At 67.5% G+C, this 115,343-nt stretch carries 95 protein-coding genes (1 of these 95 running past the window's edge); 44 read left to right on the forward strand and 51 right to left on the reverse strand.

Going from position 1 to position 115,343, the window contains the following annotated elements; all coding sequences use genetic code 11:
• Nucleotides 1-131 precede the first annotated feature (131 nt).
• The 5 genes from KA383_05200 to KA383_05220 all read left to right on the forward strand — a co-directional run bounded on the left by KA383_05200 (nt 132) and on the right by KA383_05220 (nt 3,493).
• Entirely contained in the window at nt 132-1,316 is a 1,185-nt protein-coding gene (locus KA383_05200) for a tyrosine-type recombinase/integrase (protein ID MBP7745507.1), read from the forward strand.
• Nucleotides 1,317-1,374: 58 nt separating this feature from the next.
• A complete protein-coding gene (locus KA383_05205) occupies nt 1,375-1,554 on the forward strand; it encodes a hypothetical protein (GenBank protein ID MBP7745508.1) in 180 nt (59 codons plus the stop codon).
• Nucleotides 1,539-2,498, forward strand: a complete 960-nt coding sequence (locus KA383_05210) for a collagen-like protein (protein MBP7745509.1) — start codon at nt 1,539-1,541, stop codon at nt 2,496-2,498. The genes KA383_05205 and KA383_05210 overlap by 16 nt, the downstream gene beginning before the upstream one ends.
• Nucleotides 2,499-2,514: 16 nt before the next feature.
• Complete coding sequence (locus tag KA383_05215) at nt 2,515-2,955, forward strand: tail fiber domain-containing protein (protein MBP7745510.1); 441 nt, start codon at nt 2,515-2,517, stop codon at nt 2,953-2,955.
• 202 nt (nt 2,956-3,157) lie between these two features.
• Nucleotides 3,158-3,493: a hypothetical protein gene (locus KA383_05220; GenBank protein MBP7745511.1), complete on the forward strand. Its 336-nt coding sequence runs from the start codon at nt 3,158-3,160 to the stop codon at nt 3,491-3,493.
• A gap of 481 nt (nt 3,494-3,974) precedes the next feature.
• On the opposite strand, the gene KA383_05225 is transcribed toward KA383_05220, so the two are convergent.
• From KA383_05225 to KA383_05250, 6 genes are all read right to left on the reverse strand, one after another.
• Complete coding sequence (locus KA383_05225) at nt 3,975-5,078, reverse strand: right-handed parallel beta-helix repeat-containing protein (protein ID MBP7745512.1); 1,104 nt, start codon at nt 5,076-5,078, stop codon at nt 3,975-3,977.
• 524 nt (nt 5,079-5,602) lie between these two features.
• Nucleotides 5,603-6,220 carry a hypothetical protein gene (locus KA383_05230; GenBank protein MBP7745513.1) on the reverse strand — a complete coding sequence of 206 codons (618 nt, stop codon included), beginning with the start codon at nt 6,218-6,220 and terminating at the stop codon, nt 5,603-5,605.
• Between the two features lie 155 nt (nt 6,221-6,375).
• A complete protein-coding gene (locus tag KA383_05235; protein ID MBP7745514.1) occupies nt 6,376-7,335 on the reverse strand; it encodes a type I restriction enzyme HsdR N-terminal domain-containing protein in 960 nt (319 codons plus the stop codon).
• A gap of 646 nt (nt 7,336-7,981) precedes the next feature.
• A complete protein-coding gene (locus tag KA383_05240) occupies nt 7,982-8,719 on the reverse strand; it encodes a site-specific DNA-methyltransferase (protein MBP7745515.1) in 738 nt (245 codons plus the stop codon).
• A gap of 402 nt (nt 8,720-9,121) precedes the next feature.
• Nucleotides 9,122-10,381 (reverse strand): tetratricopeptide repeat protein, encoded by a 1,260-nt coding sequence (locus tag KA383_05245; protein MBP7745516.1) that lies wholly within the window; start codon nt 10,379-10,381, stop codon nt 9,122-9,124.
• A 20-nt stretch (nt 10,382-10,401) separates the two neighbouring features.
• Nucleotides 10,402-10,917: a hypothetical protein gene (locus tag KA383_05250; protein ID MBP7745517.1), complete on the reverse strand. Its 516-nt coding sequence runs from the start codon at nt 10,915-10,917 to the stop codon at nt 10,402-10,404.
• 143 nt (nt 10,918-11,060) lie between these two features.
• On the opposite strand from KA383_05250, the gene KA383_05255 reads away from it, so the two are divergent.
• The 3 genes from KA383_05255 (at nt 11,061) to KA383_05265 (ending at nt 15,584) form a co-directional block, all read left to right on the forward strand.
• Nucleotides 11,061-12,584 carry a hypothetical protein gene (locus KA383_05255; GenBank protein MBP7745518.1) on the forward strand — a complete coding sequence of 508 codons (1,524 nt, stop codon included), beginning with the start codon at nt 11,061-11,063 and terminating at the stop codon, nt 12,582-12,584.
• 6 nt (nt 12,585-12,590) lie between these two features.
• Nucleotides 12,591-14,576, forward strand: a complete 1,986-nt coding sequence (locus KA383_05260) for a HAMP domain-containing histidine kinase (protein ID MBP7745519.1) — start codon at nt 12,591-12,593, stop codon at nt 14,574-14,576.
• A gap of 111 nt (nt 14,577-14,687) precedes the next feature.
• Complete coding sequence (locus KA383_05265) at nt 14,688-15,584, forward strand: AraC family transcriptional regulator (protein ID MBP7745520.1); 897 nt, start codon at nt 14,688-14,690, stop codon at nt 15,582-15,584.
• A 174-nt stretch (nt 15,585-15,758) separates the two neighbouring features.
• On the opposite strand, the gene ric is transcribed toward KA383_05265, so the two are convergent.
• On the reverse strand, nt 15,759-16,508 hold the full coding sequence (gene ric, locus KA383_05270) for an iron-sulfur cluster repair di-iron protein (GenBank protein ID MBP7745521.1): 750 nt from the start codon (nt 16,506-16,508) through the stop codon (nt 15,759-15,761).
• 173 nt (nt 16,509-16,681) lie between these two features.
• Here ric and KA383_05275 point away from each other — a divergent pair, with 173 nt between their 5' ends.
• The gene (locus KA383_05275; protein MBP7745522.1) at nt 16,682-17,110 is read left to right on the forward strand and encodes an Rrf2 family transcriptional regulator; all 429 of its coding nucleotides are present in this window, start codon (nt 16,682-16,684) and stop codon (nt 17,108-17,110) included.
• A gap of 67 nt (nt 17,111-17,177) precedes the next feature.
• On the opposite strand, the gene KA383_05280 is transcribed toward KA383_05275, so the two are convergent.
• Complete coding sequence (locus KA383_05280; protein MBP7745523.1) at nt 17,178-18,821, reverse strand: methylmalonyl-CoA mutase; 1,644 nt, start codon at nt 18,819-18,821, stop codon at nt 17,178-17,180.
• A 219-nt stretch (nt 18,822-19,040) separates the two neighbouring features.
• Here KA383_05280 and KA383_05285 point away from each other — a divergent pair, with 219 nt between their 5' ends.
• Both KA383_05285 and KA383_05290 read left to right on the forward strand, forming a co-directional pair.
• Nucleotides 19,041-19,952, forward strand: coding sequence for a serine/threonine-protein phosphatase (locus KA383_05285; protein MBP7745524.1), 912 nt, complete (start codon nt 19,041-19,043; stop codon nt 19,950-19,952).
• A gap of 264 nt (nt 19,953-20,216) precedes the next feature.
• Nucleotides 20,217-20,441 (forward strand): ferredoxin, encoded by a 225-nt coding sequence (locus tag KA383_05290; GenBank protein ID MBP7745525.1) that lies wholly within the window; start codon nt 20,217-20,219, stop codon nt 20,439-20,441.
• Between the two features lie 112 nt (nt 20,442-20,553).
• On the opposite strand, the gene KA383_05295 is transcribed toward KA383_05290, so the two are convergent.
• Nucleotides 20,554-21,222 carry a hypothetical protein gene (locus tag KA383_05295; protein ID MBP7745526.1) on the reverse strand — a complete coding sequence of 223 codons (669 nt, stop codon included), beginning with the start codon at nt 21,220-21,222 and terminating at the stop codon, nt 20,554-20,556.
• Between the two features lie 6 nt (nt 21,223-21,228).
• A complete protein-coding gene (locus tag KA383_05300; GenBank protein MBP7745527.1) occupies nt 21,229-22,038 on the reverse strand; it encodes a hypothetical protein in 810 nt (269 codons plus the stop codon).
• A 388-nt stretch (nt 22,039-22,426) separates the two neighbouring features.
• On the opposite strand from KA383_05300, the gene KA383_05305 reads away from it, so the two are divergent.
• Both KA383_05305 and KA383_05310 read left to right on the forward strand, forming a co-directional pair.
• The gene (locus tag KA383_05305; protein ID MBP7745528.1) at nt 22,427-24,358 is read left to right on the forward strand and encodes an OPT/YSL family transporter; all 1,932 of its coding nucleotides are present in this window, start codon (nt 22,427-22,429) and stop codon (nt 24,356-24,358) included.
• Between the two features lie 40 nt (nt 24,359-24,398).
• Nucleotides 24,399-25,430, forward strand: coding sequence for a hypothetical protein (locus KA383_05310; protein MBP7745529.1), 1,032 nt, complete (start codon nt 24,399-24,401; stop codon nt 25,428-25,430).
• Nucleotides 25,431-25,520: 90 nt separating this feature from the next.
• Here KA383_05310 and KA383_05315 read toward each other — a convergent pair whose 3' ends face one another.
• On the reverse strand, nt 25,521-25,856 hold the full coding sequence (locus KA383_05315) for a 4a-hydroxytetrahydrobiopterin dehydratase (GenBank protein ID MBP7745530.1): 336 nt from the start codon (nt 25,854-25,856) through the stop codon (nt 25,521-25,523).
• A 386-nt stretch (nt 25,857-26,242) separates the two neighbouring features.
• Here KA383_05315 and KA383_05320 point away from each other — a divergent pair, with 386 nt between their 5' ends.
• A complete protein-coding gene (locus KA383_05320; GenBank protein MBP7745531.1) occupies nt 26,243-27,409 on the forward strand; it encodes a hypothetical protein in 1,167 nt (388 codons plus the stop codon).
• A 192-nt stretch (nt 27,410-27,601) separates the two neighbouring features.
• Nucleotides 27,602-29,356: a response regulator gene (locus tag KA383_05325; protein ID MBP7745532.1), complete on the forward strand. Its 1,755-nt coding sequence runs from the start codon at nt 27,602-27,604 to the stop codon at nt 29,354-29,356.
• 25 nt (nt 29,357-29,381) lie between these two features.
• Here the strand turns inward: KA383_05325 and KA383_05330 are convergent, their stop codons facing one another.
• The 3 genes from KA383_05330 to KA383_05340 all read right to left on the reverse strand — a co-directional run bounded on the left by KA383_05330 (nt 29,382) and on the right by KA383_05340 (nt 32,788).
• Nucleotides 29,382-30,014, reverse strand: a complete 633-nt coding sequence (locus KA383_05330) for a response regulator transcription factor (protein MBP7745533.1) — start codon at nt 30,012-30,014, stop codon at nt 29,382-29,384.
• Nucleotides 30,011-31,159, reverse strand: coding sequence for a PAS domain S-box protein (locus KA383_05335; GenBank protein ID MBP7745534.1), 1,149 nt, complete (start codon nt 31,157-31,159; stop codon nt 30,011-30,013). The genes KA383_05330 and KA383_05335 overlap by 4 nt, the downstream gene beginning before the upstream one ends.
• Nucleotides 31,160-31,303: 144 nt before the next feature.
• Complete coding sequence (locus tag KA383_05340; protein ID MBP7745535.1) at nt 31,304-32,788, reverse strand: DegQ family serine endoprotease; 1,485 nt, start codon at nt 32,786-32,788, stop codon at nt 31,304-31,306.
• Nucleotides 32,789-33,217: 429 nt separating this feature from the next.
• On the opposite strand from KA383_05340, the gene KA383_05345 reads away from it, so the two are divergent.
• Nucleotides 33,218-33,652 (forward strand): Hsp20/alpha crystallin family protein, encoded by a 435-nt coding sequence (locus KA383_05345; GenBank protein ID MBP7745536.1) that lies wholly within the window; start codon nt 33,218-33,220, stop codon nt 33,650-33,652.
• A 51-nt stretch (nt 33,653-33,703) separates the two neighbouring features.
• The gene (locus KA383_05350) at nt 33,704-34,102 is read left to right on the forward strand and encodes an Hsp20/alpha crystallin family protein (GenBank protein MBP7745537.1); all 399 of its coding nucleotides are present in this window, start codon (nt 33,704-33,706) and stop codon (nt 34,100-34,102) included.
• 74 nt (nt 34,103-34,176) lie between these two features.
• Here KA383_05350 and KA383_05355 read toward each other — a convergent pair whose 3' ends face one another.
• The 6 genes from KA383_05355 to KA383_05380 all read right to left on the reverse strand — a co-directional run bounded on the left by KA383_05355 (nt 34,177) and on the right by KA383_05380 (nt 41,088).
• Entirely contained in the window at nt 34,177-34,980 is an 804-nt protein-coding gene (locus KA383_05355) for a phosphate ABC transporter ATP-binding protein (GenBank protein MBP7745538.1), read from the reverse strand.
• 52 nt (nt 34,981-35,032) lie between these two features.
• On the reverse strand, nt 35,033-36,382 hold the full coding sequence (pstA, locus tag KA383_05360) for a phosphate ABC transporter permease PstA (GenBank protein MBP7745539.1): 1,350 nt from the start codon (nt 36,380-36,382) through the stop codon (nt 35,033-35,035).
• A 5-nt stretch (nt 36,383-36,387) separates the two neighbouring features.
• Complete coding sequence (locus KA383_05365) at nt 36,388-37,533, reverse strand: phosphate ABC transporter permease subunit PstC (GenBank protein ID MBP7745540.1); 1,146 nt, start codon at nt 37,531-37,533, stop codon at nt 36,388-36,390.
• A gap of 30 nt (nt 37,534-37,563) precedes the next feature.
• A complete protein-coding gene (locus tag KA383_05370) occupies nt 37,564-38,439 on the reverse strand; it encodes a phosphate ABC transporter substrate-binding protein (protein MBP7745541.1) in 876 nt (291 codons plus the stop codon).
• A gap of 125 nt (nt 38,440-38,564) precedes the next feature.
• Complete coding sequence (locus KA383_05375; GenBank protein ID MBP7745542.1) at nt 38,565-40,310, reverse strand: PAS domain-containing protein; 1,746 nt, start codon at nt 40,308-40,310, stop codon at nt 38,565-38,567.
• A 67-nt stretch (nt 40,311-40,377) separates the two neighbouring features.
• Nucleotides 40,378-41,088, reverse strand: coding sequence for a response regulator transcription factor (locus KA383_05380; GenBank protein ID MBP7745543.1), 711 nt, complete (start codon nt 41,086-41,088; stop codon nt 40,378-40,380).
• Between the two features lie 111 nt (nt 41,089-41,199).
• On the opposite strand from KA383_05380, the gene KA383_05385 reads away from it, so the two are divergent.
• The gene (locus KA383_05385; protein ID MBP7745544.1) at nt 41,200-42,522 is read left to right on the forward strand and encodes a DUF2029 domain-containing protein; all 1,323 of its coding nucleotides are present in this window, start codon (nt 41,200-41,202) and stop codon (nt 42,520-42,522) included.
• Nucleotides 42,523-42,545: 23 nt separating this feature from the next.
• Nucleotides 42,546-43,484 (forward strand): radical SAM protein, encoded by a 939-nt coding sequence (locus KA383_05390; protein ID MBP7745545.1) that lies wholly within the window; start codon nt 42,546-42,548, stop codon nt 43,482-43,484.
• Here KA383_05390 and KA383_05395 read toward each other — a convergent pair.
• Entirely contained in the window at nt 43,405-44,265 is an 861-nt protein-coding gene (locus tag KA383_05395) for a zinc-dependent peptidase (GenBank protein MBP7745546.1), read from the reverse strand. The two genes, KA383_05390 and KA383_05395, sit on opposite strands and share 80 nt — an antisense overlap.
• Nucleotides 44,266-44,295: 30 nt before the next feature.
• Entirely contained in the window at nt 44,296-44,994 is a 699-nt protein-coding gene (locus tag KA383_05400; protein MBP7745547.1) for a Crp/Fnr family transcriptional regulator, read from the reverse strand.
• Between the two features lie 129 nt (nt 44,995-45,123).
• Here KA383_05400 and KA383_05405 point away from each other — a divergent pair, with 129 nt between their 5' ends.
• From KA383_05405 to KA383_05440, 8 genes are all read left to right on the forward strand, one after another.
• Nucleotides 45,124-45,906, forward strand: a complete 783-nt coding sequence (locus tag KA383_05405) for a 4Fe-4S binding protein (protein ID MBP7745548.1) — start codon at nt 45,124-45,126, stop codon at nt 45,904-45,906.
• A gap of 15 nt (nt 45,907-45,921) precedes the next feature.
• Nucleotides 45,922-47,235: a hydroxylamine reductase gene (gene hcp, locus KA383_05410; protein ID MBP7745549.1), complete on the forward strand. Its 1,314-nt coding sequence runs from the start codon at nt 45,922-45,924 to the stop codon at nt 47,233-47,235.
• A 32-nt stretch (nt 47,236-47,267) separates the two neighbouring features.
• Nucleotides 47,268-48,020, forward strand: a complete 753-nt coding sequence (locus tag KA383_05415; GenBank protein MBP7745550.1) for a class I SAM-dependent methyltransferase — start codon at nt 47,268-47,270, stop codon at nt 48,018-48,020.
• Nucleotides 48,017-48,403, forward strand: a complete 387-nt coding sequence (locus tag KA383_05420) for a nitrous oxide-stimulated promoter family protein (GenBank protein MBP7745551.1) — start codon at nt 48,017-48,019, stop codon at nt 48,401-48,403. Before KA383_05415 ends, KA383_05420 begins: the two co-directional genes overlap by 4 nt.
• Before the next feature lie 124 nt (nt 48,404-48,527).
• Nucleotides 48,528-49,223: a hypothetical protein gene (locus KA383_05425; protein MBP7745552.1), complete on the forward strand. Its 696-nt coding sequence runs from the start codon at nt 48,528-48,530 to the stop codon at nt 49,221-49,223.
• Complete coding sequence (locus KA383_05430) at nt 49,223-50,224, forward strand: 4Fe-4S dicluster domain-containing protein (GenBank protein ID MBP7745553.1); 1,002 nt, start codon at nt 49,223-49,225, stop codon at nt 50,222-50,224. Before KA383_05425 ends, KA383_05430 begins: the two co-directional genes overlap by 1 nt.
• Before the next feature lie 71 nt (nt 50,225-50,295).
• Entirely contained in the window at nt 50,296-51,438 is a 1,143-nt protein-coding gene (gene nrfD / locus KA383_05435; protein MBP7745554.1) for a polysulfide reductase NrfD, read from the forward strand.
• A complete protein-coding gene (locus KA383_05440; GenBank protein MBP7745555.1) occupies nt 51,435-52,871 on the forward strand; it encodes a hydroxylamine oxidoreductase in 1,437 nt (478 codons plus the stop codon). Before nrfD ends, KA383_05440 begins: the two co-directional genes overlap by 4 nt.
• A gap of 106 nt (nt 52,872-52,977) precedes the next feature.
• Here the strand turns inward: KA383_05440 and KA383_05445 are convergent, their stop codons facing one another.
• The 4 genes from KA383_05445 to tilS form a co-directional block, all read right to left on the reverse strand.
• Nucleotides 52,978-53,910 (reverse strand): hypothetical protein, encoded by a 933-nt coding sequence (locus tag KA383_05445; GenBank protein MBP7745556.1) that lies wholly within the window; start codon nt 53,908-53,910, stop codon nt 52,978-52,980.
• A gap of 644 nt (nt 53,911-54,554) precedes the next feature.
• Nucleotides 54,555-55,661 (reverse strand): hypothetical protein, encoded by a 1,107-nt coding sequence (locus tag KA383_05450; protein MBP7745557.1) that lies wholly within the window; start codon nt 55,659-55,661, stop codon nt 54,555-54,557.
• 119 nt (nt 55,662-55,780) lie between these two features.
• Nucleotides 55,781-57,010, reverse strand: a complete 1,230-nt coding sequence (locus tag KA383_05455; protein ID MBP7745558.1) for a glycosyltransferase family 39 protein — start codon at nt 57,008-57,010, stop codon at nt 55,781-55,783.
• Nucleotides 57,007-58,476 carry a tRNA lysidine(34) synthetase TilS gene (tilS, locus tag KA383_05460; GenBank protein ID MBP7745559.1) on the reverse strand — a complete coding sequence of 490 codons (1,470 nt, stop codon included), beginning with the start codon at nt 58,474-58,476 and terminating at the stop codon, nt 57,007-57,009. The genes KA383_05455 and tilS overlap by 4 nt, the downstream gene beginning before the upstream one ends.
• A 171-nt stretch (nt 58,477-58,647) precedes the next feature.
• Between tilS and KA383_05465 the strand changes: the two genes are divergently transcribed.
• The 3 genes from KA383_05465 to KA383_05475 all read left to right on the forward strand — a co-directional run bounded on the left by KA383_05465 (nt 58,648) and on the right by KA383_05475 (nt 63,793).
• The gene (locus tag KA383_05465; GenBank protein MBP7745560.1) at nt 58,648-59,286 is read left to right on the forward strand and encodes a sigma-70 family RNA polymerase sigma factor; all 639 of its coding nucleotides are present in this window, start codon (nt 58,648-58,650) and stop codon (nt 59,284-59,286) included.
• Entirely contained in the window at nt 59,283-62,594 is a 3,312-nt protein-coding gene (locus tag KA383_05470) for a serine/threonine protein kinase (GenBank protein ID MBP7745561.1), read from the forward strand. Before KA383_05465 ends, KA383_05470 begins: the two co-directional genes overlap by 4 nt.
• A gap of 98 nt (nt 62,595-62,692) precedes the next feature.
• A complete protein-coding gene (locus KA383_05475) occupies nt 62,693-63,793 on the forward strand; it encodes a PD40 domain-containing protein (GenBank protein ID MBP7745562.1) in 1,101 nt (366 codons plus the stop codon).
• Nucleotides 63,794-63,813: 20 nt separating this feature from the next.
• Here the strand turns inward: KA383_05475 and KA383_05480 are convergent, their stop codons facing one another.
• From KA383_05480 to KA383_05495, 4 genes are all read right to left on the reverse strand, one after another.
• Nucleotides 63,814-64,992, reverse strand: a complete 1,179-nt coding sequence (locus tag KA383_05480; protein MBP7745563.1) for a GNAT family N-acetyltransferase — start codon at nt 64,990-64,992, stop codon at nt 63,814-63,816.
• Nucleotides 64,993-65,054: 62 nt separating this feature from the next.
• The gene (locus tag KA383_05485) at nt 65,055-68,372 is read right to left on the reverse strand and encodes a serine/threonine protein kinase (GenBank protein MBP7745564.1); all 3,318 of its coding nucleotides are present in this window, start codon (nt 68,370-68,372) and stop codon (nt 65,055-65,057) included.
• Between the two features lie 20 nt (nt 68,373-68,392).
• Nucleotides 68,393-70,468, reverse strand: coding sequence for an elongation factor G (fusA, locus tag KA383_05490; protein MBP7745565.1), 2,076 nt, complete (start codon nt 70,466-70,468; stop codon nt 68,393-68,395).
• 132 nt (nt 70,469-70,600) lie between these two features.
• Nucleotides 70,601-70,807 carry a hypothetical protein gene (locus KA383_05495; protein ID MBP7745566.1) on the reverse strand — a complete coding sequence of 69 codons (207 nt, stop codon included), beginning with the start codon at nt 70,805-70,807 and terminating at the stop codon, nt 70,601-70,603.
• A 241-nt stretch (nt 70,808-71,048) separates the two neighbouring features.
• On the opposite strand from KA383_05495, the gene rarD reads away from it, so the two are divergent.
• From rarD to rpmA, 5 genes are all read left to right on the forward strand, one after another.
• On the forward strand, nt 71,049-72,017 hold the full coding sequence (rarD, locus tag KA383_05500; protein ID MBP7745567.1) for an EamA family transporter RarD: 969 nt from the start codon (nt 71,049-71,051) through the stop codon (nt 72,015-72,017).
• A 66-nt stretch (nt 72,018-72,083) separates the two neighbouring features.
• Complete coding sequence (locus tag KA383_05505) at nt 72,084-73,409, forward strand: DUF418 domain-containing protein (protein MBP7745568.1); 1,326 nt, start codon at nt 72,084-72,086, stop codon at nt 73,407-73,409.
• 143 nt (nt 73,410-73,552) lie between these two features.
• A complete protein-coding gene (locus KA383_05510) occupies nt 73,553-76,012 on the forward strand; it encodes a hypothetical protein (protein ID MBP7745569.1) in 2,460 nt (819 codons plus the stop codon).
• Nucleotides 76,013-76,021: 9 nt separating this feature from the next.
• Nucleotides 76,022-76,714 carry a hypothetical protein gene (locus KA383_05515; protein ID MBP7745570.1) on the forward strand — a complete coding sequence of 231 codons (693 nt, stop codon included), beginning with the start codon at nt 76,022-76,024 and terminating at the stop codon, nt 76,712-76,714.
• Between the two features lie 64 nt (nt 76,715-76,778).
• Nucleotides 76,779-77,030, forward strand: a complete 252-nt coding sequence (gene rpmA / locus KA383_05520) for a 50S ribosomal protein L27 (GenBank protein MBP7745571.1) — start codon at nt 76,779-76,781, stop codon at nt 77,028-77,030.
• Nucleotides 77,031-77,121: 91 nt separating this feature from the next.
• Here the strand turns inward: rpmA and surE are convergent, their stop codons facing one another.
• Nucleotides 77,122-77,889 (reverse strand): 5'/3'-nucleotidase SurE, encoded by a 768-nt coding sequence (gene surE, locus KA383_05525; protein MBP7745572.1) that lies wholly within the window; start codon nt 77,887-77,889, stop codon nt 77,122-77,124.
• Nucleotides 77,864-78,982: a diguanylate cyclase gene (locus KA383_05530; GenBank protein ID MBP7745573.1), complete on the reverse strand. Its 1,119-nt coding sequence runs from the start codon at nt 78,980-78,982 to the stop codon at nt 77,864-77,866. Before KA383_05530 ends, surE begins: the two co-directional genes overlap by 26 nt.
• 199 nt (nt 78,983-79,181) lie before the next feature.
• Between KA383_05530 and priA the strand changes: the two genes are divergently transcribed.
• The gene (priA, locus tag KA383_05535; GenBank protein ID MBP7745574.1) at nt 79,182-81,470 is read left to right on the forward strand and encodes a primosomal protein N'; all 2,289 of its coding nucleotides are present in this window, start codon (nt 79,182-79,184) and stop codon (nt 81,468-81,470) included.
• A 26-nt stretch (nt 81,471-81,496) separates the two neighbouring features.
• Here the strand turns inward: priA and KA383_05540 are convergent, their stop codons facing one another.
• Entirely contained in the window at nt 81,497-81,910 is a 414-nt protein-coding gene (locus KA383_05540) for a hypothetical protein (protein ID MBP7745575.1), read from the reverse strand.
• Nucleotides 81,911-82,120: 210 nt separating this feature from the next.
• Between KA383_05540 and KA383_05545 the strand changes: the two genes are divergently transcribed.
• Both KA383_05545 and KA383_05550 read left to right on the forward strand, forming a co-directional pair.
• The gene (locus tag KA383_05545) at nt 82,121-83,065 is read left to right on the forward strand and encodes a histone deacetylase (GenBank protein MBP7745576.1); all 945 of its coding nucleotides are present in this window, start codon (nt 82,121-82,123) and stop codon (nt 83,063-83,065) included.
• A gap of 260 nt (nt 83,066-83,325) precedes the next feature.
• The gene (locus KA383_05550) at nt 83,326-84,174 is read left to right on the forward strand and encodes a radical SAM protein (protein ID MBP7745577.1); all 849 of its coding nucleotides are present in this window, start codon (nt 83,326-83,328) and stop codon (nt 84,172-84,174) included.
• A 7-nt stretch (nt 84,175-84,181) separates the two neighbouring features.
• On the opposite strand, the gene KA383_05555 is transcribed toward KA383_05550, so the two are convergent.
• From KA383_05555 to KA383_05570, 4 genes are all read right to left on the reverse strand, one after another.
• A complete protein-coding gene (locus KA383_05555) occupies nt 84,182-85,825 on the reverse strand; it encodes a SpoIIE family protein phosphatase (protein ID MBP7745578.1) in 1,644 nt (547 codons plus the stop codon).
• A 5-nt stretch (nt 85,826-85,830) separates the two neighbouring features.
• A complete protein-coding gene (locus KA383_05560) occupies nt 85,831-86,034 on the reverse strand; it encodes a hypothetical protein (GenBank protein ID MBP7745579.1) in 204 nt (67 codons plus the stop codon).
• Nucleotides 86,035-86,232: 198 nt separating this feature from the next.
• A complete protein-coding gene (gene dnaA, locus KA383_05565) occupies nt 86,233-87,663 on the reverse strand; it encodes a chromosomal replication initiator protein DnaA (GenBank protein ID MBP7745580.1) in 1,431 nt (476 codons plus the stop codon).
• Between the two features lie 267 nt (nt 87,664-87,930).
• Nucleotides 87,931-88,848: a GNAT family N-acetyltransferase gene (locus KA383_05570; GenBank protein MBP7745581.1), complete on the reverse strand. Its 918-nt coding sequence runs from the start codon at nt 88,846-88,848 to the stop codon at nt 87,931-87,933.
• Between the two features lie 106 nt (nt 88,849-88,954).
• Here KA383_05570 and KA383_05575 point away from each other — a divergent pair, with 106 nt between their 5' ends.
• From KA383_05575 to KA383_05585, 3 genes are all read left to right on the forward strand, one after another.
• Complete coding sequence (locus tag KA383_05575) at nt 88,955-89,641, forward strand: redoxin domain-containing protein (GenBank protein ID MBP7745582.1); 687 nt, start codon at nt 88,955-88,957, stop codon at nt 89,639-89,641.
• Between the two features lie 97 nt (nt 89,642-89,738).
• Nucleotides 89,739-90,155, forward strand: a complete 417-nt coding sequence (locus tag KA383_05580; protein MBP7745583.1) for a thioredoxin family protein — start codon at nt 89,739-89,741, stop codon at nt 90,153-90,155.
• Entirely contained in the window at nt 90,152-91,111 is a 960-nt protein-coding gene (locus tag KA383_05585) for a hypothetical protein (GenBank protein MBP7745584.1), read from the forward strand. Before KA383_05580 ends, KA383_05585 begins: the two co-directional genes overlap by 4 nt.
• A gap of 68 nt (nt 91,112-91,179) precedes the next feature.
• Here the strand turns inward: KA383_05585 and KA383_05590 are convergent, their stop codons facing one another.
• The 9 genes from KA383_05590 to KA383_05630 form a co-directional block, all read right to left on the reverse strand.
• Entirely contained in the window at nt 91,180-93,543 is a 2,364-nt protein-coding gene (locus KA383_05590) for a hypothetical protein (GenBank protein ID MBP7745585.1), read from the reverse strand.
• A 247-nt stretch (nt 93,544-93,790) separates the two neighbouring features.
• On the reverse strand, nt 93,791-94,534 hold the full coding sequence (locus KA383_05595) for a PEP-CTERM sorting domain-containing protein (protein MBP7745586.1): 744 nt from the start codon (nt 94,532-94,534) through the stop codon (nt 93,791-93,793).
• Between the two features lie 305 nt (nt 94,535-94,839).
• Nucleotides 94,840-95,760, reverse strand: a complete 921-nt coding sequence (locus KA383_05600) for a prepilin-type N-terminal cleavage/methylation domain-containing protein (GenBank protein MBP7745587.1) — start codon at nt 95,758-95,760, stop codon at nt 94,840-94,842.
• A gap of 365 nt (nt 95,761-96,125) precedes the next feature.
• The gene (locus tag KA383_05605; GenBank protein MBP7745588.1) at nt 96,126-96,827 is read right to left on the reverse strand and encodes a glycosyltransferase family 2 protein; all 702 of its coding nucleotides are present in this window, start codon (nt 96,825-96,827) and stop codon (nt 96,126-96,128) included.
• 35 nt (nt 96,828-96,862) lie between these two features.
• A complete protein-coding gene (locus KA383_05610) occupies nt 96,863-97,366 on the reverse strand; it encodes a hypothetical protein (protein MBP7745589.1) in 504 nt (167 codons plus the stop codon).
• Nucleotides 97,367-97,582: 216 nt separating this feature from the next.
• Nucleotides 97,583-98,254: an aquaporin gene (locus tag KA383_05615; GenBank protein ID MBP7745590.1), complete on the reverse strand. Its 672-nt coding sequence runs from the start codon at nt 98,252-98,254 to the stop codon at nt 97,583-97,585.
• Nucleotides 98,255-98,299: 45 nt separating this feature from the next.
• On the reverse strand, nt 98,300-99,832 hold the full coding sequence (locus KA383_05620) for a hypothetical protein (GenBank protein MBP7745591.1): 1,533 nt from the start codon (nt 99,830-99,832) through the stop codon (nt 98,300-98,302).
• Nucleotides 99,833-100,194: 362 nt separating this feature from the next.
• Nucleotides 100,195-103,353: an exo-alpha-sialidase gene (locus KA383_05625; GenBank protein MBP7745592.1), complete on the reverse strand. Its 3,159-nt coding sequence runs from the start codon at nt 103,351-103,353 to the stop codon at nt 100,195-100,197.
• Nucleotides 103,354-103,527: 174 nt separating this feature from the next.
• Nucleotides 103,528-104,988, reverse strand: coding sequence for a hypothetical protein (locus tag KA383_05630; protein MBP7745593.1), 1,461 nt, complete (start codon nt 104,986-104,988; stop codon nt 103,528-103,530).
• A gap of 115 nt (nt 104,989-105,103) precedes the next feature.
• On the opposite strand from KA383_05630, the gene KA383_05635 reads away from it, so the two are divergent.
• Together KA383_05635 and KA383_05640 are read left to right on the forward strand one after the other, a co-directional pair.
• Nucleotides 105,104-105,967, forward strand: a complete 864-nt coding sequence (locus KA383_05635; protein ID MBP7745594.1) for a bifunctional 5,10-methylene-tetrahydrofolate dehydrogenase/5,10-methylene-tetrahydrofolate cyclohydrolase — start codon at nt 105,104-105,106, stop codon at nt 105,965-105,967.
• A gap of 4 nt (nt 105,968-105,971) precedes the next feature.
• Nucleotides 105,972-106,790 (forward strand): hypothetical protein, encoded by an 819-nt coding sequence (locus KA383_05640; GenBank protein ID MBP7745595.1) that lies wholly within the window; start codon nt 105,972-105,974, stop codon nt 106,788-106,790.
• A 12-nt stretch (nt 106,791-106,802) separates the two neighbouring features.
• Here the strand turns inward: KA383_05640 and KA383_05645 are convergent, their stop codons facing one another.
• The 5 genes from KA383_05645 to pepF form a co-directional block, all read right to left on the reverse strand.
• The gene (locus KA383_05645) at nt 106,803-107,624 is read right to left on the reverse strand and encodes an ABC transporter permease (protein ID MBP7745596.1); all 822 of its coding nucleotides are present in this window, start codon (nt 107,622-107,624) and stop codon (nt 106,803-106,805) included.
• Nucleotides 107,621-108,562, reverse strand: a complete 942-nt coding sequence (locus tag KA383_05650) for an ABC transporter ATP-binding protein (GenBank protein MBP7745597.1) — start codon at nt 108,560-108,562, stop codon at nt 107,621-107,623. Before KA383_05650 ends, KA383_05645 begins: the two co-directional genes overlap by 4 nt.
• Nucleotides 108,563-108,746: 184 nt before the next feature.
• Nucleotides 108,747-110,687: a DUF1080 domain-containing protein gene (locus tag KA383_05655; protein ID MBP7745598.1), complete on the reverse strand. Its 1,941-nt coding sequence runs from the start codon at nt 110,685-110,687 to the stop codon at nt 108,747-108,749.
• A gap of 129 nt (nt 110,688-110,816) precedes the next feature.
• Nucleotides 110,817-111,365, reverse strand: a complete 549-nt coding sequence (locus tag KA383_05660) for a hypothetical protein (protein ID MBP7745599.1) — start codon at nt 111,363-111,365, stop codon at nt 110,817-110,819.
• Between the two features lie 186 nt (nt 111,366-111,551).
• The gene (pepF, locus tag KA383_05665; protein ID MBP7745600.1) at nt 111,552-113,486 is read right to left on the reverse strand and encodes an oligoendopeptidase F; all 1,935 of its coding nucleotides are present in this window, start codon (nt 113,484-113,486) and stop codon (nt 111,552-111,554) included.
• 356 nt (nt 113,487-113,842) lie between these two features.
• Here pepF and KA383_05670 point away from each other — a divergent pair, with 356 nt between their 5' ends.
• Nucleotides 113,843-115,343: the 5' portion of a right-handed parallel beta-helix repeat-containing protein gene (locus tag KA383_05670; protein ID MBP7745601.1), read on the forward strand. 140 nt of this gene lie beyond the right edge of the window; the window shows 1,501 of its 1,641 coding nt (coding positions 1-1,501); it begins with the start codon at nt 113,843-113,845; its stop codon lies off the right edge, out of view.

A 115,343-nucleotide genomic window follows, 5' to 3' on the forward strand; every position in this document is an offset into this window, starting at 1 on the left:
TCCCTCTAGTGCCTAACTTACGCAGGATCAAGGAGTTGGCTCCGGATCCTGCGTTTTCTTTTGCGCAGGGGTGACCAAAAGGTGCCCACCGCAAACGTCGCAGGGTCCGGAGTGGCCATGGAGGCCCTGCGATGGCAGCCATCTTCCGCAAACCCGGCAGGCAGACCTGGTGGATCACCTACTACGTGAACGGCCTGCGGGTCCGGCACTCGCTACGGACCCGCGATGAGCGGATCGCCCGCCTCAGGCTCAAGAAGTTGGAAGGGGACCTTGTCACGGGCGACCTGGTCCAAGCGTCGCGGACGCCGCTCGTCCCGTTCCTCACGGCATTCTGCGAACACTTGAGCACGATTCGAACGCGGAAGTCGTACAAGAACGACCTCTCCTACCTGCGGACCGTGTTCGGCCCGGTGTGCGACGCGCTGAAGCCGGGCAGCACGATCAACCACGGGTGCCGGGCGACGAAACCAATCACCGTGAAGGACCGGTTTGCTGGCCGCCACATTCAGGTCAAGGTGCTCGAAGAGCTCACCGCCGGCATCATCGAGGGGCATATCACGCAACGGGTGAAGCACGAGGGAATCGCCCCGAAGACCGCGAATCGAATCCGGGAGGTGCTGCACATCCTGTTTACCTACGCGATCCGGCAGCATGGATTCCGCTCGCCCGACCGGCGATTCCCCAACCCCGTCGACGCGGTTCCGCGACGGAAGGAACCGGAGCGGCACATTCGGTTCCTGACGTTGCCGCAGATCGACGAGCAACTGCTCGTGCTGGCGGAGCGGCCGGTCATCCAGGCCCTGGTCGCGATGTACATCTACGCAGGCCTGCGTCGCGAGGAGGCGTTGTGGCTGACACCGGACGATGTCGACCTCAAAGCGGGCATGATCCGTGTGCGTCAAAAAGTCGTGAACGGCGAATCCTGGCAGCCCAAAACGCGGCGAAATCGCCGCGTGCCGATTTCGTCCACGCTGCGGAGCTACTTGGAGGCTTGTCAGCCAGCCGAGGACTCCGTTTGGTTTTTCCCATCGCCAACGGGCAAGCGCTGGGACCCGGACAACTTTTCCCAGGACCTACGCGAGATCAACGAGCGGAACGGCCTGTCGTGGACGTGCCTCGACTTCCGGCATTCGTTCGGCAGCCACCTGGCCCAGAAGGGCGAGTCGCTCTACAAGATCGCGGAGCTGATGGGCAACAGCCCAGAGATTTGTCGGCGGCACTATGCGGCTTTGATTCCCGAGGAAATGCGGGACACGGTCGAGTTCGACGTGAGACCGCGGGTGGTGCAGCCGGATGCGGAAGCCCGGTCAGCGTGACGTACGCGTGCTCGTTTGAGGACCGGTCCGCCCGGTATAGTGGATGTGGACGGCACGTATGTCTGGCATCCGTGACGATTTCGATCATGCGGAGCCGGGCGAGCCACTCACTCCGATTGAAGCGACTCGCCTGTGGGCCACGTACTGCGCCGGCGCCAACCCGCTCGCGATCGTGGCCCTCGACTACCTGTATCGCGCGCTCCGCAATGCGAGGAGAAGATCATGCGTATGTTACTGAGCCCACGGTTGCGTCGCGGAAGTGTGACACCTGCACTTCTCGGCTTTGCTTGCGTCGGTCTGCTCGTTGCTCAGATCGAGCCGGGCTGCATTCCGCCGGCCGATGAAGCGGGCCCGCAGTACGTCGGTCTCACCGAGGACGACGTGCGGCAGATCGTGCAACAGGTCTTGGCGGAGCAGCAGATTGCCGCCCGCCAGGGACCGCAGGGAGCCGAGGGTCCACAGGGACCGCAAGGCGTCCCCGGGCAACCGGGCACACAAGGTCAGCCAGGGCAGGACGGAGACCCAGGGGCGAACTGCTGGGACCTGAACGGTGACGGCATTGGCAACTTGGCGACTGAGGATGTCAACCATGACGGGGTCGTGGATGTCCTCGATTGCCGGGGCGCAGCAGGCCCTGTTAATTGCGGTGATTGTGATACCAGTTTCGTGAACGAGGGCCAGGCGAATTCAATCACCGGATCGATGGTTCAGGTAGGAAGCGTCACGCACGACAAGCTGAGCTCGCAGGGACAACCGGTCGACAGGGTGCTCAAGTCAGACGGTGACGGCAGCGTGGTGTGGGGCGTTGATAGCACCGGTGGAGGCCAGTTGGAGTGCGGCGATTGCGACAGCGTTTTCGTAAATGAGCAGCAACCGGATGCGATTTCGGCAGACATGATCGCCGCTCGCGCGGTGACGGGCGTGAAGATCGATCAAATGGGTGCGACGGACGGCCAAGTGCTCAAGTGGGACGACGGCACGGGGACGTGGGCTCCGGACGACGACCTCCAGGGTGGTGGGGGCGGGGGTGGTGATATTACCGCCGTGTATGCGGACGCCGGACTGATGGGCGGCGCTACATCGGGAGAGGCGCATCTCAATGTGGGTGATGGCGCCGGCATTGTCGTGGGGTCGGATACAGTCTCGGTTGGTCAAGGATGGCCGTGTCGGGATCGGAGCTGATCCCGTAGATTACGGCGTGACGCTAGCCGTCAACGGTCAGGCTGCCAAACCGGGCGGAGGGGACTGGGCGGCACTGTCAGACCGTCGACTAAAAAAGGACATTGAGCCGCTGCTGGGCGCGCTTGATCGGGTCCTCGCCCTTCGTGGCGTGACCTTTGAGTACAACGATCCACACACACCCCTAACTCTGCCGGGTAGGCAGGTCGGCTTCATTGCGCAGGATGTAGAAGGGGTTTTTCCAGAGTGGGTGAGTGAGGGTGAAAACGGGTACAAATACGTGGCACCCCGAGGCTTCCAGGCCCTCATCGTCGAGGCCCTACGTGAGCTTCGCCAGGAAAAGGAGGCACAGATCAGGGCGCTACAGGACGAGAGTGCCACACTGCGCGCACGCTTGGCGGTACTTGAGGCCCGGCTTGGAATGACCACGTCATCGTCTGCGGCGTCAACAATGGAATGATCCGACTCTATCAACTGGCACGCTACCGGCATGGCGTCAGGCTAGGACAAAACTGTCCCTGGTAATCCAGGCACGCGTACGCGCGGCCCTTGCCAGCCAATGCGTTCACAAGTAGCGGGCCCGACGCGGTTCTTACGCCCTGCCGGTATACGCAATACCACGCATGCGCGAGTTCCTTGCGAGCAACGGGTGGGATCAAGCCGTGATCGAAGCCGACGAGGCTGGCCACCGCATGCTGGATTCCGGCTCGATCGACCGGGAGCTGAAGTGCTGGCAGGAAGTTCGTCGTGAAGCGCGCATGGCCGGCCTCTCGGAGCACGAAAAGGCCCTCGCACGATTGGCTGAGAAGCACACCCCCGTCAGCACGGTGCGCCTGCGAGAACTGTACGTTGCCGGGTGCCACGAGCGCGGCATCCCGCCATTGGCCCGGCGAACGTTCTCGAAGTGCCTTAGTCGGTTGATCGCGGCTGACCTTCTGCGCGTTACCGCCCGACCAGGCGCGGGTGGACGCCGCCTCGCGTACGTCGCGGACAAGTGAGGCTCGCCATCCGACCCGATGGTCCGTTTGGCACGCCGCGCGGCATAGGTTCAAGAAGCCCGCGGTCAAGAGTGCCTCCGTCGCGCGCCTGCGCGACCTTCAAAGCACCGCCCGGGCATTCCGCCGCGGTGCTCCTCATGCTGTCTTGAAACAAATCACTTCCTTGCGCGGCACGTGCGGATACCACGCGTCGGGCAAACGCCTTGGATTGGCGATCAAAGGCTGATCGATGCTGCGACCAGGTAATCACCAGGTTTCAGCTCGTTCAGCGGTAGCTCGATCGACCGGGAGTCTTCCCGTTGTCTTGGCCGCGCCGCGCGTGTCTTTCCTCCGTCTTGCGCTGTCTCGCGTGCGACAGTCGGTCCTCGCCCTCTCCTTCTGACCCGACTGCCCACGCTGTTGGGGCGCGTGCAGTCAAACGCATCGGCTTCCGCGGCCGATGCAGCGCATGCCCCCGCTCCGCTTCTCACGCCCCGCATCGTCAGGGCGAGCCGGTAAACGACACCTGGAATAGCGCGAAGTCGGCCATGTCCACGCCGACGTCGCGGTCGATGTCGGTTCGCAGGCAGCAGAGCATGGGTTCTATGCCGGGACCACTAAAGCACACGGCCAGGGTCTCGAACTCGGAGAAGTCTACGTCGCCGTCGAAGTCGAGGTCGCACGGGTTCCACGGTCCCAGGATTGGGCGGATGAGGGGATATCGATCGACCGCACCTCCGGGGCCGCCGGTTACGTACGGCTGGTCACAAATTGCGTCGCTGCCGGCCTCGGTCTGTTCCGGGCCGCAGAACTCGTCGATATTAGGGTGCCCGCTCCAGAAGTTACCGCCTTCGGCGTAACCGCCATCCCAGACGTTGCTGGCGCCGCTGTAGTCAGTCGCATGTTGCCCATTATTGATCAGAGCGTTGTGGTAAACCGCATTGTCGCTTCCCGCCAACACTATACCGGAATCTATGCTGCCCTCAACCCGGTTGCCAACCAGCACGCCCTGGTATGCATGCATGATGAGCATGCCTTGCCAATTCTCCGTGAGTGTGTTGCCCGATATCAAGAAGTCCCACGTCCCGCCCTGGAGCTCAATGCCCGCTCCAAACTGATTGTCGACACCGTTCCTAGCAAGCGAGTTGTTAACAATCGCGCACCCATCACCCGGGCCCAAATAGACACCGGTGCAAGTGCACAACAATACAGAGTTCTCCTGTACGACGACATCATGGCAGAAATCGCCATAGATCCCGTACTCGAACAGCAGTACGACGCTATTCCGTACAACGACATTGTGCCGGTTGCTAAAGTCGATGCCCACGAGTGCGCCGTTTCCGAGGATCACTCGCCCGTTGCCGTCGAACGTGACGTTGTCCGCGCCAAAATCGATGCACCAACCGGTCGCATCGGTTATGTCCGCGACGAGGATGACAATATCGTAATCGCCGTTGAGCATCGCGGAGCAGCTTTCGCAGGAGTCGCAGTAGCCGATCCGCTGAGCGCCCGCCGGCACGGAGCCTAGAAAGCACGCGACGTAAGCGCAGGTGCAGATGCGAAGTGCGGGAGCGATGCATCGTTGACGTGCATGGTCCTTCTGCATGAGTTGTGCTCCGGCCAGACCGGATCATCCGCAGTATAACGCGCAGGTGACAATTCTCGACCGGGCGGTACGGCGGAACAGCGCGGCGTCGAGGCTGAAAAAGTGCCGATAACCGCGCCGCGGACCGGCCCCGTGCCCTACGCGGGATTGCCGCCGTCGTTCTCGCGTAACCGCTGTCCCAGTTACTTGCCAGTCAGTCTCCACGCACAACCGCGACTCCGCGCGCGGGCGCAGGCCTGCGTCGCGTTCCCGAAGGCCATGCCGGCGTTGGCATGACGTCGACTTCTACCTCATGCGAGGAAAACACCATGACTACGATTCAAGCATGCGTAAACCCGAGGTTGCTGACCAAAGCGAGCCGGCTGTTCACTGGGACGCTGGAGGGCCGCATCACCGAGCTGCTCCAGAATGCTCGGCGGGCCGGCGCCAAACACGTGGAAATCACCAACGAGAACGGCGTCGTCACCGTGCGAGACGACGGCTGCGGCATCGACGACTTCGCCAAGCTCCTCGACTTGGGCGGCTCAGGCTGGGAGGAGGATTTCCAGGCCAGCGAAGACCCGGCCGGCGTTGGGCTGTTCTGCCTGGCGCCGCGGGCGGCCACGATCCATTCCAACGGCCGGATGGTGCAGATCAGCGACGAGGGCTGGCACGGCGCGCCGGTGGAGGTGCTGCCTGATCCCGATCCGGTGCCGGGCACGATCGTCCAGTTCGAAGACGATGAGTGGTCGCATGCCACCGTGAGTCCGCTGGCGGTCTTCAGCGGCCTGAATGTCGCGGTAGACGACTGCCCGTGCGCAACCGAAACGTTCGTCGGCGAGCGGGCGGTGCACATTCTCGAGCTGGGCTGCCGGATCGAGGTGCGCGAAGCGGAGCAGCTCACGCACTGGCATCGCCAGGCGCGCCGCAGCTTCGCGTACAGCGACAACGTCCTGATCAACTTCCACGGCCAGATGACCAGCTTCGACTTCCACCCGGTCAGCGAGCAGGGACTCTGGTTCCTGGTTGATCTCACGGGCGAACCGACCGGGATCCGGCTGATGCTGCCGGCGCGGACACAGCTTGTGCAAAACGAGGCGTTTGCCCAGCTGAAAGCGGCGCTGGAGCTGGAGGCTTACCGCTATCCGCAGCGTCGCGGCCATCATCGCCTGCCGTACAAGCAGTACCTGCGCGCGCAGGAGTTGGGCATCGCGCTGCCCGAGGCGACACCGACGTTCCAGGTGGGCCTGCTGTCGACGAGCGAACCACCGGAACCGGTCGAGGTGACAATGCCAAAGAACTTCCCACTCGCGCGCTGCTATCGCTTCGACCCGGACTTGCCGGAGGGAACAGACGTGGACGAAACCAACGCGCACCTGCTGGCCGCGCTCGGGAAGTTCAGTGAGCCGTTCATCCCGGTCAGCATCCGCAGCGAATACAACGGATACTCATGGGCCAGCCTGCCGAGGATCGGCAAGGTCACGATCATGGCCGGCAAGGATCTGCACGAGGCCTGCGTCTGGACGGGCACGCTGCGGTGCGTCGAGAGGCTCGTCATCACAGCAACGACGAGCGACGGCAGAGTGTTCTCGTCGCCACCGTTCCGCTGCTCATCGTGCATCTTCGAGAAGATCAGGTACAGGAACTGCCAGAAGGCTTTGTCCTTCTGCATTCCTTCATTGCCGTGGATGAAGTTATGGCACCGGCGGAAGGCGATCCGGAGCATCTCGGGATCCGCTCGGCGCATCCGGATGTCCGACGCCACCTCGCGCGTGCCGGGCGTCTCGTCGCCCATGGGCCAGTCGCCAAGTGGCTGGAACTTGACGTCGAACCGGGTGGCCTTCTTCTGCAGGAAGAAGAAATCTAGGCCGTTGGTCCAGAGGCCGTATTGGCACTGCTCCGCGGCGGCCATGAAGCTCTTGAGCTCAGCCAAGTCGCTCTCGGCCTGCTCGTGGTCGCGCATCTTGGTGGCGCCCTTCTTGCCGTTTTTGGGCTCGGGCCGACACACCGCGACGCGGCACACGTTCCCCTGCGTGTGTTCGCCGCCAGGCTTGAAAATGGCGATCTCCACGCGTTTGCGGCTGCCCTCGATCGCGATCGGGAAGTCCGCCTCCATGTCATCCACGGAGATGGCGTACTCGTGGAACAGCGCTCGCGCGATTCGCTGGCGGACGACTTCTTTCGGGGTTTCCTTCTTTGGCGCCCCTGAGATGTAATCGAGGATCATCCCGTCCCCGAGTGCGTCCGCGCTCGCTGGCGCCTTGTTACTTTTTGCCATTGCGCGTTTCTCCCTCGGTGAGGTCGTCGGTGACGGTGCTTGGTGCACCGGTTCACCGGGACTCGGCAAGGAGGTCGGGTAAGCCAGCACGTCACAAGGCGTTGCGCGCCCGACCACGAAGAAAGCGCAGGGGAAACCCCGCGACAAAGTAACGTAACTCATTGTCGCATAATGCGTTATGGTTGACGCGGCTGGGGAAATGGTTTATTCTTCTTATGAGCAAGCCCCCGGTTCGCGCTCAAGGCTTCGGCCTGGTCCCTTCAGCCGGGCCATGATAGAGCAGGTGACGGCGACGGCTGCCAAGATGGAGGTGTGTGATGGGTCTGATACGGACGGCGCTTGGATTCGGCTGCCTGGCTCTGGCCGGCAAAGCGATCCAAGCTATGGAGAAGTGCCCGAAGGAGGGGCCGGGCAAACTACCGTGTAATTTCGTGAAGGGCGGAGCAGCCGCCGTGCTTGTGGCGGTTGCGGACAATTTGATAGATAGTGCGCCGGCGAGGGGAGTGAAAAGCCCCGGAAGATCAAAGCGGTGAATGGCCAGTGGATGCGAGCTCATTTCAGGCCGAGGGCCAGCTTCGGGTTTCGTCCTGGGCAACTTCACCGCATCGTGCAAACGAACGCTAGCGCGACGTGAAAACCAGCGCACCTACGCGGCGCTCGTGTGGTGTGAGGCGGCGCCCAGAACCGCCAACCGGTTTCGGGCCATGCGCACGTAGCGCGGGTTCAGCTCGAATCCGATGAAATCCCGCCCCAGTTTTCTGGCGACGACCGCCGTCGTGCCGGAGCCCATGAACGGATCGAGAACAATCGCCCTGCGAAAGCCAGCGCGGCACCCGCAGCCGGGAGAAATCACAAGCCCGCGTGCTCGCGACCGATACGTGTGTTCGTCGTAGTCCCGAAGCTCGGTTTCGGATGCCCTTCTGTCCGCGGCTTTCAGCCGGCCCGCTTGGACATCCCGGACGCGAATGTTGAACGCGCCGGGATTCTCGGGGAGCCGGTGCACCTTCTCCTTCGCCATGCCACAGCGAATGCACACCTCCAGCGGGCAACCCGCCTTGATGGGTGTCTCAACCAGATGTTCCGGAAAGACCGCGAAATGCGCGCCGGGACACGGGCGTGTCGAAATCTCCCAGCAGTCGCCCGGGTTCCTGCCGCCGGGAGACAACCAGCGCGGATCCTGCTCGCGGATGATTCGCGCCTCCCCGCCCGGCGGGTGCCCGACCCAGCCGGCTCCGCCGGGGACCTTGACAGCACCGCGCTCGCCCATGATTGCGCCGAGTGAGCGGGTCTCGGCTGCGATTCTCCAGAAGTCGCCCGGATTCTTGCCGCGCGGATGAAACGCACCAGGCGCCGCGGGCTCCGGCGGCTCGCGCATGGTGGCCATCAGCTCGTTCGTCGCGCTGATCGTGCCGTATACCGCGAGGCCGCGGAACGGTCCCGCCGCCGCCCCGCTGCTGTTCGTCCACTCCGGGGCGCTGCTCGACTCGATCCGCGGCGCCGCGTAGCTCCAGCTCGACAGCGCCACCGCCGAGACCACTCCCTGCCTCGTCGGCGGCCAGCGCGAGGCGTTTACCGGGAAACCGCTGCTCGAGTTCCATCCGCGTGCGCGGATAATCCTCGCCCATGCCCCCGCCGCCCCACCGGTCGCGGCAGGTTGGGTCAAGCAAATACCCCTAACCAGAAGGGTGGGCGGCCGCCGCTGGACAAGGGCAAGGTGCTGGCAGGCATCTTCTGGAAAAAAAGCGGCCGGCGCGGGGCCGGCCGCTGCACTGCAGGGGGTTGGTGCCTAATGGGTATCTTCGGGCGCGCCGAGCAGTTCATAGACGCGGCACAGGAGCGCTTCGTACTCGGCCGGGTCGCCATCGTGCGTGGCGACAAGCTGCTCGAACAGGCGTGTGAGTTCGTCCGTCTTGGCGGTATCGCCGGGCGGGGCCGCGGGGGTCGGGGTGGTGGCGGACGCGATCACGGCCTCCATTTCCTCCAGAAGCCGCTTGGTCGGGTCCGCGTCGAGTCCGGATGCGGGGGTGGGCGGGACGGTCAGCACGTCGGCCGCGAGAACGACCCCGGTGGCGTCGTTTGCCGGCGGCCTCGCCGTGATGATGGTATTATCACCGCCGGCCGTGGGCGACTGGTCGGCGGCATTGGGGGTCGGAGGCGGAGTGGCGGGGAGGTCGCTCAGTGAGCCGGTAGTCGCGCTGGTGGTGTCGGGCGACGCGATGGTCGTGGGGGGCTCTGCCGCGATGATGGTGGTTTCGGTGGTCGTGGACGCTTCCGACGCGGGTACGCTGGCGATGGCTTCGGTGGACGCGGTCTGGGTGGGCGCAGCTTCGGTCGCGGCGGCGGTACGAAGGGCCTCCTCGGCGGCGGCCAGGCGCGAGACCTCGTGCAGTTGCGCGCGCGCTTCGGTGAAATCAGGATTGTGTACGAGCGCCTGTTCGAGTGTGCGGGCGGCGTCGGCGTAGCGGCGGGCTTCGGTCTGAATGACGGCGAGGTTGAAGTAGGCGTCGGCCTCGGAGCCGGCCAGCATGAAGGCGGCAAGGGCGTCGGCGTCGCGATTGAGCTTGGCGAGGACGAGGCCGCGATTCATGTGGGCGCGGGTGAAGTTAGGCTGCAACTCGATGGCGTGGGCGAGGGCCTGGTCGGCCTCTTCGTAGCGGTTCTCGAGGTACAGGCTGAAGCCGAGGTTGTTGTACAGGTGCGCGGTGTTGGGCTGTCGGGCAAGCGCAGCGCGGAACTCGGCCGAGGCCTCGGCGTGCCGGCCGAGCTTGTTCAGCGTGATGCCGAGCCGGTTACGGGCGGCGGGCAGGTCCGGGGTGAGTTCCAGGGCCTTGCGGTACTGTTCCGCGGCCTGCTCAAGGCGGCCCTGTTGTTCGAGCAGATGGCCGTGCGCGACGTAGGTGGAGGCGTTCAGCCGGGGGGTCGCGTCGGTGTGCGACTGGGGCAGCGCTCCGGGATTGAACTGCTGCTCCGTGGTCTGACAGGCGACGAGGCCGCTGACGACGACGGTGACCACCGCAATGCCGATTCGCAGGGTGAGCTTGTGCACCGTAGCACTCCCATTCTGGGTTACTGGCTGCGTGGCGCGCTCGCGGCATCAGTGCCGGCCGCGCCCTGCCGTTGATTCGGGACGTACATGCCTTCGTGGGCCTTGATCATGACGGCCTGGATCGCGTCCATGCCGCTGGTGGCGGGCATATCCTGGACGACGACCTCGGCGGTCGTGTCGATGCCCGCTTCCTGGAGATAGGACTGGATGCGCGCGGTGCGCTCGACAAGGAGCGTCTCGCTGGTCTCATCCGTGCTGAACCGGATCGCGCCGCCGTGCAGATCGAGCAGTGCTGACAGGCGGGCCATGCGCTCCTCGCCGAGCGAGTTGAGCTCGGGGCGATGGGGCACGAAATGGACATCCGAAATCGACATGTCCGCGAGCAGGGCATTGTTGGTCATGTGGGCGTACTCGGCCTGCAGGGGACTGGGGGTGTCGGTCGTGCCGTGCGGTGGGGCGTTGAGCCGCGACACGGGTTGCTGACAGGCAGTGCAGATCAGGCCGAGGGCGATGCTGCTCAGGAGAAAAGGCCTCATCGGGGGCTCCTGGAGTTCCGCGCCCGCGCCACCCGCGGACCACCGGGTCTGCGAGCCGCCGACGGCGCAAACAAGCAGTTATCCATAAAATCGGACCGTGGCGGTCGGGACCTGAAGGCCGAGTTTGGCGGTAGAATCCCCGCATGCGCAGCGCCCGCTCCATCGCCGTGACCGTGCTGGCCGTCGTGACGTTCGGGTCGCTGCTGCTGACGGGCGGGGCGGCGTGGCACGTGCGGAGTGCGGGATACCGCAAGTCCTGCGCGTCGCAATTGAGCCGAAGCCTGGGGTTGCCCGCCGAGATCGGGCGCGTTGTGCCACGCTCCCGTACCGCGCGGGAGTTCCAGCAGGTGCGGATCTGGCTCCCGGAGAAACGGGGGGAAGCCGCGCTGTGCGAGCGGGCGCTGGTGACGCAGACGCCGACGTCGGAGCAGCCGGAGGCGTATGAACTGGAACTGCGCGGGGGGCACTGCGAGATTTCGACGCGCACATGGCTGCGGGGGGACTACCGGGCGGTGCTGGAGTCCGGCCTGCGGCCCGGGTTCGATCCGGATGGGCCGCGGCGCGTCGTGTTCCACGGCATGGACCTGTCCTTCGAGCGCGAGCAGTTCCGCGCGGGGCTGGATGACGCGGGCGGCGTGGTCCTGTTCGACGATCCACACGTGGGGCGCGCGACGGTCACCTGCCGGCAGCTCAACGGCTACGCGGCGCCGGAGCCGGTCACGCTGCGGGCGGAGTTCTCGCCGCAGGCGCGCGGCATCCGGCTCGACCGGGTCGAACTGACCGTGCCGGAGCTGCCCATCGCGATCGTCGGGTTGAAGGCCCTGACGGGGCTGGACCTGCAGACCGGTACGTTTGGCGGGCGCGTCGTTTACCGCGAGACAGGTAGCCAGCGGGAGCTGTCGGTCTCCGGGCGCGTGAAGGACGTGCAGCTCGCGGAATGCACCGGGGCGTTCCTGTCGCCGGCGTGGCGCGGGCGCGCGCCGGACGTGGAGCTGATGGAACTGGCGGTGGTCGACGGCGTGCCGCAGTGGGCCGCGTTCAGAGGCATCTTCACGGACGTGGCGCTGGGGGACATACTCGCGGCGGTCGGGCTCCAGGACATCGACGGCGAGGTGGTGCTGCGGATTCAGTCGGCGGAACTGTCGCCGGACGGCGTGGACCGGTTCGTGGCCTCGGGGCGCTGTGCACGCCTGTCGCTTGACCGACTGACGGCGGCGCTGGGCTGGGGCCGGATGAGCGGCCAGGCCCGCCTGGTGATCGATGACCTGACGGTCGAAAGCAACCGGCTCGCATCGCTGGATGCCGAGATCATCGTGGAGCCGACGGGGCCGGAGTCGGATTGGATCGAGCGCAACCTGCTGTCGGAGGTCCTGCGGCGGACGATTGGTTTCGCCTTGCCGTCGTTTCTGCCGGACCGTTTCGAGTACACGCAGTTGGGGGTGCGCCTGGAAGTGCGCGACGAAACCCTCTACGTGTTCGGGACGCACGGCGCGGGGCAGAAGACGATTCTCAGTGTGCGGATCGGCGAGCAGGAGCTGCCGGTGGTGCCCGAGCCGGAACGCCCGATTGACCTACGACCGCTGTGCGACGAGTTGCGGGCGCGACTCACCGCGCAACTGGCCGGGCACTTGCGGCGCCTCAAGGCCGAGGCCGCCGCAACGGAGTAGCGAACCGTGCGTGGTGCCGCGCAGCGTTCCCTGGTCCTGCTGCTGGTAGTGGTCAGCCTGCTGCTGACGGGGCTCACGCTGTGGGCGGTCAGCGCGCAGGGGCGGGCCCTGCAGGCACGCGACTGGGCCGACCTGCGGAACTCGGCGGCGGCGGCGGCGGCGGAGCGACACTCCGCGTGGCGCGCGGACGCCGAACGGGCGCTGGTGCACGCGGGGCGGGCGTTGGAGGCGGGGGGCGCGGACGAATTCGACGCGTGGATCAGCGGGCGCGCGGACTGGCTGCTGGCGTGCTCGTCGACGTGCGGGGAGGCGTGGGTCGTGCATCCACGTACGCCGTTGGAAGAGCCCCTTCCGGAGGTGGCTGCGGCGCCAGCACCGGACAGCGCGCCGACGAGCCCGGAGCTGGAGGCGGGCGGGCGCGATCTGCTGTCCACGCTGCGGGATCTGCAGTACCAGGCGCTCAGCCCGGACCCGCTGACCCGCAGCGGGGCGCTGCTGGCGATGGCGGCGTGCGAGCAGCAGCTTGGGCACCCGCTGGCGGCGGCCCGGATTTTCGCCGATGCCGCGCAACTGTTGCGCTCCACACCGCGGCTGGCGCGGTTCGCGTTTCGCGCGGAGCTGGCGCGCATCGATTCGCTGTGGGCGGCGGGGGACCGCGAGCGGGCGCGGGCAACGGCGGCCGCGTTTCTCGGGGGGTTGCTGGCCGATCATCCCGCGCGGCTGGGGCCGGCGGAGGCGGAGCGGCTGCAGGCACAGACGGAGTTGCTGGCGTTGCCGGTGGAGGATCCGGTGAGCGTGGCGCTGGCCGAGGTCTGCAATCGGGCGGCGCGGCGGGCGGCCGTCGTCGAGGTGGTGCTGGATGTGTTGGGCGCGCGCGCTGGCGCGGAGGAAGCGGAGCCGCGGCGCGGGGAGTTCCTGTACGCCGTCACCGCGGCCGGCGAGCCGCTGGTGCTGACGGTGGGGGCCGTGTCGCGCGACTTTGAGATCGCGCTGGTGGCGCCGGCCGCGGACGTGCTGGCGCGCTACTGGCGGGCGGGTGACGGGGAGCGGTCGTGGCGGGTACGCCTGCCCCAGATGCCGGCGGAGCCGGGCGTGATGCCGCTGCTGGATTTGGGACCGGAGTTCGGCTGCGCGTTGATTGAACCGACCGCGGCGAAGACGGCGGCGTTGCGCGCGACGGCGCGGCGGCGCATGGGGTTCGTGCTCGCGACGGGGACGGGGATGGCGGCGGCGTGGGCGCTGGTGATCTGGGTGATGCTGCGGGTGGTGGCGCGGCAACGGGAGCTGGCGCGCCTGCAAGGGCGTTTCGTGGCGGACGTCAGCCACGAGTTGAAGACGCCGCTCGCATTGATCCGGTTGTTGTCGGAGACGCTGGCGAGTCGGCGGGTGCGTGATCCGGAGCGGATCCACGCCTACCACGAGACGATCACGCGCGAGGCGGAGCGGTTGAGCGTGCTGCTGGACAACATCCTGGATCTGGGGCGGATCGAGTCGGGGCGGAAGCAATACGAGTTTCGCGCGTGCGATATCGCGGCGGTGGCGCGGCAGGCGTGGACGCTGTTCGAGCCTCAGTTTCAGAGCGAGGGGTTCGAGGCGCGGCTGGAGCTGGCGCCGGGCCTGCCGGTGGTGCGGGCGGACGCGCAGGCGCTGCAGCAGGTGCTGGTGAATCTGCTGCAGAATGCGTATCGCTACGCTGGCGAGCGCAAGTTCGTGCGCCTGGCGGTGTCACGCGAGGGATACGTGATCGTGATGGTCGTCGAGGATCACGGGATCGGCATGAGTCGCAACCAGCTCGACCGGTTGGGGGAGAGCTTCTTCCGGGCGGACGATACGCGCGTGCGGCAGACGCGCGGTGTCGGGCTGGGGCTGGCGATCGTGAACCACATCGTGACGGCGCACCGCGGGAAGATCGAAGTGCAGTCCCGGCCGGGGCAGGGGAGCACGTTCACGGTGTGGATTCCGTTTGAGCCGGCGGAGGAGCGGCCGCAATAGCGCGGCAGGCGCGCGACGCGACGGGGTCCGCGGCTTGAGGTCCAGATTCGCAAAAACGATCAAGCGGCGGCGATCGTCCACAGGTAGTCTCCTGGGTGACGGGAGCAAGCGATGAAGCTGCAGACGGAGCAAACGTACAAGGAACGCATGCTGCGAGTGTTGGTGCACATTCAGCAGCATCTCGATGACGCGCTGGAGCTTAACGACCTCGCCGGTCTGGCGCATTTCTCGCCGTACCATTTTCACCGCGTCTTCCAGGGCATGGTTGGCGAGACGCTCATGGCGCACGTGCGGCGGCTGCGCCTCGAGCGGGCGGCGCTGCGGCTGAAGCACACGGACCAGCCGGTCACGCGGATCGCGTTCGAGGCCGGGTACGAGACGCACGAGGCGTTCACACGGGCGTTCCGCGCGATGTTCGCCGAGTCGCCGTCGCAGTTCCGCGAGCTGCACCAGGTGCTCCCGCTGCCGGACGTGCCGTCCGGCGTGCACTACCAGCCCGCCGGGGGCCTGGACGATTTCACACTCCATTACACGGGAGGACCAGCGATGGAAGCCAGCATCAAGAAGTTGGAAGCGCTGCGGGTGGCGTTTGTGCGGCACGTGGGGCCGTATCACGAGGTGGGCGCGACATGGGGACAGTTGTGTGGCTGGGCCGGGCCGCGCCGGCTCTTGGGGCGTGACACGGTGTTCCTTGGGCTGTGTCACGATGATCCGCAGGTGACGCCGCCGGACAAGATCCGGTACGACGCGTGCATGGTAGTGGGGGAAAAAGTACAAGCGGAAGGAGCGGTGGGAATCCAGACGATCCCGGGCGGCGACTACGCGGTGACGGTGCACCGCGGGCCGTACGAGCGGCTGCACGAGACGTACGCGCGGCTGTGTGGCGAATGGCTGCCGAAGCAGGGTCGGGAGATGCGTGGCGCGCCGTCGCTGGAGTTCTACAAGAACGACCCGAACCGGACGCCGCCGGAGGAACTGATCACGGAGGTATGCGTCCCGCTGGAGTAGACGCACAGCTTCCGCGGCTCTGGAGTTCCGGCCCGCCGTCCTATTGGGCGCACACGTTCTTCCGCGTGTCCAGCATGTTACCCATGTGGACGGCTGGGCAACGCCGACGGGCGTTGAGCAGCTGCGGATCTTCTGGAATACGCCGCGCATTGACCGGCGCGCCTGCTCTGGCTGCTACTCATACACAGGTCTGGCGGTGGTGGCGCTGCCGCACCGTGTGGCTTCCAGCTCCACCGCGCGCGGGAACAGGATGTTGTTCTCCTTGTGGATATGCGTGTGCAGGTCGGCCTCGAACTCGGCCAGACCGCTCAGCAGGGCGCGGTACGTGTTGCAGGCATCGACCGGCGGCGCGTAGCCGGCCGTCAACTCGCGGAGGCGCGCCAGGGCGGCGCCGGCCGAATCGTGCTCATGCTCCATGACGCGAATGGGGTTTTGCACGGATCCACAGTGGGCGGCGGTGCATGCACTGGTGGATTCCATGCTCGCGATCATGGGGAAGAGGATGCGCTCTTCTTTCATCATGTGCGCTTCGAGTTCCGCCTGCAGATCGCCGAAGACCTCCTGCACGTCGGTCAGCTCGGTATGGCGCGTTCCGTGCACCTGGTAGACCTTGGCGACGAGCTGGGTCAGACGCGGCAACTCGCGGCGCAGATACGCATGATGCGTGTCGACGATATTCGCGATCAGATCGGCGAGTGGGGCGGTCGTCCAATCCGCGTCGTTGGTCGCGGTGGCGTCGGCGTCCGCCGCGCCGAGCGCGGCGGCGACAGCCCGCGGGTCAATTCCGCCCGCAGCGCAGGCGTCGCGCAGCGGAGTCTGGCCGCCACAGCAATAATCGACGCCGAAGCGCTCGAAGACGCGGGCACGGGCCGGACGTTCGGCGACGAGTTGGCCGACGGGGGTCGCGAGTTCGATGGGGCTCATCCAGACGCTCCTTGCTGGTTGGCTGGTGCTGGCACCGGCCGGTTGTGGGCTAAACATAAACCAATACGTCCACGTTGATATTTGGAGTCTAGCGCGCATAATCGAGCGGTCAAGGTTGCGGTTGGCTTGTGCCTGACCCGCGGCCGGAAGCCGCGGGCCTGCGAGGACTTGGGATGACGATTTCACACACCGCCGAATATGCCTTGCGGGCCATCGTCTGGCTGGCCCGCGACCCCGACATCACGCTGGGCACGCCGCGGATCGCACGGGCCACGCACGTTCCGGCGGGCTACCTGGCGCGCGTCCTGCAGGCACTGGCACGGGCCGGCCTGGTGGAGTCGAACCCCGGCCGGTCGGGCGGCTTCCGGTTGCGGCGCGCACCACGGGAAATCTCAGTCCTCGACGTGATCAACGCGGTGGACCCGGTGCAGCGTATCGAGCGCTGCCCGCTGGGGCTGAAGTCGCATCGCGGGCGTTTGTGCCCGCTGCATCGCCGACTGGACGAGGCCGCCGCGCTGGTGCAGCGCGCGTACGCGCAGACGAGCATCGCGGAAATCGTTGCCGAGGCAACGCCCCTCGCGGCACTGTGCGAGTCAGTATGACGGCCGCGCAATCTCGATAGTGGTGTGCGTGGGCCGATTGTCCCGGGTGCGGGTGTGCCCCGCCGCGTCAGAGCTCCGGGCCGCCGTCGTATTGACCGTAGACGCCCTTCAGCGTTTCCATCATTTCGCCGACGGTGGCGAGGGCTTCGGCGGCGTCGATCAGCGCGGGCATGACGTTTTCGCCTGCGGCGGCGGACTGGCGCAGGCGCTCCAGGGCGGCCGCGTGGCGCTGCCGGTCGCGGCGCTGCTTCATGTCCTTCAGCCGGGAGACCTGCTCGCGCTCGACGTGCTCGTCGATCTTGAGGATCGGGATGCGCTCGAAGTCGTGCTCCTGGTACTTGTTGACCCCGACCATGATGCGCTCGCCACGATCGAACTCGGCGCCGAAGCGGGCGGACGAGTCCGCGATCGCGCGGCGGAAGTAGCCCTGCTCGGTGGCCTTCAGCACGCCGCCGAGGTCGTTGTAGATGTGGTCGAGGATCTCCTGCGCCTGGCGCTGGACTTCGCTGGTGAGCCATTCGACGAAGTAGCTGCCGCCGAGCGGATCGACCACGCGGGTGACGCCGGTCTCGTCGGCGATGATCTGCTGGGTGCGGAGGGCGATCTTGACGGCGTTCTCGGTGGGCAGGGCGAGCGTCTCGTCCATGCTGTTGGTGTGGAGGGATTGCGTGCCGCCGAGCACGGCCGCCAGGGCCTGGTACGCGACACGAATGATGTTGACCATGGGTTGCTGCTCGGTGAGCGAGACGCCGGCGGTCTGGCAGTGGCAGCGGAGCCACCAACTGCGTTCGCGTTCGGCGTGGAAGCGGTCGCGCGTGATGTGGGCCCACATGCGGCGGGCGGCGCGGAGCTTGGCGATCTCCTCGAAGAACTCGTTGTGCACATCCCAGAAGAAGCTGAGGCGCGGGAGGAACGCATCCGGGGCGAGGCCGCGCTTGATGGACTCCTCGGCGTAGCACATGCCGTCGGCGATGGTGAAGGCGAGCTCCTGCGGAGCGGTGGCGCCGGCTTCGCGGATGTGATAGCCGCTGACGCTGACCGTGTTCCACTGCGGCATGTGCTGCGTGCAGTATTCGATCGTGTCGATGACGAGCTTGACACTGGGTCCGGGCGGGAAGACGAACTCGTTCTGGGCGTGGAACTCCTTGAGGATGTCGTTCTGAAGCGTGCCGCGGAGCTTGTCGAGCCCGACGCCCTGCTCGCGCGCGACGCAGATGTAGAAGGCGAGCAGGATGGCCGCCGGCGCGTTGATCGTCATGCTGGTGCTGACGTCGGCGAGGTTGATGCCGCTGAGGAGTACGCGCATGTCTTCGAGCGAGGCGATGGCGACGCCGCACTTGCCGACTTCGCCGAGCGCCAGGGGGTCGTCGGAATCACGGCCCATGAGTGTGGGCAGGTCGAAGGCGGTCGAGAGGCCGGTCTGGCCTTTTTCGAGCAGGTACTTGAAGCGGGCGTTGGTCTGGGCGGCGGTGCCGAAGCCGGCGAACTGCCGCATGGTCCAGACGCGCTTGCGGTACATGTCGGAGTGCATGCCGCGCGTGAAGGGGAAGTGGCCAGGGTGGCCGATGTCGTGAAGGAACTCGATCCCGCCGATGTCGTCCGGCCCGTAGACGCGCTTGATGGGGATGCCGGACATGGTCGTCGGATCAGGCGCGTGGTGCCCATGGCCGCCATGGTGCTTGGGTGAGTGCGGAACGGTCCTGGTGCTCATGTAAGCTCTCCAGCGGACGGCACGTGGTTGTGCGCGCCGGGCTGTCCCCGGGCACACAACGCGATACCGTATTCTACACGAAAGGCGGCGTTCCGGGCTGCGCCCGCTGGGCGTGGGCGAAATCCGGCCGGCTGGTATTGCCAGGCCGGGCCGGGCGGCTACAACCATACATGCGAATGTGGCCCGCGTGTCCGATGGACCCAGGTCGGAGCGGCAGCAATGAGCACGATCGAGACGGCTTCAGCCCCCGAGCGCGAACTGGCGAAGTCGCCGCCGGAGTTTTCCTGTGCCGAGATCTGGGGCGGGAACCGCCCGATCGACACGGCGATCGAGCTCCCGGGCGTGCATGGGCGGGTGTACTCGCAGCCGTGCCGCGGGGGGCGGGGCGGCGACATTCATTACGTCTCACTGTGCAACTCGGGGTTGCTGTCGCGGATGTGCCTGGCGGACGTGGCCGGCCACGGTGAGACGGTGGCGCTGGTGAGCGAGGAGATCCACCGGTTGCTCCGCCGGTTCATGGACAACCTGGACGAGCGGCGCGTGCTGGCCGAGCTCAACCGGCGGCTCACGCGTGGGACGGAAACGGCGATGACGACGGCCGTGGCGGTCAGCTACATTCCGCCGCTGCATCTGGTCTATATCAGCAGCGCAGGGCACCCGCCGGCGTGGCTGTATCGGCGGGCGGAGGCGCGTTGGGAACGGCTGGCGCCGTGCCCGGGCGAGCGGGAGGAGCGTGCGCTGGTGGATTTGCCGCTGGCGGTGGACGCGGAGACGCGGTTTTCGCGGCGGCGCGTCCGGGTGCGTCCCGGCGATCGGCTGCTGCTGATGACGGATGGCATTCTGGAGGCCCCGGCGCCCGGCGGTGAGCTATTCGGGGAAGAGCGCCTGGCGGCAGTACTGGACCAGCAGCACGCGGCGCAGGCCGGCGAACTGGCCCACGCGATCATGGCGGCGGTCCACGCGCACGTGGGCAGGCCGCAACTGGTGCATGACGATGTGACGCTACTGGTGGCCGAATTCACGCCGGGGCCGCGGGCGCTCGGGATTTGGGAGGTGCTGAAGAACCGGGTGTTGCGGCCGCTGGGCTGGGGACGCGGTGAACCGGCGCAAACCGCCGGCGGTTTGACCTGAATGGGTGGTCGTCAGCGGGGGCTGCGAGATTTTGCGCAGGGCGTGCCCCGGGGGAGCCGGAGTCCGCAGTTGACAAACCCGGATTAGGCACTAAGAAAGGGGCTTCTCACGCCGGCCGCTCCGTGGCCGGTCACGGCACGGGGCTTGTAGGTCGAGTGCCGGGAGCCGGGGCGAGGTTGGGCCTCGCCCACGCCGTGATTGGAAGACGTCGTCGCCAAGCGGCTTGCGGGCCGGCACCGGGCGGCGGCGGAAGGAGTGCCCGGAATGGCGAAGTACAAGATCGAGATTGACCGTGAGCTGTGCATCGGCGACGGGGCGTGCTGCGGCGAAGCGCCGAACACCTTTGAGATGGACGACGAGAACATCGCGAAGGTGTCGAACGCCGATGGCCACACCGACGAGGAGATCATGCAGGCCGCGCAGGTTTGCCCGGTCGATGCGATCATTCTGACCGACGCCAAGACGGGCGAGAAGGTCTGGCCGAAGTAATCGCGCGGCACGCGCGGCGCGCTTACGCCAGGACACAGCGGCGCTCCAGCGGACTGGCGGTGGGGACGTTCCGGCAGCGTGGTTGTGCCTTGGCGTTTTTGCGCGCCGGTGGTCAAGGGCGCGCAAGCACATCCCAGACCAGCCGGGCGACCACGACGTACGCGTTACCCCACGCGCCGGCGCGGAAGAACTGCGCGGGTGACCCAGGGTCCCCGATGAACGGCCGCAAGACCCACGCCATCTGAATCCCCACGAACACGTAGAGCACGAGCCAACTGCGCAGCAGGACGCGGTGGCGGCGGTTGCGGGCAATAAGCGGGCGGTAGGCGCGGCGGAGTTGCCATTGGCCGGCGAGGCTCGCGACCGCGAACATCACGCCGTTGAAGAGGATCGCCGGCTGATACCCGGTGAACGACACGTACCAGAAGACGGTGTACGGGGCGAGGGCTGCCAGAACGATGGTCAGCGCGGCCTGCGCGCCGACGAGAGCGCGCACCACGGCGTCGAAGTCGCCGCGCACGCCGAGGAGGGTGTTGAGCACGAAGAAGCTGGGCAGGGCGAGCGCGAACGTGGCGAGCAGCAGGAGTGGCACCTTGCTGGCGGAGATCAGCACCTGCGGCGCGCGGTCGCCGGCGAAGCCGCCGTAGCTGCCCATGACGGCGCCGTAGATTGCGCCGCAGCTCACCAGCAGGGCCAGCAACGTGCGTCGGCGGACAAGCGGCCGCGTGTCGGCGGGCACACCGCGGAGGAGGGCGTCGGCGCTCTGGGCCAGCGTCAACATATCGAGCTAGCTGAACAGGCTCTGGAGCGTGCCGAGGACGGCTTCGAAGAAATTGGAGGCCCGCGGGCGGAACCAGGCGAAGGGGCGGTTGGGGTCGCCGATGAAGGGGCGCAGCACCCAGGCCATCTGCGCGCCGACGAGGCCGAAGACGATGATCCACGCCTGGAACACGGCCTTGACGTGCCGGCCGAGCACGCGGCCCTCGATGCGGTCGAGCGCGCCCAGCGGGTCGGGCGGCGGAGCGGGGGCGCCGTCGGGCGTTGGCGGCGGTGTGGTCGGGGGGGTCGGTTCATCGGACGGTGGCAGGAGCTTGTCGACCAGGCTGAGCCGGTGCAGTGTCTGAAGCAGGAAGAGGAGCCCGAGCACGCCGCCGACGGCGAACAACAGCACGTTGAGCAGCACCATGAAGGAGTAATTCTCGGTGCTCACGGAGAAGAAGGCGGTGATCGGGCCGAAGGAGGCGATGATCGCGAGGGTGACAGCCAGCGCAGCGATGAGAAGCCGGAATACGGAGGCCAGCGAGAGCCGCGATCCGACGAGCGCGTTGAAGACATAGAGCGAGGGGAAAGTCACGATCAGCGTCAGCAGGAATAGCAGCGGCACCTTGACGGCGGAGGCGAGCAGTTGCTCGTAGACGGGCGGCTTGCGGTTGAAGAGCGCGAACCAGCCGACGCAGAACCCAGCGAACAGGCCGAGCAGCAGGATCATGGCCAGCATGCCGGGGACGCGGATGCGGATCGAGCCGTCCTTGATCGCGGAGATACGGGTTGCCTCGCCGCGCAGGACGCGGTCGAGCTCTTTCAGCGCTTGCAGCATGAGTGCAGTCTCCACCCGAAGCAGCGGGCGAATCCCGGCGCCGGCCATCGGCGTCCGGGGCCAGCCCGGAATCCTACCGTGGTCAGTTTCCCGCGGCGAGCGCGGTGCGCTCGTGCATGGTACGTCGCGTGGTGGCGGCGGGTTCGCGATGCGCGGCGCGCCAGCGATGCAGACGGGCGGCGCGGATGCTCGCACGGGCGGGGAATCCAGGGGGGCTGGCGCTTGACAAGCGGCGACGGGCTTTGACAGAGCTTGGGGGGTCATTTACGATCGACCCGGCGGCGGGGCGCGGCGCCGCCGATCCTTCCGGGGCCGGCGCGCCGGGCCGGGCGGCGCGGGCCGGCGCTGACGTGACGGGACGATCAGGCCACGAACAGGTGCGGCAGCGATGGCGATCAAGCAACTCACCGACGAGCAAATCCGGACGATGACGGTCGAGGAAAAGGACCGTTGGTGGCTGGAGAACGTGTACCAGGGGGACGTCAAGCAGATGACGGTACGCGTGGTCCTGATGGGCTTCGTGCTCGGCGGGCTGCTGTCGATCAGCAACCTGTACGTCGGGGCGAAGGCCGGCTGGTCGCTGGGCGTGGCGATCACGTCGGTCATTCTCGCGTTCGTGTTCTTCAAGGCGCTGGAGAAGACGGGGCTGATCCGCGGCTATCACGTGCTGGAAAGCAACATCCTGCAGTCGATCGCCTGCTCGGCGGGCTACATGAACGGCCCGCTGATCGCGAGCATGGCGGCCTACATGATCATCACCAACCAGGTGGTCCCCTGGTGGCAGATGATCATGTGGCTGCTGGGGCTGGCCGTGCTCGGCGTGCTGTTCGCGTTCCCGTTGAAGCGCCGGTTCATCAACGAGGAGCAGTTGCCGTTCCCGGAGGGCCGGGCCGCCGGCGTCGTGATGGAGACGCTGCACAGCGAGGACTCGGGGAAGTCGGTCTTGCCGGCGAAGCTGCTGGTGGTCTTCGGCATCCTCGCGGCGCTCGCGAAACTCGCGCAGGCCGAGAAGATCACGTCCTGGCTGCACAAGCTCGAGCTGCCCGTCATCCGACTGCCCGAGTTTCTCGATGAATGGTACTTCCGCCTGCAGGCGCAGTTTGGCTGGTGGGCCCCGAATATCCTCGGCACGCCGTTGCGGGAGCTGACCATCCGGCCGGAACTGGACATCCCGATGATCGGGGCGGGCGGGCTGATGGGGATTCGCACGGGGGTGTCGTTGATGGTCGGGGCGGTCGTCAATTACTGCATCATCGCGCCAATCATGATCAATCGCGGGGACATTCTGGGGATCGTCCGGCCGAACGGCGAGCTGGGGTTCGATTTTCGCCAGATCGCGATGTGGGCCCTGTGGGGCGGGGTCGCGATGATGACGACTGCATCGCTGTACTCGTTCCTGGCGAAGCCGCAGATGTTCATCAGCGCGTTCAAGGCGCTGGGCCGGCGGCAGGAACGCACGGTCGACCCGGTTCGGCATATCGAGCTGCCGCTGTGGGTGTCACTGGTGGGTGTGCCGATCGTCGGGGCGTACATGGTCTGGATCGCGCACTGGTTCTTCGGCGTGCAGCTCTGGATGGGCGCGGTGGCTGTGCCGATGGTGTTTGTCTTCACGCTCATCGGCGTGAACTCGACGGCGTTGACGTCGATCACGCCGACCGGCGCGCTGGGGAAGATCACGCAGTTGGCGTATGCCGGGCTGGCGCCGGGGAACATCACGACGAATATCGCGACGGCGGGGATCAGCGCCGAGGTGGCCGGCAGCGCGTCGAACCTGATCCAGAACATCAAGCCGGGGTACATGCTGGGTGGCAAGCCGCGGCTGCAGGCGCTGGGGCATGTGATCGGCGCGTTCTCGGGCGCGATCTTCTCGGTGGCGGTGTTCTACCCGCTCTTCCTGAAGGGTAACCCGGCGGGCCTGATCAGCGCGGATTTCTCGTATCCCGCGGCGACCGTGTGGAAGGCGGTGGCGGAGATTCTGACGCGGGGCATCGATGAGCTGCAGAACTCGGCGGTGTGGGCGGTGGGCATCGGCGCGGTGCTGGGGATCCTGTTCGAGATCCTGCGGGCGCAGAGCAAGGGGCGGTTCTGGCTGTCGGGCGTCGGCATCGGCCTGGCGTTCGTGATCCCGTTCCGGACCTGCTTCGCGATGTTCCTGGGATCGTTCGTGTTCTGGGTGATCGGGCGGATCTGGCCGCGGCCCGAGCAGCGCATGAACGCGGTGTACGTGCAGAACCAGGAGTCGATCTGCGCCGGGGTGGTGGCGGGCGCGGCACTGATGGGGGTGGCGGTGATGGCGCTGGACATTCTGATGGGAGACTGAGACGGGCGCCGATCAGTCGGTTGCCGTTGGAGGTTGCAGCGTGGCGCGAGGCACAAGACTCCCGTGGGTCCTGGTGGGTGGGCTGCTGGCAAGCCTGATGGCCGGGGGCTGCGCGCCGCCGCCGCCGAGCGAAGACGCGATTCTCTACTACCTGCGGAACGCCCGCGTGCGCGGTCCGGTCCGACGGGCGTGGCCGGCGGGACAGGCGTACTTGGACGGGCTGATGCGGCGCGCGGCGGTGCTGCGGGGCCACCTGGCGCCGCTGCAGGCGCTGCTGAACCCGGAGTCGCTGTGGCTCGCGAGCGACCCGCGCTGGCAGGAGCGCGCGGCGCTGGAGGCGGAGGCGCAGGCACTCGAGAAGCTGCTCTTGCCCGGTGGTGAGCCGCAGCAGGTCCGCAGCAAAGCCGTGGCTGACCTGCAGCAAGCCGTCGCCGCGGTCCCCGACGGTTTGGGGCTGGATGACGCCGCGCGCAAAGCGGAATTCGTGGCCAAGGTGTGGGCGGCGCTGGGGATGGACGATCCGCCCGTTGCGGCGCAGGTGGCGGAGCTGGAGGCGACGGCGCAGCAACGCGTGGCGCTGTATCGCGTGGTGCTGAGCGCGGCGGATGACCTGGACGCGGCGCAACCGGGACTGCGGTTCAAGGACAGCGGGCGGCAGGCCGCGGTGCAGGCGCAGTACGACGCGATCCAGCAGCGGCTGAGCGCGGAGCGCGAGAATTGGTGGTCGCGCGCCGAGGAGACGATGATCGCGGCTGCGAGCGCATTGCGGACGATCAACAAGCGCGAGCGCCGCTGGGACTACGAGCTGCTGAACAACCAGAAGCAGTACTTCGGCGACGAGTTGGAGGCCGCGGCCAAGCAGCTTGTCACGTTGGCTGAGGCCGGCGACGCGAAGGCCAGGGCGCTCGAAGCACGCCGCGCGCAGGCCACGGGACCGGAGAAGACGCAGGTGGAGGTACGGCTCAGCGGCGAGCGCCAATGCGCGGAGGAACTGCATGCGCGGGCGCGGGCGCTGCGGGCGCGTTTGGACGAGATCAAGCAGCGCGTCGCGGAAGCGGGCCGGCAGAGCTGAGCGTGGGCAACGGGGGCCCGCAGGTCTGGTTGGAGTCGCGGCTGCCGGCGCTGGACCGGCGGAGGCGTCACTCAGCGCGGGCGCGCATCGTCAGGACGGCCGCGGCAGTTCGTCGATCTTCGCGGCGAGGATAAAGTCGCTCTCGGTCAGCCCGTCGACCTTGTGCGTCCAGATCTCGACGCCCACCTTGCCCCAGCTCAGGTACAGGTCCGGGTGGTGGCCTTCGTCCTCGGCGAGTTCGCCGACGCTGTTGACGAACGCCAGCGCCGAAACGAAGTCTGGAAAGCTCAGGCTTTTGCTCAGATGATGATTGTGCACCACCTCCCAGCCGCGCAACTGGTCGAGTAGCGGGATGATCTCCGCGTGGGTCAGGGCCGGCACGCCCCCATGGCAGGGCACACAGCGTTTGGCGGTGAGTTCGGACATGGCGGTCTCCCTTCTGCCGGGATTGTAGACACGTGGACGCATGTGTCCGGGGGCGGGGACCGGGGACGCCGCGCAGCGGTTGGTGCCCGCGACGCACGCGGGAGCGAGAACGTGCCGAGTGCCGGGCAGCAGGTCACACGGCTTCCGCCGGCCCGGAGGGCGGTTTTATCGGTCTGCGTTGAATCGCGAAGCGCGACTTTGTAAGATCGAGTCGGCGGCCGGTCGGAGCAGCACGGCAGGCGTGGGGAAGAAGCATTCCTGCCTCGTGCATTGTGTCGCTGAAGGGCGTGGCAGGCTTCCGTGGCTGATGAAACCACGGGCGCGCCGCCGCGACGACACACCCGGACCCGGGTCGCGCTGCACCGCGGACAGAGGAGAGTGGGCGCATGCGGAACACCAACACCGGTTGGGCCAGCCTGATCGCAACGCTCGCAGGCACGGGCGTGGCGCTGGCCGGGCCCCCGCAGTTGGGCCGGTCGGAGCTGATCTCGCCCGCAGGGACGTGGCCGAGTGTCTGGCAGGGGACCGTGGCGTATCTGGAAGGTGCTGGGGGGGCGGTCATGTTCTACGATGGGATCGAATCGGTGCTGGTGTACCCGCTTGCGCTGCACAACTACGAACCGGACAACCGCGGCGGGGTGCTGGCGTGGCGCAATTCGCAAGGTTCGGCGGGCACCAACGAGATCCTGCGTTGGGATGGCGGGCCGGCCATCAACATCTCGAATTCGCCGGGCGTTGTGGATACCGATGTGGCGGTGGCGGAAAACGGTGATGTGTTGTGGGTCCGTGATCACTACTGGCTGATGTGGTACGACGCGTCAGTCGGCCAGGCGTTCAACCTGAACACGCCGGGGATTGCGCCGGCCCCGTATGTCACGGCGACGGGGATGCTGACGTATGCGTATCAGGATCCCGTCACGTTTGAGGTCCAGTATTTCGACGGCACAACCACGCTGACGCTCGGGCTGGGTCTCGGGCAGGGTACGGACTACAAGGCGCGCCCCAGCGCGCACGGGGGTGCGGTGGCGTGGATCGGGCGGGGGGCGGGCGACATCTTCGTGGCGGGCGAGCTGTTCTACTGGAAAGACGGGCTGACGGTGCGGGTCACGAATGACGACGCGCTGGGTGGCCGCTCCGACGACTACCCGAGCCTGTGGTACGACCTGGTGGTGTGGCAGCGCGCGCCCAACGGCGGTACCCAGACGCGGGTGTTCCTCTGGGATGGTGCCGAGGCCGTGGCGTTAACGACGACGCGCAGCTTGTATCCCAGCCTGCACCGCGGCACCGTGGCCTGGGTGGACTACGCCAGCGGGCTGCGGCGGGCGCCGCTCATATCGGACTTCCCGGGAGACTGTAGTCTGGACGGCGTCGTGGATGCGGAGGACTTGGCGCTGTTCGTGGAGTGCTGCACAGGTCCAGGCAACGGGCCAGCGGCGATGGGCTGTGGGTGCAGTGATCTGAACGCGGATGACGATGTCGACTTCGCGGACTTCGCAGGTCTCCAGCGATTACCGGGGCTGCGCGCGGACGCGCCGCACCCTCCGGATGAGTAAGCGCGCCGGATATCGGACGAGGGCGGCAGGCGTCGCGCGGGTCTGAGACGGGGCTGGATCACCGTGGGGGGCGTACCGACCGATGAACACTGTGAGCGCGGACCGTCGTACGCGCGAGGCGTTCCGCCCCGCGCGGGTCTGGCGTACCGGGATGTGGGTCCGAACTGGCCGAATGCGGGAGTACCGCGCGCGATGGCGGAACGAGCGATACAAGTCCTGCTGGTCGGCGCCGACGAAGCGGCGAATCGCCGGATGTGCGACTTGCTCGCCCGGAGCGCGGGGCGGCGCTACGCGGTGGACTGCGTGCCCACGTTCGAGGAGGGTGTCGGGTGGCTGGCACGCCAGGTGCACGACGTGTGTCTGGTGAGCTATCGGCTCGGCCCGCACAACGGGCTGGACTTTCTGCGCGCGGCGGCCGCTCAGCACGGCCGGGCCCCGGTGATCCTGCTGGCGGCGGAGGGCGATCGCGATATCGACGTGGCGGCGATGGCGGCGGGCGCCGCGGACTTCATCGTGGAAGGCCGGGTCGATACCCCGTTGCTGGAGCGCGCGATCCGCTACGCACTCGAGCGCCGGGCGTCGGAGGACCGGCTGCGCGAGCAGGCACTGTTGCTGAAATTCCAGAACATGGAGCTGGAAGCGCAGCGGGCGCAGCTCAAGGCGCAGCAACTCGACCTGCTGGCGAGCAACAGCGCGCTGGAGGAGGCGCGGCAGGCGGCCGAGGCGGCGAGCCGGACAAAGAGCGAGTTCCTGGCGAACATGAGCCACGAGATTCGCACGCCGATGACCTCGATCCTCGGCTTTTCCGATTTGCTCGCGGAGGGCTGCGAGCAGCGTTGTCACTTCGCACGTGAGCAGTTGCCCGCCCTCCTGCAGACGATCCGGCGCAACGGCGAGTACCTGCTGCAGATCATCAACGACATTCTGGACCTGTCGAAGATCGAGGCGGGGCAGATGGTCGTGGAGCGTATCGCCTGCGCGCCGCTGCGGCTGTTGGCGGAGGTGCACGCGCAGCTGGCGGAGCGAGCGGCGAGCAGGGGTCTGACCTTGCAGGTGGAGTGCGAGGGACCACTGCCGGAGTTCATCCAGAGCGATCCGACCCGGCTGCGGCAGATTCTCATCAACCTGGTGGGCAACGCGCTGAAGTTCACCGAGCAGGGCGGGGTGCGCGTCGTGGCGCGGCTGCTGTGCGACGAGGCGGGGCGGGACGACGACACGCCGCTGGCGGGGCGCCTGCAAATCACGGTCTACGACACCGGCATCGGGATGGCGCCAGCGGAACTGGAACGGCTGTTCCGGCCGTTCACGCAGGCGGACTCGTCGACCACCCGCCGGTACGGCGGCACGGGGCTGGGGCTGACGATCAGCCGCCGGCTGGCGCAACTGCTCGGCGGCGACATCACGGTGTCGAGCACGCCGGGGGAGGGGAGCACGTTTCACCTGACCGTGGCCACCGGGTCGCTGGCGGGCGTGCGGCTGCTCGGGGCGGCCGAGTGCGACCCGGCGTCGCCGTCGGAGCAACCCGGACCGCCCGCGGCGCAGGTGCGAGGCCGAGTGCTGTATGCGGAGGATGGCCCGGACAACCAGCGTCTGATCTCCTTTCTGCTGCGGCGGGCGGGTTGCGAGGTCACGACGGTGGAGAATGGGCGGCTGGCGCTGGAGGCGGCCCTGGCGGCGGAGCGGGCGGGCACGCCCTACGACGTCGTGCTCATGGACATGCAAATGCCGCAAATGGACGGCTACACGGCGACGGCCATGCTGCGCGAGCAAGGCTACGGGGGGCGGATCGTGGCGCTGACGGCGCACGCGATGCTCCAGGATCGCGAGAAATGCCTGGCGGCTGGGTGCGACGACTATGCCAGCAAGCCGATCGACCGCGCGACACTGCTGGAGACGGTGCGGCGGAACGTGGAGGCGGCCGCGTTGGGCGGCACGCGGGGGACATAGCAGGCCGCGAGCTGGGTGCGGGGGACTATTCCACGAGGCCGTGTTGGAGCGCGTAGCGGGTCAATTCCGCGTTGTGCCGCAGCCCCAGCTTCTCGAGGATGCGGGTGCGAAACGTGCTGACCGTCTTGACGCTCAGGGCGAGTTCGCGGGCGATGTCGCTGACGCGGTGTCCGCCGGCGAGCAGGCAGAGCACCTGGTATTCGCGGTTCGAGAGGGTTTCGTGCGGCGGCTTGTCGGCGAGCGTGTCGACGTGCGCCGCGAGGCAGGCCGCGGTGCCAGCGGAAATATAGCGCTTGCCGCCCGCGACTATGCGGAGGGCCGTGATCAGCTCGTCGGGCGGATTGCCCTTGTGCACGTAGCCGGCCGCGCCGGACTTGACGGCCCGCACGGCGTACTGCTCCTCCGGGTACATGCTGAGCACGAGCACGGGCAGGTCGGGGTATTCGCGCCGCAATTCCGGCAGGAGCTCCAGGCCGGACATGTCCGGGAGGGCCAGATCCATCAGCACGACGTCCCAGTGTCCGGTGCGTACGGTGCGCAGCAGCTCGGCGCCGGAGCCGGCCTCGCCGGCGACGACGATATCCGGAGTGTCTGCCATGATGCGCTTGACGCCCTCGCGCACGATGGCGTGGTCCTCGGCGATGAGAACGCGGATCATGTCGTGGCCTCCGGGGCGGTGTCCACGAGGGGCATGCGCAGCCGCACGAGCGCACCCCCGCCGGGCGAGTTCCTGACATCCAGTTGCCCGCCCCAACGCAACGCGCGCTCGCGCATGCCGACCAGGCCGTGCGACTCAGCGCCGGCGGCCTGCGGCGCCGTGAGGCCGATCCCGTCGTCCGTGACGGTCATGGTGAGGATGCGCCGGCGCACGCGCAGCGCGACGGCGACGTGCGTGGCTTTGGCGTGGCGGGCGACGTTCGTCAGGCTTTCCTGGAGAATGCGGAAGACGGCGGTGGCCGGGCCCGGGGGCACATGCGTATGTGTCCGCGGCAGGGCGAGTGAGACTTGCAGGCCGGTTCGCTGGCTGAAGTCGCGCACGAACCACTCGAGCGCGGCGACGAGGCCGAGGTCGTCGAGCAGCATCGGGCGCAGGTCGGCGCAGATGCGCCGGACGGCCTGGATCGTCGTGTTGAGCAGGTTGCCCATCGAGACCAGGCGGGTGCAGGCAGCCTCATTCAGGCCGGCGCGTTCCCGCAACCAGTAGACGTCCATGTTCAGCGCGGTCAGCGCCTGTCCGAGCTCATCGTGCAATTCGCGCGCGATGCGGGCCCGTTCTTCTTCACGCACCGTTTGCAGGTGCTGGTTCAGGCGGCGTAGGTCGGCGGCGAGCGCGCGAAAGCGCTGTTCGCTGTTGCGCAGGGCCTCCTCGGCGCGTTTGCGCTCCGTGATGTCCACCATGGTGCCCTGGATGACCGTGAGCCGGCCGCGCGCGTCGGGCACCAGGCTGACGTTCTCGAGGATGTAAATCGGCGTGCCGTCGCGGCGGCGCAGGCACAGCTCGGAGTTCGTCAACTCGCCGGATTGCCGCAGGCGGGCAATGAAGGCCTTGCGGTCCCCGTCGCCGAAGTACAGGTCCTTGGCGGAGCCGGCCATGACCTGCCTGGGGGAGCGGTAGCCAAGCATGGTTGCGAACGAGCGGTTGCATTCGAGGATGCGGCCATCGAGGGTGGTGCGGTAGACGCCGGCCAAGTCGCGTTCGAACACGAGGCGGTAATGCTCATCCGCCGACGCGGACCGGGACGCGGCCGGGCGCGAACGGCTGCGGGGCGCGGCGGGCGCGCGGGCCTTACGTGGACTGGGCATGCTGCTTTCCGCGACTTGCAGTCTGGACTATGTCTACCCATCCCATGATAGGCACTGGGAAGTGTCAAAGCCAACTCGGGCGGGGGGCGGTCTTGCCGCCGACCCCTTCCCGGCGTGGGAAGGGGCCGGCGGGCGGGCGACCGCTCAGCGCTTCAGGAGCACGAAGCGCTGGGAGTCGCCGCTGCGGACACGCAGGAGGATGCCCTTAGACAGGTTGCGGTCGGCGATGGCGGCGCGGAACTCGTTGATGCTGGCGACGCTTTGTCCACCGACGCTGGTGACGACGTCCTGGGGCAGGATCCCGCAGCGCTCGGCGACGCCGCCGGGCTCGACGCTGGTCACCACCACACCTGTGGTCTGGCCGTCGAGCCGGAGCTGGCGCGCCAATTCGGGCGTGAGCGTCTGGACGGTCATGCCCAGGTCTTCGCGCTGACCGTCCGGGCCGCGGGCCATCTGGGCCTGCCCCTCCAGCTCGCCGACCTCGATCGTGAGGGCCTTGCGCTTGCCGTCGCGGAGGATGTCCACTTCGGCACGGGTCCCGGGGGCGGTGGCGGCGACCGCGTTACGCAACTGGTTCATGTCGCCGACCGCCTTGCCATTGAACTTGAGGATGATGTCGCCGGCCTGGAGCCCGGCTTTCTGGGCGGGCCCGTCTGCCGAGACGTCGCCCACCAGCACGCCCTCGGTGCTCTCGAAACCGAAGGACTCCGCCAAGTCCGGCGTGAGGTTCTGGATGGCGACGCCGACCCAGCCGCGGACGACTTTGCCTTTGTCAATGATGCTGTCCATGATCTGGCGCGCCAGGTTCGCGGGGATGGAAAAGCCGACGCCCTGGTAGCCGCCGGTGCGGCTCGCGATGGCCGTGTTGATGCCGATGACCTGGCCGTCGAGATTGACGAGCGGGCCGCCGCTGTTACCGGGGTTGATGGCCGCGTCGGTCTGAATGAAGTCCTCGTAGTCGGTGATGCCCATGTTGGCGCGGCCCTTGGCACTGACGATGCCCGCCGTGACCGTGTGCGCGAGCCCAAAGGGATTGCCGATGGCGAGCACCCACTCGCCGACCCTGATCTGGTCGGAGTCGCCGAGTACGGCGGGCAGCAGCTTATCGGCCTCGATCTTGACGACGGCGAGGTCGGTCTTGGGGTCCGTGCCGACGACCTTGGCTTCGAACACGCGGTTGTCAGAGAGGGTGACCGTGAGCTGGTTCGCGCTGTCGATGACGTGGTTGTTCGTGAGAATGTAGCCGTCCTTCGTCACGATGACGCCGCTGCCGAGGCCGCGCTGCACGTACTCACGGCCAGGGGCTTCACGTGGCAGGCGTTCGCCGAAGAAGCGTTCGAGCAGGTCGTTCGCCGAGTCGTCCTCGAAGGGCAGGCCCGGGAAGCGCTGGTTGACCGGGAGCTTCTTCGTCGAGCGGATGTTCACCACGGAGGGCGTGAGAGCTTTGGTGACGTCCTCAAAAGCGGTGGACAGATCACGTGCTAGCTTGAGCTGCTCGCGGGCGGCGGTGGCCTGGCCGCGCTCGACGGCGTAGGCAACTCGGCTCACGAAGTCGGGCCAGGCCGTTCCGAGCAGAACGGCGCAGCCGGCGACGACCAAAACGTAAATCAGGGCTCTACGGGTTTTCATGATTCTGCTCCTTTATTGCTGATGCATGACTTTGTACGCCGAAACAAGCCAGCCTGTTCGCGCCGGGGAGCAAGACGCGTGCCGCGTGGCGCGGTGGATTACGCCCGCGGCGGCGCGATTTTGACAGGTGGGGCGTGTGTCGGGCGTCGTGGCCGGCCGGCCAAAATGACAGGTGATGCCGCCGCAGACGGAGCGGATGGGCAAGCGAAAAGCTGCGCAGCCCGGGTCGAAGTGGCGGACGTCGGGCGGGCGGACTGCCAAGTTGACCATCCGGCAGTCGCGGCGTCTCAACGGGGGAGTAATTGTAACGCATTGTGCAGAGGAGATTTGCGCCTGTTGCCGCGCATGGCACGCGATTTGCCGTTGCGTCTGGCGGAACGACGCCGAGCGGCGGCGTCGGCGAGTTATAGAAAATCAAGGAGGCAGACCATGTGGCCGGATCGTATGGCGTTGACAGGGCCCTTCGGCGAGCTGCGCCGGGAGATGGACCGCCTGCTCGATAGCTTTGGCGTCACCGGTGCGCCCTGGCGGCAGGCGCAGTTCCCCGCGCTGAACGTGTGGGACAACGGTGAGGCGGTGTTCGTGGAAGCGGAGCTACCCGGCGTGGCGCGCGACGATTTCGAGGTCTACGCCGTCGGGAACGAGTTGACGATCAAGGGACGGCGTCGTGCGCAGGCGAACGAAAAGAAGGTCGCGTATCAGCGGCAGGAGCGCACCTTGGGCGAGTTCGTGCGCATGCTGACGCTGCCGTGCGACGTGGACGCGGACAAGGTCGAGGCCGTGCTGAAGGACGGCGTGCTGACGGTGCAGTTGCCCAAGGCAGCGGCCGCGCGGCCGAAGCGCATCACGGTGAAGACGGCGTAGGGGACATCGGGCGGCGACGCGGAAATCGAAACAAGCATTGGAGGTGTGGTCATGGCCACCGAAACCAGCATCCAGAAGAGTGAAGCGCAGGCGTTGACGCCGGAGCGCGTCCGCGGCGGTCAGACATACGTCCCGGCCGTCGATATCGTGGAGACGGACGGCAAGCTGATGCTGATCGCGGACTTGCCGGGCGTGACGCCCGAGGGCCTGGACGTGCGGTACGAGCGCGGCCAGCTCACGATCAGCGGGCGCGTGACGCCGCGGCAGGATCCGCGGACGAACTACCTGCTGCGGGAGTACGGCATCGGCGATTTCTACCGTGCGTTCGAGGTCGGGCAGGGCATCGACGCGGGCAAGATCGAGGCCGAGCTGCGTGACGGCGTGCTGACGCTGCATCTGCCGATGGTGCAGGAGCTGATGCCGCGTAAGATCGCAGTGAAGGCTGGCTGACGACGCACCATTGTCAGCGTGTTCAAGACAGGCCCCGCTCCGCACCCTGCTGGAAGGGCGGAGCGGGGCGTCGGTTATCCGAAGCGGCCGGTGATGTAGTCTTGGGTGCGGGGGTTGCTCGGGTTGGTGAAGATGTGGGCGGTGTCGTCGACTTCGATCAGTTCGCCGACGTAGAGGAACGCGGTGATGTCGGAGACGCGGGCGGCCTGCTGCATGTTGTGCGTCACGATGATGATCGTGTAGTTGCCGCGCAGCTCGGCCATCAGGTTCTCGATGCGGTCGGTCGCCATGGGGTCGAGTGCGGAGGTGGGCTCATCCATGAGAAGTAGCTCCGGCTCGACCGCCAACGCCCGCGCGATGCACAGGCGCTGCTGCTGGCCGCCGGAGAGACTGAGGGCGCTGTCCGCGAGGCGGTCCTTCACCTCGTCCCAGAGGGCGGCCTTCTGGAGGCTGCGCTCGACGACTTCGGCCAGCTCGCCGCGGCGGACGCCGTGAATGCGCGGGCCGTAGGCGACATTGTCGAAGACCGACTTGGGGAAGGGGTTGGGTTTCTGAAAGACCATGCCGACGCGCTTGCGCAGGAGCGTGACGTCAATCTGGGCGCCGTAGATATCCTCGTCCTCGAGGAGCAGCCGGCCGGTGGTGTGGCAGCCGGGGATGAGGTCGTTCATGCGGTTGATCGCGCGCAGCAGGGTGCTCTTGCCGCAGCCGCTGGGGCCGATGATGGCGGTGATGCGGCCGCGCGGAATCGCGAGTGAGACATCCTTGACCGCGGCGTTTTGTCGATAGAAGACCGAGAAGCGGTCCGCGGTGACGTGCTGCTGCGCGGAGGCGGCGCTTGGCGCGCCGCGGTCGGGCAACGCCGCGCTGGCGGACATCAGCGGGAACGGGCTGCGCAGCATGGGTTCGGCGGGGCTCATGAGCATCCGATTACCTCGACAAGCGGCGCGCGATGCGGGCGCGGGCCACCAGGGCCGCGCCATTGAGGGCCAGCACCAGCGCTAGCAGGGTCAGGACCATGCCGTACTGCACGTGGCGGATTTCATCGACGGCCGCGTGCTCGGTGCACAGGTTGTAGATGTTCCACGGCAGCGCCGGCGTCGGCTGGGTCAGCGTCTCCCAGATGCGGAGCGCAGGGCCGGCGCTGACGGCGGCGGTGAAGATGATCGGGGCGGTTTCGCCCGCGGCGCGGCCCATGCTGATGACGACGCCGGTGAGGATGCCGGGCAGGGCGGCGGGGAACACGACGGTGACGATGGCGTGCCATTTGCTGGCGCCGACGCTAAGGGCGGCCTCCTTGAAGGTGCGGGGCACGGCGCGGAGGGCTTCCTCGGAGGCGCGGATGACCATGGGCAGGATGAGCAGGGCCAGAGTCAATGAGCCGGTCAGGACGCTCTTTGCCGGCGAGACGTGCAGGGCATTGATGAAGAACGCCAGCCCGAACAGGCCGAAGACGATGCTGGGGACGCCGGCCAGCGTGCTGATGCAACTGCGGAGGAGGCTGACGAGCCAGTTTTCGCCGGCGTATTCGACGAGGTAGATGGCCGAGACGATGCCCATGGGAACGGCGAAGAAGATGGCCCCGAGCGTGAGATATAACGTGCCGAGAACCTCCGGCCAGATGCCGCCGAAGAAATGCGCATCGACCGCGGTGTCGAATAGGAAGCGCCAGTAGAACGTGAGCTGGGGGCGCAGCAGATCCGCGAGGTGTGTGGGGAGGTACTCGAAGATCGGCTCGACCGCGGTGCCCTTGAACTCGTTGACGCGCGGGGTGAACACGGGGCGGCCCTGTTGCTGGCCGTCGGGGCCGTAGTCCCAGGTTTGTACATACAGGATCTGCCGGAGCTTGAGCTGCGCGCGGTCCCAGCGCGTCTGGCCGTAGGCGTCACGGACCAGGGCGGGCGGGGGATCGCCGGGAAGTGGGCCGAGTAGGGTGCGCAGGTTGGTCTTCAGGTCGTCCAGCGACTCGCGATAGGCCCGGCGCTGAGCGGCGGGATAGCCGGGCAGCTTCTGCTCGAAGCTCGCCAGTGCGTCGTAGATCGGCTGGCGGGCAGCGGTGGCCGCGGCCACTTCGGCTTCGACGGCCGCCTGGTCGCCGCTGTCGAAATGCGCCCGCATCATCCGGCGATACTCGACGGTGCCGCGGAAGACGAACGCGGTCGCTCCGCGGGCGATGATGGGCGCGAGCAGCACGACGAGCGCCGCTGCGACCAGGACGATCGAGAAGGACCCGAGTCCGGTGAACGAGCGGTCCAGTACTTTGCGTGTTCCGAGGCGCATGTTCTTCAGCCGTGCCTGCGGACGGAGCGCCGGATGACACGCTCACTGACCAGGTTGCAGATGAACGCGATGGTGAGCAGGGCCAGCGCCATCGCGAACAGTACGTGGTAGCGGGCCGAGCCGGTCACGTGGTCGGCCTCGCCCATGTCGCCGGCGATAGTGGCCGTCAGCGTGCGCACCGGCTGCAGCAGGTTGTACCAGGGCTGGGGAATCTGGGCGGCGTTGCCGGAGGCCATCCAGACGACCATCGTTTCGCCGATGGCGCGCATCAGGCCGAGGATAACGGCGGCACAGATGCCGCTGGCGGCAGCGGGGATGACGACGCGAACGAGGACTTCGGCGCGGGTGGCGCCCAGGGCGTAGGCGCCTTCGCGCAGCTCGCGGCCGACGGCCTGCAGGGCGTCCTCGGAGACGCTGGTGATCGTAGGCAAGGCCATGATGCCGAGGATGATGGAGACGTTCAGGGCGTTGGCGCCGCTGGGGACCTGGACCTGCGCCAGGTGTTGCCCAACCCACACGAGCAGAAGCAGGGCGCCGGGGGTGAGCAGGACGGCGACGACCACACGCGCCCAGCTGCTGCCGCGGCCAGGTGCGACGCGCGCGGTGAGCAGGTCGCTCAGGACGAACAGGGCGAGCGCCGCCAGCGGTCCGGCGAGGCACCACCAGCCGATCATCAGGACGGTGCCGCCCCGGCTCTGGAGCAGCGGTGCGAACACGACCAGTGCGAAGAACCCGTAGGCCACCGAGGGAATCGCCGCGAGCACCTCGATGACCGGCTTGACGATCTGCCGGAAACTGAACGGCAGGACGTCGCTCAGGCAGACCGCGCCGAGCACGCCGAGCGGAACCGCGACGAGCGCCGCTCCGAGTGTGACCAGGCCGCTGCCGACAAAGATGGCCAGCGCGCCGAACTCGGCTGGGTCGCGCGACGGATACCAGTGCGTGCTGGTGAAGAACTCGCGCAGGCCGCGGAGCTGAAAGAATGGCACGGCGTCGCGCGCGATGTAGAAGAAGATGAACAGCACGGCCAGCGCGGAGCTGGATGTGATCAGCAGCAGGACGCCATGCCCGGCCAGCGCAACCAGCGCGCGCAGGCGGCTCGCGCGCCTGCTGAGGCGCAGCGGGCGCGGGTGCGCGGTGCGCACCAGCACAGCTCCGGCGGCCTGGGTCGTCACGCGCTGCTACTCTTTGGCGGGGCCGGCCGCGGGCGGATAGCTGGTCAGCGGCACGAAGCCGAGCGCCTCGATGATCTCCTGGCCCTTGGGCGTTAAGTACAGGGTGACGTAAGCGTGCAGGTGGCTGCCGAGCTTCGGGTAGCCGTTGGTGAACATGTACAGCGGCCGGCTGATTGGATACTGGCCGGACAGGCACGTCTCGCGGGTGGGGACGACGTTGCCGATCGTCAGTTCTTTGACGGTGCGATCGACGAAGCCCAGGCCGAGGTAGCCGATGGCGGCGTTGGTGCTCTGGATACGCTGGCGGATGGCGCCGTTGCTGCCGACGTACTCGACGTCCGCGGCCATCTTCTCCTGGTTCATGACGAAGTGGTCGAAGGACTCGTACGTGCCGCTGTTGGTGTCGCGACTGATCTTGACGATCTTCAGATCGGGGCCGCCGACCTGTTTCCAGTTCGTGATCTTGCCGGTGTAGATGTCGCGCACCTGGTCGAGCGTGAGGTTCTTGACGGGATTGCTGGGGTGGACGACGACGGCGATGCAGTCCAGGGCGATCACGTGTGCGATGGGCAGGACGCGCTTGTCGACCGCGGCCTTGAACTCCTCGTCCTTCATGAAGCGCGACATGGTGGCCGCGTCGCAGGTGCTGTTAATCAGGCTCTTCGCGCCGTTGCCGCTGCCCGACTCGCTGACGCTAATCTTCACGTCCTTGTTGGCCGCGAGGTAGTACTCCGCCAGGGCCTTGGCGATCGGGCCCACGGTCGTTGAGCCGTCTACCACCAGCTCGTTCTTGTTGCCGCCGCCATCCTGGGCCGGCGCCGGGGCCGCCATGCAGAACCCGCACACCGTCACCAGGGCCATCGCCGAGCACATGTTTCGCATCATCATCCCTCGACTCCTGTCATCGTGTGCACCCCAGGGGGCGCGCCTGGTCGGCGCACACCGGAGTCATAGCCGTGGCGTGTTAATGCTCGGTTAAGGTCAGGTGACAAATTGGCCAGCGCCGGTCAGGCCGCGTCCTGGGGGATGGTCACCGTCACTTGCGTCCCGGCTCCCGGCCGGCTTTCGAGTTGGACGCGGCCGCGCAGGGCGCCGACGGCATGGCGGACGATGGAGAGTCCGAGGCCCGTGCCGCGTTGCGGTCCGGAGCGGGCGCGCTGCACCTGGTAGAAACGTTCGAAGACGCGCTGCTGGTCTTCGGGCGGGATGCCGCAGCCGTCGTCGGTCACGCGAAAGACCGCCTCGTCGCCGGCGACACGCAGCTCGAGATTCACGTGGCCGCCGGGCTCGGTGAACTTGATGGCGTTGTCGACGAGGTTGTCAATCGCCAGCCGCAGCAGATGAGGGTTCGCGAGCATCGTGCGCGCGTCCGGCGGCACGCGGGTCGCCTGCCAGTGCAGGCTCTTGCGTTCGAGCGCTTCGGCGAAACGGCTCTCCAGATCCTGCAGCCAGCGTTTGCAGTCGAGCGCTTCCGGCTCGAAGCGCTCCGTCGGCGTCTCCAGCCGCGAGAGGTCGAGCAGGTCCGCAACCATCAGTTGCAGCCGCTCGCTGTGGCGATCGATCTTCTCCAGGAACGAGCGTGCGGCAGGTCCCTCGGTGGCGAGGTCCATTGCGAGCAACGTCTCGACGGCGGCGCGGATCGTCGAGAGCGGTGTGCGCAGCTCGTGCGACGCGTTCGCGACGAAGTCCGTCCGCATCTGGAGCAGGCGCTGTACTTCGGTCACGTTGCTCAGCAGCGCGACCCGGCCGACGGGCGCGGCGCCGGCGTCCGCGTTGGGTTCGGCGAGCGTGACCTGCGTGCCGCGCGCGACAAGATGCGCAGTGCCCGCGGGGCTCTCGACTGCGAGGCGGATTTCCACGTCGGGCTCGGGTGCCGCGGCCTCGCGCGGACTAAGCAGTTGCTGCAGCGGGTGGTGCGGAATCACGTTTTCGAGCGGGACGCCGACGAGCTTTCCGCCGGGGCCGGGCTTGAGGTCCAGCATCTGGATCGCCGGCGGGTTGATCAGGGCGATGCGGCCGTCGCTGCCGGTGACGATCACGCCCTCCTGCAGGTGGTCCACGAGAGCCTGCAGCATGTGACGCTGGCGGTCGATGACCTTGAGCTGGCCGGTGAGCCGGCGGCGCAGCGTGTTGAGCGCGGCGGTGACGCCGGTGAACGCGCTGTCATCGCCGACGGCCAAGTGCGCGGACAGGTCGCCGGCCGACAGCGTACGGATCGCGCGGATGGCATGCTTGAGCACACGCCGGCGCAGGCGGATATTGAGGAAGAACAGGGCGAGTAGCAGGGCGGCCACGGTGGCCGCGACCACGCCGATCACCTGCGCGGCGGCGACGGGATCGGCGGTCAGTGTCCAGCGCGGACGCGCCAGCCAGACGACGGCCAACGGCACGTCGTCGTCGGTTCGGACGCGGACGGCGACCATGATGTGCGGGCGGCCTTCATGGCCCCAGGGGCGCGTGTCGGCGCCCCACTCGCCGCCGGGACGAATGGCTTGGCGCACCTCGGGGGTTTCCTGGAAGTCGCTGGTGCGATCGGGTCCGCCAGTGCCGTCGGGTCCAAGCAGGGCGACCTGCACGCCGGCCGCCGTCAGCGTCTGGACGAGTTCGGACACGGCGTGGGACTGCGCGTGTGCCTCGGAAGCGCGGATGACGTCGCGGAGCAGGCGGGCCTGGGTGAGCAGGTCACGCTGGGTCTGCCGGGACTGCTGCTCTTCCTGCGCGCGGCCGAGGAGCCAGATGGCGAGCGCGCACACAACCACACACAGGACGCCCCCGCCGATCAGGAATCTCCACGGCCGGCCGCTGATGGTCGTATCCCGTCTACGTGGCCTCCGGCGCGCTATCCGGCAGCCGGAAAGCATACCCCACGCCCCGGATGGTGTGAATGCAGGGGGCGGCGCTGCCGAGTTTCTTGCGCAGAGCGGCGATGTGCACGTCCATGGCGCGGTTGGTGACGGCGGCGCCCTGGCCGAGGGCGTTGTCGATGAGCTGCTCGCGCGTCAGCACGCGGCCGCGCGCGGCCATCAGCACGGCGAGTATGCGAAACTCGGTGGCGGTAACGTCGAGCGCGCGGCCGTCGACCTGGACCTCGTGGCGCCCGTGGTCGAGCACCAGCGGCCCGGCGCTGAGCACCTCGCGCTTGCCGCTGGCGGTGCGCTGGCGGCGCATGACCGCCGCGACTCGCGCGAGCACGAGCTTCACGGAGAACGGCTTGCGCACGTAATCGTCGGCGCCGAGCGCGAACCCGACCAGCTCGTCCTCGTCCTCGGCCTTGGCGGTCAGCATGATGATCGGCACGCCGGCGGTGCGCGGATCGCGCTTCATCCGCAGCGCGACCTCGTCGCCGGACAAACGCGGCAACATGCGGTCGAGGATCATCAGGTCGGGCGGCTGGCGGCTCGCCTCGGCCAGGGCCTGCTCACCGTCGGTGCTGCGTCGGCAGTGGTAGCCTTCGCGTTCCAGGTGGTAGCAGAGCAGGTCGGCCAGGTCGACCTCGTCCTCGACCACCAGGATGGTTGCGCGGTCGCTCATCGGCAGACTCCGAGGGACTCGAACACGGCCCAGTCTGTCAATAACATGTTACCAGTTGTTCAAGGCCCGATTAAGACCAGGTTAGCCCCCGATTCGCTGCAGGAGTGCCGCGTGACAGAAAACGGGCGTCGCATCTTGGCCCGCCTTGGCTGGGGGCACCGCGGCTTTCGCGTGCGCAGCGGCGGGGCGGCCCTGCTGGCCTTGTGCCTGCTGCTGGCATTGCCGTTCATCGGGGACCAGATCGCGTTTCAGCAGCGCATGCGCTGGCACAACCCGGACCTGCGCGGGTGGCTCGCCAACGCGGTCGAGCTGGCGCAATCCGATGGCCGGACCTTCTATGCCGCGAACCCGTTTTACATCTACCCGCCGTTCTTTCTCACGTTGATCTGGCCGCTGACGAAGCTGCCCGCGGCCGCGGCCGCGGCCGTGTTTGAGACGGCGAAGTGGATTGCGCTGGTCGTGGCTTTGCGCCTGGCGTGGCGGTTGTGCAGTCGGCCGGGCGAGGACCTGCCGCCGATCGTCGCGCTGGGCAGCCTGCTCTGCACGTGGCGGTTCATCGACAACGATTTCGGGATGGGAAACATCAACGTGCTGCTGCTGTGCATGGTGCTGGGCGGGTGCTGGCTGGCGACGCGCGGGCGCTGGTATGCGGCCGGCGCGATAATCGCCGTCGCCGCGGCGGTGAAGCTCACGCCGGCGTTGCTGCTCGTCTACTGGGCGTACAAGGGGTGGTGGCGGACGTGGGTGGGGGCGGCGGCGGGCTTGCTCGTCTGTCTTGTGATCTGGCCGGCGGTGTGGCTGGGTTGGGAGCAGAATCTGCAGTTGCTGGGCGGATGGTACAACGCGGTCGTGGCAGGCTTTGTGACGCAGGGCGCTGTGCGCTCGGAGCACACCAACCAGGCGCTGGTGGGCATTCTCAACCGGCTGTTCGGTCCGACCATCGATGCGGAACGTTATGTGCAGGTGACGTTGATCGAGCTGTCGGCGGCGGCGCGGAACGGCCTGCGCCTCGCGCTCAGCGCCGGCGTGCTGGGCGTGCTGGCGTGGGCTTGTCGCGGGCGCGGCCGTGTGGCGCGGCGACCGCTCGCCCACGCGGCGGAGCTGGGTTTGGTGTTCATTGGGATGCTGCTACTGTCGGGCCTGTCATGGAAGGCGCATTTCGTGACGCTGCTGCTGCCATATTCGGTCTTGCTGACGTATCTCGCGGATGCACGGCATTCGCGGCGAAGGCGTGTGGTCGGCGTGTCGCTGGCGATTTCGTTCGCGCTGTGCACGCTGACAAGTGACATTATCACGCCGGCCGGGGCGAACTACGCCGAGGCGCTGGGCCTGATTGCACTGGGTGCGGTCGCGGCTGGCGCGGGGCTGGTGGCCGTGTGCGGCACGCTGCGCGCGGAGGCGCCAGAGCCGCAAGACGGTGGGTCGATAGCGTGAACGCACGCGACGAGAATGCCTTCGTGGTCGAGCGCTGCACGCCGGCGTACCTTACGCCAGGGCGGAAGGCGGTGCTGCGTGAGCGAGCGGTCGCGGCCGTGGCCGGTCTGGCCGCGTGCACGGCTTGTCCGCGGCACTGCGGCGTCGACCGCACGGCGGGAGAGCTTGGTATTTGCCAGGTAGGTCGTCACGCCCGCGTGAGCTCGGCGTTCGCGCACTTCGGCGAAGAGGGTTGCCTGCGTGGCACGCGCGGCAGCGGGACGATCTTCTTCTCCGGCTGCAACTTGCGCTGCGTATTCTGCCAGAATGCAGACATCAGTCAGACGCTGGACGGGCAGGTCTGCGGGCCCGACGCGATTGCCGACATGATGCTGGCGCTGCAGGACGCGGGCTGTCACAACATCAACTTCGTGACGCCGGAGCATGTCGTGCCGCAAGTCCTGGAAGCACTGGCGGATGCGGTGGGGCTGGGGCTGCACATTCCGATTGTCTATAACACGAGTGCGTACGATGCGCTTGAGTCGCTGCAAATGCTCGACGGGCTCGTGGACATCTACATGCCGGATTTCAAGCTGTGGTCGGACGACGCCGGCGAGCGGTATCTGCACGCGCGCGATTATGCCGCACGTGCGCGCTGCGCGATCGCCGAGATGCACCGGCAGGTCGGGCCGCTGCGGCTCACACGCGACGGCGTAGCGTGTCGCGGCGTGCTGGTGCGGCACTTGGTCATGCCGGGGTTGCTGGCGGAGAGCGCGGCGATTTTCCGCTGGTTGGCGGACGAGGTCTCGCCGGATACGTATGTGAACATCATGGCCCAGTACCGGCCGGCGAACCTGGTCGGACGGCGCGAATCCGACGGCACCGACGTGCGGTTCGCGGAGGTCAATCGCCGCGTGACGGCCCAGGAGATGACGGGGGCGTATCGCCTGGCGCGAGCGGCGGGTTTGTGGCGTTTCGATTGAACGGACTGACGGCCGGGGTGAAACGTGTGACCGGGTCCTGCCGGTAGTATAGGCGGAACTGTTCGTAGAGGTCCGGGTGGCGGCGTTGGAGGGGGATCGGCAGTTCGAAAAACGCCTCCGTGACGACGGCGAAGAACTCCGCCGGGCTCGTGGCACCATAGGGGTTGATCAGCGTCGGCCGACCGTGCCGCAGGTCGTCAACGAGGCGCTCGTACTCGCCGCCGAGCACGCGCTGCCAGTCCGCGTACATGGATCGCTTGGGCAGCGCCGGCGCACCCTCGACCGCCCCGGACTCACTGTCGAGTTGGTGGGCGAACTCGTGCAGGACGACGTTGCGGCCGTCGGCGGGCCGATCGGCGCCGGCGCGGACGTCTGTCCACGACAGCACGACGGGGCCACGGTACCACGACTCGCCCGCCCGCCCGGTCACGCCCTCGGCCACCACGCCGCCGGGCAGGCGCTGCGTCGTTTCGGCGTAGTAGCGGTCCGGGTAGATCAGGATCGTGTCCGTCTTGGGGAAGTAGTCCGTGTCGCGATTCAGCAGCAGCAGCGCGGCCTGCGCACCGATCATGACGCGCATCTCATCGGTAACTTCAACGCCGCCACAGCCTTCAAAACGCTTCTCAGCGAGCAGCACCTGTATGTGTCCGCGCAGCTCGGCCTGGTCGTCGGGCGTAAGCCGATGGTAGTAGGGCACACGCTGCGCCAGCACGGCCAGCCAACCGGGCGGCAACGGCTGGGCCCGCAGGCGACGACGGCGACGGCGCTTGAACCCGAACATGCGCGTATGATCTCCAGTCAGCGCGGGCGGCTATTCGAACTCGCCCGGCGGCAGGCCCTCCGCGATGTCGGCCAGCGTCGCGCGGTCGCGAATGGTGATGCTCTGGGCGTCCGGCAGATCGATCAGGCCGATTTCCGCGAGGCGGCGCAGCGTGCGCGAGAGCGTCTCGCTCGTGACGTTCAGGTGGCTCGCGAGGTCCTTCTTCAACACCGGCAGCGTGAACGTGCCACCCGTGACCGAACCGTCGACCCGCAGGAGGTAGCCCGCGACCCGGCCGAGCGCGTCGCGCAACACGATATCTTCCATCAGGCCGATGAGCTGCCGTACCCAGTGCGCCATGCCCTCGAGAAACTGGACGCACAATTCGTGGTTCGTCGCCAGCAGCCGGCGAAAAGTCTCCGCCGGCAGAAGCACGCACTCCGTGTCTTCCAGCGCCTCCGCGTGCGCGGGGCATTGAAAGCGACCGATGACGGCGATTTCGGCGAACGTCTTGCCGGGCTCGGCGAAGTGCAGGACGTGGTCTTTGCCGCTGGGAGCGAGCTTGTAGACGCGGACGACGCCCGTGCCGACGCAATACAGGCCAGGGCAATCGTCGCCCTGGCGGAAGATCTGGGTGCCCTTTTTGAACCGGACCAGGCGCGCCTGTCCGCTGAGCAGGACGAGGGAATCTTCCGTTAACTTGTTGAACAGGCGGCACTTGCGAATGATGTCGTGCACGACGGGGTTCATCGAATGGCGGCCTCAGCAGGAAAATTAGTACTAATTTGATCCAGATCAAGGTCTGGTGGCGTGCATTGTCCGAAACTATGCCTCGACGGGCAAGCGGTGACGCCGCACCCGTCACGGCGAGGATTGGCGATGCTGCGAGACGTGGTCCTGATCGAAGAAGAGCTGTGCGACGGCTGCGGGCAATGCGTGCCGGCGTGCGAGGAGGGCGCGCTGCAGATCGTGAACGGCAAGGCACGGCTGGTCGCGGATCGGTTGTGCGATGGGCTGGGGGCCTGCCTGGGGCACTGCCCGCGCGGGGCGATTCGGATCGAGAAGCGCGAGAGCGAAGCGTTTGACGCGGCGGCCGTGGCGGCGCGACAGCGCGCTGTGCAGCACGCGCCGGCGTCGCGGCCGCAACACAGCGGCTGCCCTGGAACGCGTTTCGCCCAGTTTGAACGCCGGTCGGAGCGCGTGCCCGCCAACGCGGCGGAGCAACCATCCGAGTTGACCCACTGGCCGGTGCAGTTGCGGCTGTTGTCGCCCGCGGCGCCCGTGCTGCGTGGAGCGAAGCTGCTGGTGGCCGCGGACTGCGTGCCCGTGGCGTACGCGGATTTCCACCGGCGGTTTCTGCGGGACCATGCGGTGGCGATTGCGTGCCCGAAGCTGGACGACACGCGGGGATACGTGGAGAAGCTGGCGGAGATGATCGCGGCCAACGAGCTCGCCGGAATCACGGTGGTGCATATGGAAGTGCCGTGCTGTACGGGTATCCTACAGGCGGTGCTCGAGGCACGGCGGTTGGCGGGCAGCACGCTGCCGATCCGGGACGTGGTCATCACGACGCGTGGCGCGATCGGCGCGCAACGCGAAATACCCGCCGACGGCGGCGCATTTCAGGAAACCACTCCGGCCTGCGGCCGGGACACTCACTAACAAGGAGCAACGCGCATGTTCTGTAACCAGTGTGAACAAACGGCCCGCGGCAAGGGGTGCACCGAGATCGGCGTGTGCGGCAAAGACGCCGACATGCAGTCGCTGCAGGAGATCCTGCTGTACGGGCTGAAGGGGATGGCCGCTTACGCGCATCACGCGCGGCGCCTGGGCATGGTCGATGAAGCGGTGGACGCGTTCACCGAAGAAGCCCTGTTCGCCACGGTCACGAATGTCAACTTCGACATGAGCAGCCTGCTGGAGCTGGTGCTCGAATGCGGGCGCCAGAACCTGCGCGTCATGCAGATGCTGGACGAGGGGCACGTGAAGCGTTTCGGTACGCCGTCGCCGACGACGGTCTACGAGGGCACGAAGGCCGGCCCGGGGATCCTCGTCACCGGGCATGATATGGTGGACCTGGACGACCTGCTGAGGCAGACCGCCGGCACGGGTGTAAACGTGTATACGCACGGCGAGATGCTCCCGGCGCACATGTACCCGGAATTGCGGAAGTACCCGCACCTGGCCGGGCACTTCGGCGGGGCGTGGCAGAAGCAGAAGCGCGAGTTCGTCGATTTCACCGGCGCGATCCTGGCGACGACGAATTGCGTGCTGATCCCGCGCGAGGAGTACAAGGATCGGCTGTTCACCACACGCGTCACGGCGGTGCCGGGCGGCACGCGGCTGACGAGCAACGACTTCTCGGCGGTCATCGAATGCGCGAAGCGCTGCACGCCGCTGAAGAACGTGCCGACGCGCGAATCCACCATCGGGTTCCACCAGTCGGTGATTCTCGGGCTGGCGGATAAGATCGTGGCGGCGGTGAAGGCCGGTAAGCTGAAGCACTTTTTCCTGATCGGCGGCTGCGACGGCGCGGAGGTCGGCCGCAACTACTTCTCCGATTACGCGAACGCGACGCCGCCGGACAGCCTGATTCTGACGCTGGGCTGCGGCAAGTACCGGATTCGCGAGCACGACTTCGGCACGTTCCAGCTTGACGGTGTCGGGCCGATCCCGCGGTTGCTCGACATGGGGCAGTGCAATAACGCCTACAGCGCGATCCAGGTCGCGGTCGCGCTGTCGAAGGCATTCAATTGCGGTGTGAACGACTTGCCGCTGACGATCGTGCTGTCGTGGTTCGAGCAGAAGGCGGTGGCGGTGCTCCTGACGCTGCTCGCCCTGGGCGTGAAGGGCATTCGCATTGGTCCGGCGGCGCCGGCGTTCGTGTCGCCGAACGTGTTCCGCATCCTGCAGGACAAGTACGATCTGAAGCTGACCAGCAACAAGACGCCACTGGCGGACCTCCAGGAGGCGCTGGCACCCGTGGCGTAGTGACCGGCGCGGCACTGGCCAGGACGAGTTCCATGAGCACTCCCGCGTTCGACGACCGGGCCGACTGCTACGATGCCCTGATCGACTGGCCGAAACGGCTGGCCAACGAGGAGCCGTTTTACCGCGGGCTGTTCGAGCGCAACGGCGTACGCCGGGTGCTCGACGCAGCCTGCGGCACCGGCCGGCACGCGGCCATGTTCCGCTCGTGGGGTTGCGCAGTCGAAGGCGCCGACCTCAGTCCCGCGATGATCGCGCAATGCCAGCGGCAGTTTGGCGAATCGCCGACGCTGCGCTGGGTCGTGCGGCCGTTCGATCAACCGGTCGAGGCCGCCGGCTTTTTCGATGCTGCGATCTGTGTCGGCAATTCGCTGGCGCTGGCCGCCGACATCGCCACGGCCGAGCGCGCGGTCCGGCAGATGCTCAGCGCGGTGCGGCCCGGCGGCGTGTGCGTGCTCCAAGTGCTGAACCTCTGGCATCTGCCGGATGGGCCGACGGTGTGGCAGAAGTGCAAGCGCGTGCCGATCGACGGCGTGGACCACGTGCTCGTCAAGGGCGTGCACCGCGCGGGCAACCGGGGGTTCGTTGACCTGGTCGATCTGACGCTGATGCCGGACGGAGTGGTGCCGCGCTACGACTGCCCGACGTTTCTGGGGCTCGAAGCGGCGGACGTAGTGCGCATGGCGGGGCAGGCCGGCGCGCGAGAGGTGCGGTGCTACGGCGGCTATCGCGGCGCTGCATACGAGCGCGACCGGAGCACGGATCTCATCGTGGTGGCGGAGCGATGAGCAGGTTGGTTGCGGCCGGGGCAGCAGCGCGCACCGGGCGCACGCTGCGACGTGACCTGCGCACGCTGGCCACGTTTGTCCGCGTGTACTGCCACAGCCAACACCGCGCTGCCGAACGTGTGCCCGTCGAGTTAAGGACCATCGAACTGGCAGCGCTGTGTGGCCGGCCCGTGGAGTTGTGCAGGGTCTGCCGCAAGCTGCTGCAGCATGCGGTGGTGATGCGGCTGCGCTGCCCGTATAACCAGAAACCGATTTGCAGGAAATGTCCGACGCACTGCTACGCGCCGGAGTACCGCGCGCAGATTCGAGCGGTCATGCGATACGCGGGCATACGGTTGATGCTTAAGGGGCGACTGCACTATGCCTTGCACCTGTTCACCTGAGTCGCCCGAAAGCGCGCACGACGGAGCGGCCGCAAACTTGATTTGGATCAACCCGCTCGCGACCAGATTTGCATATGCTGTTGGCTGGTATTGGGCACCGCACGTCTGAGGTCAGGAGTCCCCCGTGGGTGAACCCGCGGCCACCACCGAGCCGGCAGCGCGCGATGGCCGTCTGCGCGCGATCGTAGTGCCGCTGGTGCTGCTGGCGCTGGCGGCCGTGCTCGTCGCGGACCCGTGGCGCTTCGGCGACCCGGTGCCGCCACCGACGGTTGTGCCGGCGTGGGCGATTGACCCGACGCCGGTGCGGCAGCCGAAACTCAAGGCCGAGATTCAACTTGCCGGCTTCACGTATCGCTGCAGCGATTGCCACCGGTTGTTCACCTCGCCGCCGGAAACGACGCGCCCGTTGACGCAACATCGCGACATTGTCCTGAAGCACGGCATCAACACGCGCTGCTTCAACTGTCACCATCCGACGAATCGGGATACGTACGTGGATGACTGGGGCCGAGAGATCCCGGCGGACCAGCCGCAACTGCTCTGCGCCAAGTGTCATGGGCCGGTGTATCGCGACTGGCTGAAAGGGGCCCACGGGCGGACAAACGGTTACTGGGACGAGCAGCGCGGCGCGCAGAGGCGGCTCAAGTGCATCCAGTGCCACGACCCACACCAGCCGCCGTTCCCGCCCATGCATCCGGCCCCGCCGCCGAACACGCTCCGGATGGGTGAGCAGCGCTTCCCGGAGGAGCACCCGGCGACCGATCCACTGCGCATCTACCGGCGGTCCGAGGCTGGGCACGCAAGCCCGGAGGAGGAGTGATGGACCCGTCCCGGCCGGATCCCGGCCCTGCGACGCCCGGACTGACCCGCCGCGGTTTCCTGCGCAAAGGCGCCGCGACGGTTGCGGGGGCGTCCGCGCTGGCGGCGGCACTCTCGCCCCTGAAGGACCTCGCGCCGGGCGATCGGCCGACGCTGGCGCAGCTCCTGCAACGGCACTACAAGGAGATGACGCCCGAAGAGAAGCGGGCGGTGCTGGAGCGTGTCACGCACGAGGTTGCGCAGCGTTACCAGGTGACGCCCCGGGTGAGTGATCCGCCGCCGCTGGACGGGGTGGAATACGTCTACGCCCTGAACCTCAGCCGCTGCATCGGCTGCCGCAAGTGCGTGCACGCGTGCGTCCGCGAGAACAACCAGTCGCGGGCACCCGAAATTCAGTACATCCGGGTGCTGAAGATGGAGAAAGGCAGTATCGACGTCGAGACGTCGGACCATCATTACGACCCGCCGATCGTGCCGGAGCACGACAGCTACTACATGCCGGTGCAATGCCACCAGTGCAAGAAGCCGCCGTGCGTGAAGGCCTGCCCGGTCGAGGCGACGTGGCAGGAGCCGGACGGCATCACGGTGATCGATTACGACTGGTGCATCGGATGCCGCTACTGCGAGGCGGCGTGCCCGTACTGGGCGCGGCGGTTCAACTTTGCGGAGCCGCAGGTGCCGGCCGACGAACTCAACCCGGACATGGCGTATCTCTCGAACCGCCCGCGCGCGAAGGGCGTGATGGAGAAGTGCACGTACTGCCTCCATCGCACGCGCGTCGGGCGCATGCCGGCGTGCGTGGAGGTCTGTCCGACGGGCTCGCGGAAGTTCGGCAACGTGCTCGACCCGGAGAGCGAGGTCGCCTACATCCTGCGGCAGAAGCGCGTGTACGTCCTGAAGGAAGAGGTCGGCACGCTGCCGCGCTTCTTCTACTACTTCGACGAGCGCGGCAGCCGCTATCACGAGCCGATCAGCCCGGCCGAGCCGGGAGGTGGGGCGTGAAGCGCTACTGCACGTTCTTGTGGGAGTGCGTCCGCCTCAGCTTCGTTGGCGATTGGCGCTACCACACCTGGATGACGGTCCTGACGGTCGTCACGCTGCTGGGCGTGTATGCCTACTGCCAGCAGCTCGTGCAGGGCCTGGTGACCACTGGCATGACCGACCAGGTCTCGTGGGGCTTGTACATCGCGAACTTCACCTATCTCGTCGGTCTCGCGGCGGCGGCGGCGATGCTGGTGATTCCGGTCTATGTGTACCGCAACATGCACCTGCACGACGTGGTCATCTTCGGCGAGCTGCTCGCCGTCGCGGTGATCATCATGTGCCTGCTGTTCGTGACGGTGGACCTCGGCCGGCCGGACCGGGCGGCGCACCTGCTGCTGCGCTTCAACTTCCCGATCTCGATGCTGACGTGGGACGTGATCGCGCTGAACGGCTACCTGCTGCTGAACCTGCACATTTGTGGCTATCTGCTGTATTCCGCGTATTGCGGCCGCAAGCCGTCGCCGGTCTTCTACGTGCCCTTCGTGTTCATCGCGATCGTCTGGGCCGTGAGCATTCATACGGTGACCGCGTTCCTGTACGTCGGTCTCGGCGGGCGGCCGTTCTGGAACTCGGCCATCATTGCCCCGCGCTTCCTGGCCAGCGCGTTCGCCGCCGGGCCGGCGTTCATCATCCTGACGCTGCAGGTCGTCCGGCGGTTCACGCGGCACCGCGTCACCGACGACGCGCTGTTCACGCTGCGCCGGATCGTGCAGGTCGCGATGATCATCAACTTTTTCCTGCTGGGCTGCGAGGTGTTCACGGAGTTTTACGCGGACACCGCGCACCTGGCATCGTCGCGCTACCTGTACTTCGGGCTGCACGGCCGCCACGCGCTGGTGCCGTGGATCTGGACGGCGATCGCGTTCAACCTGGTCGCGACGATCCTGCTGGTGCTGCCGGCGTCGCGGGCCCTGCGTTTTCTGAACACCGCCTGTGTGCTGGCCATCGTCGGCATCTGGATCGAGAAGGGCATGGGGCTGATCGTGCCGGCGTTCATTCCGACGCAGCTCGGCGAGATCGTGGAGTACACGCCGACGCTGCGCGAGGTGTTGGTCTGCCTGGGCATCTGGGCCTTCGGCCTGCTGCTCTACACGATCTTCGTCCGTATCTCCGTGCCGGTGCTGGCCGGCGATCTGACTTACGCGAAACGCTACGGAGTCCAACCGTCATGAACCGCAATGTCCTCGGCATCATCGCCACCGCATGCGGGGCCGTCGCGGCCACCGCGCAGACCTGGGGCCTGACCGAGCTGTCCGCGGAGAGCAAGGCCTGCATCGAGTGCCACAAGAAAGACAGCACGGCCGTGTACCAGCAATGGGGCACGAGCAAGCACTACCGCGCCAACATCGGCTGCTACGAATGCCACGCCGCGCAGGAAGGCGAGCCCGATGCCTTCAAGCATGAGGGCCAGTGGATCGCCACGATCGTCTCGCCGAAGGACTGCGCCCGCTGCCACGCGCGCGAGGCGCAGGAATTCAGCGGCTCCCACCATTCGAAGGGAGCGCGCATCCTGGGCTCGCTCGACAACACGCTGGCCGAGGTCGTCGAGGGTAACCGCGGCATGATCACGCCCGCGTTCCAGAACGGCGTCGCGGCGTCGGCCGTGCTTGGCTGCTGGCAATGCCACGGCACGGAGATCAAGGTGCTGCCCGGCGGCAAGCTCGACCCCGCGACCTGGCCGAACACCGGGATCGGCCGGATCAATCCGGACGGCTCGGAGGGCTCGTGCTCGGCGTGTCACAGCCGGCACGCGTTTTCGGCGGAGCAGGCCCGCAACCCGGATAACTGCGGCAAGTGCCACATGGGGCCGGACCATCCGCAGATGGAGATCTACTACGAGTCGAAGCACGGCATCGCGTTTCGCGCGCACAAAGATAAGCTGAACCTGGCCTCGCCGAAGTGGATCGTGGGCGAGGACTACAGCCTGGCCCCGACCTGCGCGACATGCCACATGAGTGCGACGAAGAACCAGCCGGTATCGCACGACGTCGGTCTGCGAATCAGTTGGAACAACCGGCCGGCGCTCTCGATCCGCCCGGAGATCAGCGACAAGAAGATGGGGCTGCCGGGCGCGGAGGTCGGCTGGGAGAAGCGTCGCGCGGCAATGAAGGACGTGTGCCTCAATTGTCACGCGAACCAGTGGGTCGACAACTTCTACGTGCAGTACGACAGCTTGATCGAGCTATACCACGCAAAGTTCGCGCAACCAGGCCTGGAACTGTACACGCTGGCCAAGCCGCTGCTGCGGCCGGTGGAGTTCTCCAACAAGATCGATTTCACGTGGTATGAAATCTGGCACCACGAGGGCCGGCGGGCGCGGCACGGGGCGTCGATGATGGGGCCGGACTACACGCACTGGCACGGCACCTACGAGGTCGCCAAGCACTTCTATTCCGAGTACGTGCCCGAGCTCGAAGAACTGGTGCACGCGGGGAAGGCGTCCGGCGTGCCGGAGAAAACCGCCGCGGCGGAGGCGCTGGGCAAGAAGCTGGAAGAGGTGCTCAACAGCGCCAACCACCAGTGGTACCTGAACAAGCTCGATCCGGCGGAGCAAGCCCGGCGCCAGCAGCAGATGGAGGAATTCAAGAAGCGCTACGGGCAGTAGGGGCGCGGGTTGGGGGTTGAAGCGCAAGCAGAAAGCCACGGCCGCCTGCGACCGTGGCTTTCTGGTTGCGCCGCACGGGCGGAGCGAAGGCTCCGCAGCCGGCGGACTACGGCTGGGACGTCAGCAGGTTGACGAACGGATTGATATCCTGGAAGCCAACGCTGCCGTCTTCGTTGATGTCGCAGTTGCTGTGGGGGCAATCCGGAAAATCCGCGATGTATTGCCACCAGTTGGTCAGGGCGAGCACGAACGGGTTAATATCCCGGAAGTTCACTTCGCCATCGCAGTTGGAATCACCGCGCAGCGTCTCGCACTCGTCCGGTATGCCGTTGCTGTTGGTGTCACGGGACACGCCGGAGGAGATGTCACACTCGTCCGGCAGGTCGTTCAGATTGCAGTCCGCGGAGTTGCCGGAGGAGAGGTCCTCTGCGTCCGGGACGCCGTTGAAGTTGCAGTCCGGGCCGAACGGCCAGCTCAGGACGGCGGCGTTGAAGATCTCGGCCGGGGCGGAGCTGTTGGGGGTCTGTGCCCAGGCGACGATCTTGATGTTGGCCTGGTTGGCCCAGCTCGTGGTGTCGAAAGTGATGTTGCGCGCGACCATCTGGCACTCGCCGGGGGCGAGCGTCATGTCCTGGGAGGTCGCCGCCTGCCGGAAGCACCAGCGCGAGTACGTGGGTGAACTCGGGTAGTGGTCCAGCACCGCTGCGATCCAGACGCGCATGTTGTGGCTGGCGCCGGGCTCGACGCAGACGTTGGCGCGGATGGTGAAGGTCGAGCCCATCGACTGGACACCCGTGACCGTGATCCGGACGTTGGTCGCCACGGCGCGCCGCTGGTTGTACTTGCCGGTGTACGCGGTGAGCGCGCCCTGGTAACTGCCGGCGCCGACCACCGACGTGATGCCGTCGAACCAGGCGGTGGGCGTCCCGGTCACGTTGTAGAAGTTGTCCCGCGTGTTGCCCCACCCGGTCGCATACGAATCGCCGATGTGGATTTGCAGCAAGGCCAAGTGCGGGGCGATGGCGGGGTCATTGAGCATTGTGTTCAACGCCTGACCGGCGTAAGTGCAGTAGCTTCAGGTGACGCTCGTGAATTCTTCGACGAGCACCACCCGATCTGCCGCTTGGGCCGGTGCGAGGCCGAGCGCGAACGCGCCCAGCAGGGGCAGCAACCACGCACTGCGTACCAGACGTCCACTGTCCATGCGCGACTCCTTTGTTTAGAGATGATTCCGTGGGGACCCAATGGTACCGCTGTCAATTGAGCAGCCCGGGCGGTCCAGCATCACGGGCCGTTGCACACCTGTTGTGTGGATACACATATCGCAATATCCCGTACGTGTCACCAACTTGACCGTTGCAAGGCACACCGGGTGACGCCCTCCCCGCTGCGACGGGTCCGCAAGGCAGAAGGTGGCGCCGCTCGTCGTCCCCTCTGCGGGGCACGGCTTGTTCATTGTAACGCAGGCCCCTAGCCGTCCGATAGCGAAACTTTCGCGATCTCTGTGGCCTGCGCGGATTTCGTCGCCCAGGCAGTCCGCCGCCGGCTGCCGCCAATCGAGTGATTCAACGCGCACAATGCCCCCGGGCGTGCACGCATAAGCCATGCTCACCCCGCCGGTTATCCGCCTGCGCCGCTCCCGGAGCGACGCGCCCGGCTCCCTCCCGGGCTCGTCGCACTCGTTTACTGGCTCGTGAGCAGCACCACGAACGGGTTGATGTCGGCAAACGTCACGCCGCCGTCGCGATTGATGTCGCCGTTGCCGGTTGGGCAATCGGGGAACGCCGCGTGCCATTCCGTCCAGTTGGACACCAGGAGCACGAACGGGTTGATGTCGCGGAAGTTGAGGATGCCGTCACAGTTGGCGTCGCCGACGACAATCTCACACTCGTCCGGCACGCCGTTGGTGTTTGTATCTACCGAACTGCCGCCGGCGATGTCGCACTCGTCCGGGACGTGGTTTGCATTGCAGTCCTGCGAGTCGCCGGAATTGAGATCCTCGTCATCCGGGCGGCCGTTGAAGTTGCAGTCGGCAGGGAAGGGCCACGGCAGCACCTTGGTCTGGTAGATTTCGGCCGGGTTCGACGTGGAGCTGTAGCTTTGGGGCTCCTGGGCCCAGACGATGAAGCGGATGTCGTTTTGGTTGGCCCAGCTCGTGCTGTCGAACGTGAAATTGCGCGCCACGGTCTGGCAGGTGCCCGGGGTGAGGGCCACGTCCTGGTAGGTGGCGGCCTGCTTGAAGCCGTTCCGCGAGTAGGCCGGTGAGGTCGGCCAGTTGTCCAAGACCTGCACCATGTAGACGCGGACGGTCTTGGCGGTCCCGCCAGCTTCCAAACACACCCGCGCCCGCAACGTGTACGTCTGGCCGCTGACCGGCACGCCGGTCGCGGTGATGGTCACGTCGGTCGGTACGGCCTTACGGGCGTTGAACTGGCTCAGATACCAGTTGTATTGCTGTTGCGTGTTGGTGTAGGCCCCGGCGCACTGCAGGGTGCCGTCGAACCAGGCGACCGGCGTGCCGGATACACCGTAGAAGCTGGCGCGCGAGGTTGCCCAGGTGGTCGCGTACGAATCATTAATGTGGTACTGCACGAGCGTGAAGGTGTCGGGGAACTCGTCGAGGAGCATGTCCAGTGCCAGGCCGGCGTACACACAGTACCCGCAACTCGTACTCGTGAATTCCTCGGCGATGACGACCCGATCCGCTGCCCGTGCCGGCTGCGCGACCAGGCCCAACGTAGTCAAGGCGACCAGGATACACGCCCCCCGCCAGCTTCTTCCGCTCTCCATGATTCGCCGCTCCTGTGGCACCCTCGCTCAGGTCCGTGGCCGCCGCTCGGTTCGAGGGTCGCGGCCGCCGCGGCAGCGCCATCATAACGCCGCGTGCCCCTGGCCTGAAACAAAAACACTTACGATTTGGGCTGGGACGCCGCAAACGCGCGTTTATCGGACGAGCACAGGGTGCTGGCGGCCGCGACCGCCAGCAAGGGCATCAGGGGCACGCGGTAACGAACACTGCCCACGTACACACTGTGCAGCAGTGTGAAGTACACGATCGGTAACCAGAGCAACGCCTGGAGCTGACAGGCATTCGTCTGGGTACCACGCGCGGTGCGCACCAGCCCGGCCGCCGCACCCAGCAGGAGCAGCGCGGTGTACGCGGCTCCGACAAAGGCGGCGGCGCCGGTGCGGTACTCAGTCACGTTGGGAATGAGGCTCCAGGTTCGCAGGAACTTGGTGCTTGCCAGTTGGAGCACGCGGGCCGGGTCGGCGCGCATTTGCGCGATGGCCAGCCGCGCCAAGGCGCGGTCGCGGGCAACTTCACCGAGCGTGGCCAGTTCGGGCAGCGCTTGGAGGAATGCCTGGTTGCTGCTGCCGTCGGCCTGGGGTCCCTGGGCGTCGTAGAGCGTGACGCCGCCGTTGGCTGACAACCAGGCATACTCCCCCAGCACGGCGCGGTTCCGCAGGCCCCACGGCACCAGCGCGAGCCCGAGCACCACCGGGCACAGCAGTAACCGGGGCGCTGCCGACCGACGCCGCGGGTGCAGCCAGGCGACGAGCAGCCAGCACGCCGGCAGCCATAGTACGGCCGAGGGGCGCGTCAGCGCGGCGGCCGCCCCGGTAACCGCGAGGCCAATCAACGCACCGCGCCCGGCGCCGGGGCCTGCGACGAAACGCCACGCGCAGGCCACCAGACTCAGCGCCAGCAACGTGAACGGCACTTCGGTCAGCAGCAGATTGGCGAAGAAGATGCCGAACGGATCACAGCATGTCAGCACGCCGGCGGCGAGCGCGGCCCGGCGTCCGAACGCGGCGTCCGCGAGTCGGTAGGCGACGCCGACGCTGGCAGCGCCGAAAAGCGTCTGCATCAGGCGCGCGACGAGGACGCCGGTGCTCCCGAGCGCGGCACAGGGCGCGAGCAGCAGCGGATACAGGGGCATGCGCGCGGCCAGGCGACCATCGTCCGTCGCGAGGATGCCGTCGCGGACGAGGTGCGTGGCGAGTTGCCAGTGCAGGTCTTCGTCGGGGTAGTCGAACCCGGAGCCGTGTGTGGTCCAGCGGTAGACGACCCAGCCGGCGCGGAGCGCTAGCGCTGCTCCGCAGAGCCACCAGCCGAAGCCGGCCGGCGGAGTTTTCACGGCCCGCTCGACGGGCGCGCCGTCGATGGCGTGAGGGTCAGGCGGAGGGCCTTGCGCGTCTCCGGGCGGAGCTTCACACGCTCGTCGATCCGCAGCGGCATCACCCAGAGCGGACCCTGCTGATCGCAGAGGATGCCGGTGCGGGCCCGAACTTCCGGGTCGATCTTCTGTTCGCCGAAGAAGTCGCTGACGGTTTTGACACCCGGCGCGCCGAGCGGGTGGAAGCGGTCGCCGTCCTGCCGGCCGCGCACCAGCAGTGGCGGGCGCACGAATTCGAGGTCGAGCCATTCCTCGAGGCGGTTGGTGTTGCGGCGCAGGTCTTCGAGTTTTTCCGGGGTCATGTCGCAGACTTCGGCCATCAGCGTCTGGCCCAGCATCGGCAGGGCGGTACGGCCCGGGCAGGCGACGAAGATCGTGCCGAGTTCGGGTGCGGGCTCATCGTCGTTGAGGGGGCGGAATTCCAGGCGGTCGTACTGCTTGCGGACGACGACCGGGCCGGGCACGTGGACTTCCTTGCCGCTGGCGGGATCGTCAACGAGTCGCAGGATGGCTTCGACGTGCGCAAAGCTCAGATCCTGGTCGCCCTCCAGCACGAGTGAAATGGCCCGGCGGACGACCTCGGCCTGGATGATCCGCTGCTTGCCGAGCAGGGCACGCGTGTTCAGGACGATGTGCCGGGGGCGCTGGGCGATGACCAGCGACTCGAAGGTCCGCTCCGCCGCATCCTCGAGGTAGGTGCCGAGCAGGCGGGCGTGCTCGCCGAGCCGGAGCAGGGCCTCGCTGACGTTGGGATTGAGCTGGGCCGCGAGCAGAGGCATGATTTCGTGGCGGATGCGGCCGCGCGTGAATTCTGGCGAGCGGTTGGTGCTGTCGGCGCGCACGCTCAGGCCGCGGGCGGCACAGAGTTCCTCGATGGTCGCGCGACGCTGGCTCAGCAGCGGGCGGACAACGCAGATCCGGCTGCCTGGCCGGATGGGCCGCACGTCGCGGATGCCGGCCAGTCCGCGCAGCCCGGTTCCGCGGCAGATCCGGTGCAGGATCGTCTCCGCGTTGTCGTCCGCGTGATGGGCGACGGCAACGAGCTCGCTGCCGGCCTTGAGGGCGACCCTTTCGAGGAACTCGTAGCGCCGGTCGCGCGCCACCTCCTCCGGGGAGCCGCCTTCCTCGGCCACGACGGCGGGAATATCGGCCCGCTCGGTGTGATACGGCAGACCAAGCTGTTCCGCCAGTTCGGCGGCGAACGCGGCGTCGGCGTCGGCCTCGGCCCCGCGCATGCCATGGTGGAAGTGGGCCGCGTGCAGCTTCCAGCGCAGCTCCTCACGCTCCGAGAGGGCCTTCAGCGCGTGCACCAGCAGCGTGGAGTCGGGTCCGCCGGAAAGGCCAACAACCCAACTGGTGTGGGCGGCCAGGAGCTGCCGGCTCTCCAGCCAGGCCTGCACTTGATTGAGGAATGCGTCCCAGTTCACAGCCTCAGCAGTATATGGCGCCCGGCCAGGAAAAGGGACCGCTCCGGGCTCACATCTGCGTTGGCGGTGGCGAAAACGCGGTCCCGGGGCACGGACACGAAAACCGACAAGTCATGTGTCCCGGGAGCACGGTTTCCGCAGTTGTTATATTGAAGGAGAGCAGTGCGAGCCATGATCACGCCGCGCCCCACGAGCGATTCTCACGCGACCCGCCGGTTGTTGGCGCAAGTCCAGGCCGGGCAGGCGACGGCCTTGAGTACCCTGCTGGCACGCCACCGCGCGTACCTGCGGCAGGTCGTCGAACTGTACCTCGACCCGCGGCTGCGGCAGCGCGTGGACCCGTCGGATATCGTGCAGGAGGCCCAGCTCGAGGCGACCCGCCGCATGGATGACTACCTGGCACGGCCCGCCCTCGCGTTCCGGCTCTGGCTGCGACGCATCGCGTACGACCGCCTGCTCATGCTGCGTCGCCGGCATCACGGCGCGCAGCGCCGGGCCCTGGCGCGCGAGGCGGCGCTGCCGGAGCAGTCCACGGCACGCCTTGGGCAACAGCTTCTGGACGACGGCACGAGCCCGAGCGCGCAGGCCGTCGGCGGGGAGCTGGCCCGTCGCGTGCGGCAGGCCCTGCTGTACCTGCCCGTGGATGATCGCGAATTGCTGCTGCTGCGGAACTTCGAGGGCCTCTCCAACCTGGAGGTCGCGGAGTTGCTGGGGTTGGAGCCGGCGGCGGCGAGCAAACGCTACGGCCGCGCGCTATTGCGGCTACGCGCCAGGCTGGTTGAAAGCGGACTGGCAGGGTCGCAGCCATGAGAGAGACCACGGCGCGCGAAGACATGTCGGCCGAGGCCCTGCTGGGGCTGGCGGCGGACGAGTTCACACAGTGCCTGGAGCGCGGCGAACAGCCGGACATCGAGGAGTTCGCACGCCGCTATCCGCAAATCGAGGCGGTCCTGCGGCAGGTCCTGCCGGCGTTGCGCGTGCTGCGGCCGACGGGGACGGGTCACCCGCCGGTGGCGTCCGCCGCGTGCGAAGTCAGCGGACAACTCGGCGACTATCGCATTGTGCGCGAGATCGGCCGCGGCGGCATGGGCGTGGTGTACGAGGCGGAGCAGATTTCGCTCAACCGGCGCGTCGCGCTGAAGGTGTTGCCGTTCGCGGCGGTGCTCGATGCGCGGCAACTGCAGCGCTTCAAGAAAGAAGCGCAGGCCGCGGCCCAACTGCATCACACGAACATCGTGCCGGTGTTCGCGGTGGGCTGCGAACGCGGTGTGCACTACTACGCGATGCAGTACATCGACGGGCAGCCGCTGTCGGTGGTGATTCGCGAGCTGCGCCAACTCGCGGGCCAGGCACCGCTGGAGGGCACACCTTCCTCGGTCGGTACGTCGGCGGCGGTGCTGGCGCTGCTCTCGGACGCAGGCGCGTGCCCGCCGCCGGACGAAGCCCCGGCGCCGCCGCCCGTTCCGGCCGGTGGACCCACCGAGACCATCATGACGCAGGGCGCGACGAACACGCCGGCGTATTTCCGTGCGATCGCGCAGCTGGGCGTGCAGGCGGCCGATGCGCTGCAGCATGCTCACGACGCGGGCGTCGTCCATCGCGACATCAAGCCCGCCAACCTGCTGCTCGACGCGGCCGGGCACATCTGGATTACGGACTTCGGTCTGGCGACCATCCGCAGCGATCCTGGCCTGACGCTGCCGGGTGACCTGCTCGGCACGGTGCGCTACATGAGCCCCGAGCAGGCTCGTGCCGGACGTCTGCCCGTCGATCAACGCACCGACATCTACGGGCTGGGGGCGACGCTCTATGAACTGCTGGGCCTGCGTCCCGCGGTGGCGGGGGACGATCGCGAGGAGCTGTTGCGTCGCATCGTGCACGTGGACCCACTGCCGCTGCGCCGCGTGAACCCCGCAGTTCCGGCGGAGCTGGAAATCATCGTCGCCAAGGCGCTCGCGAAGTATCCGTCGGAGCGCTACGCAAGTGCCCGCGCGCTGGCCGAGGATCTGGAGCGCTTCCTGTCGAACCGGCCGATCCTGGCGCGACCGCCGACCTGGCCGGACCGGGCGGCGAAATGGACGCGCCGACATCACACGATCGTGTCAGCGGCCGCGGTGGTGCTCGTATTGGCGGTCATCGGGCTGTCGATCAGCACGTTGCTGATTGCGCAGCAGCGCGCCGAGGCGTTGCGACAACGCGATCTGGCCAGCGCGCAGCGCAGCCGGGCCGAGGAGAATCTCCGGCTGGCGCAAGCCACGATGGACCGCGTCCTGACGCGCCTGACCGCCGAGGAACTGGGCGGTGGGGCGCAAATGGAGCGCTTGCGGCACGCCCTGCTGGAGGACCCGCCGGACGCGACCACGGTAACCCTGCTGAACAAGAGCCCGGCGGATGCGATCCGGGCGGGGGTTACTCAGGCTTACACACGCGTGGCCCATCTCAACGCGTTGTTGGGGCGTGACGTCGCGGCGGAGGCCGCGTATCAGGCGGCCCGCGCGGCGTGCGAGGAGCTGCCGGGGGCGGCGACGGACGCGCCGCAACGCGCGGCGCTGGCGCGCAGCTACGGAGCGCTGGCGACGTTTCTCTGGGAGCGCGGTCGCCCGGCGGACGCGGAGCTGCCGGCCACGCGCGCGTGGTCGGGGTGGGCGGGCCTGGCGGCGGAGTTCCCGTCGCAATTGGACTATCAGCGCGACGTGGCGTGCAGCCTGAACCTGCTGGGGCTGGTGTTGCGCGACCTGGACCGGCCGATCGAGGCGGAGGAGCGTGTGCGCGCCTGCGTGGCGACCTGGAAGTCCCTGGCGAGCGAATGCGCCACTGTGCCTCAGTACCGCCTGGAATTGGCGCGGGCCTTGCGGAACCACGCGACGCTGATGGTGCGCGGCGGACAATGCGCGGCGGCGGCGCCGATTGTGGCCGAGGTGCTGGAGCTGCAGCGCGCGCTGGTGCGGGGGTTCCCCGCTGAACTGGATTACGGGGCGGAGCTCGCCTACACGCAGCGCTGGTGGGAAGAGGTCGAGCGGTGCGACAGCACGTTCCCGCGGGCGGCACAGCCGCGGCCGGAGCTGCCGCGCTATCAGGAGCTGGTGGCTGAGCTGCCGGAATTGCCGTGGTACCGGGGGCAGCTCGTGCGGGCTTACTCCGCGCTGGAGCACGCCCTCGCGGCCGCGGGCCGGGCGGAGGAGGCGGACACGGCCCACGACGAAGCGGTTGCGCTTCAGGAGCAGCTCGCGGCCAGCTTTCCGAACGTGGTGCGGTATGGTGCCGAACTCGTGGATCTGCACGTGCAGCGCGCGTCGGCGTTGCATCTGGCGTGGCGGCTGGGCGATTCTGAAGCGGCCTATCGCCGCGCGATTGCGCTGCAAGAGCAGTTGGTGGTGGATTTCCCCGAGCATGCTGGCGGTGATGAGCTGCTGACAGCGCTGCAGAAGCGCCTGGCGGAGTTGCTCGACGAGCGGGCCGTGGGCGAGCTGGTGGCGTTGGGGAAGCGCTCACCGGCGGGCGTGGCCGAAGCGGTGGCGCTGGCGCGGGCCGCGCGGCTCGACGATGTCGCGGCGCGGCCGTTCACGCTGCTGATCTATGGCGAGTACCTGGGGCTGGGTGGCGATTACGAACGCGCCGCGGCGGTGGTGCAACAGGCGATCGGCGCCGGTGGGCGCGAGGCGTCGTTCTACAAGTCGCTCGGGTGGGCGCTGCTGGGCTGTGGCCGGGTGGCCGAAGCGCGCGCGGCGTTCGAGCAGGCCGTGCCCGTGGGGCGGCGCGATCCCGACCTGCTGGCGCGGCAGTGCCCGGACCCGACCACGGCGGCGTATTTCCTGGATTTGATAAGCGAGACGGCGTACACCGCGCACTGGGCGGACATTGTGCTGCTCGGCACGCGCTACGCGCCGTTCCCCTGGTTCTACGTAGGGCTGCGGCAGGAACTGGCGGGCGATCTGGCGGCGGCGCGCGCGGCGTATGGCCGGTGTGTCGAGCTGGGACAGCAGCCGCAGTCACACCACACGGCCCACTGGGCCGCGTACCGGCTGGAGCGGCTGTTGGAGCGCGAACCAACGCAGGCAAACGGGAGTCTAACTGGCGGCGGTGTGGCCGCCGAAGCGGGAGTTTCCGAATCTCCGTAGGCGCACGCGACCGGCCAGTGTGAGCCGGCGTGCGACGCGGGAACCGACCGCACGGGCCGGGCGCTCTCATTGCGCCCGCAGCAAAGGAGACTGACGGCATGCGTACGTATCGAGCGTCAGATTTCGTCTGGATGTGTGTCATGGCGGTGGTGGGCGTGCTGGGGCCGGGCGCGGCGTGGGATGCGCAGCCGCGGCAACCAGTGGCGGCGCGCGGCGCCGCGGTGGAAGTGATCTACTTCCAGAGCTGGTGGGATGAGTCGCCGGGGATCTGGTGCATGGACCCCGACGGGCGCAATAAGACCGCGCTGCCCGCGCACGTGCATGGTGAGCCGAGCAACTTCCTGCACGGCGGGCAGCGCTGGTTTCTTTCCATCCGCGAGGTCGGTGGGGGCTGCTACCCCGACGGTAGCCCACGCCGCGCGCTGTTCGCCGTGTGCGCCGATGGCCGCGCCGTGCGTCTGACCGCGCCGCCGGACCTCGAGCCGGCCACGGCAACGCCGCACTGGCTGCGGCACGCCGCGGACGGGCTGATCTCCTGGGTGGCGCGGCGCTGGGACGCGGCCGGCGCGGTGTGTGAAGGCGGAATCTACGTGGCCCGCGTGGATTTCGACGCGCACGGCGGGGTGCGTGGACTGGTCGAGGAGCCGGTGGCGCCGCGTGTGCGGCTGCCGCTGGCGGCTGCGGACTACGGCAGCGACGGGTGGTGGCGCAGTGCAGCGCCGGACATCCGCTCACATGATTGGGCGCCGGACGGGACCGCCGTCGTATATGACACCCGGGGCGGCGCGCTGCGGATCATGGATCTGGTGCACGGCGGCGTGAGAACGCTTACGGATGCGCGCGGTCGCTGGCCCGCGTGGTCGCCGGACGGCACGCGGGTCGCATTCGCCGAGTGCGGGCCGCTGAGCGCGCTGTGCGTGGTGGACGTGGACGGCGGGGCACCGCATATGGTCGGTGGACCGCTGCCGGGGGTGTGGGCGATCCTGCTACGCCCGGTGTGGTCGCCGACCGGCGCGGCGCTGGCATATCAACGCCTGAGCGATGAGACCGGCGATTTGCATGCGCCCCTGGACATGGATGTCGTGCGCGCCATGCGGGACGGCGGCGGCACGGCGAACCTGACGGCGGACACGCCGGAGTTTCTGCGGCCGGTGGCGTGGTGCGTGGTGCAGGAGGCGGTCACCGTGACGCGGCGGTGAAGCAGCCAGCCGCGCGGGCGTCAGTACTCGTCCCGCATCCACGGCAGCGGTCCGCCGAAGATCGTGGCGGCCGCGGCGAGTTCGGTCTCCGGCGCAGAGGCGAGCTGCGCGAGGACCAGGTCCTGCGGTGAAAGAAAGCCGGTGTAGAGCGCAGCCAGGCCGCGTACGTGGAGGTCGAACGTGCCCCGCCCGCCGCGCGTGACCATCCCCTGCCCGTCGCCGACATGCAGGACCCAGCGCCCATCGTTGGCCGGCAGCAGGTCGTCGTGTACGTGTAGGTGCAGCTCAGCACGGACGCCGGGCGGATAGCCGCGGGCCGCGAGGGCGTTGGCCACGTGGACGACGCGCACCATCCACGGGTGGCTGCCGGTGAACTCGTAGGGGGCTTCGGCCAGATGTAGAAGCATGGGATCGGCGGGGCTGGAGCGCCACGTCGCGCGGCCACGGACGGTGCGCTCGTCAGCGAGGTATGTGAGCAGGCGACGCGCTGCCGCGGGCGTGCGGGCAGCCCAGTCGCTGACCCGCAGGTCGTAGCGGCGCGGCGCCGTCGTCTCGGTCAGGACGAAGAGGTAGCCGTCGATCTTGCCGGCGTTGCCGACCACGAACGCCTGCGTCGTCGCGCCGCGCGGCTGCCGGGCGCGCAGCCAGATCACCGGGCTGCGGTCAAGCTGGCCCGCGGTCCGGCTGGCCCAGTGCGCATACACCGCCTGCATGCCGGCGTCGTCCTCCAAACGGGCCGGCCGCAGCTCCAGCGCGCGGTCGCGCAGGTCGATGCTGCGCAACGGCAAGCCCACATCGCAGGCGATGCCGGCGCATTCATATCCCACACGCCGATAGAGCGCGACCGTGGCGGGATAGAGCGTGGACAGCGCCGTTCCGGCGGCGTGCATCTCGGTCAGCACACTGCGGAGCAGCTCGGTGGCCACGCCGCGCGCCCGGAATTCGGGGGCGACCATGACGGCGGCCAGGCCGGTCATCGGGACGGAGCGCCCGCCGAACCACTGGCCGAGCGGCAGCAGTACGAGCCCGCCGGCAAGCCGCGAATCACGTCGGATGACGCGCAGATTGGCAATCCCGGCCGCCTCGAAGTAGGTGCGCGAGCGCTCCGCGGGGATGACAAATGTATCCTGGAGCAGTAGCTCGAGCTGGCGGATTTCGCTTTCATCGACGCAGGGGCCGACCGCGGGGATGGTAGACACGCCGGTACTCCTTCGATGTTGAGGCTGGCGGGGTGGATTGTAGTGGCGGAGGACAGTCGGGCCTACGGCTGTGCGGCGTGGACCGGTGCGCTGCGCCGGAAGATGGGCAGCCAGCGGGCGCGCCAGTATTCCAGCTCGCGCCCGGCGACCTCGTTGGGCTTGGGCAGGATCCACAGCAGGTTCAGGTCGCGATCGAGCGTGACGATAGTGCGACCGTCCATTCCGTTGGGGCCGAGTACGTCCACGATCCACTGGGGCCGGCTCTGGATATCACGCGCGTCGTACGGCGCGGGGGCGATGTTGCGCAGCGTGCCACATTCAGCGGGAAGAACCAGACGCCGCTCCGCGCCGGCCGCGGGCCGCGTGTGCACCGTCGGCCCGGGAGCCAGGTCAAGGCACACATACGCGTACGGCTGGGCGGGCGGCAGGTCCGGGATGCGGGCGGTGTGCGGCGGGCCCACGCCGTCCATGTTCGCCGGATCGAGGACCATCATGACCGCGGTGATGTCGAAGTGCGCGCGCGGCGCGGGGTCGTCGGGGCGCGGCTCGTCGAAGCCGTCCAGCTTGTTGTTCAGGCCCGCGACCACGAGCGCCGGGCGCGTGTCGTCGAAGAAACGCGGCTCCACGTACACCTCGTCAAGGTCGCCCTGGTTCCAAAAGGTCGTGCGGACCTCGCCCGTCAGCGCGTTGAGCAGGGAGACGCGGGTCGGATACTCCAAGGCGTCGGAGGCTACCACGATCAGCTCGTCGCCAGGGACACCATCCACGTTCGCGGCTTTCACGATGTGGCATGTCCACTGGGCGGACGGGGCGCAGTCGGGCCACTGGTGTTCCGCGCGCAGGTAGCTGGCCCACAACTGGCGTCCGTTGACGTTGAACGCGACGACATTGGCCCCGTCGATTGGGCGTGCCAGACCCACGACGACGGCTTGGAGACCGGCACCGTCCAGGTCCGCGAGTGTCACGGCGCTCAGGCTGGCGCCAGCGGGGAATTCAAAAAAATCCGCCCATTCCGTGTTTTCACCCCGCAGTGCGCGGACGACGTTGGCGCGGTCGGGCGCGCGTTCGACGGCGGTGAGAGCGGCCGGCGGGCTGTGCGGCTCCCAGTCCGTGCATGGTATGGGCTGGCGTTCCTGAAAGATCGGATGCCAGCGACTGACCCAGTACGCCGGGGCCGGGTTAATCGTCTCGCCACTGGAGACAATGAAGTGGCGCGGCGTCAGGTGGCGATCCATGATGATTGTGCCAGGCCCGGGGTGGTCGCCCGGTCGTTCCAGGGCGACGGCGAACCACGGGCCGGTGTCATCGTCCGGCGGGCTGGAGCCGGGTTGGACGCCAGCGACCGATACGATCTCCGACAAGCGTGGCGACACCCGGTTGCGGTCCTCCGTGGCCTGGTGCGTGGCGGCCGGGCTGTAAGGCGCGTCCAGGAAAGCATACGCATAGGGACGCGCCGGCGTGAGGCCCGGCAGTCGGCCGGTTCTGGGGGGGGCCAGCCCGTCCATGTCGCGTGGATCGAGGATCATGACGACGCTGACGAGATCGAAGTACGTGCAGGGCTCGTCGTCGCCGGGCTCCGGCGTGAAAAACCCGTCGAGCTTGTTGTTCAAACCGGGGATCATGACGGCGGGGTGCCCCGGGCCGAAGAAGTCGGGCAAGGGCACCAGCGGGCCGATGCCGCCCCAATGCCAGTACGTGGCCCGCAGGTCCTGCGTCCGCGGATCGATCAGTGTGACGCGCGTCGGGTATTCGTTCGCATCGTTGGCGATGATGAGCAGCTCGTCTCCCGGCACGGCGTCGACGTCGAGCGCGAGCAGGTCACCGCCGCGCCAACGCGTCGGCGGTCCGCAGTCCGGCCACTGCATGTTCGCCGACAAGTCCAGGTTCCACAGCACGCGGCCCGCGCGGTCGAAGGCGAACACGGTGTCAGGTGCCGTGGAGTCACTCACGCTGGCGATGACGATCAGGTCTCCGGCCCCGTCACGGTCCAGCAGGCTGACGTCGCCGAGATACCGCGTCGGGGCGGGGAAGTCGTAGAATGCCTCGGGCGGCGCGGTCGCCCCGTAGCGCGCCAGGATCAGCGTCGGGTCGCGCTCGTCAATCCAGACGGCGGTGGGGGCCGCGGTGCGTGGGTACGCCGGCGGGCGACGCTCCAGCGCGCGCAGCGTCTCCCGGCTCCACCACGCGCCGGCGACGAGCAAGACTGCGGCGACGGCCGCGACTACGCACCGGCGGCGCAGGCGACGCTGCCGTTCGAGCGAGCGCACGCGTGTGTTCGCGTCGAGAGCGGTCAGAACTTCGTTGGCGGTGGCGAAGCGATCGGCTGGCTGCTTGGCCATCAGCCGCAGCGCCAGGTCCGACAACGCCGGGTCGACATCCGGTCGGAGCCGCCGGGCCACCGTCGGCTCTTCATACAGGATGCGGTGGATCGTGGCCGTCGGGGAGTCGGCGTGGAACGGCGTGCGGCCGGTCAGCATTTCGTAGAGCACGACGCCGGCAGAGTAGAGATCGGCGCGCTGGTCGATCGTTGTCTCGCCGCGCGCCTGCTCCGGGCTCATGTACTCGGGCGTGCCGACCACGGAGGATGCCGTGGTCAGGCGGGTCTGGGAGGTGTGCATGCGCGCCAGACCGAAGTCGGCGATCTTGGCGAGCGGCAGGGGCGATTGCGCGAGCGCAGGGTCGAGCCGTGCGGCGCCGTCGGTCGCCGGCAGCGCGAGCAGGATATTCGATGTCTTGATGTCGCGATGAATCAGTAGGATGGCGTGGGCGGCGGCGAGCCCGGCCAGCAATTCGCGGAAGATGCGCCGCACGAGTTCGGGCGGCAGGGGCCCGTGACGGCGGAGCACTTCGGCGAGGTTGGTGCCCTCGACGTATTCCATGGCGATGAAGTGCACGCCGCGCGTGTGGCCGACCGCGTAGACCGTGACGATGTTCGGGTGGTGCAGGGCGGCGGCGGCTTTCGCCTCGCGCTCGAAGCGCAGCAGGGCGGCCTGGTCATCGGCGAGCTCGGGCCGCAGGAGCTTGAGGGCGACCGTGCGATTGAGGCTCTCCTCGTACGCCTTGAGCACGATGCCCATGCCGCCCCGGCCGATGTAGCTGACGATCTGGTAGGCGCCGAGCTCCGCGGCGTAGCGCGGGTCGGACGCGGGCGCGAGCACGCCCTGGGCGAGCAGGTCGCCGATCTGGGCGCCGGGCGGGCGCAACTCGCGCACCAGCCCGAGGTGGGCCCGCAGCTCATCAGCGAGATCGGGGTGCTGCGCGAGCAGTTCGGCGTCGCTGACGGGCTCGCCACGCGCCCGGCGGTCGAGATAGTCGTTGAGGACCTTCCCCACGCGCTCGTCGCGGCTGTCGTCGGGCAGGCTATGCGTCCCCGTAGGCATAGTGTGTCCCGTGCCGGGCGCTACATCAGGCCGAGCACCTGCTGGGCCAGGTTGGTGGGCATCCGCTCATAGCGGCATGGCTCCATCGCGTACGACGCACGTCCCTGTGACAGCGAGCGCAACTGCGTGGCGTAGCCGAACATCGCCGACAGCGGCGCCTCCGCCGTCACGACGTGGCTGCGCCCCCGCATGGATGTGGCCGTGATCGTCGCGCGGCGCGCCATCAGGTCGCCGTTGATCGCGCCGTAATACTCTTCCGGCGTAACGACTTCGACTTTCATGATCGGCTCGAGCAGGACCGGACCGGCCTGCTCGACAGCCCGCTGAAAGGCGATCGCCCCCGCCGTCTCGAATGCGATTTCGGACGAATCTTCGGGGTGCTCCTCGCCGTCAAGCAGGGTGGCCTTGACGTTGATCAGCGGGTAGCCGCCCAGGTTGCCGCTGTGGCCCGCGTCGCGGACCCCCTGGCTGATGGCCGGGACGAAAGCCGGACGGACGGCGCCGGCGCGCAGCCGGCTCTCGAACTTGAAGGGCTCCTCGCCGGGTGCCGGTGTAAACGGCTCGACGCGGAGCCGGACCACGGCGTACTGCCCCCGCCCGCCGGTCTGACGGACGAGCCGGCCCTCGGCTTCCGCCGTCTGGGTGATGGTCTCGCGGTAGGCGACGCGCGGCTTGCCCGTGCGGACGGCCACGTTGAAGTCGCGCTGCAGGCGGTGGCAGACGACCTCGAGGTGCAGCTCACCCATGCCGGAGATGAGGGTCTGCCCGGTCTCGGCGTCGGTGCGGAACTCGAAGGTCGGATCGCTGCGCGCCAGCATCGCGAGGATGTTCATGAGCTTGTCGCGATCCGCGGTGGACACCGGCTCGATGGCCATGCTGATGACTGTCTGCGGGAACTCGATGCGCTCGAGCAGAATCTGGCCGCCGCGCGGGTCGCACAGCGTGTCGCCGGTCTGCGTATCCTTCAGTCCGACGGCGGCGACGATGTCGCCCGCGACGGCCCGCTCGACCTTCTCGCGCCGCTTGGCGAACATGCGGAAGAGCTGCGGGACGTTTTCCTTCTTCTTGCGGCCGACGTTGAGTACGCGCGAACCGGCTTTCAGCACGCCGGAGTACACGCGGATGAACTGTAGATCGCTATGTGTGTCTGCGACGACCTTGAAGACCAGCGCGGCCAGCGGGCCCCCGGGGTCGCACTTGCGCTGGATGACCTTGTCGGGATCGTCCGGGTCGTGGCCGTCGATCGGCGGCACGTCGAGCGGCGAGGGGAGGTAGTCGCACACCGCGTCGAGCACGGCTTGAACGCCCATGTAACGGAGCGAGGAGCCGCAGAGCACCGGCTGGCACCGGCGGGCGAGTGTGCCCTTGCGCAGCGCGGCCCGGATCTCGTCGTCGGTGAAGGGCTCGTTTTCGATGTACTTCTGCATCAGGCCGTCGTCGAACTCAGCGACCTTCTCTTCGAGCAGGTGCCGGAACTCCTGGGCTTCGAGCTGCAGCTCGCCGGGGATGTCCACCACGGTGAACTTGCGGCCGTCGGCGCTGCCGGTGTAGTCGCAGGCCCGCATGGCGAGCAGGTCGATGTAGCCGCGAAAGGAGCTTTCCTGCCCGATGGGAATCTGAATCGCGATCGGATTGCCGTTCAGTCGCGTACGGATCGTCTCAAGGGCGTGATGGAAGTCCGCGCCGGTCTTGTCCATCTTGTTGAGGAAACAGATCCGCGGAACCTTGTACTTGTCCGCCTGCCGCCAGACCGTCTCGGACTGGGCCTCGACGCCTTCCTTCGCGTCAAACACGACGATCGCGCCGTCCAGGACGCGCAGGCTGCGCTCCACCTCCGCGGTGAAATCGACGTGCCCGGGCGTGTCGATCAGGTTGACCCGGCAGTCGCGCCATTCAAAAGAGACCGCCGCGCTGTAGATCGTGATGCCGCGCTGCTGCTCTTCGACGTCGAAATCGGTTACGGTCGTCCCATCGTCCACGTCCCCCATGCGGTGGATCGTGCCGCTGTAGTAGAGCACACGCTCCGTGGTGGTGGTCTTGCCGGCGTCGATGTGCGCGGCGATGCCGATGTTCCGGATTTTGGATAACTCGTCCATGTTCGCACTGCGCGTTGCATGAGCTTTGCACCGCCGACGGGGCGGACATCGCCGCGCAAAGCAGAGATTATACGGGATCGGGCAAAAAGGGGGAACGCGCCGGGTTGCCAAGGCGTGGCATGCCGCCCCAGGTCAGGATTGCCGCAGATTGAACACCGCGACGACCGCGCCGACCCCCATGACGATCGCCAAGGCGAACACGGCTGGGAAGATGACCTGCTCGCTGACGAACGAAAGCTGCGAAATGAATGGGAAGGCGATCAGCCCGAGACTGCCCACCAGGGCGAGGGTTACGCCGGTGAAAGCCCACCGCCGCCGGACGGTGTGGTCCGATGTCATCGGGTCTCTCCTCATGGTCGGCCTCGCCCCGGGCTGGGACTGTGCCTGCGGCCCCCCCGGACCGCAGACGACCAGCCTACCCGGGTGGGGACGTGCCTGTGCCAATCTCGACTTTATTCGCAGGTTACCAGCCCTTATTCGCGGGCGGCGATTACAAGTTGCGGGCCAGATTGGAACCGCGCGGCGCACGGCGCGCCCGGGTGCTGCTGACGGCCTTGACCGCGCGGCTATGATCAGCACTATGAAACCCGACCCACCCGGCGTGGCTGCGCTCTCCTGCCCGCAGCTTGCCCCGCCAAACGTGCCGACGGATCGCACACTGCGCGCGGGCGTGCTCTACGGCGTGGGAGCCTACGGTCTGTGGGGCGTCTTCCCGGTCTACTTCAAACTCGTGCGCGGCGTCTGGGAGTGGGAGGTCCTTGCGCACCGCGTCATCTGGTCCTTCGTCTTCCTGTCGCTGCTGTTGCTGCTGAAGCACAACTGGCCGGCGGCACGCGACGCGCTGCGCTGCCGCCGGACGCTGGTCACCCTGGTGGCCACGACCGTCCTGATCGCCGGCAACTGGCTGGTGTTCATCTGGGCGGTGGCGCATGACCATGTGCTGCAGGCGAGCTTGGGCTACTTCATCAACCCGCTCGTGAACGTGTTCCTGGGCTTCGTGTTCCTGCACGAGCGGCTGCGGCGGTGGCAGACGTGCAGCGTGGTGCTGGCGGCCGTCGGAGTGGGCTATCTCACCTTCGCTGGGGGAAGCTTCCCCGCGCTGGCGCTGTTCCTGGCGGCGACGTTCGGCCTGTACGGGTTGTTGCGCAAAACGGCCCGCGTGAACGCGATGGTCGGACTGACCATCGAGACGGCGCTGCTCACGCCGCCGGCGCTCGGTTTCCTGGTATACCTCATGATCACGAAGCGGGCGGCGTTCGGGGCCGGCGTGCCGCGGCTGGATGTCCTGCTGCTGCTGGCGGGCGTGGTGACGGCGACGCCGCTGCTGTGGTTCACCGAGGCGGCCCGGCGTCTGCGGCTGGCGACGCTGGGTTTTCTGCAGTACCTGGCGCCGACCGGGCACTTCCTCCTGGCGGTCCTTGCGTTTCACGAGCCGTTCACCCGGACACACATCGTGGCCTTCGGGTGCATCTGGACGGCGCTGGCGATCTACACGCTGGACGCGGCGCGGGCGGCGCGACCGGCGCCGGCGCAGGTGCCGCTCGATTGAGCGCTGCCATGTCTCACTCAGCCTGGCCGGCCGTAGAATGCCCGCGACCATCCAGGAGCCATCGGGATGTCCGAAGAACCGATCGTCTCGGCGCGGCCTGTCGCGGTTGTGCCACTCGCGCCGGTGGCTCCCATCGGCGCCGACGAGCGCATCATGGTCGTCGACGTGTTGCGCGGGTTCGCGCTCTTCGGCATCCTGCTGGTGAACATGGCGTTCTTTACGTCGCCGGTCTACATCGTCATGCTGGAGACGCCGTGGTGGACCGCGCCGGCCGACCGCATCGCCGAGACGGGAATCCGTTGGCTGGCGGAGGGGAAATTCTACGTGCTCTTCTCGTTCCTCTTCGGGCTGGGGATGGCGCTCCAGATGGGGCGCGTGGAAGCGCGCGGCGGCCGATTTGTACGGCTGTATGTGCGGCGGCTGTGCGTGCTGCTGGGCATTGGGCTGTGCCATGCCCTGCTGCTGTGGTACGGTGACATTCTGACGCTATACGCCTGCCTCGGATTCCCGCTGCTGCTGTTCCGACGCCGCACCGACCGCACGCTGCTGTGGTGGGCGAGTCTCGTGTACTGCGTGCCGGTCGCGATCGTCGGTGTTCTGTGTGGGTTGGTTGCCCTGGCGGGTCTGGATCCGAAGGGTGCGGCTGAAGTGCAGCAGCAGATGGCCGACAACGCGGCGGCCATGCTCGCGGCGGCGCAGCGCAGCGTCGCGGTGTATCAGAACGGCTCGTTTGCCGACATCTTCCGGCACCGGCTGGAGAACCACGCCGCGCTTCTGTGGGACCTGCCGTTCATCATGCCCGTGATTTTCACGATGTTCCTGCTGGGGTTGTACTGCGGGCGCCGGGGGTTGCCGCGGACGATCGCGGACCACCCGTTGGCCTTGCGGCGCCTGGTGGCCTGGGGCCTGCCGCTGGGACTCTTATTGAACGCAGTCTATGCCTACGTGCTGAGCACGGGCCGGCATGCCCATCCGGACGCGGTCCTGTTCGTGGCGACCGCGATGCACGCGCTGGGGACACCACTGCTCAGCGGCGGCTACGCGGCGGTTATTGTGCTCCTCGTGCAGCGCACGTCCTGGCGACGGCGGCTGGAGCCGCTGGCCGCGGTCGGGCGCATGGCGCTAACCAACTACCTCCTGCAGACACTGATCTGCACCACGCTGTGCTACGGGTATGGTTTCCGGCTGTTCGGGCGGATCGGGCCGGCGTGGGGCGTGGTGTTGACCATTGCGGTCTACGCGCTCCAGGTTCCGCTGAGCGTTTGGTGGCTGGAGAGGTTCCGGTTCGGCCCCGCAGAGTGGATCTGGCGGTCGCTAACCTACTGGAAATGGCAGCCGTTAAGCCTGGTTCAAGCCGGTCTGCCGCCGCCGACGCAAGGTCTGCTCGGTTGAACCGCGCGCGCGGCGTCAACGGCGTGTTGGCGAAGCCCGCCGTTGTTTGACAGCCCCCGGGCCGGCGCTATAATCGCGCCCTGATTTTGAGCCGACCTGCGGCCCGCAACCCGACCGACCGGTTGCGCTACGTGGAGGTAGCTATGTTCCGAACCGCCGGGGCCTTACGCATCGCGGGGTTGTGTCTGGGATTGGTATGCGTACTCGCCAGCGGCGCGGTCACGCAGGCCCAGACTTCCACCGAGGGTTTCATCACCGGCGCCGTGGCCCAGGCGTTTGAGCAGTGGCAGGTCGCCATGCAGGCGATCGTGGGCCGTGACGCGGCGGCGGCCGAGGCCGCGTTCGGCGAGCTGCTCGCGACCGAGCCGTCCCCCTTCCGGGTCGCGCTGCTGGCGGAGCATACCGTGCAGCGCACCGCGCTTGGCGGGGCGGTGCTGTTGTTCGAGCAGGATCTCGACGCCCGCACGCTGGGGGCCAACGGCACGGCCATTGGTGAGCGGCTCGTCGCGGGGCGCGAGCAGTTGCACGAAGCCGGCGACGCCTGGTATTTCTGCCAAGTGGGGCGATTCGACGTGGCCGAGGCGAATTTCCAGGCGCTGCTGAGTGCCAAGCCCGACCCCGTCGCCATCCTGGAGTTCACAGACCGCGTGCCGCGGCGCCGCGACATCCTCATCCAGCTACTCGACAATGCCACGGTGGGCGATTCGGTCCGCGCGATTCTGCGGCTGCTGGACCAGGGCGAGCGCGCGATCAAGGCGGACCCGACGCGGATTCGCGAGAACATCGAGCGGCTGGGCGGACCCCCGCGCGGCTTCGAGAACGCCGTCGAGGCACTCAAGGAGTCCGGCGAGTACGCCGTGCCGTTCATCGTGCAGTATCTGCGGGACCCGGCGAAGCGTGCCTTGATGCAGCCGATTCTGCGCTGTCTGCCGGCGATCGACCGGCCGGCGCTAAACCCGCTGGTGATCGCGCTGCGGATGGCAGATCTGACGACGAAGCGCTACCTGATCGAGGCGCTCGGGCGGATCGGCTATGTCCAGGCCGCGCCGTACCTGCGGCAACTGATGGAAGACGAGCAGACCCCGCACGAGGTCAGGTCGGTCGCCCAGGCAGCGCTGGACGCGATCGGGCAGCGTGCGACGGCCACGGCGCTGCCAGCCTCCGCGGCGGAGGCGTTCTTTGCCCTGGCGCAGGATTACTACAACGATCAGGCGTCGCTGGCGGCGGATGTCCGCCTGGACACGGCCAACGTGTGGTATTGGCGCGACGACATGCTGCAGAACGTGCCCGTGCCGACGGCGATCTTCAACGAGATCATGTGCCTGCGGTGCTGCGAAGAGGCCCTGCGCCTGAAGCCGGACTACAAGGAACCCCTGGCGCTGTGGCTCGCCGCGAATTTCCGCCGCGCGGCACAAGTGCCGGAGGACACGACCGACCCGACGCGGCCCGAGAACAACCCTCCGGAGGCCTACTTCGCGCAGTCGGCCGGTGCCGAGTACTGCCTGATGGCCTTGGCTCGCGCGGTGGACACGGGCGATCCGGCGGTGGCGCTGGGGACGATCGAAGCGCTGCGCAAAACGGCCGGGCCCGCCAGCCTGATCGCGGACGCCGGGGGACGTTTACCGCTGGCCGAGGCGCTCTCGTTCGCGGACCGCATGGTGCGCATCCGGGCGGCGTTGACGCTGGGCCGTGCCGGGCCGACGCAGTCGTTCCTCAACTATCAGAACCTCATGCCGGTGTTGTCCGAGGCGCTGCTGCTGCACGGCGGCGCGCGGAATGCGCTGGTCGTGGATCCGGACACGGAATCGCTCAATGTGATCGCCGGGGCACTGCGGGCGGACGGTTTCGAGGTCCTCACGGACGCGGGTCTGTTTCCCGGGCTGCAGAAGGTGCGCGAGCAGTTGCCGGGCATCGACGTGATTTTCATTGCCGCCGACATTCGGGATCCGGACCTGACCGCGGGCCTGACGGCCCTGCGGAGCGAGTTCCGGTTCGCGTCGACGCCGGTGGTGTTGATCACCAAGCCCGGGGGCGGCAATGCGGTGCGTGACCTGTTGCGGGCGGATCATCGGCTGGCCGCGGTCGGCCAGAACCCGAGCCCGGAGGACGTGACGGCGGCGGTCGCCCGGGTTTCTCACGCGGTGGGCGCGCAGGCGATCACGCCGGAAGTCGGGGCGGCGCTGGCGCAGGAAACCGCCGAAGTGCTGCGGCTGCTCGCGGTGACGAATAACCCGTTGTTCAACGTGGCCGACGCGGAGACGGCGCTGCTCGGCGCGCTGCAGTCGAAGGATGTTACGCTGCGTCTCACGGTCGCGGAAGTGCTGGGTTACCTGGGCTCGGGCAAGGCCCAGGAAGCGGTGGCGCGGATCGCGTTGGACACGGCGGAAGCCGAGGATTTGCGCGTCAAGATGTTCACCGCGCTGGCCGAAGGCGCGAAGCGGCGCGGCAACCTGCTCAGCGCGGACTTGGCGGCGCAGATTCTGTCGCTGGCCGAGGCGGACGAGAACATGACGATTCGCGAGGCGGCCTCGCGGACGCTGGGGGCCCTGAACCTGCCGGGCGAGCCGGCGAGCACGATCATCCGGAAACAGTATCGCGGTTAGGAGCGTCCGATGTTTCACGCCCTCGCACCGGTGCTCATGCTGCTCGCGCTGCCGCAGCAGCGCGACGCGGACGTCGGCGCCGGTCCCCAGCCGGCGGCCACCCCGATCTCGTGGGAGCTGGAGTTCAAGTTCCTGGATCCGCAGCGGATCGAGGTCCAGTTACCGGGTACGGACCGCCCACAGGTGTACTGGTACGTCGTGTACACCGTCGTGAACACGAGCCAGCGGGCGCAGCGCTTCTTCCCCGTGTTTCAGATCGTGACCGAAGACCTCAAGGTGCATGACACGGACGTGGGGATCAACCCGGCGGTTTTCGATGCGATCCGTGAGCGGCACCGGGTGACGCACAAGTACCTGGTCGAGCCCTCGCGGGCCATCGGGGCGCTGCTATCCGGGGATGATAACGCGCGCGAGTCGGTCGCCATCTGGCGCAGTATTGATCTAACTATAAACAATTTCAGTATTTACGTCGCCGGCCTGAGTGGGGAAACGCGCCTGGTGGCAAACCCGGGGTACGATCGGAGCAAGCCCGAGACCAGCAAAGTCGTGGATGCGGCCGGGCTGGCACGCGAGGTCGTCTCAAATCCGCGGCACTTCACGCTTCGCAAGACGCTGGAAATCCGCTATACTCTGCCGGGTTCGCCGCAGGCTCGCCCTGGCACCGTGCCGGAGCGTGGGGCCGTGCGTTGGATTATGCGCTGAGTCGCCCGGGCGTCGCGTGGCCGCGACCGGACGCGGCCTGCAGCCCGGCATAGGAAGTACGCGTATGGCACACAAGAAAGGTCAAGGCTCCACCCGTAACGGGCGGGATAGTAATCCGCAGTATCGCGGCGTCAAACTGCACGGCGGCGAACTGGCCCGGGTCGGCAGCATCCTCGTGCGCCAGTGCGGCACGCCCTTCAAGGCGGGCAAGAACGTCGGCCGCGGCCGCGATGACACGTTGTTCGCGCTGGCCGAGGGCGTCGTGGAGTTTCACGGCCGGTTCGTGTCGATCAAGCCGGTCCCGGCGACCAACTGAGTAGCTGAATAGTTGTCCATCGACGTCCGCGCGCATTCAACACTGCGCGCGGCGTCTTTTTTCGCGCGAAATCCGCGTGGCGGCCGCGGTGCTATACGAAGCTCGCCGGCCACTTCCACCCGGCGACTTGCGCGAGCTGCTCCTGGTTGGTCAGGTCCGGCCGCAGCGGCGTGATCGCGACATAGCCGTCGCGGACGGCGGCGAGATCGCTGTCGGGGCAGCGGTCGTGGTCGGGGAGGCGGCCGTTGAGCCAGTAGATGGTCCGGCCCGGGCCCTCGATCTGCTTTTCGTAATGCTCCTCCCAGTTGACCGGGGCCTGCGGACAGCAACGCACGCCGCGCGGCCAGCCCTTGTCGAGCGCCGGGATGTTCACGCTCAGGCACGTGCCGCGTGGCGGTGGGACGGCGAGCAGGTGATCGATGATCGTGCGGGCGACGCGGCCGGCCCGGTGGAAATCCAGTTCATCCGAGAGTTCGAGCGAGAACGCGATGCTGGGCACGCCGAAGAGGGCACCCTCGACGGCGCCGGCGATCGTGCCGCTGTAGAGCACATTGACGCCCGCGTTCGCGCCCGCGTTAATTCCGCTCAGGATGTAGTCGGGACGCTGTTCCAGCAGTTCGATCATCGCCAGCTTGACACAATCCGCTGGCCGGCCGGCCACGCTCCAGCCGTGGAAGACGTTGTTGATGTGCACGCGGCGGACCAGCAGCGGCTTCAGGACCGAGATCGCGTGCCCAACGCCGGACTGGGAGTCGTCGGGCGCGACGACATCCACGTGCCCCAGATCAGCCACGGCCGAATAGAGCGCTTCGAGGCCGGGGGCCAGGATGCCGTCATCGTTCGTGATCAGGATTCGCATGCGGGGATTGTAGCGAAGCCTGCCGACTATGGCGCCTAGTGCCCGAGGCCGGCGGATGGTCGGGCGGCGGAGGGGCATCGGAGGCGGAGGGTCCCACACCGGCCCGCTGGCCGCTGCCATCCGGGCGCTGGACCCAGATCTGGTTCCGGCCGTGCTCCTTGGCGAGGTACAGCATGGCATCCGCCGCGATGATCAGTTCGTCGACGGAGCCCATTGCCGGAGTGAGTTCCGCAATACCGCCGCTGACGGTCGCATGGATGGTGGCCTGCTCGTAGCGCACCTGCTGGCCGGCGACGTGGGCCCGCAGCGCGTCGGCGGTGGTAGCGGCGTCGGCGGTGGCCGCGGCGGGGAAGACGATGACGAATTCCTCGCCGCCGAACCGGCCCGACAACTCGGGGCGGGGCGCGTGATCACGGACGGCCGCCGCGATCGCGCGCAGCACGGCGTCGCCGGCGGCATGGCCGTGGGCGTCGTTGATCTTCTTGAAGTGGTCCACGTCGAGGATCAGGCACGCCAGCGGCGTATGGTCGCGACGCGCCCGGACCCAGGCCTCCTCCAGGCGCTCGAACAGGCAGCGGCGATTGGGGAGTTCGGTGAGCACGTCGGTATTGGCGATGTGCTCGAGCTTGTTGGCGAGCACGGCCATCTGGGCGTTGATCTTCTGTCCCTCGACGGTGCGGCGCAGGAGTTCCTCTTGCAGGCGGAGCATGCGTTGTCCGACCTGCACGCGCGCCAGCAGCTCGCCGGGATGGTAAGGCTTGGTCAGGTAGTCGTTCGCGCCGGCCGCCAGCCCCTCCACGACCTTGTCCTTGGTGCGATGGGCGGTGAGCAGGATGTAGTACACGTTGCCGAGGGCCTGCAGATCCTGCAGTTCGCGCAGCGCGCGACACAGCTCGATGCCGTCCATCTCGGGCATCGACCAGTCCGCCAGGACAATCCCGTTGCCCATCGCGCAGATCGCTTGCAGCGCTGCCCGCCCGTCACCGAAGGCGCTGGTCTCGTAACCGGCGTCGGCGAGTTGGCGCTCGAGCAGCTTGCGCGTCGCAGGATCATCCTCGACGATCGTAATCCGGCATTTAGGCGCTTCGCTCACGATTCGGTTGCTAGGGTTCCTTGTCGTGTCCGCGCGGCCGCGCTCAGCGCGGTCGACCGGCGGACGGTATACTGCCGCACGTAGAATCGGCACAATGGTTACAGCGTTATAGTAAGAGTGCAGCGTCGCCCGGTGGCAACACGACCGAGTACGCGCCCGGCTCTCCAGACAGGGCCGATAACCGATGGTGCGGGCTAACGTGAGCGACAGCAAACGCGGAGCGAAGCGCGTGCGGCAACTCTGGCTGGTTCCGACCGCTGGCCAGGGTGGACGCCATCTTGTCGCCGACGTGGCGATCGACGCGCCGGCGGCCGGGCTGCGGGCGTACGCCGTTCCGGACGAATTGCGCGCCGCCGTGCGGCCGGGGGCGTGGGTGCGCGTGCCTTACGGTCGTGGGGCGCGGGTCGTGCCGGGCCTGTGCGTGCGCGTGGGGGAGCAGGCCTGGGACCACACACGGGCACCGGTTCTGGAAGCGCGCGCCGGGCCGGCGTGGCTGTCGGAGGACCTGCTGCAGCTCGGACTATGGGTTAGCGAGTACTACGCCTGCGCACCCTGGAAGACTTTCGCCGCGCTGCTGCCGGTCGCGCTTCGTCAGCCGCGCCTGCGCACCGTGCGCTACGTGCGGGCGACCGGGGCAGCGCCCGCGCGGGAGCTCACTTCCCGTCAGGCGGCGGCGCTCGCGGCGCTCGGCGCCGGCGAGATGCAGTGGGCGGTCGCGCGGCGGCAGGCCGGCATCAGCCCGTCTCTGTTGCGCACGCTGTGTCAGCGCGGCGTAGTGGAGTGCGTGACGCGGCAGGAGTCGGCGCCGCGCGCGTCCGTCACCTGGGCCGAGGTCCAGCCGGCGATCGAAGACGCATTCGAGTTGACGCCGGCGCAACACGCCGCCGTGACGCAGATCGAAGCTGCTCAGCACCGCCCGGACCCGTTTGAGGTCATGTTGCTCTTCGGCGTGCCCGGCAGCGGCAAGACCGAGGTCTATGTCCGCGCGGTGCGGGCCGCCGTGGCGCGCGGCCAACAGGCGATCCTGCTTATCCCGGAGATCGCGCTGGCCACGCAGATCGTCGAGCGGCTTGCGCGGCGGTTCGCACGCGTGGCGGTGCTGCACAGCGCGCTGACCGCCCGCGTGCGCCACGACACGCTCGCGGCGATTGCGGCGGGCGAGGTCGACGTGGTCATCGGCACGCGGACTGCGGTCTTTGCGCCGTGCCCGCGGCTGGGGCTGATCGTGGTTGATGAGGAGCAGGAGACGAGCTTCAAGAACCTGGCGGCGCCGTACTACCACGCGCGCGACGTCGCGATCATGCGCGGACGCCTCGCGCACGTGCCGGTCGTGCTCGGCTCGGCGACGCCCGCGCTGGAAACGTGGCACAATGTCCAGGCACGCGCCCATTACCGGCTCGTGCGTCTGCCCGACCGCGTGCCGGGGGCGCACCTGCCCGAAGTCCGGCGGATCGAGATGCCACCGGGCATGGCCCACGGCGACGCCGACCTGCTTTCGCCGGCGCTGCAGGCGGAGCTGGGCGAGACGCTTGCCGCGGGTCAGCAGGCGATTCTGTTGCACAATCGTCGCGGCTACGCGGCGTTCCTGCGCTGCAGCCGGTGTGGCCTGCTGGTGTGTTGCGAGCGGTGCGGGAGCCACATGATCTATCACCAGTCCGAGCGTGCCATGAAGTGCCACCGGTGCGGGCTGCGGGTTGCCGTGCCGCCGCGATGCCTGGACGACACGTGTCGCGGAACGCTCGTGCGGAGCGGTGCCGCCATCCAGCGTCTGGAGGAGGAGCTGCGGCGCGTGCTGCCGGCGGCCCGGCTACTGCGTCTGGACAGCGACACGATGCGGCGGCGTGACGACTACGCCGCGGCGCTGCAGCGTTTTTCCGAGGGCGCGGCGGACATTCTGCTGGGCACGCAGATGGTCGCGAAAGGACTGGATTTCCCGCGGGTGCGGCTGGTGGGGGTGATTGAAGCCGATGCGGCCCTGGCGCTGCCGGATTTCCGGGCGTCGGAACGGGTCTTTCAGTTGATCGTGCAGGTGGTGGGGCGGGCCGGGCGGCGCGAAGGAACCTCTTTGGCGCTGGTGCAGACGAGCGTGCGTCCGCCGGCGGTGATCGAGCACGCGCTGCGCATGGATTACGAGGCGTTTGCGCAGGAGGAACTTGCCCAGCGGCGCCAGCTCTGCCACCCGCCGTACGTGCGGCTGGTGCGGCTGGTGTGCGCTGATGCGCGGCCGCACCGCGCGCGACAGGAAGCGGAGCGGCTGGCCGAAACGCTACGCGCGGCGGCCGGGCGTCTGCACGCCGGCCTGCGCGTCGACGCGGCAGAAGCCTGCCTGGTCCGGCAGCGCCGCGGTTTGTTGCGCTGGCAGGTGCTCGTGCGGGCGCCGCGGGGCGTGAAGCTGCGACCGTTGCTGCAAGAAACGGGGCGCGCCGGATCGGGCGCGCCCCGGGTGGAGCGATTCACGATTGACGTGGACCCCGTGGACCTGCTATGAATCAGGGGTCCGCCACACGCACGGCGCTATTTGGGCGGCCGGGCACCCACGCGGGTAGGCGTGGTCTTGGTTTCGGTCTTCGTCGGCTGCGGGTTCGCGGGCGTTGCCGGCGTCTGATTCTGAATCTGCTTCTCGGCCTCCGTCATTGCCTGCGAGACCTTGTTCTGCGTGATCTGGGTCTGGATTGTCTGGAGCAGGTACTCCTTCATCATGTTGCGCAGGTTCGTGCACTCGGTCGACCACTCCTGTGCCCGGTCGTTGGCCCGCTGCACGTTGGCCCGCGCCGCCGCGAGCTCGACCGTCATCTGCTGCTGCTCGGCGAGCAGGCGTGCGTTCTCCGCCTGCAGCGACGAAACCGACGTATTCCGATTGGCGCAGCCCGCCAGGCTGAGCGCGACGATGGCCACGACGACCGGTGCAAGCTGCTTTGCGAACCGCATTGCGAACCTCCTTGTCTGCCCGCGGCAACCGGACCACGCGCCGGCCGCGACCCAGGCTTCCATGCCGTTGAACAACTGGTACTTATCGGAAGGCTAGCGCTCCCGGGTCCGCGCAACGCGCAAAATCCGACCTGCTTGGGGGCTCGGGTCCGGCGCAACCCGATCGCCCCGGGGGCTGACGCACGCTCCCGGAGGGACTACACTAAGAGCATGTCCACCGGAATTCTGATCGATGACCGTTTTCGACGACACGCCACGGGGGATGGTCACCCGGAATCGCCGTCCCGGCTGAAGGTGATCCAGGATGCACTGGCGGAGACCGGCGTGCTGGAGACCTGTACTCGGCTTGAGCCGGTCCCGGCTGACGAGGGCGTGATCCAGTACGTCCACACGCATGCGTACCTGACGCGGCTGGACGCGGCCTGCCGCCAGGGGTACCCGTACATTGACGTGCCGGACAGCGCCATTGGCCCGGAGAGCTACGACATCGCGCGGCTGGCGGCGGGCGGGGTGATCGAGGCGGCCCGCAAGGTCGCGCGGGGCGATCTGCGGCGGGCATTCTGCGCGGTACGTCCGCCGGGGCACCACGCCGAGGCGGATCGCTCGTTGGGCTTCTGCCTGTTGAACAACGTGGCGATCGCGGTTTGTACGGTGCGCGCCGAGTTCAAGCTCGATCGACTGCTGGTCCTGGACTTCGACGTGCACCACGGCAATGGCACGCAGCACGCCTTCGAGGCAGACCCCTCCGTGCTCGTCATCAGCCTGCACGGGCACCCCAATTACCTGTACCCGGGCACCGGCTTCGAGGAAGAGACCGGCGTCGGCCCGGGACGCGGGTACACGATGAACATCCCGTTTCTGCCGGGCGCGACCGACGAGGACTACCGGACGGCCTTCCGCAACCGGGTGATTCCGGCCGTCGGGCGGTTTGCCCCGCAGATGGTTTTCGTCAGCGCTGGGTTCGACGCACATCGGGACGATCCCATCGGCAACCTGGCGCTGACCGACGAGATCTTCGGCTGGATGACCGCGACCATGGTCGAGCTTGCGGAGCGCCACGCGCAGGGTCGCCTGCTCAGCGTGCTCGAGGGTGGGTATGATGCGGGCGTGTTGTCGCGCTGCGTCCCGGAGCACGTGCGGCGCTTGCAGGCCTGAGCGAGTGCTCCGGTGGCGCGGCGAGCGCTCGCGGGCGGCGCAAAAAAAGCGACCCGCCCCTCTCGCGGAAGGGCGGGCCTCAGGGAAAAGTTGGCAGGAAGGGCGAGCCGAGCTTCATCCCGCCAACTCCTCTCCACACGCGTGGAGAAGTCCGCGTCGCACGCGCAAACAGCCGCGCGTGCGGCACCATTGCTCGGTTTGTCAGGATTGTAGCGGGCACTTTTCGGATTTCTGTTCCGCGCTAAATCGAGATTTCGGCCTTGGAACCCTTGAAAGACGTCTTTGCCTCGCACCCGCGCCGCTGGCGCGATTTCTTGTACGTCTACCCGGTGATCTCCCGCCGGGCACATGGCCTGAGCATCGGCATCAACCTGACGCCGGACGCGATCTGCAACTTCAACTGCGTGTACTGCTGCGCCGACCGCACGGTGCCGCGCGCGCGGGTGGCGGTCGATCTGGGCGTGCTGGAGTCGGAGCTGCGCCACCTCGTCGCGCACCACCAGCAGTTGTTCGCCGAGCCTGAGTTCCGGCACGTGCCGGCCGAGTTCCGCCGGCTCAACGACGTGGCCTTCTCGGGCGACGGCGAGCCGACGATCGTGCCGTGCTTCGCGGACGCCGTCCGCGTGGCCGCGACGGTCCGCCGGGACTACGGGCTGACGGACCTCAAGCTGGTGCTCATCACCAATGCCTGCTGTCTGACGCGACCGGCGATCGCCGCGGGGTTGGCCGTGCTGGACGAGAACAACGGCGAAATCTGGGCGAAGCTGGATGCGGGCAGCGAAGAGCACTTCCAGCGGGTCAGCCGGGCCAAGGTGTCGCTGCAGCACGTGCTCGACAACATCCTTGCGACCGCGCGGGTGCGGCCGATCGTCATCCAGTCGCTGTTCCTGCGCTGGCAGGGCCAGCCGCCGACCGAGGCGGAAATCGCGGCTTACGCGGCCCGGCTGCGCTGGCTGGCGGACCACGGTGCCCGGGTCGCACTGGTGCAGGTCTACACTGTCGCGCGCCGCACGGCGGAGACTCTCGCGACGCCGCTGACGGCCGCGGAGCTCGAACGCATCGCGGCCGCGGTGCGGGTGCTGGGGATGCCGGTGGCGGTGTTTCCGTAAGGCCGCCCTAGGCCGTGGGTGGCACCGCGTATTGCAGCGCCATCAGCGTCAGATCATCGCTGTTCTTGCCGGGACCGACGTGGCGGCGGACCAGCGCGAGCAGCGCCTTCAGCAGTGCATCCGGCGAGCGCGCCGGCGTGGCGAGCAGAGCGTCGGCGACTGGCGCGACATCCAGCAGCTTGCCGGCCGGGTTCGCCGCTTCGATCAGCCCGTCCGTGTAGAACAGCGCCGCGTCGAGGTCGGGCTGCGGCTCGATGCGTTGCACGGCGTACTCCTCCTCCGCCTCGATGCCGAAGGGGAGCGCGTGCCCGTCGACGCCGCGCTCGATGCGGTCGCGGTGGACCAGCAGCGGTGCCGGATGGCCGGCGTTGACGTACTCGATGGCGCCGGTGGCGGTGTCGATGCGTCCGAGGATCGCCGTAATGAACACGTTGGAGCGCGTGCTGCCGTACATCATGCGATTCAGGCGGCAGGCCACGTCGCGGAGCGGGTCATGCGCGGTCAGCGCGACGCGCACCGCGCCCTTCAGGTGGGCCATGACCAGCGCGGCCGGCAGACCGTGGCCGGTGACGTCGGCGATGATCAGGCCGGCGCACCCGCCGCCGAGTTCGAAGTAGTCGTAATAGTCGCCGCCGACGGCCTCGGATGGCTCGTTGTAACCGGCCAGCACGACGCGGCCGAGCTGCAGCGACTTCGCGGGGAAAAGATCCTGCTGGATCGTGCGTGCCTGTTTGAGCTCGGTCTTCAGGCGTTCGGTTTCGACGTGGGCCTGGAACAGGCGCAGGTTTTCGAGCCCGACGCCGACCTGCCGGGCGATGGCCGCGAGGAAATCGACATCCTCGGGCGTGTAGGAGGAGGCGCGGGTGACGCGGTCGCCGTAGACCACGCCCAGGATCTTGTCGCGATGGAGGATCGGCACGCACAATGCCGAGCAGATCGGGAAGCGCACCAGGCTCTCGCTGAGATTATCGACCAGATCGATCGCCGGGTTGTTGACGATGGCGCGCTGGCCTTCGACCAGGGCGCGGTTGATGAGCGTGCGGCTGACCTTGTACGCGCCGGTCTCGTCACGCTGCATGTTGCGCGTGACGGGCAGCTCGGGCTCGCCGCGCGCGGTCTTCAGCGCGATCAGGGCCCGTTCGAAGCCAAGCGCGTCGCAGCACGCGTCGAGCGCCTGCTCGAGGAGCTGCTTGGGCTCAAATGTGCCGCCGATGCGCTCGGTGAGGCTCATGAGCAGGGCCAGGCGCTGCTGGTTAAGATCCAGCCCGCGTGTCGACGGGAAATAGCGCGTGTTGTCGGTGTGCGACGGCACGTCGGGCTGAAAGCGGACCTGGCTCTCATGCAGCACGTAGGGCTGCGCCCCTACGAGCTCGAGCTGGTATTCGCCAATGCGGATCGAGCGGACGGCCGGCCGCACCGCGTTGTGGAACGGATCCCCGTCGTCGACGCGCGTGCCGTTCTTCGAGTCCTTGTCGGCGACCAGCACGCGCCCGTCCTCATCGAGCCACACCTGGGCGTGCTCGCGCGAGACCTCGCCGTCATGTGGCAGGACAATATCGCACGTCTCGGCCCGGCCCAGCGTCAGCGGATGCCGGGAGACCTCGACGGTTCGGCGCGCGCCTTCGCGCGTGTGCACAATCAGGTGCGGCATCGCGATCACCCTGGCGCCAACTGCAATAGGAACGAGAGCAGACCGGCCACCGCGCTGTACGGCACGCCGGCCAGGTTGCCGACGGCTTCCGGCGACACCAGGATGTCCAGGTTCCGCTCCAGAGCGGCCATGCAGTTGTTGATCCACAGCAGGCCGCCGGCGGAGCTCAGCACGGCCAGGCGTCGCCATGTTGCTGTCGTGTAACGCATGCGCTCTCCTTACGCGCGGGCGCCCAACCTCCCGACCACGCCGATCCGTGCCCAACGGTCGGCGTAACGCCCGCGCGAGATTATACGGGAAGCGGTTGGAATCTTGTAGTTCGGGTTGGGTGGGGGGGTGCAGGCCGGGGCGGGAAAAAGAAGGTCGGCGGCCTCCGTGCCGCCGCCCGAGACGCCAGGACGCGTGCGTTACGGTGGGGCCTCCGGGTCGCGCAACAGACGCTGCTCGAGTTCGTCGAGCAGGCTGCGGACGGGGACCTCGCGTACGCCGGTCGGCGTCTTCCAGGAGACCGCGCCATTGCGGTCCACCAGGTTCTGGATGCGTCGCACCGCCATGAGGACGGTGGAGTGCTGCTTGTTGCCGAAGAAGCGCCCGATCTCCGGAAAGCTGAGGCGCGTATGCTTGCGAATCAGGTGCATGGCCACGCTCCGGGCGTGCGTCACGGTGCGATCGCGCGAGCCGGAGTGCAGCGCCTCGCGCGTCACGCCGAAGTGGGCTGCCGCGATGCGCTCGATGTCGGCGGGTTCCGGCGGCCGGACGGCGGCGACGTAGTCCTCTACCGCGCGGCGGGCCAGGTCGAGCTGCAGCGGCTCGCGCGTCAGCGAGGCATACGCTGCCAGCTTGTACAGCGCCCCTTCCAGCTCGCGCACGTTCCGGGTGATGTGCCGGGCGACGTAATCCAGCACGTCATCCGGCAGCTCGCAGAGCATGGCCGCGGCCCGCCGGCGGAGGATCTCGCGGCGCATGGCGAAGTCCGGCGGGTCGATGCGCACGATCATCGCGGCGCTCAGCCGGTTGACGAGCGGCTCGCTGAGCGTGGCGATGCTGCGCGGGTGGCAGTCGCACGAGAGCACCACTGCCTTGCCGGACGCGTCGATCGCGTTGAAGGTGTGCAGGAACTCGCCCTGCGTGGCGGTCTTGTTCGCCAGGAAGTGGAGGTCGTCGATGACGAGCAGATCCACGTTGCGGAACCGCGCGCGGAAATAGTCGATGCGCCCGGCCTTTACCGCGTAGATGAATTCGTTGGTGAATTCCTCGCCCGACAGGTAGCACCACTGCAACTCCGGATGCGCGCGGGTCAGGCCGTTGCAGATGCCCTGCAGCAGGTGCGTCTTGCCCAGGCCGCAACCGCCGTGGATGACCACGTGCTTGAAGGCTGCGCCCGGCTGCTGCACGACGGCGGACGCGACGGAAAAGGCCAACTGGTTGGCTGGGCCGACGACGTAGGCCTCGAGCTCGCCGCGCAGCGTGGGACGTGCCAGCGGCGCGCGCGGCGCGGGGGCGGCCGCGGCGGGCGGAGCGGGCAGCGGCGGTCCCGGCGCTGCGCCGTGCAGGGCAACGGGGCGTGTCGGCGGCGGCCGGGGACACGATTGATCCACGCGAATCTCAATGCGGGGCTCGGCGCCGATGACGTCGCGGGTGACTTCGATCAGGTGCGTCAGGTAGTTGGACGCGATCCACTTGCCGACGAACGCGTTCGCGACCGTGACGTCGAGGCGCTCGCCGTCGAGCTGCAAGTGCGTCGAGTCGGAAAACCACGTGCGATACCGGTTGACGCCGATACGATCGGCGACTCTGGCGCGAATGGTGCAGACCTTCTCCGCGACCGGTTCTTCCACGGTTCACCTCGGTAGCAGGATTGTTGGATTTCGCGAGTAAAAAAAACTGCCCACATGCCGAGTGGGAATGAGAGAAACCGAGCTCCCTCTTCTTCACTTCCGAGCCGAATCATAACACCGTCTGCGCCGCCACGCAACGGGCTTTTTGCACGCGCAAGCGCGACATGCGCGTAAGCTTCGCAGCGTCAATCGCTGAGCGCGCAAAAAAAAATTGCGTGCACAAGTTATCCACAAATTATCCCGGAAAACAGGCACGGATTGCGCCTGCTACCCGTGCGGCAGGCGGTAAAGATACGCGTCGCGCTGCGCCACCGGTGCCAGTCCGAATCGCGCGTACAGCTCGCGCGCCGGCGTGTTACGATCATCGACGACGACGGTGAGCTGGCGTGCGCGCGTCACACGACAGTGCTCCAACGCACGCCGCAGCAGCAGCCTGCCCACCCCGCGTCGTCGAAACGTTGGCACGACCCCCATGTACACGAGCTCGAGCATGTGCCCGTGAGGCAGGCGGGCCATCAGCAGGCAGCCGGCGTCGCGGCCATCGATCCGCGCTAGTTCCCACAGGGACGGGTCGAATTGGCCGGCGGCCTGGTGTGCCGCGAGGACGTCGTCGATCGGACGGAGTCCCGTCAGTTCCGGGCAGTCGAGGCTGCCTTCGTACGTCGCCTGGACGACGGCGGCGAACCGCGCGTGCGTTTTGGCGCTATAGAGCAACCACTCGGCCTGGTCGGGCGCGGGCGGCGGCACCCACGGAAGGGTCGCGTTTCGTTCCAGATACACCAGCGGGGCGAGGCAGTCAAAACCCGCGTCCAGCAGCAACGCGCGGGCGGCCGTGGCCTGTGGCTCCAGCAACGCCTGCATGTAGTGCAGTGGGCGCGCGCTCAGTTCATTCAACGCGTGGTCGAGCACCGCGCGCTCACCCTCTGGCGTGATGCCGAGCTGACCGGGCGCGGGGAGCATTGTCAGGGCCGTGTGCCCGGGCAGTATCAAGGCGAGAAGCAGACCTGTCGGCGCTGCCGGTTGACCGCAACGCCAACCGGCCCACTCCACCAGTCCGTAGGCCAGGTAGTCGCAGAAGCCGGCGACCTGCCGGCTCGTGGCAGCGCGGCCGGTCGCAGGAGTGGCCAGCAGGATTGCCAGGGCGGATCGCAGCTCGTCGGGCGCCAGTTGTGCGATCGCGTGCATAAGCTCTCGGCGGCGTGCCGCGCTTGGTTGGCGGCGTGGTTCGGCTGGGCTAGAATCCGCAGCGAGCCCAAGCCGCAGTTGGGATTGTGTAAAGGAGATCCGGACAATGCAAACCGTTTACGCGCGATTGGTGCTCTGTGGCGCGCTGGTGACAGCCGCGGTGCCGCTCTTGGCGCAGCAGAAAGCCCCTGCGGGCAAACCTGCGGACGAGAAGGTGCCGGCGGCACGGATTGGCGAGCCCGCGCCCGATTTCAGCCTGTTGGACTCGGAGGGCACGAAGCACACTCTGTCCGGATTCAAGGACAAGCTGGTTGTCCTGGAGTGGGTGAACCAGCAGTGTCCGTTCAGCGTCGCGGCGGTGCCGGTGATGAAGGATCTGCAGAAGAAGTACCATGACAAGGGCATCGTGTGGCTGGGCATCGAGAGCACGCACTGGCGCACGCCGGAGGAGAATGCGCGTTACATCAAGGAAAAATCGCTCGGTTTTCCGATCCTGATGGACAACGACGGTCGGGTCGGGCGTCTGTATGGCGCCAAGGTCACGCCGCACATCTTCATCATCAACAAGGGCACGCTCGTGTACGCCGGAGCGCTGCAGGCTGAGTCGAAGGGTGAGCAGAAACCCGAGCAGAAGGACGCGGTCGTGCGCAACTACGTCGACGAGGCGTTGCAGGCACTGCTGGACAACAAGCCGGTGCCGCTGGCCGAGACTACACCGCGTGGTTGCACTGTGAAGTACAAGCCTGCCGCGGAGAAGAAGGAGCCGGTTGCGGCTGGCGAAAAGAAAGAGTAGCGAACGGTTGAAGTGCATGGGTCCGGCAGGGCGTCGACTGGCCGGCCGCGGGGCGGCTGCGGCGCGTGCGTGCGCGTCGCGACCGCTGGCGGGGTTGGTGGCGGGCACGTTGGTCGCGCTGCTGGCGGGCTGCAACGGTGGCGTGCGGTGGCAGGGGCCGACCTATCAGGATGCGCAGGCACACGCCCGCCGCACCGGCCAACTCACCTTCGTCTACTTTCGAAGCTGGTACCTGGTGGAGTGCACGGACTTCGAGGAGAAGGTCCTCAAGAGCCCGGATGTGCTCGCGGCGACGCGCGAGCTTGTGTGCGTCGCCCTGGACTTCGACTGGGACCGGCCGCTCGCTCAACGGTGGCAACTGCAGGTTGTGCCCGCGTTTGCGATCGTGGCGCCGAACGGCCTGATCCTGGCGCGGCAGCAGGCGCCCATCACGCGGGCTGACGTGCTGAACGCGATTCAACTCGCGCGCCAGGTCTCCGTGCCTGGAAGCGTCAACCAGGCCCACACGCCGTGACGAGCCGCCGCTGGGTTGGTCACGGGACGGCGTGGCTGGCGGCGTGGCTGGCGGCCTGCATCGTAGCGTGCGACGAGCAGCCGACCGGAGCACCGGGGGTGGTCGTCGTCTATGGCCGGACGGGGCTGGGGCCAGGCGAATTCAGCTACCCGCGCGCCGCGGCGTTCAGCGTCACGCAGCGCGTGTATGTCGTCGACAAGGCCGCGCGGATTCAGGGGTTCACCACGACGGGCGAGTACGCGTGCGGCTGGCGCATGCCGGAGTGGAGTGCCGGCAAACCAACGGGGATCGGGTGTGGCCCGGACGGGCGGGTGTACCTCGCCGATACGCACTACGCGCGGGTCATGGTTTTCGAGCCGGACGGGCGGCCCGTGGCGCAGTTTGGATCGCGCGGCACGGGGCCCGGGCAGTTCGTGATGCCGACCGACGTCGCGGTCGATGCCCAGGGGTTCGTCTACGTCGGTGACTACGGCGGCAATGATCGGATCAGCAAGTTTGCGCCGGATGGCACGTACCTGCTGAGCTTCGGCCGCCCGGGGGGTGGCGACGGTGAGTTGCAGCGACCTCAATCGCTCGTGGTGGCCGCGGACGGAACGCTCTGGGTGGCCGATGCGTGCAATCACCGTATCTGTCATTTCAGCGCGGCGGGCGAGTTCTTGGGGACGTTTGGCCGGAGCGGCGCGGCGGTGGGGGAACTGCGTTTTCCCTACGGGCTGACGCTGCTGCCCGACGACACCCTGGTCGTGTGTGAATACGGGAACAACCGGCTGCAGCGGTTCCGCATGTCCGGGGAGTCCCTGGGCGTGTGGGGAACGGCGGGCCGTGGGCCGGGGCAGTTGGCGTACCCGTGGGATGTGGTTGCGGGACCGAACGAACACCTGTTCGTGGTCGACTCGGGGAACAACCGGGTACAGGTGATCGATGCGCGTACGCCGGGGCTCTGGCGCACGCCCTGAGCCTGACAGACGCTGGGGCGCCCGGGGCGGAATTGACCGCCCCGGGCACCTCGGAAGATCGACGCGGGCTAGTGCTTCGGACCGATGAACAGGTATTGCAGCAACTGGAAGTCCGCGAAGTTGACGACCCCATCCACCGCGTGGTTCGGCGCGATGTCATAGCTCACGCACGGATCCGGCGGCGTCACCGTCGAGCCGTAGCAAATCTGGAAGCAGGCGAAATCGGCCAGGTCCACGTCGCCGTCGAAGTCGCAGTCACCGGGCACCTCCGGCGGCGGCAGCTTGATGCGCACGCTGTACTCGATGTCATTGGTGCCATCGCAGAACGTGCCGTCGTTGCTGAAGCGGATCACCGAATCCGGATTCAGGAATGTCTCTGGCGGATTCGTTGCCGTCGAGCCGTTGGTCGTCAGACGCAGCACGTTGCGGAAATTCGTGGCGTCGACGAACGCGAACTGGATCTTCATCGACTTGGTGCCGCTGAAGGAATCCTCGGTACTGATCGTGGCGAGGTCGGGCGTGTCGGCGAGGCCAATGCTCGTGCCGGCGACTCCGGGCTGGTTGAAGCGCGAGTGCAGGGGGGACAGCACATCGTCGCCCTGCGGCGTCGTCTCGAGAATGCCATTGGGACCCGGCGCCACGATGATCTGTCCGGTAAACACGGGCCCGCCCACGGGGACCACCTGGACGTCGTCGCCGACGGCCTGCGTGTCCGCCATACCATTGCCGGCGTAGTCGCCGACGATGTACTCCGCGGGCGTGTAACTCTCGAAGTCATCGACGAGGCAATCCACGCCGGGGCCGGAGCCGTTCTTCACCATCAGGTCGTCAATGTACACGGTGTAAGGCCCGGCGGTCGGATTCACGTTGTCGATGCGGAAGTACAGGCCTTCCCACACGCCGTTCGTCCAGTTCGGGGCCGGATTGAGGTTCAGCGCGCCGTTGCCGCTGAACAGAGCCACGCCGTAGGTCGGATCGCAGGGATTGAAGACGATCTCGAACCAGTCGGGCTGGGGCTCGAAGCGCGGCGCGTTGGGAACGCCGAAGCTTTCCTCGGGGGTGGCCAGAGCCGCCCCGATGAACTCGAGCGTGGACGGCTGGTCCGGATCGAAGCCGGTGCCGTCCGCGCCACAGGGCAGGTCGTGGTCGTAGGCGTCGGTCTCACGCACGCCCATGGCAATGCGCAGCGGGCCGTTGCCCGCGGACGCGACGACGACGGGCGTCGAGTTGTCACTCGTGTTCGCCCCGACGGTCTGGCGCGCCACGATGCGGATGCCGGAGGCCAGCGGCTGCACCACGATGTCTTCCTCGGTCTGGCCGGCGGGGTTGATCGAGGCCAGGACCGTTTCGCTGCCGTCGGCGTTGAGGCGGATCACCTGGACTTGGGTCGCGGCGGGGTCGATGTACTCCACGAAGACGGATTCGTCGAGCGGGCGCGGCGGCGTCGGCTGCGCGCGGATGCTTGGCGGATCGAGGATGGGCGCCTCGAACGTCACGTCGTCGACGTTGACGAGGAAGACCTTGGCACTGACCGCCGCGTTAGTCGGGTCGTTGGTCAGGGCGAGGTGGTCGAGCGTGCCGCGGTTGTTCGGCGTTGCGCCCAGGGTGCCGTTGCCCGTGAAGCTGAACACGTTGCCCGACGACTCGAGCGCTGGCAGGTTGAACTCATATAACCGCATGACACCATCGCTGGGGATAGAGAACATGCCGCGCGGCGTTACCCTCAGGACGTCGTCACCCGCGGCCGCAGTCTGCATGATGCCGTCGGGCCCCGGGGTCACGCAAACGCTGTCCGGCCCGGCGGGCTGTCCGGGGGGGATCACCTGCACATCATCGCTGCCGGCCAGGACCGTGGTGTTGCACACGCCGTTGGTGCCGCCGAGGATCTCGATGAGTTTCGCGCTCAGGCCGACCCATTCAACGTCACCGGTCGTGCCGCCGTCGCCGCCCTGATACACGCCTTCGCCCGTCTCGCGCACGCCCAGTCCCAGGAACAGGTGGCCGTTCGTCACGGGTACGGAGTAGGTGTTGTTCGTGTAGGCCTTGACCGCGATCCACATCCGCACCTTGCCGCCGAGGTGCAGCGCCGGGTTAGGCAGTTCATCGGCGTTGAGCGTGACCAGGCGGATCCACGAGCTGTGATAACCGGCGTTGGTCCACTCCCAGACCGTGGTGTCGGCCCGCGTACCGGAGTGCACGACGGAGAACGGATCGTACGCGATGTCGGTGAGATACGTCGCGTCGCTCCCGGCGACGATGCCGGTGGTTGTCCCGGACACGGACGGATTGCGGAACATGACCACGGTCACGAAGGGTGTCCAGCCGCCGCCCTCGAAGTCCGTGATCAACTTGGGAAATTGCCCGAGTGCGGTCGCTGCCGTGAGCAGCACCGCCCCCGTTACGATGAGCAGCCGCATCTTTCTTGGCGCCATTGTTCTTACTCCAGTACGCGACAAGCCTCTCCCTCGGGACCCGAGACGCGTGGCCGGCCGGGATCAACCCGCCCGACGATGACGCAGGCCAGACGACGCGCCCCACGACGCAGTGTCGCGCGCCGGCTGACACGGCACGATAATAAAGAACTCCCGTCCCCCGGCCCCTCGACGAGCCGACGAGCGGACGGGAGTCCTTTGTGGTCTCACAGCGCTGACCTCTGTGGCAGCGCCGCACCAGGTGTGCCTAGCGGCGGCGGAGCAGCCCGGCCACCAGACCAAGCATGAGCAGCGCCGACGGCTCGGGCACGCCGCGCATCCAGAACGACAGGACGCTGCCCTGGTCAAACCGAATCGCCGGATTCGGCAGATTCGTCGCGTTAAACGTCGTCAGCCGGCACCAATTCGTCAGAGCGTTGTTTACGAATTGGAAGTAGACCTTATCCGAGTGGACGCCGGCATAAGCAAAATCGTCCGCGACCAGCGAGAGCGCCAACGGGTCGTTGATGATCATGGCGTCGGTCGAGCCCGAGAAATTCGGCTCCTGGAACATCACTTCGGTGCCGACCGCGTATTCCTCAAACGAGCCGAACGTGTACGTCACGGGGTGCGGCGGCGGCGGAATGCTCTCCGTGATGGTGTCGGCGACTTCGTCAATCCAGAACGTCATGGGCAGGTCGTACCCATTGCTCTTGATCCGGATGTGCTCGAGCGTCCCGGACGTGTTGTTCAGGATGCCGTCGCCCGTGAACCCGGTGATGGGATCCGTGGCAAAGTTGAACGTGAAAAGCTGCCAGGTGCCGTCGAGCACCAGCGTCTGGCCATCGAGGTTGATCCACTCAATCGCGCCCGAGGACCCGCCATTCCCGCCGATCGGCACGGTCGTGCCGTTGTCGCGGACGCCGATCGAGATCTGCACCGTCGGGATCGTCGCGGCCATCGCGCCGACCGCCAGCATCAGCACCAAACCAATTCCTACCGTGTACCTCATATCCGTACCTCCTCATGGGTTGCAGCAGGATCGCACCTGCTGGGCTGTTAGGGACAGTCGCCCTAATCTTCTCTTTCCGGTCCGGACCCAGCCCCGCACGGAGCCGCACCTAAGGCCTCGCCGGTCCACAACATGCGTTATACATCGCGATTCGTCTTTCACACTCCTCGCTACCGCGGCGCCGCTGGCCGCCGTGCGTTTGCGAAGCCGGCTGCAGGAACGCGCCGACCACGCTGCTTCCTTTGCCGTCTCGCCACGGCCGGCGATCCCGGCCCGCGCGCACCGCACGGACCGGTTGCCTGAGCCTAGGGCGTTATCGGTGGTCGATTGGCCGGGAACTTCTCCGCCCAGCGGTCGACACCTATAAAACTGCCACAATGACCGTCGAAATACAGGAGGTTCGTCTCGCGGTCACGCTTGTGATACGGCATTCGCGGCAGCGGGTTATGCGACATGCCCACCGGGTTCAGCGGGTTCGCCGCCGCGAGCTGCCACGGACCCAGCATCGTATCCTCGAAGACGCCGGGGCGGATCATGACGCGGCGGAAGCTCCACCACGCGTCGCCCACGGCCCACTCCTCCCCCACGCGCTTGATCTTTTCGATCTTCTTCGGCGGCTGGTAGCTCGGGCTGTTGGGATCGGCGGCATAGCCGTTGCACCACCCGGTCCAAGTGACGCCGATATTCGTCCAGCCGTAGAACCACTTGGGGTCGGAGTTCGACCACGAATTGATCACGTAGTTGTACGGGTGCGACCAGCTGGGGTTGCCGCCGATGTTGGGCAGGAAATTCCTGTCGGGGAAACGACCCACGGCGGTGGGGCAGGTGGCGACGCGGTCCACATATTGCAGCATTTCGTCGTCGGTGGTGAACATGGAGGAGAGGCGTGCCAGCAGGAACCACGGCCGCTGCGTGTTCGGATCCATGGGGTTGAACTGATCGTCCCCACCCGTCAACCGATAGACCGGCGGGTGCAGCGGGCCCGGGAGGGTGCCGAGGTGGTCCAGCGCGTACGACATGATGCCCTGGCCCATCGACCGGAGGTTGGCCATGCACTTTATCGCACGGGACTGCTCCCTGGCCGCCGTCAGGCTGGGCAGCAGGATCGATATCAACAATGCGATGATGGCGACGACCACCAGCAGTTCAATCAGCGTGAACGCGCTGACTCCCGTTCGCGCGCCCGAGCGGCGTGACGGGACAGCGGAAATCCATTTCGTGTTCATGGCGACCCCACGGCGTAGATTTATGGAGCCCATTCTGGCCTATCTCCATGCCACGTTGGCACGGCCAAACGCACAAAACCCGCTGGTGTGAACCGAGAAATGCCCAGCCCGTTCACACGGCAGCCGGAGTCTCAGTCTATCGTTATAACATACTCCGACCGTGGGCGTGACGCAAGCGTAAAACACGCGCGCCGGGCGGGCACTTGGCCGGGCGAACGAGTCCGCGGTGGACGGCACGCGCATATAGGTCCCATAATCCGAAACTGCTCACGGGGACGCACAGCATGACTTGCCCGGAGGAGGGAGAGCCGAAGCTGCGAGCCGGGGTCGCCCGTCCGGGGGCTATCGGGCGCCGTGGAACGGGCTCAGTCTGCGATGGCGTAGCGGATGATCGAGTAGATGGCCTTCAAACCGTCGCGCCAGGTGATCTTCTTGCCTTCCTCGTACGAGCGGCCGGAGTAGCTGATCCCAACCTCGTACACCCGCCAACCGCCGCGGGCGACCTTGGCGGTGAGTTCCGGCTCGATTCCGAAGCGGTTCGAGCGCAGGCGCATGTTGCGCAGGACCTCGGTACGAAACGTCTTGTAGCACGTTTCCATGTCCGTCAGGTTCAGGTTCGTGCACATGTTCGACAGCGTGGTCAGGAACTTGTTGCCGAGGTAGTGCCAGAAATAGAGCACCCGGTGCTCATCGCCGCCGATGAAACGCGAGCCGTACACCACGTCCGCCCGGCCGTCGAGGATCGGCCGCAGGAGCTTCGGATAGTCCTTCGGGTCGTACTCGAGATCGGCGTCCTGCACGACGATGATGTCGCCGCGGGCCTCGGTGAACCCCCGCCGGATCGCGGCGCCCTTGCCCTGGTTTACGGGCTGCTTGAAGAGGCGGATGTTGGCGTTTGGGAACTGCGTGTCGAGCAGCGGATAGAGCTCCTGCGTGCCGTCCTTCGATGCGTCGTCCACCAGAATGATCTCGCGGGCGATCTCGACCGGGGCGCCCAGCACGCGGCGCAGCAGTTCAAAGAGCGTCTCGCGCTCGTTGTACACGGGTATAACCACGGACAGCATCATCGGGGACGGCGTCTCCTTGGGACGTGCGGCGCGCCCTACGCCGGTGTCGCCAGCAGCGGGTACAGACCGGCGTCCCGCGACAGCACCGCCGCGCGAATCTGGCTCCGCAGCGTGAGGATCGGCAGCCGCCACAGGCGCCGAGCCAGCGGCGGCATGAGCTCGAGGCCGGGGTCGGGTTCGGCGAAGGCGTCAAGCAGGGCCCGCTCGCGGCGCAGCCGATCGAAGTCCGGCCGACGGAATTCCTCCCAGGTCTCCAGCAGCACCGGCAGCAGTTGCGCGCCGCGGCGGCTAACCCAGTTCAATCCGGCAAAGACGAGCAGCGCGGCGGACTGTAGCTGCACGTCGACGTGGTGGGCGATCATCAGGTGTCGGACGGCGGTCGCGGAGCGGCCGCGGTCAAAGCACTGGCAGCCGAGCAGGTAGCGCGTGACGGCGCAGCGCGGCTCCACGAGCACACGCGCTTCCAGCAGGGCCGTGAGCCGTTCGCTGGGGGTATGCGCGTACCGTTGCAGCAGCTCTGCGAAACGCGGTCGATCCATGCCGTATCCCAACCCGCGCGCCCGGCCACAACGCCGGACGACAGCGCTGGTTACGCTACTTCGCGGGCGCGGCGGCGTCAACACGTGCGCCGGCGGCGGAACGGCCGCCGCGCCGCCCGCCGTCAGACCAGAACGGGAATGGCCCGCCGCGTCCGTCACGAGGCGGGCCATGTCGTCGGTCGCGCGAACTGTTGGTCGGCCGGCACGCGCGCCCGGCTAATCCTCCAGGATCTTGGCGCGGAACAGCGCGCCGCCCACGATGCCCGCGATACTGGGTACCACGAGGAACAGCCATAGCTGCGAGAGCGCCGCGCCACGCACCATCAGCGCGGGCCCCAGACTGCGGGCCGGGTTTACCGACACGCCGGTGATGTTGATCCCGAAAATGTGGATCACGACCAGTGTGATGCCGATGGCCAGGCCGGCGAGCTGCCCGGGAGCGCCTTTGCCGGTCGCGCCGAGAATCACGATGATGAAGATCAGCGTGGCGACGAATTCGAAGCTCATCGCGGCGGCCTGGGAATATTCGCCCAGATAGCCTGGTCCCCAGCCGTTTTGTCCCAGTTTGCCGGCTGCGTACCCGGCCGAGCCTTTCGCGATCGCCAGGAGCACTGCGGCCGCGACGATGCCGCCCAGGCACTGGCCGATGATGTAGCCCACCAAGTCCCTGGCTTTCATGCGGCCGGACACGAACACGCCAAGACTGACCGCGGGGTTGATGTGGCAGCCCGAAATCGGGCCGATGCCGTACGCGGCGGCGATGAGCGCGAAACCGAAGGCGCAGGCGATGCCGAGCACGCCAACGTCCTTGCCCGCGACCACGGCCGTGCCACAGCCGAACAGGACCAGGATGAATGTACCGATGAACTCCGCGAGGTACTTGCGCACGTCAAGTCCTCCCAGGCACGCGTCGGAAAGTAACGGACTGAGTCGCTAGAACGCGACCTGGAGCTGCACGCGCCAGATCAAGGCGTCGTCGTTCACGTTGGCCAGACTGTAGGTCGAGTTTGAAATCGGGACTTCGGAGATCTTGGTCACGTCGGTCTGCAGTTTGACATTGTGACCCTTGATGTAGTAGTTGAAGCCGCCTGCGTACTCCCAGGTGCCTTCCTGCCCGCCGGACAGCGCCGAGATGCCGCCGACGCGGCCGACGACCTCAAACTTGTCTTCCCACCCCGGGATCGGCAGGAAGTAGCCGGTTTGCAGATAGGCGCCGTGCTGCACGTTGGTCGAGTCGTCGCCGGTGAGCAGATACAACGGCGTGAACGGCGCGTTCGCGGCATTGCGCACGTCAAGCATGCGGACCACGTACTCGCCGGTCAGCGAGAAGCCCTGGTACTTGAAGCCGGCGTCAATGCCGAACTGGTTGATCTGAAGGCCTTCGGAGGAAGTCAGGCCGAAGCCGCCGTCGCGGAAGAACGTGCGGCGCGGGAACGGAATGCGAATCGTGCCGTCGTGCCAGTCCTCGGTGTAGGCATAGTGCATGCCAAAGTCGAGCGCGGGCTGGAGACTGTGCTCGATGTCGCACATGGTGTCGAAGCGGGCCGGATCGTCGGCGTGGATCGGGCCGCGGCACTCGCCGGCGAGCGCGTGCCACACGAGGCGGGCCAGGATGCCGGGGTTGTTGTCATGGCCGTTGGCGAGCCAGGTCTCGTCGGTCGTGATGGTCTGGGTGGCGGGGGTGTTCAGCGAATTCACGACGTCGACATAGTACTCAACTTTCTTGTTGAAGAGCTGGCCCCAGAACCGGATGCCCATGCCGTCGTTCAGCCCGAAGACCGCGTCCATCATCGGTGCCTCAACGAACTGGTACTTCGCGTTCGAGACCGTGTTGGCCCGCAGGTTGGCCGTCTTGAAGACGCCAGCCCTGATCTGGAACTCATCGACGATGCGGTAGTTGATCCAGGCGTAGCTGAGCACGACATCGAGGTTCGTCGCGGAGGGCGCGCTGAGTTCGATGAAGTAGGTGAGGTCCTTGCTGTACACGTGGCCGCTGATGTCCAGGTTGATACGCGCGAAGTCGAAGCCGGAGCGATCGGTGCGCCGCATGCCCGGCGACAGGTAGCGATTGTGGTCGCGCGTGGCGTAGTACGTGTACCGGAACTGCAACTGGCCATTGAACTGGATCTTGAACTTGTCGTCGCTGCTGCGGATGAAGAAGCCGCCGTCGTAGCCGGCCTGGACTGTCGACGGCATCAGGCTCTCGCGGAACTCCTGCTCGCTGAGCACTTCGCGGATCTGCTGCTTCATCTGCTCGACGCGGGCGGCGTCCAGGTCGGCCTGCTGCGCGGCCGCGACCTGCTGCTCGAGGGCTTCGATCTTCTGCTGCTGCGCGTCGAGCAAAGCCTCGAGACGGCTGAGCTTGCCGTCATCCGTCGTGGCCTGGTCGTCAGCGCGAACCGGCATCACGATCAGGCCCAGGAACAGAATTGCGAGCGTGCAGCGGCGGGTGACTTGAGCACACATAGGTTGTTCTCCCTCACAGGAACGACAGACCTGTAACGCCAATTCCCGCGCGACCGCAACGCTTGGGAATGGCGACAACCACATCAACCGGTACGGAATATCCCGTAACGCGCGTTTTCATGCAAGAGCCTCGTTGAACAATTCGTGTAATCCGTCGGCACACCTGAGGACATGCTCGGATCCGATTATTCCGTGAGTGCGCACGGGGATGCGCTCGCGGGTACGCCTGCGAAGCAAATCCACGCCCTGGTTGCGTCATGCGTGTGACGGAATACCGCCAGTTCTGCACGCAGCGAGCTTTGAATCCACGTCAAGGCATCGCGTCAGGCGCGCGTGGTCAGGCATGCCGGGCGGCAGCCGCGTCAGCGGGACTCCGCCAGCGCCGCGAGCTGCGTATAGAAGTCCGGCAGGCTCAGCACTTCATCCGGCACGACCAGCCCGGGGAGGGCGACGTAATCGACCAGGATGAACGGCATGAGATTGTGACCCGTGCTGTCGCCACTGAGCCACGTGTCGGCGGATGACAGCGCGGCGCGCGCGGCGGCGGGCACGAATTCCATGCCCTGCCCGGCGGCCACGGACAGGCGGATGTGCTCGGCTTCGTGACGCAGGACGACGTGCAGCACCAGGTTACGCGCTCCGCCCACCAGCGGTGCGGTCGCCAGCGGCGTCTGCGGCATGCCGTAAGCGTAGGAGCACAGCTTGAGCGCGCGGTCGGCCGGGTCGTGATAGACGGAGGCGTAGTTGCACACGTCCTTGTAGATCGTGAAGAGGTAGCGCGGGGTAGTGCAGTGGGCGAGATCGGCGGGTGAGTTCGTGAGGACAAGCCGGCACGCAAACGTCCAGTCGTCCAGCAGCCCGAGGCTCGTGAACCGCAGTTGCTCCGGGGCGCGGTCGTTCTCCGTCGTCTCGCTGCCCATCTGCCAGGAGGTGATCGGGACTTCGGCCGCCTGCAGCGCGTCGATCCATACTTCGGCGTTATGGCCGCCGTCGGCATTGCTGAGCGAGGCTGTATGCAGCGCATAGCGCAGGGCCGTCGGCGCGCCGATGCTCGTGGGCAGACCCACGTGCTCAATCCAGTTGCCCGCACGGGCGGAGCCGACGGCGAACTGGGCCAGCTTGTCGGCGTCAAGCGGCACCCACCCGTCGCACCAGCATCCGTAGAAGCCGCGCGACCTGCCCTTGACGCGACAACGGAAGTAGATCGATCGTCCGTCGGCGAGCCCTGGGGGAAGGGTGCGGGCGACGAGCATGCCCAGGCCGCCCACGTCGGCGTACCAGCGCAGCGATTGCGCGCGCTCGTACGCTTGTGACAGGTCCATCTCGTACTCGCCGGCGGTCTTGGGCCAGACACCCGGGTCAGGGCCGCCGGCTTCTTCACAACCGGAGTGCGCCGCATCGAAGAAGTTGTGCACGCCGGGTTCGAGCAGCGTGCCGGTCGTGCTGGTCAGTTCGAATGGTGTGAACGCGAAGTGACACTGCTTCGGCGCGAAGGTGCCTTCTCCCGTGAACTGGCAGGTGAGATGCAGCTTGCCGCCGAGATAGCCGGCGAATTGCACGCAATTCATGGCATGGCCCAGCCCGCTGACGGGTGCCCGAAACTGGTGAACCGTCGCCCAGTTCAAACCGTCCAGGCTGGCGACGATGACCGGATAGTGCCCCAGCGTGTTGATGGTCGAATCCATGTTGCAGGCGTAAGTCACGCCCGCGTGCGTGAACATCAGGAACGTGTACTCGCGTCCCGCGCGCGGGTCGAAGGAGCTGACCACCGGCACAACCTCCTTGTAGCCCGGGCTGCTCTCGAGCACATCCATATGTGCGACCTGCGAGCCGTCGTCGGCGCCGAGCCAGATGCGGCCGGGATCGCCGATGTCCTGGAACCAGACCGGCTGCGCGAACATCGCGTCCTGCGCGTGGAACGCCTGCCACGTCAGCCCGTCATCCGTGCTGTGCAGGATGCCCTTGTAGTAGCCGTCGCCGTGGCCGACGAACCACTGGCTGGTCGCCGCGTGATAGCCGACGGCGTGGAAGTGCGTGATGTCACTCTTGGTGTGGGTGACGGTCCAGCTCTGGCCGTCGTCGCTGGAGCGGTAGATCTTGTAGGGGTGCCCGACGCCGGGCCCGCCGTACTCGGCCAGGATCAGCGTGCCGTGCGGTGCCTGACGCAGCCCGAAGTGCGCGGCGGTGACGGCGGGCGACCCGGGCGTGAGTGTGAGGCACAACGACCACGTCTGGCCGTCGTCCGTGCTGCGGTACACGCAGTCGGGATCCGTCGTGGCATCAACGACGAGCAGCGTGTCCGCGGCCGTCGCGAACATGTAGGTCCAGAAATGGCTCCAACCCGGTGGGGCGGTGATGGCGATGGGCTCCCACGTGCCGCCGTCCGTCGTGCGGTACATCCCGCTGGCGCCCTGCCGCAGCGCAAACATGTAGCGGCGGTTCTGACACTGCGGCGCCAGGTCGTAGATGCCCAGTGCCTCCTTCCGGCGGACCGCGCCATCGCTGACCGTGGCGACGGTGACGGGTACGACGCGCGGCTGATCGGGTTCGAACGCGGTCAGGCCCCCGTTATCCGCGAGATACGCGACGGACGCGCGGGAAAAAGTCGCGCGCGCCTCGCGGCGCACATTCGCGGCCGGGGGGCACGCGCGCGGCAGCGAATTCGTGCTCAGCAGCGTCACGAACGCGTTGATGTCGCTGAACGACGGATACACTCCGTCGGCGTTGATATCGCCGTTGCGCACGTCGCAATCGGGGTACAGGCTCTGCCACGCCGCGGAATTCGAGAGATACAGCACGAACGCATTGATGTCGCCGAAGTCGATCTGTTCGTCGCAATTCACGTCGCCGAAACAGACCGGCGGCGCCACGGTGAAGCTGAAGGTTGCCTGGCTGGTATTCACCTCGGCCGATGCCGTCTCCGATGGCGCCGGCGGTGCTGCGATCGACGTTAGCACGCTCGCGCTGGCGTTCTGCAGGTGGAAGGTGTATGTCCCCTCCACCGCCGGTGCTGGAAAGGTGCCCGAGAGCACGAGCTGGGGGGCGCCGCTCTGCCCGACCCCCGGCACCACGACGGCGTTCTCGCCCATGCCGGTGCCAGGGGGCAGCGGCGTGCCGGTGGTGTTCTGCGCGCCGCCGATCTGGACGAGATCCATCTGGCCGGGCACGCCGCGCTGCACGCCGACGTAGCCGCTCGGAGCACAGATTTCACCCGGGGGTGTGAAACCCGCCGGGCGATCGAAGTTGGCCAGGGCGGCCGGGATGGAGAAGACGTCGCCCTGCGGAATGTCGAACAGCGCGGGGTTGGCGGCGTTCTGGTGCAGGTCGCAACTGAACGCGGCCAGGCCGAGGTTATCGCCCGGCGTGACGCTGACCCGGATGGTCCAGTCGATGGTTGTGCCCGCGACCAGTACCCGGCCGTTCCGCGCGGACTCCAGTGCGAACGTGACCGTGCCGCACGCCCACGCCGGTGCGCACAGGCCGATCATCACTCCCAAACTGTGGACCAAACGCCGGGGCATACCTTCATCTCCCGCCGCGCGCGGGCCGCGTGCACAGGGTCGCTATGATCATCAACCGGGGCAATGCCATTGTATGAAAATCGGCTGGCTGGCTGCAACGCGGCAGCCCGCAGACTACGCCTGGGTGCTGCCGGGTGGTTTGGAGAGTCACTCGGCCGGGGCAGCGTGCCGCCGTCATCCTTTTTTCGGACCGGCTCTGGTTTTGGGCTTATCTTTCGCCGGCGCGGCTTGCCGGGGTTTTGAAAACGGCGCCGGGAAAGTGGTTTTCGACGTGACGAGATAGGGCTTCCCGGCGCTGGGCCGGACGCGGATGCCCGCCCAGCGGAGGCGGTCGAAGTCGCGCGTCCGGGCGGCTTGGGCGAGGCAGACATACAAGTCCGGCTGGACCTGAAGTTCGACCGGCGGCCGCCCGCCCGCCTTCAGAGAGACCGGTTGGTCCCAGTCGATCAGCCCGTCGCCAATCCAGACGGTCAGATCGCTCACTTTCTTATGCAGTACGCGGATGTTCTGGCCGTCGATCTCGCCGCTGAGTTCGGCCAGCATGCCGCGATAATGCCGCGCGACCGCCGCGTCGAGGTCCTCGTCCTTGAACAGGTTTTCGCCCTCGCGCAGGTGGACTGTCTTCTTCTGGTCGGTCCACTGTTCGCCGGACCATGCGTGGGCTTCGAGCCAGTAGGCTGAACCTTGGCACAGGTGCCGGAACACATGGCGCACCGCCCTCGGATATGGCACGCGCCGCTGCGCGAGCAGCGCGCGGAGTGCATCGGCCGGGGGATCCACGTCGCTGTGGCCCCGGTCCGACAGCTCGATCATCGTCAACTGCAGGCCGAGCTTCGCGCCCAGCTCACGCAGGCCGCGGTTCGAGCCGGCGATTCCGCCGCCGCGGCTTTCGTCGCCCCGCGCGTCCTTCGTGTCGCCTGCCCCCCACACCCCCAGTACCGGCAGGTGCGCTAGGTTCGGCAGGAACGTCTCATGCAGATGATCGGGCAGAATGATCGTGAAGGTCCCGGCCAGCGGCACGGCGCCGGCGAACTGGTCTGCGTACAGCACGGCCAGCGTCCAGCTCGTATGCCCGCCCATCGAGTAGCCCGCGACGTACACGCGGTCGCTGTCGACATTCACGGTCTGCTTGATCTTCAACAGTGCCGCCGGGTGTTCGCCCGTCGGCGGCCACTGCGTCTCCGAGATCACCTGGTCGGCGTAGCCATCCGGCGCGGCGAGCACGTACTGCTCGACGTCGGCGCCCAGGGCCCGCTGGAAGTAGGCCAGGCTGTTGGTGGCGTGCCCGCTCATCCCGTGCAGCGCGTAGATGACGGGCCAGGCGCGGTGGCAGTCGTAGTCCTGCGGGATGCGGAGGACGACGGTGCGCGTCGACCCGTCCGGCAGCGGCACCGCCAGCTCAAGCGAACCGGGCTTCAGCGGCTCGAACACTTCGGCCGCGTGCAGCCATTCGCTCACCCGCGCGCGGTCGTACGCGGGGTCGGCCTGAATGCGCGCGACCAGCTCCGTGCGGCGGGCGGTGTCATCCGTGCGGATGAACTCCCCGATGTCGGCGATGATGGCGGCTTCATCGGCGCGGCCCGGCGCGACCGCGGCCCACAACATCATCACAGTGAAGACGGCGTAACGACTCATCGCGACGTCCTCCTGTTGCCGCCGGCGCCTGGCGGGCCGGCCGCGCATAGTGTAGCCGAAACGCGGCCGGCGCCGCCAACGTGACAGCGTCGGCGGCGCCCGGTATCCTGCGGTCATGGCGACCATCAACTCGGCAAAGCTCATGGACGGCCGGCCCCTGGCCCGCCGTGTGCTGGAGGCGGCTCGCGCGAAGGTGCAGAAGATTGTTGCGGCGACCGGGGTCACGCCGGCGCTGGCGACAGTGCTGGTGGGTGACGACCGCGCCTCGGCGACGTACGTCCGCATGAAGCGCAAGCGCTGCGAAGACGTGGGCATGAAGTCGGTGCGGATCGAGCTGCCGCTCGGTACGACCACCGACCAGCTCGTGGCGGAAATCCGCAAGCTGGCCACCGATCCCAGCGTGCACGGCATTCTCATTCAACACCCGGTGCCGGCGCCGATCGAAAAGCGCACCGCCTTCGAGGCGATCCCGGTCGAGAAGGACGTCGACGGCGTGACGTCGAGCACGCTCGGCCGCGTGATCCTCGGCATGCCGGCCTACGCTTCATGCACGCCGGCGGGCATCATGCGCCTGCTGCGCGAGTACAGCGTCGAGCTGGACGGGGCCCACGCCGTGGTGATTGGCCGCAGCCCGATCCTGGGCCGGCCGATGGCTTCCATGCTGATCAACGCGCAGGCGACCGTGACGCTGTGCCATTCGCGCACGCGCTCGCTGCCGAGCCTGGTGCGCGCCGCGGACGTGGTGATCGCTGCTGTCGGCAAGCCGCGGTTCGTGCGCGGCGGATGGATCAAAGTCGGGGCCGTCGTGATCGACGCGGGCTACAACGAGGGCAACATCGGCGACGTGGATTTCGAAGGCGCGCTCGAGCCGGCGTCGCTGATTACGCCGGTGCCGGGCGGCGTGGGGCCGATGACGATTGCGACATTGATCGATCAGACAGCGGACGCCGCGGCGCACCAGCTCGGCGTGCAGGTCTAACGGCATGTCCGCGCCGGTCACCAATCATGCGCCGGAAGGCCGGACCACCGAAGGTGTGCCGCGCTGCCTGCGGTGTGACTACAACCTGACCGGGTTGCCGGAGCCGCGCTGCCCGGAGTGTGGGACGACGTTCGACTGGGCGGCGGTCTGGAAGGCCGCGACGAATCCGCCGCGCATCGCGTTCGAGCGGGCGCGCGGCTGGCGCAAGGTGCCCGGCTTCGTCGTCACGTGGGCCACGGTACTGTTCGCGCCGTGGATTTTCGCGCGGCAGGCTGTGCAGAAGATGAGCGTCGGGCATGCCTTGGCGTTCGTGGGGGTGTGCTTTGCAGGCACGCTGTTCGCGGCGATCTCGGGCGCCGAAGGCGAGTACATTGTCGCGTGGCTGGGTGCAGCGGCGGCGTACATCGTGCTGCAGGCGATCGGGCTGAGCCTGGTTGACGTCTCGGGCTGGGGAGCCTGGCGTGCGTCACTGCGGTTCTGGCTGCTGGTCGGGTGCTACACGTCGGCGATCATGTTGACCGAGGTGGTGTGGGGCGCGCCGATGCTCCTGTACTCGGATGTTCACGCGTGCCTGGCGGGGGCACGCCCGGACTCGTGGACGGACGAAATCTTCAGCGGTTCATTAGAGGCTGTGACCTGGTGGCTCCAGATCGCGCTTTGGCTGCTCGGCGTGGCGTGCTGCTATTTTGCCCGCCTGCGCCGGCTGCGCTGGTCGCGCGGGCTGTGCCTGTGCGCGAGCCTCGTGCTGGTGGCGGGGCTGATTCTCCTGTACTCCGCGGCCTACGAGCACGTCGGGGGCCGCGTGTACGACTGGTTTGACTGAGATCGCCGGCGGCTAGCGCAGCACGCGCTTGCGCATCCGCCGAAGCGCGATGCTGTGAAAGATGATCGTGTACGCCACCAGCAGGGCAATATCCAGCCACAACGCCGGTGGGAACTGGGCCTTGAACATCGCCCGCGAAATCTCGATCGACGGCGTCAGCGGCACGAGCGACGCGATGATATCCAGCGCCAGGTAGTGGCCGCGGATCGGGAAGAACGTGCCCGAGAAGAAGAACACCGGCGTAATCACGCCGGTCGTGAAGAACGTGAAGTTGTTGATCATCTTCACGTAGCTTGTCACGATCAGCCCGATCGCCCCCCACAGGTACCCGGTGACAAAACCCAGCACCGGCACGAGCACGCACCATGCCGTCGGCCGCACGCCGAAGATGAGCGTGACGAGCACCACCACCGTCGAGAACACCGCGCCCTTCGTCGCCGCGAACAGCAGCTCGCCGATGAACATCTCGCTGATGCGCAGGTGCGTGCCGAGCATCGCGTCGTAGGTGCGCTGGTAGACCAGCCGCACGAACGTGCCGTACGTCGTCTCGAACACGCCCGTGAACATCGGGGAGCTGACCAGCACGCCGCTAGCGACGTACGTGGCGTACGGCAGCCCGTCGAACTGGGCGCCCGGCATGAAGCTCCCCAGCCCCAGCGCGACCGCGGTGAAGAAGAAGAGCGGCTCCAGCACCGGCGGCGTCGAGTTCGCCAGCAGCGTCTTGCAGTACACGCGTACGTGCCGGTGCCACACGCCGAACAGGCTCCAGAACAGCCCGGTGCGCAGCGCGACAGACCGGCGGAGGTCGGGCGTCGGCAGGGGAGTGGTGTTCATTCGTGGAGCCCTCGGCCGGTGAAACGCAGGAACACGTCTTCGAGGTTCGCGTGCCGCAGCACCGCCGACGGAGAAGGGATGCGATCGTACAACTCCTGCAGGGCTTGCTCCGTGTTGGAGTAGAAGTAGTCGGCATCGCCGGCGTGCTCGTGGCGGATGTCGCCGTTCAGCGGCGGCACCTGCTCCAGCCCCGACGTCTGCAGGACGTACCGTTCGAGATGCTCGGTGATGAGTGCGCGGGGCGTGCCGCGCACGATGATCCGGCCCTGATCCATGATCATGACCTGGTCACTGAGCTGCTGGGCCTCTTCCATGTAGTGCGTAGTCAGCAGGATCGTCATGCCCTGGCGTTTCAACTCGCGCAGCGCCGCCCAGATCGTGTGCCGCACCTGCGGGTCGAGGCCGGTCGTCGGCTCGTCCAGGATAAGCAGATCGGGTGCGTTCAGAAGCGCGCGGGCGATCATCAGCCGCCGGACCATGCCGCCGGACAGCTCGCGGATGGTGCTTTTGGCCTTTGGCGTCAGGGCCAGCCAGTCGAGCAATTCCGCGCTGCGCCGGCGAGCGGTCGCGAAGTCGAGCCCGCAGTACAGCGCGTGCACGAGCAGCGACTCCAGCGCGTTGAGCTCTTCATCGAGGTTGTTGTCCTGGAAGACGACGCCGACGCGCGCGTTGATCCGCTTGCGGTCGCGCATGGGCGTCAGGCCGAACACCGACACCTCGCCCGCGGTCTTCTCCACCGCGCTGTAGATCATGCGCATGAGGGTCGTCTTGCCGGCGCCGTTAGGCCCGAGGAAGCCGATGCACGCGTTCGGCGCGATCTCGAAGTCGACGCCATCCACGGCCTTCACGACAGCGAAGTGCTTTGCCAACCCGCGTGCGACGACGACGGGGGCAGTGGGGGCAGCATGGTCCGCGCTATGTGATGACGAGACACTCACGTTCGCGCCTCGGGAGCAGCATTCGGGTGGCACGAACTGGCGCAGCCAGATCGTGTCCTTTGCCTGATCACGGCCTGGCTGCGCCAGACCATGCCACCCCGGTTGCGGCACTGCTCGAGAGCAGTGGCACCCAGTTGCGGCACTGCTCGCGAGCAGTGGCACACAGACTGCGCCATGCTCACCCTTACTCCAGCACCCGGATCTTGATATTCCGGTACCAGACCTTGTCGCCGTGGTCCTGCAGGTCGATGTGGCCCTTCTTCTCGCGACCGTAGTGCGGCATGTCCTTGAACTTGCTCTCGGCGACGGCCTTTTCCCACTCCGGGCTGCCGAGCTCGTACTCGACCACCTTCACGCCGTTGAGCCAGTGCTCCACGTGCCCCTTGTTCACCAGGATGCGTACCTTGTTGAAAAAGCCGATCGGCTCGGTCACGTCCTTCGACGGGGCGTACAGCGCGTAGTTCGAGCCTGCCGACGTCTTCGGGTTCTTCCCGTCCGCGTGCTCCGCGTTGTCCAGCACCTGCATTTCCGGGCCCGTCTCCCACGGCCAGCCGTACGCCTCGGAGACGTGGAAGAAGATGCCGCTGTTGCCCGCCGGCGAAATCCGCCATTCGAGTTGCAGCTCGAAATCCTCAAACTGCTCCTCGGTGATGACGTCGCCGCCCGGGCCGACGCGCACCAGGCAGCCATTGATCACCTTCCATCCATCCGGGCAAGCGTCCTTCTTGAAGCCGCGCCAGCCCTTCGTCGTCTGCCCGTCGAAGAGCAGCCGCCAGCCCGCCTGCTTCTCCTCCTCGGTCAGCATGTTCTGTGGTTCCGCCGCTGGCGGGGGGTAGACATCGCCTTTCAGGTCCATCGGCAGCGCGAGCATCGTGTACCAGATTTCCGTGCTCCACGGCTTCTCGCCGTCCGCCGACAGGCACGGCGGCAGCAGGCGCACGTAGTAGACACGCGACGGCGCCGTGCCGCTGATTTCCAGGAAGACCTTGGTGCGGTCGCCCAGCACGCTGGCGCTTTGCACCGGCACGGGGACGCCGTCGCGCACCGGGCCGACGCCGCCCTCCCAGTCGAACGGCCACTGCTCGACGTAGTACGACTCGCGCTCCCAGCCGACGCGGGGATCGAGCGGCTTGGTGAATTCGATCTCGAGCCCGTTGGCCCGCGCCCGCACGGTCCGCACCTCGAACACCGTGCGGCCGGTCGACTTCAGCGGGGGCTCTGGCCCTTCGCCGAACCGCAGCGCGGCGCCCTGCGTCACGCCGACGCTTCCGCCGATCCGCTCCGTGGCGATCCGCAGGCTCTCGGTCGGCAGGACCACCAGGCCCTGGTCGAGATACGGCTCCGGAAACGGCGTATAGACCGCGGCACCGTCGCCCTCGGTTGCGCCGCCCGGGAGCCAGGCGACTGGGTCATCGCCCAGCGGCCCGTGGACGCAGACAAAACCGTTCTTCACGAGCATGTCCGGCTCTGGCGCCAGCACGGCGCCCTTGTTAGCCACGAAACCTGGGTGGGCGCGGCCAAGCGGCCGGCCGTCGCCCGGCAGACCACGCCGCAGCGGCGGAATGATCTTCTTTTGTCCCGGCGCGGTGTCGCGCTGGGTGTCGGCGGCGTGGCCGAGCGCGGTCGGTGGGATGAGCTCGAACTTGTCCGGCGCGGCGCCCGGCGGCAGCCACTGGAGCGTCAGTTGCGCGTCGCCGTGGCCGTTGTAGTGGGCGATGCGCAGGGCGTGCTCGCCGGCGGTGAGCTCCAGCTTGACGTCCTTGGGCGTGGCGCCGTGGGGGCCGTCGTGGTCGATGCGCTGGCGGCCGTCGAGCCAGAGCAGGGCGCCGTCGTCGCTGATGAGCCGCAGCGTGTAGGTGCCGGCCTGGTCGATCTTGAGCACGCCGACGACCTCGGTGAGGAAGTTGTCTTCGAGCGGGGCGAAGTCCTTCCGCTCCGAGTTCAAGTCGAGCGTCGGAACTACCCTCACGATGTTGGGCAGTTGGTCCGGGGCCAGTTCCGGCACCCAGGCCATTTCCTGCCCGATGTCGTACCAGCGGACGAGCAGGCCGGGGGTGGTGTCGGCCAGTGCGGGGCAGGTTGCCAGGGTGGCGACGAACGCAAGGTTGATCCAGCGGGCAGCCATCGAAATCGTCTCCGTGTTCGCAGGGCCTTCGATCGCGGGTTTCCAGCATGCGGGCGCAGGGCGCGCTCCGCAGTTGCGTGGCGGGATTATAACCGCGTTCGCGGTCGAGGCGCAGTGCGCGCCGCCAGCCTACCACCCGAGACTCGGATAGTACGCACGATAGAACATGAGCACGCCGGCCGCGATCGCGATGCAGGCGCACGCGGCTGCCAGCAGACGCATCCGACGCTGGATGCGCGGGTCAAGGAGCACCGTAACCGCCAGGATGATGGTTGCGGGGACGAGCAGGTACTGAGCCAGGCCCCACGTCGATACGACACCGAGCAACGTGTTGCTGGCCTGCGCCCTGCGAATCGACGTGGCTATCTCCGCCTGTTCGGTCGGCGTCAGCGCGCGACTCGCGGGCTGGCCGTCGGGATCGCGCGGGCCGTGCAACTCGCGCCACCGGGCCTCGTTCGTTGCCAGCGATTGTCGCCATCTTGCATGACCGCTGTCCGATGTGAACTCGCGCGCCGGCAGGATCGCTCCAGCTTGCCGGTTGAGGATCTCGATTCGCACGGCGGTGATGCCCACGATTGCGGTCGTGACCACGAGCAGCAGCACGCGACCGCGACGTTGACGCGGGTGTGACGCCATCGGGCGATACGAGCCTGGCGCGTAGTTGACCACCGTGTTCATAGGGCGATGCTCCGGGTACGCTCGGATTGTGCGCGGAAAGGCACCGCGCGCCAAAACGCCGCTGCTCCAGTCCGGCCTGTGGAGGGTGACCCCGCAAACGCCCGGCGGGAGCCCGCGCTCCCTTCTCGGGTGCGCCGGGCTCCCGCCGGTGCGTGGAAATCGGGTTCTCTGCCGAGCCGGCGCGCGCTACTGCTTGTCCGCCGCCGTCACCTTCTGGCCGCCCGACTGCGTGGCGAGCAGCTTCTCCGTCTCCGTGAGCCAGCCCTCGAAGAGCTTCATCGCGTCCTCGATGTACTTGGGCGACGTCATGTCGACGCCGGCGTCCGCCAGCAGCTCGACCGGGTACTTGCTGCTGCCGCTCCTGAGGAACTTCAGGTACTTGTCGGTCGCGCCCGGCTCGTTGGCCATGATCCGTGCGACGATGTTCGACGCGGCGCAGTAGCTGGTCGCGTACTTGTACACGTAGAAGTTGCGGTAGAAGTGCGGGATGCGGATCCAGTAGTCGTTCACGAGCTCGTCGTGCGTGTAGTCCGGCCCGTAGTACTTCTTCATGATCTCGCCGTAGGCCGCGCCCATCGAGTCCGCCGTCAGCGGAATGCCCTGCTCGGCCATCTCGTGGATCTTCTGCTCGAACTCGCTGAACATGGTCTGGCGGAAGACGGTGCCGCGGAAGCCCTCGAGCAACTCGCCGAGCAGGTACAGCTTGATCTGCGGGTCCTCGATCTGCTTGAGGATGTAGTTCTCCAGCAGGATCTCGTTGGTCGTCGAGGCCACCTCGGCGCAGAAGATGTCGTAGTCGGCGTAGACGTACGGCTGGCTGCCGCGCGACAGGTTCGAGTGCATCGAGTGGCCCATCTCGTGGCACAGCGTGGAGAGATCCTCATAGCCGCCGTAGAAGTTCAGCAGGATGTACGGCTGGGTGAGGAACGTCCCGCTCGAATACGCGCCGCTCTGCTTGCCCTTGGTCGGGTACACGTCGATCCAGCGCGAATCGACGCCCTTCTTCACCTGGGCGCAGTACGCGTCGCCCAGCGGCGCGAGGGCCTTGAACATCGTGTCCACGGCCTGCTCGTAGGTGTACTCCATCTTCGCCTCGGCCGTGAGGCGCGCGTACAGGTCGTAATCGTGCGTGCCGTCGGCCAGCTTCAGCGCGTTGCGGCGCAGCGTCGTGTAGCGGTGCAGCAGCGGCAGGTTCTTGTTGACGGCCTGAATGAGGTTGTTGTAGACACCCACGGGGATGTTGCCGCCATCCAGCGCATCGGCCAGGCAGCTCTCGTAGCCGCGCGCCCGCATGTTGAAGATGTGGCCCTGGACCTCGCCGTTCAGCAGGGCGGCCGCGGTGTTGCGCACGCTCTTGTACGTGCCGGTGATGCCCTCGTAGGCGTCCTTGCGCACCCGGCGATCGGGCGAGTCCATGAAGATGTAGAACGCCGAGTCGCTCAGCTCCACCAGGTTGCCGTCCGCATCCTTGATCGTCGGGAACTTCAGGTCGGCGTTGGCCAGCAGGTTGTAGGCGGTACCCGGCGCGGAGAAGACCTGGCCGGCCAGCGCGATCAGCCGCTCCTGCTCCGCCGGCAGAATGTGCTTCTTCTGGCGGAAAAGGTTCTCCAGCGCGTGCCGATACAGGTTGAGGTCCGGGTTGGCCTGCATCCACTTGTCCAGCGTTTCCCACGGGATGGCGGTCAACTCGGGCTCAACCCAGGCGGTCGCCTCACCGAATTTCACGGCCAGGCCGCGCAGCCGGTCCTGCAGGGCCTGGTACTTGTTGTCGCGCGTGTCCTCGTCGCCGCGCAGAAAGGCGTACACCATGGTCTTCTCGGCGCGCGGCGAGACATCGTCCCGGAACTTGAAGAACTTCAGCAGCGTATCGGCACTCTCGCCCAGCTTGCCCTGGTACGCCGCCAGCTTGGGGATCTCCGCTTCGAGCGCCTTGAAGTCCGCCTCCCAGGCATCGTCGTCCGGGTAGATGTTTTCCGTGGCCCACAGGTACTTCTTGTCGATCTCCTTCCGCTCCGGGACCTTCTTCTCTTCGGCCATGGTGGTGCTCACGGGGGCCAGGATCAGGATCGCGACGAACAGCCCGCTCGTCGCCCAACGCAGCCAGGTGCATCGCAGCTTCATGGTGAGTTCTCACGGCGGGCAGTCCGAGCGCGGTTCGCCGGACGACCCCGCGTATCGTCCCGGCGAAGTGTCAGAACCAGCGAGGGTAGCCGCCGCCCGCTTGGGAGGCAAGCTGGTCCGACAATTCGCGACGAGCGGCGGCGTTGTCGGTGTTGCGCCTACGCGGCCGCGTGGCGGCCGGGCGGCCGGGGCTGCCCGGAGCGGCATGGCGACAGTTTCCGCTTGCTTTCGCGCGCGGGAGTTCGGTACAAGGAAGGTAAGTGGGCGGCGGCCTGTCACCCGCGTGGCTATGATCGTCTGCGGCGGGGCAGGGTAGACATGTCCGCGACGGATGCGGAGAGGCCAGGGAGCAGAGCATGAGACGGTGCTGGATCGCGGGTTTGTTTGCACTTGGCCTGGGGGTTGCGGCCGCCTGGGCGGAGCCGCTCTACGTGGACGACGACGGCGCGGCCGATCCCGGGCCGGGCGACCCGCTGCTCAGCGATCCGCTCGAGGACGGCAGCCTGGCGCACCCGTTTGATGCGCTGCAGGAGGCGCTCGACGCGGCGCTGCCGGGCACGGAAGTGCTCGTGGCGGACGGCCTGTACACCGGTGTCGGCAATCGCGACCTCGACTTCCGCGGCAAGGCACTGACGCTGCGCTCCCTCAGCGGCGATCCCACGCTGTGCATCATCGACTGCGGGCTGGCGGGGCGCGGCTTCACGTTTCGCAGCGGCGAGAGCCGCGCGACGGTGATCCAGGGGTTCACGATCCGGACGGCGTTCCACGCGGCGAGCGGTGGCGGCCTGTATTGCGTGCAGAGCGGGCCGACGGTCCGGGACTGCATCATCACGAATTGCCGCGCGGGCGCGTATGGCGGCGCGCTGTACTCCACCGGCAACCTCAGCCGGCCACTACTGATCAACTGCACGCTTTCGAACAACACGGCCAACGCCGGCGGCGGCATGTACTGCGCGGATGGGAGCTGGGCCTCCCTGGAAGCCTGCACACTGGCCGACAACGTGGCGCCGTACGGCGGCGGCGGGTATTGTCGCGACGTGAGCCGGGTGAATCTGACGAATTGCACGCTGGTGCGGAACCGCGGGACGCTGGGCGGCGCGCTGCTGTGCCAGATCTCGGCCAGCCCGACCCTGCGCAACTGCCTGCTCGGCGGGAACCGGGCCACCCGCTGGGGCGCGGGCGTAATGTGCGCGACCGGCAGCAGTCCCTGGCTGATCCACTGCGCGCTGGTGGGCAACGTCGCGGGTGACGACGGCGGCGGCGTGTACGCCCGCGATGCGAGCAACCCCGTGCTGGTCGGCTGCACCCTGACGGAGAACGTATCGGACCTCGGCGGTGCGTTGTCCGGCGCGGGCGAGTCCTACCTGCGGGTCAAGAACAGCATCATCTGGTTCAATCTGCCCTCCGCGTTCAACATCGTCTCGGGAGTGCTCGACGTGAGCTACAGCGACGTCTTCGGCGGCGTCGCGGGAGTCGGCAACATCGACGACGACCCGCTGTTCATCGATCCCCCGGGGCCCGGTCCCGACGGTGCGTGGGGGACGCTCGACGACGCGTACGGCGACCTGCGGCTGTCGGCAGGGACGCGCTGCATCGATGCCGGCGACAACGCCGATCCGCCGCGCGACGAGTTGGACGTCGACGGTGACGAGTGCACGACCGAGCCGTTGCCGGTGGATCTGGCGGGCTGCGCGCGCTACGTCGACGATCCCGAGACCGACGACCTGGGGCGCGGCAGCGCGCCGCTGGTGGACATGGGCGCCTACGAATTCGGCGCGACCGCGGAGTTGCCGGCAACGCCCTGCACCGGCGATGTCAACTGCGACGGGGCGGTCGACGAGTCGGACGTGACGCCGT

It is taken from the genome of Phycisphaerae bacterium (assembly GCA_017999985.1).
Taxonomy (GTDB): domain Bacteria; phylum Planctomycetota; class Phycisphaerae; order UBA1845; family Fen-1342; genus JAGNKU01.

Coding starts and splice junctions, on each gene's coding strand:
- KA383_05300 (MBP7745527.1), bottom strand. CDS start 22,038: ATGCTGCAAGCGCTGAAAGAGCTCGACCGCGTCCTGCGCGGCGAGGCA.
- rpmA (MBP7745571.1), top strand. CDS start 76,779: ATGGCACACAAGAAAGGTCAAGGCTCCACCCGTAACGGGCGGGATAGT.
- KA383_05350 (MBP7745537.1), top strand. CDS start 33,704: ATGGCCACCGAAACCAGCATCCAGAAGAGTGAAGCGCAGGCGTTGACG.
- KA383_05595 (MBP7745586.1), bottom strand. CDS start 94,534: ATGAGGTACACGGTAGGAATTGGTTTGGTGCTGATGCTGGCGGTCGGC.
- KA383_05205 (MBP7745508.1), top strand. CDS start 1,375: ATGTCTGGCATCCGTGACGATTTCGATCATGCGGAGCCGGGCGAGCCA.
- KA383_05420 (MBP7745551.1), top strand. CDS start 48,017: ATGAGCAGGTTGGTTGCGGCCGGGGCAGCAGCGCGCACCGGGCGCACG.
- ric (MBP7745521.1), bottom strand. CDS start 16,508: ATGAGCCCCATCGAACTCGCGACCCCCGTCGGCCAACTCGTCGCCGAA.
- KA383_05315 (MBP7745530.1), bottom strand. CDS start 25,856: ATGTCCGAACTCACCGCCAAACGCTGTGTGCCCTGCCATGGGGGCGTG.
- KA383_05230 (MBP7745513.1), bottom strand. CDS start 6,220: ATGGCCGCGACGCTGCGGATAGCGGTAAGCCTCCAGCTCCAGCGCCGC.
- KA383_05660 (MBP7745599.1), bottom strand. CDS start 111,365: ATGAACACGGTGGTCAACTACGCGCCAGGCTCGTATCGCCCGATGGCG.
- KA383_05380 (MBP7745543.1), bottom strand. CDS start 41,088: ATGAGCGACCGCGCAACCATCCTGGTGGTCGAGGACGAGGTCGACCTG.
- KA383_05640 (MBP7745595.1), top strand. CDS start 105,972: ATGTCCGCGCCGGTCACCAATCATGCGCCGGAAGGCCGGACCACCGAA.
- rarD (MBP7745567.1), top strand. CDS start 71,049: ATGAAACCCGACCCACCCGGCGTGGCTGCGCTCTCCTGCCCGCAGCTT.
- pepF (MBP7745600.1), bottom strand. CDS start 113,486: ATGAAGCTGCGATGCACCTGGCTGCGTTGGGCGACGAGCGGGCTGTTC.
- KA383_05515 (MBP7745570.1), top strand. CDS start 76,022: ATGTTTCACGCCCTCGCACCGGTGCTCATGCTGCTCGCGCTGCCGCAG.
- KA383_05555 (MBP7745578.1), bottom strand. CDS start 85,825: ATGCCGCACCTGATTGTGCACACGCGCGAAGGCGCGCGCCGAACCGTC.
- KA383_05290 (MBP7745525.1), top strand. CDS start 20,217: ATGGCGAAGTACAAGATCGAGATTGACCGTGAGCTGTGCATCGGCGAC.
- KA383_05210 (MBP7745509.1), top strand. CDS start 1,539: ATGCGTATGTTACTGAGCCCACGGTTGCGTCGCGGAAGTGTGACACCT.
- KA383_05295 (MBP7745526.1), bottom strand. CDS start 21,222: ATGTTGACGCTGGCCCAGAGCGCCGACGCCCTCCTCCGCGGTGTGCCC.
- KA383_05440 (MBP7745555.1), top strand. CDS start 51,435: ATGAACCGCAATGTCCTCGGCATCATCGCCACCGCATGCGGGGCCGTC.
- KA383_05540 (MBP7745575.1), bottom strand. CDS start 81,910: ATGCGGTTCGCAAAGCAGCTTGCACCGGTCGTCGTGGCCATCGTCGCG.
- KA383_05465 (MBP7745560.1), top strand. CDS start 58,648: ATGATCACGCCGCGCCCCACGAGCGATTCTCACGCGACCCGCCGGTTG.
- pstA (MBP7745539.1), bottom strand. CDS start 36,382: ATGCGCCTCGGAACACGCAAAGTACTGGACCGCTCGTTCACCGGACTC.
- KA383_05620 (MBP7745591.1), bottom strand. CDS start 99,832: ATGTGTGCTCAAGTCACCCGCCGCTGCACGCTCGCAATTCTGTTCCTG.
- KA383_05320 (MBP7745531.1), top strand. CDS start 26,243: ATGCGGAACACCAACACCGGTTGGGCCAGCCTGATCGCAACGCTCGCA.
- KA383_05280 (MBP7745523.1), bottom strand. CDS start 18,821: ATGAGCACCAGGACCGTTCCGCACTCACCCAAGCACCATGGCGGCCAT.
- KA383_05635 (MBP7745594.1), top strand. CDS start 105,104: ATGGCGACCATCAACTCGGCAAAGCTCATGGACGGCCGGCCCCTGGCC.
- KA383_05645 (MBP7745596.1), bottom strand. CDS start 107,624: ATGAACACCACTCCCCTGCCGACGCCCGACCTCCGCCGGTCTGTCGCG.
- KA383_05485 (MBP7745564.1), bottom strand. CDS start 68,372: ATGCCTACGGGGACGCATAGCCTGCCCGACGACAGCCGCGACGAGCGC.
- KA383_05505 (MBP7745568.1), top strand. CDS start 72,084: ATGTCCGAAGAACCGATCGTCTCGGCGCGGCCTGTCGCGGTTGTGCCA.
- KA383_05335 (MBP7745534.1), bottom strand. CDS start 31,159: ATGCCCAGTCCACGTAAGGCCCGCGCGCCCGCCGCGCCCCGCAGCCGT.
- KA383_05445 (MBP7745556.1), bottom strand. CDS start 53,910: ATGCTCAATGACCCCGCCATCGCCCCGCACTTGGCCTTGCTGCAAATC.
- KA383_05625 (MBP7745592.1), bottom strand. CDS start 103,353: ATGCCCCGGCGTTTGGTCCACAGTTTGGGAGTGATGATCGGCCTGTGC.
- KA383_05275 (MBP7745522.1), top strand. CDS start 16,682: ATGACGATTTCACACACCGCCGAATATGCCTTGCGGGCCATCGTCTGG.
- KA383_05415 (MBP7745550.1), top strand. CDS start 47,268: ATGAGCACTCCCGCGTTCGACGACCGGGCCGACTGCTACGATGCCCTG.
- KA383_05430 (MBP7745553.1), top strand. CDS start 49,223: ATGGACCCGTCCCGGCCGGATCCCGGCCCTGCGACGCCCGGACTGACC.
- KA383_05605 (MBP7745588.1), bottom strand. CDS start 96,827: ATGATGCTGTCCGTGGTTATACCCGTGTACAACGAGCGCGAGACGCTC.
- KA383_05330 (MBP7745533.1), bottom strand. CDS start 30,014: ATGATCCGCGTTCTCATCGCCGAGGACCACGCCATCGTGCGCGAGGGC.
- KA383_05255 (MBP7745518.1), top strand. CDS start 11,061: ATGCGCAGCGCCCGCTCCATCGCCGTGACCGTGCTGGCCGTCGTGACG.
- fusA (MBP7745565.1), bottom strand. CDS start 70,468: ATGGACGAGTTATCCAAAATCCGGAACATCGGCATCGCCGCGCACATC.
- KA383_05575 (MBP7745582.1), top strand. CDS start 88,955: ATGCAAACCGTTTACGCGCGATTGGTGCTCTGTGGCGCGCTGGTGACA.
- KA383_05370 (MBP7745541.1), bottom strand. CDS start 38,439: ATGCGAAACATGTGCTCGGCGATGGCCCTGGTGACGGTGTGCGGGTTC.
- KA383_05450 (MBP7745557.1), bottom strand. CDS start 55,661: ATGGAGAGCGGAAGAAGCTGGCGGGGGGCGTGTATCCTGGTCGCCTTG.
- KA383_05510 (MBP7745569.1), top strand. CDS start 73,553: ATGTTCCGAACCGCCGGGGCCTTACGCATCGCGGGGTTGTGTCTGGGA.
- KA383_05600 (MBP7745587.1), bottom strand. CDS start 95,760: ATGAACACGAAATGGATTTCCGCTGTCCCGTCACGCCGCTCGGGCGCG.
- KA383_05265 (MBP7745520.1), top strand. CDS start 14,688: ATGAAGCTGCAGACGGAGCAAACGTACAAGGAACGCATGCTGCGAGTG.
- KA383_05240 (MBP7745515.1), bottom strand. CDS start 8,719: ATGGCCACCATGCGCGAGCCGCCGGAGCCCGCGGCGCCTGGTGCGTTT.
- KA383_05545 (MBP7745576.1), top strand. CDS start 82,121: ATGTCCACCGGAATTCTGATCGATGACCGTTTTCGACGACACGCCACG.
- KA383_05325 (MBP7745532.1), top strand. CDS start 27,602: ATGGCGGAACGAGCGATACAAGTCCTGCTGGTCGGCGCCGACGAAGCG.
- KA383_05560 (MBP7745579.1), bottom strand. CDS start 86,034: ATGCGTTACACGACAGCAACATGGCGACGCCTGGCCGTGCTGAGCTCC.
- KA383_05475 (MBP7745562.1), top strand. CDS start 62,693: ATGCGTACGTATCGAGCGTCAGATTTCGTCTGGATGTGTGTCATGGCG.
- KA383_05200 (MBP7745507.1), top strand. CDS start 132: ATGGCAGCCATCTTCCGCAAACCCGGCAGGCAGACCTGGTGGATCACC.
- KA383_05340 (MBP7745535.1), bottom strand. CDS start 32,788: ATGAAAACCCGTAGAGCCCTGATTTACGTTTTGGTCGTCGCCGGCTGC.
- KA383_05630 (MBP7745593.1), bottom strand. CDS start 104,988: ATGAGTCGTTACGCCGTCTTCACTGTGATGATGTTGTGGGCCGCGGTC.
- KA383_05250 (MBP7745517.1), bottom strand. CDS start 10,917: ATGAGGCCTTTTCTCCTGAGCAGCATCGCCCTCGGCCTGATCTGCACT.
- KA383_05345 (MBP7745536.1), top strand. CDS start 33,218: ATGTGGCCGGATCGTATGGCGTTGACAGGGCCCTTCGGCGAGCTGCGC.
- KA383_05235 (MBP7745514.1), bottom strand. CDS start 7,335: ATGGCAAAAAGTAACAAGGCGCCAGCGAGCGCGGACGCACTCGGGGAC.
- KA383_05495 (MBP7745566.1), bottom strand. CDS start 70,807: ATGACATCGGACCACACCGTCCGGCGGCGGTGGGCTTTCACCGGCGTA.
- nrfD (MBP7745554.1), top strand. CDS start 50,296: ATGACGGTCCTGACGGTCGTCACGCTGCTGGGCGTGTATGCCTACTGC.
- KA383_05395 (MBP7745546.1), bottom strand. CDS start 44,265: ATGTTCGGGTTCAAGCGCCGTCGCCGTCGTCGCCTGCGGGCCCAGCCG.
- KA383_05225 (MBP7745512.1), bottom strand. CDS start 5,078: ATGCAGAAGGACCATGCACGTCAACGATGCATCGCTCCCGCACTTCGC.
- hcp (MBP7745549.1), top strand. CDS start 45,922: ATGTTCTGTAACCAGTGTGAACAAACGGCCCGCGGCAAGGGGTGCACC.
- KA383_05470 (MBP7745561.1), top strand. CDS start 59,283: ATGAGAGAGACCACGGCGCGCGAAGACATGTCGGCCGAGGCCCTGCTG.
- KA383_05570 (MBP7745581.1), bottom strand. CDS start 88,848: ATGCACGCGATCGCACAACTGGCGCCCGACGAGCTGCGATCCGCCCTG.
- KA383_05590 (MBP7745585.1), bottom strand. CDS start 93,543: ATGGCGCCAAGAAAGATGCGGCTGCTCATCGTAACGGGGGCGGTGCTG.
- surE (MBP7745572.1), bottom strand. CDS start 77,889: ATGCGAATCCTGATCACGAACGATGACGGCATCCTGGCCCCCGGCCTC.
- KA383_05305 (MBP7745528.1), top strand. CDS start 22,427: ATGGCGATCAAGCAACTCACCGACGAGCAAATCCGGACGATGACGGTC.
- KA383_05355 (MBP7745538.1), bottom strand. CDS start 34,980: ATGTCCGCCAGCGCGGCGTTGCCCGACCGCGGCGCGCCAAGCGCCGCC.
- KA383_05610 (MBP7745589.1), bottom strand. CDS start 97,366: ATGGATCGACCGCGTTTCGCAGAGCTGCTGCAACGGTACGCGCATACC.
- KA383_05400 (MBP7745547.1), bottom strand. CDS start 44,994: ATGAACCCCGTCGTGCACGACATCATTCGCAAGTGCCGCCTGTTCAAC.
- KA383_05285 (MBP7745524.1), top strand. CDS start 19,041: ATGAGCACGATCGAGACGGCTTCAGCCCCCGAGCGCGAACTGGCGAAG.
- KA383_05405 (MBP7745548.1), top strand. CDS start 45,124: ATGCTGCGAGACGTGGTCCTGATCGAAGAAGAGCTGTGCGACGGCTGC.
- KA383_05655 (MBP7745598.1), bottom strand. CDS start 110,687: ATGGCTGCCCGCTGGATCAACCTTGCGTTCGTCGCCACCCTGGCAACC.